Below are 115,343 nucleotides of genomic sequence, written 5' to 3'. Positions count from 1 at the left end.
GCGGTCGGCGACCGCATCGCCGGGCTGGATGCCGGCGCCGACGACTACGTCGTCAAACCCTATGACACCGACGAACTGCTGGCACGCATTCGCGCGCTGATACGGCGCAGTGCGGGCCGGGCCGAACCGGCGTTTGAACACAAGGGCGTGAGCCTGAACCCCGCCACGCGCGAAGCCAGCCTCAATGGCCAGCCGGTGTCGCTCTCGGCACGCGAATGGGCGGTGCTCGAACCCTTGCTGGCACGCCCGGGCGTGGTACTGTCACGCGCGCAGCTTGAGGAAAAGCTCTTCAGCTGGAAAGACGACATCAGCAGCAACGCGGTCGAGGTCTACATCCACGGTGTCCGTAAAAAACTTGGCAACGACGTGATCCAGACCGTGCGCGGCCTGGGCTATCTGGTGCCCAAGCAATGATCGAAGCTGTGAAAAAATCGGCAACGCATTCTTTGAGGAGGCGCCTACTCTGGTTCATATTGGCGGCAATTTTTCTGGCGGCCCTGCTGCAGGCGGCCACGGCCTACCGCGGCGCCTTGCAGCAGGCCGACGCGATGTTCGACGACCATTTGCAGCAAATGGCGCGCTCCCTGCGCAGCGGCATTCCACTCAACATTCCTCTGGACGAAGCCGATGAGGACGACCGCTTCGAGGTGTATGTGCAGATCTGGGGCCAGGACGGCACACAGATTTTCCGTTCCACCCGCTCGGCGCTTCCGCCGCGCGCAGTGCTCGGCTTTTCAGACGTCGAAGCGCACGGCAACCGGTACCGCGTCTACACCCTGCAGACCGCGCTGCAAACCGTGCAGATTGCGCAGGACCTGGACGCCCGCTCGGCGCGCGCCCGCACGCTGGCCGTGCGCGCCGTGCTGCCCTTTGCCTATCTCACACCGCTGCTGATGCTGGCCGTGTGGTGGGTCATCAGCCGATCGCTGGCGCCCATCGAGCGTGCACGGCGGCAGGTGGCCGGGCGCCCGGCCGACGATTTGTCGCCGCTGGCCGACGACGGTTTGCCTGACGAAGTGCGGCCGCTGGTTGAAGAGCTGAACCTGCTGTTTGACCGGGTGCGCGGCGCTTTCGAGGCGCAGCGGCATTTTGTGGCTGATGCAGCACACGAGCTGCGCTCGCCGCTGACGGCGCTCAAGCTGCAGGCGCAGGCCCTTCGCCGAAACGACGAAGAGCCTGCCGTGCGGGAGGCCGCCATCGGCCGGTTGAACCAGGGCATCGACCGGGCGATACGGCTGGTCGAGCAGCTGCTGGTGCTGGCCCGCGAGGAAACCGCTGGCACGGCACAAGCCGAAGCCGATTCAGGCCAGGCACCTGCCTCTGCCGCCCTGGTGGACCTGCGCGATGTGGTGAAGCTGGCCGTGGCCGATGTGCTGCCCCATGCGGGCCACAGGCAAATTGACCTGGGCCTGGCCGGCAGCGAGCCGCTGCAGCCTGTGCAGGTGAAAGGCCAAGGCGAGGCCCTGCGCATCCTGCTGCGCAACCTGCTGGACAACGCTGTCAAGTACACGCCGGTGGCGGGCCGGGTCGATGTGTCGCTGGACCTGCAGGACGGCCAGCCGACGCTGACCGTGGAAGACAGCGGCCCGGGCATCGCCGCGGAAGACCGTCACCGCGTGTTTGACCGCTTCTTTCGCGCCGCCAGCGTCACGGACACGGCGGGTGGGTCGGCTGGATCAGCGATATCTCCCGAAACCGGCAGCGGCCTCGGATTGGCCATCGTCAAGGTGATTGCCGAGCGGCACGGCGCGACGCTGCAGCTCGGCACATCGGAGTCCCTGGGCGGGCTGCGGGTTGAAGTCCGCTTTTCGGCGGATGAAACCACCGGCTAGCAGCCATCATTTGCTACCATTTTTATAGCTGCTCGCGCAGTCCTATTGCTGGCTACAGCCACTTTTTATCAAAATTCACGCCCGCAGCGCTGCCCTTCCTGCGTCGCGCAAATTTAAGCCCCGCCTAAGGCTGCCACCCCATAGTTGTACGCATCGGCACCGGTGTGTGCCCTCAACGCAAGGAAGCCCATCCATGAAATCTGAAGCATTGAAAAATACCCGGCTTGTCGCTGCACTTCTGGCTGCAGGTGCCATAGGCGGCGCCGGCGTCAGTGCACTCAACGCCGTGCACCCTGCCGCCACGGCGGCCGTCCCTCCGGCCATTACCGCCGGCACCCCAACCTCGGTGCCCATGGCCCTGCCCGACTTCTCGCAGATCACCGAACGCTACGGCCCGGCGGTCGTCAACATCAGCGTGACCGGCACCACCAAAGTACGAAACGACTCCCCGATGGCACAGGACGACGGCGATGACGACGACACGCCCTCCGGTGATCCGTTCTTCGAATTCTTCAAACGCTTCCAGCAGGGCCCGGGCGCCCGTGGCGGCCGCGGCGGCCAGCAGCAGGAAATGCCCACACGCGGACAGGGTTCGGGCTTCATCGTCAGCCCTGACGGCATCATCCTGACCAACGCCCACGTGGTGCGCGATGCAAAAGAGGTCACCGTCAAGCTGACCGACCGGCGCGAATACCGCGCCAAGGTACTGGGCGCCGACCCCAAGACCGACGTGGCGGTGCTGCGCATTGACGCCAAAAACCTGCCCGTGGTGACGCTCGGCAAGATCAGCGAGCTCAAGGTCGGCGAATGGGTGCTGGCCATCGGCTCGCCCTTCGGGTTTGAAAACACCGTGACCGCCGGCGTGGTCAGCGCCAAGGGCCGTTCGCTGCCTGACGACAGCGCCGTGCCTTTCATCCAGACCGACGTGGCGGTCAACCCGGGCAACTCGGGTGGCCCGCTGTTCAACGCACGCGGCGAAGTCGTGGGCATTAACTCGCAGATCTATACCCGCAGCGGCGGCTACCAGGGCGTGTCGTTCGCCATCCCGGTCGACGTGGCTGTCCGGATCAAGAACCAGATCGTGGCGACCGGCAAGGTTGAACATGCTCGCCTGGGGGTAGCGGTGCAAGAGGTCAACCAGTCCTTTGCCGATTCCTTCAAGCTGGACAAGCCCGAAGGCGCGCTGGTTTCGAGTGTGGAAAAGGGCGGCCCGGCAGACAAGGCCGGGCTGCAGTCGGGTGACGTGATCCGCGGCGTGAACGGCCAGCCCATCGTCTCCTCGGGCGACCTGCCCGCGCTGATCGGCCTGGCAGCGCCCGGCGACAGCATCCGGCTGGACATCTGGCGGCAGGGAGCCGCCAAGGTGGTCACTGCCAGGCTGGCCAATGCCGACGAAAAGACGGCCCAGGCCGCCGCCAAAAAAGACACGCCCAACCAGGGCAAGCTGGGCCTGGCGCTGCGTCCGCTGCAGCCCGATGAAAAGCAGGAAGCCGGCGTGGACAACGGCCTGGTGGTGCAGCAGGCCAGCGGCCCGGCGGCACTGGCCGGAGTGCAGGCCGGTGATGTGCTGCTGTCCATCAACGGCGTTCCGGTGAAAAATATCGACCAGGTGCGCGCCACCGTGGCCAAAGCAGAGAAATCCGTGGCGCTTCTGATACAGCGGGGCGACAGCAAAATTTTTGTGCCGGTGAATTTCGGGTAGTTGAAGCACGCGGCCCCTGGGTCGGGCATCCAGGGGCTGCAGGCAGGTTTAGCCGATGAACACTATTGCCAATTCGCCGCAATGACAGGCTGCAAGCTGGCCTGATAAGAGGCAGGCAAAGAGGTTTCCCCCGCAGCCGGTGGTGCAAAGGCCGCCATGGCGTCCACCAGGTTTTGCACCTGGCTGTCCAACAACACCTTTCCGTCGCCAGTCTTGAACTGCTCCACATGGTATTGGCTACCGAGGTACCAGTTATTCAGCGTGACGGTATCAGTGGTGCCGATGACGCCCACTTCAAGGTTGTTGGCCACCTGGCGCAGCCAGATCTGGTCAGCGCCAACGCCCGCACCAAAGGTCAGTGTGTCGGTATAGCCACTGTGAACACCATCGTCATTACTGACAGTGTCCTGGCCATCGCCCAGGTTGAAGATGTACTTGTTGTTGTAGTAAGACCCGGTGATCACGTCGTTGCCGGCGCCGCCGATGAAGGTCACGTCACTTCCTGCCCAGAAGCCATTGAGGCTGTCATTGCCATCCCCGCCATCGAGCGTGTCGTTGGTATCACCATACAGAGTGTCGTTGCCGCCAGCGCCGTGCAGAATATCCACATACACCCCGGAGCCGCTGATAACGTCGTTACCGCTGGTGCCAAACACCTCCAGCGCGGCAGTGGTCAAGGCTGGAGCGCTCCAGATCGTGCCATCGGCAAACTTGATCTGCTCGATCTGGAATCCGCCTGCTGTGTCATAGAACCAGTTCTGCACTGTGATCTGATCGGTACTGCCTGTAACCTTGAACACCATGTCAATACCGGAACGCGTGGCCGTCACGTTGGCCGGATCAATGCCCGCACCAAAGATCAATGTGTCGGTATAGCCACTGTGGACACCGTCGTAATTGCTGACAGTGTCCTGGCCATCGCCCAGGTTGAAGATGTACTTGTTGTTGTAGTAAGACCCGGTGATCACGTCGTTGCCGGCGCCACCGATGAAGGTCGCGTTGCTGCCCCCCCAGTAGCCGGTCAAGGTGTCATTGCCATCCCCGCCGTCAAACGTTTCGTTATTGCCTCCACCATACAAAGCATCGTTGCCATCACCGCCATAAAGCGTGTCATTGCTGCCACCATATAAGGTATCGTTGCCACCCACGCCATACAGAAATTCTGTGTAAGCGCTATTGCCGCTGAGAACATCGTTACCGCTGGTGCCAAATATTTCCATGGTCGCAGCCGTTACAGCGGCTCCCGTCCACACCGTGCCGTCTGCAAACTCGATTCGTTCGAGCTGGCTGCCGTCTGCGACATACCAATCCTTGACTGTAATTTTGTCCAGGCCATTGGAATGACCGAGCACCAGATCATTACCAGATCGCACTGCAGTGATATCGACAACGGCTATGTCTGGGCCGAACACCAGCTTGTCGGTCACGTTGTTGTTGCTGGCCAGCTCGATGATGGTGTCCTGTCCGTCACCCAGGTTGAACTTGTAGGTGTCATTCCAGTAACTGCCGGTCATTGTGTCGTTGCCGGTACCACCCTCGAACACGTTGTCGCTGCTGTAGCTGCCCAACACCGTCATGATGTCGTTGCCGGCTCCGCCCAGCAAGGTGTCGTGCCCGCCGTAGCCACCCGTGAGTACGTCGTTACCGTCGCCACCATCAAGAACGTTGGTGCCGCCTCCTGCAGTGATGTTGTCGTTGCCACCCATGCCGCGCAGGGTGTCATCCATGACCGTGCCGGTCATGACGTCGTCACCGGCGGTGCCGGTGACGATCAGCGCCGATGCGGTCACGGCCGCGCCTGTCCACACCGTACCGTCGGCAAACTCGATGCGCTCGAGCTGGCTCGCTACACTGGCAAACCAGTCTTTTGCGGTGACTTTATCGACCCCATTCACATGGCTGAACACCAGGTCGTTGCCTGATCGCAATGCACTGATATCGCTGGCGGCGATACCGCTGCCGAAGACCAGCTTGTCGGTGACATTGTTGTTCGTCTGCGTCTCGATGATGGTGTCCTGTCCGTCACCCAGATTGAACTTGTAGGTGTCGTTCCAGTAACTGCCGGTCATCGTGTCGTTGCCGGTGCCGCCCTCGAACACGTTGTCGCTGCTGTAGCCGCCGAACACTGTCATGGTGTCGTTGCCGGCGCCGCCCAGCAGCGTGTCGCTGGCGCCGTAGCCGCCGCTGAGCACGTCGTCGCCATCACCGCCGTCCAGCACGTTGTTGCCAGCCCCGCCCGTGATGTTGTCGTTGCCACCCATACCGCGCAGGGTGTCGTTCATGACCGTGCCGGTCATGACGTCGTCACCGGCCGTGCCGGTGACGATCAGCGCCGCTGCCGTCACGGCTGCGCCCGTCCACACGGTGCCATCGGCAAACTCGATCGACTCGAGCTGGTTGCCTGCGCTGACAAACCAGTCTTTGGCCGTGACCTTGTCGACCCCATTTACGTGGCTGAACACGAGGTCGTTGCCCGAGCGCAGTGCACTGATGTCACTGACCGCAATGCCACCTCCGAAGACCAGCTTGTCGGTAATGTTGTTGTTCGTCTGCGTCTCGATGATCGTGTCTTGCCCATCGCCCAGGTTGAATCGATAGGTATCTGTCCAGTAGCTGCCGGTCATGGTGTCGTTGCCGGTACCGCCTTCGAACACGTTGTCGCTGCTGTAACTGCCCAGCACTGTCATGATGTCGTTACCGGCGCCGCCCAGCAGCGTGTCGTGCCCGCCATAGCCGCCGGTGAGTATGTCGTCGCCGTCGCCACCGTCCAGCACGTTGGTGCCGCCTGCGGCTGTGAGTGTGTCGTTGCCCGCGCCCCCATACAGGTAATCATCACCTGCGCTCCCGGTCAACGAGTTGTCGAGCGAGTTACCCAGCAAAATCGCGCCGGTGGCATTGCTTACCGCCCCAGCTTGAACACCGGCGGCGACCAATTCAATATGCTCTGCATCCAAAGCTGCCTGCAAAGCCGATGACGGACTTCCAGACCGGATAAGGCTGTCAAGGGTGCTATAGACAGACCATCCCATGCCTCGCATCTGGTCACCCGCATACTTTTGCATGTCCAGCAAGTCGAATACCGCATTCGGCGCATCGGCATTGAACCTAGACTCAAACACCGCGGCGACCGCGGCGAAGTCGAATGTTATGCCTGCCTCACCGATGACCCAGTCGACTGCGTCCGTATAAGGCTTCAAGCGGGTTTGCAGCACAAGCGTGTCGTAGACACTGTTCTTGAGCGCTTCATAGGCTTCCCGCAGTAACGTAATCTGCTCCGCAAGTGGACTGATGATGTAGTGAAAAATCGCACGTCCGTCGTATGGATCTGTCTCCAGACGCACAGTGAATCCCGCAGGGCGCGGGCCGCCATTTTCGTCGCCATAGAACCGGCTGCCGTTGAAGGCTTCGAGTATATGAATCATCTTCATATATTCGATCTCCGTCATCCCGGCAGGAAGGTTGTAGGTGATGTTGACGTTGAAACCAGCGGGCGTTTGGCCAAAATAATCGGAAGTTTTTGCCCACTTAAGGACCAACCCATCCAGTTGATTACGCTGATCACCTCGCGTGGTAGCAGCAGCGAAGGTTTGCAGTGCATTCGCAAAATCACCGTCAAGGCTCGCCGCCGCCCGCATGTTGCGCACCATGCCCGAGCCATCCATCTGTGGCAGCGCCTGGGCCTGATCGCTAATGGGGACTGGGTTACCGGCTTCGTCCACGACTTCAGGCGGAAACTCGGTGAAGAAATTGTTGGTTTCGAGGTCGATTGCACCAACGGTATGCGTCTGGCCGTTCTGGGTGAACGTGGTGCTCAAGGCCACGGTATTGTTGTTGATCACCTGCCCTGCTTGCGGACCCGTGCTGCTGCCGTTAACGCCAATGCTGGTGATGTTGAGCTCGGTCAGGGTCTTGAGCTCGCCGCTCTGAGTAACGCCATCCTGGTTGGCGTCTTGCCATATCTTGAGTTCGCCAAATGCAGCGTCTGCGCTGGTGATAAAGCCATCGCCGTTAGCGTCCAGGTCACGCAAAGCATCGAAGCCGTCGGTGGCCAGCGTGCTGTTGCTCTTGATAGTGTCTACACCAAAGAGCTCCCGACCGGTATCTATCGTGCCGTTGCTGTTGAGATCGCGTACAAGGAAGCCGTCATCGGGTCTGGCCCAACCGGTGCCTGTCTTGATGCTGTCGGCGTTGTGATCGAAGAGGGTGTTACCACTGGCGGCTGAAAGTTCGAGGCCATCGCCGTCCAGGTCCAGGACTAAAGGGTCCCGCCTGGGGACGATTTTGCTGGCCGCCGCGGTTTTACTATTTGTGGATGGGTCAACGTCGCCCATGCCTTCATCGAGCTGACGTTTCCTGCGTCGTTGGGCGTCAACTGATTGGCCAAGGCCACCCCCAAATATGTCGGCGATATCATCAACGGACACATGACCGCTACCGGATGATCCATCGGTTTCCTGTCCCCCAACCTTAACGGACTGGGTCCAATCGTAATTTAATCCCCCCGCGGGATCAGCGATCACGTTAATCCTCTGCGAAGCATCGGCAACGCCGTTTTTAGCCTTGGATTGCACGTAAAAAGAGCTTTTCCCCTCGGCATCAATATGCTGCCCAATCGTGAACGGCCCTCTTGTATACGAGATGTCGATCGCGCCATCACCGTCTTCCGTGAACGTAATGCCCAAGGCGCTTCCAGAGGCCGTGTGCGTATTAAAGTTATATGAATAAGACTGGCCTCCTGCGCTAATGTTCGTTTGCCCGGTAGATTGATTCCCCGAGACCGAAATCCCACCGAAATTAGCACTTATGGTTCCAGCATTGTCAATTTTGATTCCCATAATCATCCCTTTTTAAACGCAGTTATTTAGTCACCAAAAGCTATATACCCAGCTATCTGCACACACATATGAACGCGTCAAGCGCTCATCTTTCCCTCAAGACCTTTCCCGCCCGCTGAATCGGACCTAGCAAATACTCAATTACGCGCCGCTGCCCGGTTTCGATTTCTGCGATCTGGTTCATCCCAGGCGTCAGCTGGATCATCTTTCCGTGTACGTCGATTTGCTTGGTCTTTAGGGCCAGCGTCACGGAAAAATTGCGCCGCGCTTTTCATCGTTATGGCGTCGGCCGTGACACGGTCTACGCCGGCTTGCACCGTGTCGTAACGTGTATAGGGAAAGGTTTCGAGCTTGATCTCGGCGCCGTTGCCTGTGCTGACGAAGCCGATGTCCTTGTTCTCCAGCGTGACTTCGGCTGTGACTTGCACGCCCTCGGGCACGATGATCATCAGCGCCTGCGCTTCGGTGACGCCGCCTGTGGTGTGAATGGCGAGCTGCTGCACTACGGCGGCGACGGGCGCTTTCAGCGTGGTAAGGTTTTCGCGCTGGATAGCCAGGTCGCGCTTGAGTTCGACGCGTTCTCGGTTTTTGTCTTGTGTGGCGTGACCGGAGATATAGCCCTGGTCTACCAGCTTCTTAAAGTCAGTCTCGCGTGCCTGGGCCATGGGCGCTGTGGTTTCGACTTTAACTACGGAAGTGAAAGCCATCACCCAAGCCGAAAAGCCGGATTGGCGGAGTAGCGAGCCCCCAATGAAAACAAGCGAACGACCGTAAGAGGAAGCCAACCAACGGCTACGGCGCGAGAAGACACATTGGCGACAGAGACAGCGGCAATACAACTTGTCTTGTTAGTTCTTTGTGCGCGCGCCGGCGTCTCTTTTGCCGCAACTGCTTCTGCCTGAGTCATACACTCCCTGCCCATTCGTTATTTATTGGTAGCCATTGCCAGTTTATGTTGAACAGGTCCGGCAAACCAAATCAAATCGCACTCGTCGTCTGACCGCCACAAGTCGTTTTCATTAGTTAACGCAGAGGAAGTCCAGCAAACGTTTTAATCAAGCGGCTTTAGCGCGGACCGAGCAGAGGTAACCACACGCGATGGTGAAAATTCACCCGCATCACAACAACTGAACATGAGCAGCCAACCGCGACCGCTCAGACTAGACAGCGGGTTTTCCGAGAGAATTGAACGCAGAAGCAAATGGCGTTGCTCGTTTGGTCAGCACAAAAATCTTTCATCACCTGACCAGGAAGTCCTGACAGTCTTGTCAAGCGGTTCGCGCGCATGGAGTAGATGAATCCACAGGCAATAGGGAAACGATCGACCGAATAGGTGCCGCCCGTAGCCAAAGCAGAGAAATCCGTGGCGCTTCTGATACAGCGGGGCGACAGCAAAATTTTTGTGCCGGTGAACTTCAGCTGAGCGTCCTGACGCAGGGGCCTTCCGCTTTTCGCTGAAGGCCCTCTGAAAAATCACCCCAGCGGGCTTCAGGCCCGCTTTTTTTAGGCGGTTTTGCCCATTTCACGGGACATTTTGTTACATCCAAATCGGCTACGCTTGGCCTCCCGAAGGAGAGGAAAACGTGAGCCCAATAATGAAAAAAGCCGCCCTGGCACTGATCGCGGCTGTTTCGCTGCATGCCCATGCCCTGCAAATCACCAGTCTTTCGCCGCAGGGCGAAGTCGCGCGTGTCAGGCAAATCGTCGCCAAGTTCGACGAAGGCGCCGTCAATTTCGGCGACCCCAAGGCACCGGCCCCGCTGTCCCTGAGCTGCAGTGACGCGCAGGCCACCAAGGGCTCCGGCCGCTGGATCAATGAACGCGAATGGGCTTTCGAATTTGAAAACGACCTGCCACCCGGCGTGAGCTGTTCGGTGCAGGTGGTCAGCACCTTCAAGTCTCCCAAGAGCCAGCCCGTGGGCGGCAACACTTCCTATAAATTCAACACCGGCGGCCCCTTCATCCAGAACCTTCGTCCCGGCACCTACGAGCGCATCGACGAAGAACAGTACTTCGTGCTGCAGTTCAACGGCGCCGCCACACTGGCCAGCGTTCGCGAAAACGTCTGGTGCAACGTGGAAGGCCTGGGTGAACGTGTTCCTGTCAAGCTCATCGACGGTAACGAGCGCAACGAACTGCTCAAGTCGCTGGGCCTGGAAAAGGCCGCAGCCCAGGATCCGCTGCGCTACGCCACCCTGACCTGCAACCGGCGCCTGACATCGGCCGCCAAAGTGCAACTGGTGTACGGCAAAGGCGTCAGCACACCCAGCGGCATACCCAATTCGGTGGAAAAACGCTACAACTTCCAGGTACGCGAGCCGTTTGCGGCCAGCTTCACCTGCGAACGCGAAAACGCCCAGTCGGCCTGCCTGCCGATGCGGCCCATGACCCTGAACTTCAATACCCCCGTGCCGCGCAAGCTGGCCGAGGCCATTCGCCTGAAGGGCGACAAGGACACGTTCAAGCCCGCCTTCGAGGAAGGCAACAGTGACGGCGACAGCTTGGTCAGCAACGTCACCTTCAAGCCGCGGTTTCCCGAACAGGCGCAGTTCATGCTGGAGCTTCCCAAAGGTTTCAAGGACGCTTCGGGCCGCACGCTGCGCAATGCCGACAGCTTCCCGCTCAAGGTGGCTACCGGCTCCATGCCGCCACTGGCCAAGTTCGCCGCCTCTCCCTTCGGCATCGTCGAACGCTTTGCCGAACCCAACACCAAACCGGGCGACCCGGCCCTGCTGCCCGTCACGTTGCGCAATGTGGAAGCCCTGCTGCCCGTGAAAGGGCTCACGCCCGGCACGGCACCGGCCGGAAAGGTCAGTGACCTCCAGCCCCGCACCGACGCCGAGATCATTGCGTGGTTCCGCAAGGTGCAGCGTTACGACGACTACCAGGTTTCGCGCAAGACGGCTGCTGCCGACATCAAGGGGTCCCTTCCCAAGCCGCTGGAGTCACGCGACCGGGACTACGTGCAATCGCGCATGGTGTCGCTGCTGGCCGGCCAGGCCGGCGTGAAGACACTGGACCTGCCCAAGCCCGCCGCAGGCACCGACCCACGCCCGTTTGAGGTGGTCGGCATACCGCTGGCACCCGGTTTTCACGTGGTAGAGATCGCTTCGCAAAAATTGGGCAGCTCGCTGCTCGACGAACGCTACGGTAACAGCCGGACCATGTATGTGCGCACTTCCGCCCTGGTGACCAACCTGGGCGTGCACTTCAAGCTGGGCCGCGAGAACTCGCTGGCCTGGGTCACCACGCTCGACAAGGGCGCCCCGGTGGCTGGCGCCACGGTGCGCGTCTCGGGCTGCAACGGCACCGAGATCGCCAAGGCTGTCACCAACGCACAGGGCATCGCCAATTTCAGCGGCCTGTCTTCCGAGCCGCCACGCTGCTCGGGTGACAACTCTGCCAATGCCTACTTTGTCAGCGCACGCAGCACGGTCAGCGGTGTTGAAGACCTGGCCTTCACCTGGAGCGACTGGCACAAGGGCATTGAGCCCTGGCGCTTTAACGTGCCGACCAGCCGCGATCCCCTCCCCAACGAACGGGCACACACTGTCTTTGACCGCACACTGTTCCGCGCCGGCGAAACGGTGTCGATGAAACACCTGCTGCGCACTGAAACCAGCAAGGGTTTTGGCCTGCCCGAGGGCGCGCCGGCCACGCTGGTCGTGACCCATGTCGGCAGCGGCCAGCAATACACCCAGCCCATCACCTGGCGCAAGACCGCCACGGGCGGGCAAAGCGCCGAAAACACCTTTGCCATTCCGCCTGCTGCCAAGCTGGGCGTGTATGAGGTGCAACTCCGGGGCGAACGTGGCAGCCGCGAGCGCAGTTTTTCCAGCGGGCAGTTCCGTGTGGAAGAGTTCCGTTTGCCGGTGCTTGAAGGCCGTATCAATCCTTCCGACAAAAAACCGCTCGTCAATGTGAAGTCCGTGCCAACCGACGTGCAGATCAATTACGTGGCGGGCGGCGGCGCCGTGGCCCTACCCGTACGGGTGTCCGCGCTGGTGCGCGGCAAGTCCCTGAGCTACAGCGATTTCGACGAATTCAATTTCTCGCCGCCGAGCACCGGCCGCGGCACCGCGGGCAACCAGGGCGAAGAGGAAAGCACCTCTTCACAGGACCAGCGCGTGATTGCCGACAAACTGCCGCTGACGCTGGACCGCAATGGCGCAGGCAAGCTCACCATCAACGACATCCCCGAACGCAGGCAGCCGCAGGAGCTGCTGATGGAAGCCACCTATGCCGACCCGAACGGTGAAGTGCAGACCATTCGCAGCACGTCCACCGTCTGGCCTGCGGCCGTGGTGGCGGGCATCAAGACTGAAGGCTGGGTTTCTTCCAGCCAGAAGATCAAGTTCCAGGCGCTGGCGCTTGACCTGACCGGCAAGATTGCCCCTGGCGTGTCGCTCGAGGTGAAGGCCGTGGCGCGGATCACCACCACCAGCCGCAAGCGCATGGTGGGCGGCTTCTACACCTACGACAACAAGACCGAAGTCAAGGACCTCGGCAGTGTCTGCAGCGGCAAGAGCGACTCGCGCGGATTGCTGCTGTGCGAGACCAAGCTCGGCGAACCCGGTGAGGTCGAACTCATCGTGACGGCCAAGGACAAGGACGGCAACACCATCCAGGCCGCCAGCAACGTGTATGTCACCCGCCAGGGCGAGCTCTGGTTTGGCGGCGAAGACCACGACCGCATGGACGTGCTGCCCGAGAAGAAAAGCTACCAGCCCGGCGAGACCGCCAAGTTCCAGGTGCGCATGCCCTTCCGGTTTGCCACGGCACTGGTCGCCGTTGAGCGTGAAGGCATCGTCGAAACCCAGGTGGTACAGCTCAACGGCCAGGACCCGACGGTGAACCTTCAGATCAAGGAAGGCTGGGGCCCCAATGTGTACGTGAGCGTGCTGGCCCTGCGCGGCCGGCTGCGCGAAGTGCCCTGGTACAGCTTTTTCACCTGGGGCTACAAGGCGCCGCGTGAGTGGTGGACATCCTTCTGGTACGAAGGCCGCGAATACGTCGCGCCTACCGCGCTGGTCGATTTGAGCAAGCCAGCCTTCCGCCTGGGCGTGGCTGAAATACGTGTAGGCACCAAGGCGCACCAGCTTGACGTCAGTGTGAAAACCGACAAGGAAAGCTATGCCGTGCGCAGCCAGGCCAAGGTAACCATTACCGCCAGGCTGCCCAACGGCCAGCCGGCCGCCAATGCCGAAGTGGCGCTGGCCGCGGTGGACCAGGCCCTGCTGGAGCTGATGCCCAATAGCAGCTGGAACTTGCTGGATGCAATGTTGCAGCGCCGCGCCTGGGGCGTGGAAACCTCGACCGCGCAGATGGAAATCATCGGGCGCAGGCATTTCGGGCGCAAGGCTGTGGCAGCCGGCGGCGGCGGCGGGCGAAGCAACACGCGCGAACTGCTCGACACCCTGCTGCTGTGGAACCCGAAGGTGCAACTGGACGCCAACGGCCAGGCCGTGGTGATGGTGCCGCTCAACGACGCGCTGACCACCTTCAAGATTGTGGCGGTGGCTGACGCAGGCACCGGCCTCTTCGGCACCGGCCAGACCAGCATCAAGGCCACACAGGACCTGCAAATCATCAGCGGCCTGCCGCCGCTGGTGCGCGAGGACGACCAGTTCCGCGCGCAACTGACGCTGCGCAACACCACCAAAGTAGCCATGAAGGTGGAAGTGAGCCCGCGCGCCACGCTGCTTGACCTGAAACCGCAGACGGTGGACATCCCCGCCGGCGAAGCGCGCGAAGTGGCCTGGATGGTCACCGCACCGGCGCAGCTCGCATTCACCCGTGCTGAAGCCATCCTGTGGGAGATCGAAGCCAAAGACACGATTTCCGGCGCACGCGACGGCCTCAAGGCACGCCAGCGCATCATCCCGGCCGTGCCGCTGACGGTGCAACAAGCCACACTGGTGCAGGTCGACGGCAACTTCACACTGGACGTGAACCCACCGGCCGATGCCCTGCCCGGCCGCGGCGGCCTGAAGATGTCGCTGCAGCCGAAACTCGCAGAAGGCATGGACGGTGTGCGCGACTATTTCGCGATGTACCCTTTCATCTGCCTCGAGCAAAAAACCAGCAAATCGGTGGGGCTGCGCGACAGCAAGCTGTGGCAGACCGTGCTGGCACAACTGCCCAGCTACCTGGACAGCGATGGCCTGGCCAACTACTTCCCGCCGCGCGACGGTGAAGCAAATCGCGGCAGCGATGCACTGACGGCCTACCTGCTGGCCGCCACGCATGAAGCCTCTGGCATCAACCCGGCGTTTGCCCTGCCCGACGATGCGCGCGCCCCCATGGAGCGCGGCCTGATCGCGTTTGTAGAAGGCCGTATCCAGCGCGAGTTCTGGAGCCCGCGCAAAGACCTCGACGTGCGCAAGCTGGCCGCGCTGGAAGCGCTCTCGCGCTACGGCAAGGCGCAGGGCCGCATGCTGGGCAGCATCACGATTGCGCCCAACCAGTGGCCCACGCACGCGGTGATCGACTGGCTCAACATCCTCAAACGCGTGGCCGATGTGCCGCAGCGTGAGCAGCGCATCGCCGAGGCCAACCAGGTGCTGCGTTCGCGTTTGTCCTTCCAGGGCACCAAATTGATCTTCAGCACCGAGAAGGACGACTACTGGTGGTGGCTGATGACCAACGGTGATGTGAATACCGCGCGCCTGATGCTGGCCGTGATGGACGACCCTGCCTGGAAAGACGACATGGGCCGCCTGGCCAACGGCTTTATCGCCCGTCAGCAAAAAGGTGCCTGGCACACCACCACGGCCAACCTGTGGGGCGGCCTGGCGCTCGACAAGTTCTCGGCGAAGTTTGAAGCCACGCCGGTAGCGGGCGTGACCAAGGCGACGCTGGCAGCGGCAGCTGCCAGCGTGGCGAGCGTGGACTGGGCCAAGGTTGACCGCGTCAAGACCACCGACGCAGCCGGCGCACCCAACCAGACCACCTTCTTCGGCGCACCGGCCTCGCCCGGTAACCTGCGCAACAACAGCATGTTCCTGCCATGGGGCAGCGCAGCGAAGGACACGTTGACCGTGACGCATCAAGGCCCGGGCAAACCATGGCTCACGTTGCAGTCCATCGCGGCCATCCAGCTGAAGGCGCCTTTCAACGCCGGCTACCAGATCAAGAAAACGATCACCCCGGTAGAGCAGGCCGTCAAAGGCATCTACACGCGCGGCGACGTGATCCGCATCACGCTCGAAGTCAACGCCAGCGCCGACATGACCTGGGTCGTCATCAGCGACCCGGTGCCGGGCGGCGCAACGATCCTCGGCGGCGGTCTGGGCCGTGACTCCGAAATCGCCACCAGCGGCGAAAAGAAAACCGGCGCAGGCTGGCCGGCGTTTGAAGAGCGCAGTTTTGAGGCCTTCCGCAGTTACTACGAATACCTGCCCAAGGGCGTGGTGAAGATGGAATACACCGTGCGCCTGAACAACGTCGGCGACTTCGCGCTACCGCCTAGCCGGGTCGAGGCCATGTATGCGCCCGAGATGTTTGGCGAGTCGCCGAATGCACGGGTGAAGGTGGAAGCCGCAAAATGATCCAGCGGCGTTCCCTGGCCGTCGCACTGGCTGCGGGCATTGCCCTGCCGCGCGTTGCGGCCGCGGCCGCCGCCGACTGGCAGCGCTTCGGCTACCCGACCGGCTGGGGCGGCAACCGCAGTTGGACCGACAAGGACTACCGCATTGGCAATTATTCCGGCGGCTACGAAACCATGTTCCGGGCGCGACCCATCGCCGCGCCCGCGCAGGCTTCCACGCTGAAGGCGGCATCGGCCGAAAGCCTCAAGGCATTCGTACCCATTGCGGAATCGGCGGCAGACTACCTCAAGGCCTGGCCCGTGACGGGCCTGCTCATCGCGCGCAAGGGCACGGTGCTGCTGGAGTCCTACCAGTTCGACCGCAAGCCCGACATGCGCATGACGAGCTGGTCCATGGCCAAAAGTGTGACGTCGCTGCTGCTGGGCATCTGCCTGGACCGCGGTCTGGTCCGCTCCATGGACGACACGCCGCAGATGTACGTTGACGAACTGAAGGGAACGCTGCACGGCGGCATTGCCCTGCGCCACCTGGCCAATATGTCCAGCGGCGCGGCCATCCTGCACGACCGCGACAACCCCACCATCTACCCGCGTGCATTCACCGGCGGAAATACTGACCTGGAAGCCGTGGTGCGCGGCTGGAACGCCGTGCAGGAGCCGCCCGGCACACGCTACAACTACAACGAACTGTGCCCGCTGACCATCGGCATGGTTATCCGTCAGGTCACCGGAAAACCGCTGGCGGCCTTTTGCGAAGAAGCCCTGTGGCAACCGCTGGGCGCCGAGGGCGGCGCCAGCTGGCTGTGCGACGGCAAGGGCAAGGAGTTCAACTGCATAGGCTTTGGCGCGCGTCTGCGCGACTGGGCACGGCTTGCGCAACTGATCGCACAGGACGGCGTCATGGAAGGCCGCCAGGTCGTCAGCAAGAAGTGGATTGACGAATGCTCCTCATGGTCGGCAGCTGATGCGCAGGGCCGGCACGGCACCGCCATGCGCCTTTCCGGCTACAAGTATTTCTTCTGGCACCCCAAGCCCGACGGCAGCTGGATGATGATGAACGGCCACCACGGCCAGCGCGTGCTGGTGGACCGCGTGACACAAACCGTGCTGGTGCAAACGGCGGTGGAGTCCGAAGGACCCTGGCAGGCGCCATTTTTCCAGCTCTTCAATGCGGCGACCAAGATCGGGCTGCCGGCATGAAGCACATGACACGCAAGCTTGCGACAGCATTGCTACTGGCTGCGGCCATGATGGACGCCGCCTGGGCCGTCGCCACCTTCGACGAAGTCAAACGCGACTTCCGCCCCTCCGACATGCTGGTCCTGGACCGCGGCGGCGAACTCATCCAGCGCTTGCGCATCGACAGCGCCGTGCGGCGCGGCCAGTGGGTGGCGCTGCCCGATGTCTCGCCTGCCTTGCGCACGGCACTGATTCTGAGTGAGGACAAGCGTTTTTACGAGCACAGCGGTGTGGACTGGCGGGCGGTCTCTGCGGCGGCCTGGGGCAATCTGTGGAACACCAAAACCCGCGGTGCTTCGACCCTCAGCATGCAGCTGGCAGGACTGCTCGACGAGGACTGGCGCGCCGGTGCGGGTGGCCGCAGCATGGCGCAAAAGGTGGGGCAGACCGTGTCGGCCCAGGTGCTGGAGGCACGCTGGCGCAAGGACCAGATCCTGGAGGCGTACCTGAATCTTGTGCCTTTTCGCGGCGAACTTGTCGGCATCGACGCGCTGAGCCGCACACTGTTTGGCAAGGCTGCGCATGGGCTGGATGAGCGCGAGGCCGCGATCGCCGCCGCGCTGGTGCGTGCGCCCAACGCCAAGGCCGCGCAGGTCTCGCAGCGAGCTTGCGGCGTGCTGAAAACCATGCAAGCGCCGGCCAAGGCCGACTGCGAGGGTCTGGACCTGCTTGCCACTGCCGCGCTGCAGCGCAAGGCGTTTGACCCCAGCGAAGGCGTGGCGCCGCACCTGGCGCGCCGGCTGCTCGCGGCCCAGGCCGATACCCCTGGGCGTACGGGCGTGCCCCGCACGCTGGTTTCCACCGCGCGCGCTCCGCTGCAGCGCTTTGCCGTGCAGACCCTGACCCAGCAGCTGCGCGAGCTGCGCGGCCGCCATGTCGAAGACGGCGCCATTGTCGTGCTGGACAACGCCACCGGCGAGGTGCTGGCCTGGGTAGGTTCGTCGGGCGAACTGAGCGGCGCGGCCGAAGTCGACGGCGTGATGGCGCTGCGCCAGCCGGGCTCCACGCTCAAACCATTTTTGTATGCTGAGGCCATTGCCGAGCGCCGCATCACCGCGGCTTCGCTGCTCGAAGATTCCTCTTCGCAGATCCAGACCGCGGGAGGGCTTTACATTCCGCAAAACTACGACCGGCAGTTCAAGGGCCTGGTGTCGGCGCGCACCGCACTCGGTGCTTCGCTGAACGTGCCGGCCGTGCGCACACTGGTGATGGTGTCGCCCGACGCTTTTCACAAACAACTGAAGGCCGTCGGCCTGCCGCTCAAGGAAACCGGCGACTACTACGGCTACAGCCTGGCGCTGGGCAGCAGCGAGGTCTCTTTGCTGTCCCTCACCAACGCCTACCGCACGCTGGCCAATGGCGGGCGCTACAGCGCGACTTCGCTGGCGAGAAACCCCAAACCGGTCTTCAAGCCCGCGCTGGATGCACGCGCGGCCTTTATCGCCACCGACATCATGGCCGACCCGATGGCGCGCGCCCGCACCTTCGGCACCGACAGCATCCTGGCCACCCGCTTCTGGAGCGCCGTGAAAACCGGTACCAGCAAGGACATGCGCGACAACTGGGCCATGGGCTTCTCGCAGCGCTACACCGTGGGCGTGTGGGTGGGCAATGCCAGCGGCGCGCCCATGTGGGACGTGAGCGGCACCACGGGCGCCGCCCCCATCTGGGCGGCGGTGATGAATTACCTGCATAAAACCGAACCCAGCCGCGCGCCGTTGCCGCCCGCCGGCCTGGTGCAAAGCCAGACCCGGTTTGGCAACCAGGGCGGCACGCCGCTGGAAGCATCCCGCAGCGAATGGTTCCTGAAAGGCACGGAGCAGGCCGTTTTTGCTATGAATTCAGGAGCTGGTGGCGCCCGTTCTGAAAGGGTCGCAGCCAGAAATGTCTTGAAAAAACCGGTTGCCGAGCCCGACGCCCCGCCCCGCATCACCGCCCCTGCCTCCGGCACCATCATTGCGCTGGACCCGGACATTCCGCCCAAACACCAGCGTGTGAGCTTCAGCGCCGAAGGCCGCGGCACCCGCTGGCTGATGGACGGCAAGGAGTTTGCGCGCGGGCCCCAGGCACAGTGGCTGCCCTGGCCAGGCCGGCATGTGGTGCAGCTGGTCGATGCCGGCGGCAAAGTGGCCGACGAGATCAGGCTCGAAGTTCGCGGTGCCGGTGTGCGCGAAGCCAGCGTGCGTGGCGGCGCGGCTGCGGCACGTTGATCTTTCCGTCACCGGCATTCGACAACGCTGTACCGGCCATGCTCTACCCCAAACCTTCCATGCTTCACCTTCAACGCGCCCCGCTATTTCCTTCAGCGGCTGAAACCCGGCGTTTTCTCTATAAAACTCTGGTTGTTCTGTGGGTGGCGCTGTGCATGCTGGCGGCGGGTGATGCCATGGCAGCACCGGCGCGTGCCGGACAGACAGACGTGCCGTCCGATGCCGCACAGGCACCCACACCGAGCGATGCTGCGCAGATAGCCACGCCCGCCGATGCCGTACGGGTGCAGGTTCCGCCTTACAGCGCGCGCGTGCTCGACACCACCGGCACGCTGAGCACCGCCCAGGTCGCGGCCCTGAACGAACATATCCTGGCAATCGAAGCAGACACGCGGGCGGCGGTGGTCGTGTTCATGCTGCCAACCACGGGCGAAGACTCCATCGAGGAATACGCCACGCGCGTGTTCGAGAAATGGAAACTCGGCGACACCCAGCGCGACGACGGCATCCTGATCCTCGTGGCACTGGAAGACAGGCGCATGCGCATCGAGGTGGGCCAGGGCCTGGAGGGCACCGTGCCCGACGTGCTGGCGGGCCGCATCATCGACCAGGACATGAAGCCGCGCTTTAAGCGCAACGACTACGGCGGCGGACTGGAAGCGGCCGTCGGCCACATCGGCGCGCTGCTGCGAGGCGAGATTGAGCCCCCGGAGGCGAGCCGCGGTGGCATCACGCGCTTTGGCTGGGCCTTTCTTGCCGCACTGCTGTGGGGTTTCGCCGTGGGCGTAGTCCGGGCGCATCGCACCTGGAAGTGGCCTGTGACGATCGGTATCATCGCGGCCGCCCCGGCGGTGGCGGTAGTTGTCCTGAAGAATGTCGCCATCGGAGCCATCCTGCTCACCTTCCCGATGCCTTTGGCGTTTGCGCTGGGCTTCGGCTGCGGCCGCTCCCGCACGGTGCGCAGGATTGCCGCCGGTATCGGGCTGGCGATCGGCGTCATGGTCGGTATTGCCTTCGTGGTGGGCTCCGAGCGGTTCGGCGTGGGCCTGCTCTACGCCCTGGGGGGCGGTATAGGCTGTTTGCTGCTCGGCCTGATCGCCATGGGTATGCGCGCGGCCTACAAACGCAGCCTGGTGGAGTTTGGCGTGCGCAGCGCCCTGGTGGCCTGCGTTGTGGGGTATGTGGCGTTTCAAAACCCGCCAGACCTGCTTCTGACTGACTGGGAATCCTGGATGCCGACAGGCATGGCATTCGGGCTGGCGATGCTGTTCGGCTTCTTCACGGGGGGTACCGGCAGCAGCAGTGGGCGCGATGACCGGGATGGCAGCAGCTCGTCGGGCAGCAGTTCGAGCTCCAGTTCCAGCAGCCGGAGTTCGTCGGGTGGCTCCAGCAGCGGGGGCGGCTCGTCCGGCAGCTGGTAGGAGACGCCGGCAGCGTTGGATGCGCGCCGCCGGCCCAGGATCACTTTGCGTTCACGATGCCCTTGAAGTCATAGGGCACCACAATGGTATGCACCTTGCCTGCGGCAACGCCTTCGGCGATCTTCAGGTTGGCCATGGCGTTCATGTAGCCAATTGCGCCCGCGTTAGCGTTCAAGGCAGCAATGCGCTCCGCTTCTTTTTTGGCGGTCTGGACTTCAACTTCCTTGGTTTTCAGCTCGTTTTGCGCCCGCACCAATTCGTTGGCACTCTGAACAATCACATCGGCGGGGGTAATGGCACGCACCTGGATCTGGGAAACCGTGATCTTGTCCGCCAGCTTTTCCTCGGTCAGCGTCTTGATGACGTTTTCGCGGATTTTCTGCTCAATCGCCGGCCGGTTGTCGGCCATCTTGAGCGACTCATATTCGCGCGCCACCTTGTAAGCCGCGTTGCGCGCGCTCATCGCCACATAGTTCTGCATCAGCAAGATGTCGTTGCCTTTTTCAGACAAACCGTGAAACGTCCTGTTTTTGGTGGTCCATAACTCGGACACCGCCGTCGGGTTGACGTTGTAGACAACGGTCATGTCAAAGTCCTTGACGGTTGAGTTGTCAGACGCCAGCGGGGTCATGTTGTCCACGGCCACCGCCACGTCCTGAATCTTGAAGGTCAGGATATCGCCGATCAGCGTCTGGTTAAAGGAGCCCGGCAGGCGCTCGGTCGGGTCTGTGGTTTTGTCAAAGTTGATGCGCAAGCCCACCTCGCCGGTTTCAATGCGGGTACATCCGGCCAGCAGTGCGAGCGTCAGGACTGGAATCAGTGTGAAGAGAGTGCGTTGCATAGGTAATTCCCTGGTATTGGCGAACAGGCCCTGGTCGCCGCTTTTTGTTGAGGTAGCGCCCCAGGGGCGCACCGGCGCAGATTATGCGGGACAGTGGCTTATCAATAATTTCAAAGCCTCGGGACCAGAATTCACGCAAGAACGCAAACACGGGCGCTACCATGGCGGCAGCTTCCCCAAAAAAACTGTCGTCTGGAGACCCCATGCCCGTGATCACCAACATCGAAGACCTGCGCGTCCTGGCCAAAAAGCGGGTGCCCCGCATGTTTTACGACTACGCCGACTCGGGCTCTTGGACGGAAAGCACCTACCGCGCCAACGAAAGCGATTTCCAGAAGATCAAGCTGCGCCAGCGCGTGGCCGTCAACATGGAAAACCGCAGCACAGCCACCACCATGATCGGCCAGCCGGTAGCCATGCCGGTCGCTATCGCGCCCACGGGCCTCACGGGCATGCAGCACGCCGATGGCGAAATCCTGGGCGCCCGCGCGGCCAAAAAATTCGGCATCCCGTTCACACTGTCGACCATGAGCATCTGCTCCATCGAAGACGTGGCCGCCGGCACAGACCGCCACCCCTTCTGGTTCCAGCTCTACGTGATGAAGGACCGCGCCTTCATTGAAAGCCTGATCGACCGCGCCAAGGCAGCCAACTGCTCGGCACTGGTGCTCACGCTCGATTTGCAGATCCTCGGCCAGCGCCACAAAGACTTGAAGAACGGCCTGAGCGCTCCGCCCAAGCCGACGCTCTCCACCATCCTCAACCTGATGACCAAGCCGCGCTGGGGGCTGGGTATGCTGGGTACCAAGCGCCACGGCTTCGGCAACATCGTGGGCCACGTCAAGGGTGTCGAGAACATGGGCTCGCTCTCGGAGTGGACGGCCAAACAGTTCGACCCGGCCCTCAACTGGGGCGACGTGGAGTGGATCAAAAAGCGCTGGGGCGGCAAATTGATCCTCAAAGGCATCCAGGACGTTGAAGACGCCAAGCTCGCCGTCAATTCGGGCGCCGATGCGCTGGTGGTGTCCAACCACGGCGGCCGCCAGCTCGATGGCGCCATGTCTTCCATTTCCTGCCTGCCCGAGATCGTCGCGGCAGTGGGCAACCAGATCGAGGTCCACATGGACGGCGGCATCCGCTCCGGCCAGGATGTGCTGAAAGCCACCGCCCTGGGTGCCAAGGGCACCTACATCGGCCGCGCCTTCCTCTACGGCCTGGGCGCCATGGGCGAAGAAGGCGTAACCAAGGCGCTGCAGATCATCCACAAGGAACTGGACCTGACCATGGCCTTCTGTGGGCGCACCGACATCAAGTCGGTGGACACCAGCATCTTTGTGCCAGGCACTTATTGAGCCTGAGGCGGTAAACACCATGGCCTTCCTGGGACAAGCCGCCGTTGCGATGTGGTGGAACATGGCAGCAGAACACCGCGAGGAGTTCGAACACTGGCATTCCCATGAGCACTTTCCCGAGCGCATGGGCATCAAGGGTTTTCTGCGGGGTTCACGCTGGTCCAGCGTCGACAGTGCAGAAGGTTTCTTCGTGCTGTATGAGCTGGAAGACTACGAGACCCTCACGTCGATCGGCTACCTGGAGCGCCTGAACAACCCGACGCCCTGGTCCACGAAGATGATGCCGCACCACCAGGGCATGGTCCGAAGCCAGTGCCGGCTGCTTCACAGCGCCGGGGGCGGAATCGCCCGTCATGCATTGACCTTGCGCTTCTCGCCCGCCGAAGGCCGGCATGCAGAACTGCTGGACCACCTCTCGGAGCTTGGGGCGTCATTCGTCAGCCAGCCAGGCGGCGTCGCATTTCACGTGCTGCGCACGGAGACGCCGCAGGCCGCAAGCACGAAAGAGCAGCAGATTCGCGGGGGCAAAGATGCGGTGGCCGACTGGATCGTGGTCGCCATGGCCTACGAAGCGTCGGCACTGGAAGCGCTGCAGCAGGAGTCGCGCGGGAAAGAGATCGAGCGCCACGGTGCCCTGTCCGGCGCACTGGCAGGCCGCTATCAGCTGGCCTATGCAGCCAGTGCCCATGACCTGAGGTGAGGGCCGGAAATCCGTGGACGGGCCACCAGCCAGTGCAGGGTCACTCGTCGGCCATGACTATTCCGCGATCTCAAGCCTGAGGCGAAATCTCATAGTCCATCGCATACGAATGCTTGCCGTCGGCAATCTGAATGGTGAGCGTGCCGCTCAGGCCCGTCAGCTCATCGGTGCCTGAATCCGGCACCACGCTGACAGTCAACTGCGGTGCACCGCGGTTCATGGTGCCGCTGTGCTGCAATACAAAGCTGCCGCTTTTCCCGTGCAGCGTGCCCGTCACGTGCTCCATTGCGACGTAGCCTGCTGAGCCTTTGACGGCGGTGCCAGCGCTTAGCATCTCGCCTACGCTAGTGCCCTGCAGGTCGCCGCTGAAGGTCTTGTTGATGGACAGACGGCCCATCAAGGGTCCGGCCTCCGCGTTCGCAAGTGACTGGGGCAGGAGCTTGACTTCAAAGGTTCCGGTGGCGTGGGAGGGCATGGCATTCACTTTCAAGGGATGTGCAGTGCGGCCATGATGCCAGAGCGCGATCACTTGCCTTCTCTGGGCATGATGCCGGGCGCCGCCTAGTCAGACTGCCCAGGGATCGTAGCTTCCGAAATTCCAGATATGGCCCTCCGGGTCCCGGCAGGAGTAGCCTCGTCCTCCATAGTCTTCATCCTTGATGTCGATCACGATGACGGCCCCCGCAGCAACGGCTTGCCTGTAGTGCGCATCCACATCCTGGACCTGGATGTAAGCGCTTTGCGACCCGACACAGCCGGACTCTGACGGTGACTTGACGAGCTCGTGGAAATCGTTGTTGGTGGCGGAGCCCAGCATGATCATTCCATTGCCGTAAACCAGTTGGGCATGTGCAATGGCGCCGTCCTTGTCGGGCACCACCAGGTGCTCCTGAAAGCCGAAAGCGCGGCACAGCCATTTGACCGCTGCGGCACCGTCCCGGTAACGCAGCGTGGGAATGATGGTTGCACGGCTATTTTTCTGGTCCTCGGTCATGGCAACGGCCTCCTTGGAAAAAACAGCCAACGGGCGGATGGCAAAAATAAGCAAATGGGCATGCCACCCCGCGTGGCCACCCGTCTGGCGTGAATCCGAGTATTTATCAGGGCAATTTGTGTCCGCGTAAGGAACGGGGAAGAAGCGCCGTAAGCCCGGGCCTACCCTGCCGGGCGCAAGCCCACCGCCACAACCCTTGCCTGCGCGCTATGCTTGCGAAGTGGCCCATTCACCCGTTTCATCTCCAGCCAAAATCCGCCGCATTGCCCACCTCGACATGGACGCGTTTTTCGCCTCCGTCGAGTTGCTGCGCTACCCGCAGTTGAAGGGCCTGCCGGTGGTCATAGGCGGTGGCTGGCGCAAGGTTGACGAGGAGCTGCGGGCGGCGCAGGGCGAGCGGGCCTTGCGCTTCATTCCGGTGGAAAGTTTTCCGCTGCTCAAGGACTATGTGGGCCGCGGCGTTATCACCACCGCCACCTATGCGGCACGGCAGTTCGGCGTGGGCTCGGCCATGGGCATGATGAAGGCCGCCAAGCTGTGCCCGCAGGCCATCGTGCTGCCGGTGGATTTTTCGGAAATCCGCAAATACTCGCAGCTCTTCAAAAGCACCATCACCGACATCGCGCCGCTCATGCAGGACCGCGGCGTGGACGAGGTCTACATCGACTTCACCGACGTGCCCGGCGGCCAGCGTGAAGGCGGGCGCGTGCTGGCACGGCTCATCCAGAAAGCGATTTTTGAGAAGACGGGCCTGACCTGCTCTGTCGGCGTGGCGCCCAACAAGCTGCTGGCCAAGATGGCGAGCGAGTTCAACAAGCCCAACGGCATTTCCATCATTTACGAAGCTGACCTGCAGGAAAAAATCTGGCCATTGCACGTACGCAAGATCAACGGCATCGGCCCGAAGTCCGGCGAAAAACTGGCGAGGCTGCACATCCACACCATCGGCGAGCTGGCCACACAAGACCCGCAATGGCTCATCGACAACTTCGGCAAGGCCACCGGCGCCTGGATGCACGAGGCTGCCTGGGGCCGCGACGACCGACCGGTGGTCACCGAGAGCGAGCCGGTCAGCATGAGCCGCGAAACCACCTTTGACCGCGACCTGCATGCGGTGCGCGACAAGGCCACGCTGGGCGCCATCTTCACCGACCTGTGTGAGCGGCTCGGTGACGACCTGCAACGCAAGGGTTATGTGGCCAAAACCATCGGCATCAAGCTGCGCTACGACGACTTCAAGATCGCGACACGCGACCAGACCTCGGACACTTACACCGCGGACGGAAAAACCATCCGCCAGCTGGCGGGCCTGTGCCTCAAACGGGTGCCGCTGGACAAAAAACTGCGCCTGCTGGGCGTTCGCGCTTCCACGCTGGCCAAGCCCGGCGAAGAAGGAATTTATGAACAAAAAGTGCCTGCAGCCCAATCAGGACGTGCGCAAGCAGCTCCTGAATCGATAGCAATCGACCAGCTCTTCTAACCAGCTTTTTAACCAGTTCTTCTAGCGCGCCACCAGCACGATCTCATCCTGGTGGTTGGCGATATGGAAGGTGTGGGCGAGTGAAAAATCAGCCTTGCTGAGTGCGCCGTAGGCAAAGTGCGGCTTGAGCGCGCCCTGGTGCCCGGCAAAGCGGGCAATGGCCGCGCGCAGCCGCGCCGAGGCGGGCCGCCAGTCGCCTTCACGGCTGAGCGCCGCAGCGCCCGGGATGGGCTCGCTCAGGCTGTGGCTCATTTGCCCGCGCCATTTGAAGAAGGCAAAAGCCGCAGCGCCCGCCGTGTTCTGGAACACCGCGCTTTTCGGCTGCGGAAAACCGTCCAGGCTCATCTCCACGCTTTGCGCCATGTGCTCCAGCACCGACACCAGGGGCCATTGGCCGGTGGTTTTGACGCTGGCGGCCTGGTCAACCTTGTCCAGCCAGCGCAGCGCTTCATCCAGTGACTGGACTTTGGGCAAATCAGCCATGGCAAATCCTCCGGTGAAAGCCAGCGTGGTGGTGGCCAGAAAGTCGCGTCGTTTCATGGCTGCGATGGTAGCAGTCCCCACAGGGCCCCATTTGCTGCGGCATCAGGGCGGGCTGGCGTTTCTCTCATGGGCCACGGAACAAAGATTTTATGAAGAAAAGGCCTTCCAGGCAGGCAGGACAGGCGCAACCTGCTCCTGAATTGATAGCAATCTTTTTATTTGAGCGTGGCCAGGTAGGCAATCAGGTCGGCGCGCTCCGCCGCGCTTTCCACCTGAAAGCCCATGCGCTGGCCGGCCACCAGTTGCTCAGGGTCTTCCAGCCAGGCGTTGAGGGTTTGCGGCGTCCAGCGCAGCCGAGACCGGGCCAATTCGTCTGAATATTTGTACCCAGGCAGGCTGCCCACGCGGCGGCCCATCACACCGCGGTGCGCGGGCCCGATCTTGTTGCTGTCGACCGCATGGCAGGCCGTGCAGCGAGCCTGGTACAGGGCCATGCCGCGCGCCACATTGCCGGGTGGCGGTGTGACCCATTCGCGTTCGGGCGCCGTTTGGGCCCATAGCGGGGCACCGCTCACGCCAAAGAGCGTCAGTGCCGCCACGGTACTAAAAAGATGACGCGCATTGCGCATGAACAGGGAACAAGCAGGCATTCGGCACTCCAGACACTGGTTTTGAAGGGTGGGAAAGCCATGCAATCTGCCAGGCCATCCCGCAAGCTGTTCTGAATACGTTGACGGCCGGCCCGCGGATTCAGCCTTTCGAAGAGCGACCCAGCTTCATTTCGCATCTTTTTTTCGTTTCATTGAATCCAGTGAATCCGGTTTGCCGTATTCCACACAGGTTCACTTCCATTGACGCCGGCAACCGGCTTTTTCCTTTCCACCCACAGGATCACCATGCGCCACTCCGTATCACCCCCCCTGATTGCCAGCCTGCTCACCCTGCTTTGCGCCGGCGCCCACGCCGACACCGGCAAACTCCTCCTGACCGGCGGTGTCAGCACCATTGAAGGCGCGGCCGGCGGCGGCCTCACGCCCTGGGCCGTCATCGGCAGCAACGCCACGGCAGGCGAGATTGGCGGTTCTGCCTATGTCACCCACGCCGGCACCACCGACTACGGCCTGAATGTGTACGGCGCGGCAGTCGGCATCCATGACCGCTACGAGCTGTCGATTGCACAGCAGGACTTCAACACCCGCGGTACCGGCGTGGCGCTGGGCCTGCCGGGGCTGCACCTGAAGCAAACCATCGTCGGCGCGAAGGTGCGCGTGCTGGGCGACGCCGTCCTGGACAGCGACACGCTGATGCCGCAGGTGGCAGTCGGCGTGCAGTACAAGACGCTGGGCTCCACGGGGCTGGACCCCACACTCAATGCACTGGGCGCCAAACGCCACGGCGTCGATGTGTATGTCAGCGCCACAAAACTCTTCCTGGGCCAGAGCCTGCTGCTCAACGGCACGCTGCGCGCAACCAAGGCCAACCAGAACGGCCTGCTGGGCTACGGCGCCACGTTGGGCGGCAACGAAGACAAGTACACGCTGCAGCCGGAATTCTCGGTGGCTTACCTGCTCAGCAAAAACATCGCCATCGGCGCCGAATACCGCTTCATGCGCAACAAACTCGAGGGCGCCGGTCGCGCGGCCGGCCTGGGCAACGGCCTGCGCTCTGAAGACTGGAAAGACATCTTTATTGCCTGGGCACCCACCAAAAACCTTTCGCTCACGCTGGCGTATGTGGACCTGGGCGTGATCGTGCCCGCCACCACCGGCAGCCGAAAGCAGACCGGCTACTACCTCTCGGCCCAGGTCGCTTTTTAAGCCCGACGAACAACCCCCTTCAAGGAACCGCCCCATGAAAAACCCTTTTGTTTCTTTTGCCCTCGCGGCAAGCCTGTTAACGGCCGGCGCAGCATTTGCCCAGACGGCGCCCAAAGACGACCAGCTCTACAAGGCCTTCGGTGAAAAAGCCGGCCTGGTGGCGCTGATGGACGACTTCATGGTTCGCCTGCTGGCCGACCCGCGCACCGGGCCGCATTTCAAGCCGTCGAACCAGCAGCGCGTGAAAGAGCAGCTGGTCGACCAGCTCTGCGCCCTGAGCGGCGGCCCCTGCATTTACAAGGGCGCAGACATGAAGAGCGCGCACGCCAACCTTGATATCAAGAAGTCGGACTTCCACGCCCTGGTGGAGGTGCTGCAGCAAAGCATGGATGCCAGGGGCATTCCTTTTCGCAAACAGAATGAAATGCTGGCACTGCTGGCTCCCATGAACCGCGACATCATCACGCCCACCGAGACGGCAGCCAAACCATGAAACAAATAATCCAGCTCACAGCGATCGCCGCGCTCTTCGCTTTCGGCGCAGGGGTTCATGCGGCCAGCCTCACGGTGTCGGTGCTCGACAAAGACGGCAAACCGGTGCCGGATGCCGTGGTCGTGGTGGCACCCGCCAACAAAAGCGCCCAGCCCAGAACGCCGCCGGCTGCGCAGGCCACCATTCACCAGGAAAAGATGCAGTTCGTTCCCGCAGTGACAGTGGTTCCCGTGGGGGCAAAAATTCAATTTGTGAACAACGACCCATGGGACCACCACGTGCGCAGCTCACCTGCCGGCATGGGCCAGTTCAACGCGACGAATGCCGGCTTCGAACTGCGGCTGGAAGGCAAGCCCGACGGAAAACCGGGCAAGTCCAGTGAAGTGACGCTGGACAGGGCCGGCGTTGTCGGGGCCACCTTGCTGGGCTGTTTTATCCACGGCTCGATGCGCGGCTATATCTACGCCAGTGAATCCCCCTGGGCAACCAAAACCAGTCCGGAAGGCATTGCGAGCTTTGAGGACCTGCCTGAGGGCGCCGCGCAGCTGAAAGTCTGGCACCCCGACCAGCTGGTGGACATTGCGCCGCAGCAGGTCACGGTGAGCGCCTCCCCGGCCAAAAGCGTTATGCAGCTTACCGTGGTGCCGCGGCGGCGCAGGTCTTGAACGGCCGGCCCCGAGGTTGTTAGCGCCGGCTGTCGTCCTTCTGGGAATCAGGCTCCAGCGGCGACAGGTCGGACGAATAGACCCGGTCGCCGATATGCAGCGCCCGCCCCTTCTCCCAGGCGGCTTCAAAGGCCGCGAGTTCTTCCGCCGTGGCTCGCTCCCGGCGTTGTACCGGTGGCGGTGGGCTGGCCGCATCCGGGCTCGCGGGCAAGGAGACGGGCCGGCTGGGCGCGAAGGCCTGAATCTGCTCATTGATCTGCCAGTACACGCCGCTGACCAGCAGGTTGTAACGCGCAGCGGCATTTTTGGCGATAGCCGCACCCACCTCGACCAGCCGGGCGGGCCCACCTTCCCGGTTGTCCAGGAAGTCGGTGGAAAGGTCCACCAGCACCATGTACTGGTGGCCTCGCTTGTCGTTACGCACCACGCGGAATTTGTAGCTGGCCGACAAAATTCCGTGGGCCTGCATCGTGACCTTGATGGCCTCGAACAGCATCTCGCGCCGAAACGCCATGCGCTCGTCAAGATTCATCTTGACCGGACCCGTCTCAGGCCCCGTGGCATCGTGCTTGGGACTCTTGCTGGCGCTGAAAAGGTTCTTGAGCACGGACATGTCAGGCCTCGCTTCCTCTGGCTTTGTGGGTCAGGCTTTTTGGGCGGTGAAAAACACGTAGTCGGCGGTATAGCCTTCCTTGACGCGTTTGCCCGCATCGGCCGGTGTGGTGCAGCCTTTGGCCGGCGCATTGCCGCCCTCGGTGTTCAGGCGCTGCACGCTGGTAACGGTGGCCATCTTGCCGGGCATGCCGGCAGATTTGGCCGTCAGCAGCAGCAGCGGGATGTCGGCGGGACGCTCGCCGTCGGCGCGCGCTTTGACCGTGCCCACGGTTTTGCTGCCGTCCAGCGCGGTCCAGTTCGGGCCGGCGCCATGCGTGCCGACTTTTTCGTCTTTCTGGTTGAAGAGGTCTGCCTCTGGCGCAACAAACACCCAGGCCCAGCCCTTGTCGCCGGAGCGGCACTCATAAATCTGCGAGCCCACCGCATGCCAGGTGAAGGCCGCGCGTTCGCCGTCGGCCGGCTTGAGCGCGGCGGGCACCGGCTTGACATCCATTGGTGCGGCCGGGCCACCGGCGCAGGCGCTTAGCAGCAGTCCAGTACACAACGCGGCAGCGGCAAGGCCTGCGTGAAGCCTGGGTTGGGTGGCGGTTGCTATCGGTGTCATGGCGATCTCCTGAGAGGAGTCCTGCAAATATTGACAGGTCTCCGGGTTAAAAGAAAGTAAAAAAGTCCCAACAACCACATGGCGGAAGGGGGCGTGGGCCGGCGCGGCGCCCGGCCTACCAGGGACAAACGACAGCAAGCGTCGATTGGATGCAGCTTTTTCTGAAAAAAATGCCATGCCCGGGGAAGATTTGCCGCTTGGGCGTAACTCCCTATACTCAGCCGCATGAAACTGGCCCCCGACACGGACACCCGTAGCCTGCAGGCGCTGATCGCCGGCGCAGGGCAAGGCGACCACGCCTGCTTTGCGCAGGTCTATGAACGCACCCACACGCATCTGTTTGGCGTTGCCGTACGTATATTGGGACAAGGACACGCGGCCGAAGATGTGCTGCAAGAGGCTTACGTGAGCATCTGGAAAAACGCTGCCGGCTACCGCAGTGAGGTAGACGGGCAAACCATTCAACCCATGACGTGGCTGATCGCCATCGTCCGCAACAAGGCGCTGGACGCCCTGCGCTCCCGCACGCGCCGCAAGGAAAGCGAGTTGCCCGACTCCGGTGATGTGGATGAGGAAGACACCGAAACCACCGCCACACCCACCCCCAGCGCCATGCAGCTGCTGGAGCAGGCCACAGAGGCCCTGCACATCGAAGGCTGCATGAATGCACTGGAAGGCAGCCACCGCCAAAGCCTGGCGCTGGCGTATTACCAGGGCCTGTCGCATACCGAAGTGGCCGCGCAAATGGGCGCGCCGCTGGGTTCGGTGAAAGCCTGGATACGGCGCGGGCTCGAAAAACTCAAGGGCTGCCTGGCGGCGCAAGGGGTGGTGGCGTCATGAGATATTCCAGCCCCGAATTGCTCGAACACCTCGCATCGGCCTATGTGCTGGGTACGCTGCAAGATGGCGCGCGCCGCCGCTTTGAGCGCCTGCAGCGCGACCGTGCCGATGTGCGCGTGCGCGTCACACAATGGGAAGCCCGGCTGGGTCAACTCGCCATGTCGGTACCGGCGCACAAACCGTCTCCCAGGGTGTGGGCTGCCATCGCAGCACGCACACGACCCGCAGGGCCGCAACGGGCGCCGCAAACAAAACCGTCCTGGCTGGGCTGGCTCAAACCTGCCGGTTTCGGCTTCGGCGGCCTGGCCGCCGGGGTGATCGCGGCCAGCGTTTTCTTTATCGCCATGCCCACCCTGTTCATGTCCAGCGACCAGATCGCGATGCGCTCGGGCGAAAGGCTGCCGCAAAGCTATGTGGGCCTGCTCACCGACGCCCAGGGCAACGGCAAGCTGCTGGCCAGTTCGCTGCGCCACGGCAAGACCATGACGGTCAAGGTCATAGGCCCGATCACACCGCCGGCCACCGGAACACTGGTGCTGTGGGCCGTGCCGGCCAATGGCCCGGCGTTCTCGCTGGGCACCGTGCCCACGAGCGGATCGGCGGTTTCCATGCTGCCCGATACGTCGGAAAAGCTGCTGTCCAAGGTCAGCAAGCTGGTGGTGACACTGGAAACCAGCGCCACACCCGCCAGCCCGAGCGGAACCGTGGTGTTCAGCGGCAATTGCGCCAAGCTGTGGTGAGCGTGGCGGCATCCGGGGCCTCAATCCGGGTAGGTACCGTAAAAAGGAGAACCAGCATGAACGCCAGCCTCAATTTGTTTCTATCCCTCGGTGTGGTCACCGCCACCCTCCTCGGGTGTGCAACACCACCGCCAACCACAGCAACGTCTGCGATCAAGCCCACGGAGCTACGGCTGGAGTGCGCAGTAGCGAAAGCAGATGTCCCGAACGCCGATTACATCGGCCCCTATGCGGGCGTTGAAAACATCGTCCCCGTGAAACTGATGGCTCAGGACACCTACTGCTCTGACGCCCTGAAGGCCATGCATTTTCCGCGGGGCTTTGTCTCCATCTATGGCAGCTCCCGTATCCGCGAGAAAAATGCCGCCTGCGACGCGCGCGGTGAGAACTGCAACGACACCATCAGGGCGGCAAACGATGCCATCTACGCAGACATCCGGAATTTTGCTCACGCATGGACCACGCGTTATGGCAAGCAGTATCCGATAATGACGGGTGCGGGCCCGGGCCTGATGGAAGCCGGCAACCGCGGCGCAAAAGAGGCGGGAGGCCCCAGCGTCGGGTACACCACCTACTACGACCGCTCGACGGCCAACGACACGCTGAAACCCTATGGTGGTGACCCCAAGCAGGCCTTGAATGCCTATGTGACCCATGGCCTGATTTTTTCCAGCGTCTCCATCCGCGAGCTGGCGATGATCAAGCACTCGGCCGCCATCGTGATTGCACCAGGAGGGACCGGCACCGAATGGGAAATATTCCAGATCATCGAGATCATCAAAAGCAGGCAGCTGACCAGGGTTCCGGTGTATCTCGTGGGCAATCGCCAAATTCACTGGCAAAGCCTGGACGCGCGCCTGACCGACATGATGGCGCGCAAGACCATCAACAAGGATGAAGTGCCATTTTTGAAGTATGTGGAAACGAGTGCAGAGCTGGTCAAACAACTCAGTGCAGACATGCGGTTGAACTGAGTTATTCAGGCACTCACTCAATGCGACGCATCCGATGAACCTTGTTCGTGGCCTTTTGGACCGGATCATCCTGATTGGCGGGGCGCGCTGCGGGGGAAGACGCCGAGTTTCATGGTGCGCCGCACAGTGACTGTTTTTCTGGTGGTCATGGTGCTCGCTTACCTGGGCATCTGCGCGGCGCTGTTTGCGTTTCAACGCTCGCTGATCTATTTCCCGCAGCCGAGGTCGTGGGGCAGTCCGGCCACGACGCTCCACCTCCAGACACCCGACGCCACGCTCGTGGTCACCGCCCGGCAAACGGCCGGACCCAAGGCCATCATTTACTTCGGCGGCAATGCCGAAGACGTTTCGCCGAATTTGCCGTCTTTCTCGGAAGCATTTCCAGGCCATGCCCTCTACCTGCTTCACTACCGCGGTTACGGCGGAAGTACTGGAAATCCCACCGAGGCGGCGCTTCAAAGCGACGCCCTGGCCTTGTTCGACCATGTGAGCCGGACACATTCGGACGTCACCGTGGTTGGCAGGAGTCTGGGCTCAGGCGTTGCGATCCGGGTGGCCAGCCAACGGCCCGCGTCGCGCCTGATTCTGGTGACGCCCTACAACAGCATCCAGGAACTGGCAGCGCAGCGCTTTCCCTGGTTTCCCATCCCCTGGCTTCTTGTCGACAAGTTCGAGTCCTGGAAGTACGCGGCCAAAGTCACCGTGCCCACGCTGCTGATTTCGGCCGAATACGATGAAGTCATTCCGAAAGCCAGCACCGACCAGTTGCATGCGCACTTCAAGAATGGCACAGCAGTACTGAAGATGCTGCCCGGAACCTCCCACAACACGGTCTCGCAGCATCCGCAGTACCTTTCGCTGTTTCAGTCGATGCTGTGAGCATTCAACACCTCTTTGCAAAACAAGCCGGGATGGACCACGCCGCATTCACCACTCAGGGCTTCGCACTTGTTCCGCAGGTGCTGACTGCCGCCCAGTGTGAATCGGCCGCTTCGCGCCTTGCCGGGATTTCCGCCAACTCGGCGGGAACACGTTGCCTGCTATCGGAGGCCTGGTGCCAGGCGCTCGCAGCAAGAGTGCGCCGGCACGTGTCAATGGCCCCCCTGGTTCCGGCCGGTTTTGCGGCTGTGCAATGCACCTACTTCGAGAAGTCGGCGTCGCGCAACTGGCTGGTTCCGGTGCACCAGGACCTGAGCATTCCCGTGGCAGATCACGTAGAGCACGCAAGCCTGAGTGGCTGGTCCAGGAAGGAAGGCATTCTTTATGTCCAGCCGCCCGTCGAGCTGCTGGAGCAGTTGGTGGCGGTGCGTTTGCACATCGATGCCTGCGGCCCGGGGGACGGTCCACTGCGGGTGGTTCCGGGGTCACACCTGTACGGCCGCATGCAGGCGAAGGACGCTGCAGCAGCCCGCCAGGCCCAAGCCGGGTTCACCTGCACGGCCGGGCAAGGCAGCGCGATGGCCATGCGCCCGCTGCTGCTGCATGCTTCGTCCAGATCCACCAGCGGCAACATGCGCAGGGTGCTGCATTTTTTGTTCGGCCCGCGAGTATTGCCTTTCGGCCTCCGGTGGCAGCGCGCAATATGAATTGCGCCGGACAGGCAAGCAGCCCGCCTTCCATTTCACAAGGAAAACGATGAGTGTCTTGAAGATTGCAGCCTTTTCTGACGGAAACACCGGCGGCAACCCCGCCGGCGTGATGATCGCCGGCCAATTTCCGGATGACCGTGAGATGCAGCGGATCGCTGCGGAGCTTGGCTTCTCGGAAACGGTTTTTGCCGTTGCAAGCGGCGCCGGCTGGCGGGTGCGCTATTTCTCGCCGGAATCCGAAGTACCCTTCTGCGGCCATGCAACGATAGCCCTGGGCGCAGCACTGGCCCTTCAGCATGGCGATGGCGTGTTTGCGCTGACCCTGAACCAGGCCAGCATCACGGTTGAAGGCCGGCGCAACGGGGAGACGATCACCGCCGCGCTGCAATCGCCGCCCACGCGCAGCCAGGCTGCCCCACAGCCGCTGGTGCTGGCCACCCTGGCGCTGTTCGGCTACACACCGGATGACCTGGACCCGCGCATTGCCCCCGCGCTCGCCCACGGCGGCGCAGACCATCTGGTACTGGTTCTGAAGAGCCGCGACAAACTGGCGGCCATGCAATATGACCTGGACACGGGCCGCGAACTGATGAACAAGGCGGGGCTGGTGACCATCCTGCTGGCCCATGCGCAAACTCCCCGGTTTTTTCACACCCGGAATCCGTTTGCTTCGGGCGGCGTGTATGAAGACCCGGCCACAGGTGCAGCCACAGCCGCTTTTGCAGGCTACCTGCGCGACCTGAAGTGGCCGCACGGCGGCGCCATCGATATCGTGCAGGGTGAAGACATGGGCATGCGCTCGTGCCTGCGCGCGGAAATTCCACCCGCTCCCGGGGCCTCGATCAAGGTGTCAGGGACAGCGCGGGTCATGCACGACTGAGTTTGCCGTGCCCGCGAGAAACATCTCGCCTGGCACCAGAAGGCTCTTTGGTTTGGCGATTGATACAACCTTGCGCAAAGATTTGACCAAGAATGAAGCATTTTTTTCTTGCCTCCGTCACGGCCTTGCTGGTTTCGATGCCGGCAGCCGGATGGGCAACAACGCCGGCAGCCCCTGCGCCCGTCTTTCCGGCGAAGGCGTGGGAACCCATTTCCCCCACTTCACTAAGCCCCGCGTGTCATGAGCGCCTGGATGCTGCACGCGACTACTTGCGAACCCTTGATTCCACCGCAGTTCTGGCAGTGCAGGACGGCCGGGTGTTGTTCAGCTATGGCCCCGTCGATACCGTCAGCATCGTGTTTTCGGCTCGCAAAAGTGTGCTGGCGATGCTGTATGGGAAATATGTCGCAGATGGCACGATCGATCTGGAGAAAACACTGGCCGACCTCGACATTGACGACCTGGGTGGTCTATTGCCTCTGGAGCGCCAGGCAAAGTTGCGCCACCTTCTGACAGCGCGCTCTGGCGTCTATCACCCGGCGGCCAACACAGGCGATGACCTGGCATCGGCGCCACCGCGCGGCTCACAAGTGCCCGGCACTTATTTTCTGTACAACAACTGGGATTTCAACGCTGCGGGCACAGTCTTCGAGGCGCTGACAAATCGCAGCATCTACCGCACATTCGCGGACGATCTTGCGACGCCGCTGCAGCTTGAAGACTTCGACCTCGCTCGTCACCAGCGCACCGGGGACCTTGCAAAGTCCCGGCACGCCGCCTATCATTTTTTCTTGTCAACCAGAGACATGGCGCGACTGGGCTACTTGATGCTCCAACACGGCAATTGGCGCGGCCAGCAACTCATTCCCCCAGAATGGGCCACTCGAATCACCACACCCGTCACCGCGGCCGCGCAAATGCATCCGGCGCGCACGGCCAGCCGTCACTTTGGCTACAGCTACCTTTGGTGGACGCTGGAAGAGCCGGCCGATTCGCCACTAAGTGGCGCTTACATGGCCTGGGGCGTCCATGGGCAATACATCCTCGTGGTACCAAAGCACCGCATGGTCATCGCTCACAAGCGTCAAGTCCCTGTATCCGGCGACTGGAACGTGAGCTGGGTCAAACCGGGCGACTTTTTGACCGCGGTAAAAATGCTGACTTCAGCGCCCTGCCAGTGATCCCGCGGCTGCCCAGCTTTCCCCATCAGAGGAGAAATCAGCGAGCCTGCCATCGATCAAGCGCAGCTGCCGTTGTGTTTACAAATAAATTACAACTCGCCCTGCATCCGTTTTCCCTGTCACACCGTTTGTATAAGGTGCTGGTTTGCAGCGCGTTTCAATCAACTGATATCTCAAGGAGCCCGACATGAACACTTTTTCCATCCGCAACTTGGTCGCATTGCCCGTCATCGCCCTGGCCCTGGCCGGTGCAGCCATGGCTGCCGACATCGAAACCACACCAGCCAAAAACGCCCAGGTCGACGACTTCGCGGCGGGTAAAAAAGCCATCAGCGCCAAGAACTGGTCGGAGGCCGTGAGCAGCTTTAACAAGGTGGTGGCCAAGGACCCGAAAAATGCCGACGCCTACAACTACCTCGGCTATTCCAACCGCTGGATGGGCAAGTACGACGATGCCTTTGCCGCCTATGGCAAGGCGCTGGCGCTGGACCCCAAGCACAAGGGTGCGCTGGAATACTCGGGCATTGCCTACCTGAAGACCAACCAGAAAGCCCAGGCCGACGCGCAGCTGGCCAAGCTGCAGGCAATTTGCGCCACCTGTGAGGAAACCCGCGACCTGGCCAAGGCCGTGGCCGAGTACAAGCCGGCCGCCAAGTAAGCCGCCCTTGAACCGCCACCATTGCGGCGCGGTATGCGCTGCAATGGTCTCCTGTTGCCACTCACCTCCCGGCGCACAAAGAGCGGGTCTCTGAGTGCGCGACCTCTGATGATCCGAAAGAAAACAATGACTGACGCTGATCGCATCAAATACCTGCGCATTGCCCTGGTGCTGATAGGGGTGACGTTCACTTTCGGCTTGTGGCCGCTCACCATCATCTGGCCTTCAGGCTGGTCGTGGCATGCGGAAGGTCGTTCGTACTACCTGGAGATGATCCTCGCCCTTTACGCAACGCTGGGGATCTTCCTCATGCTTGCCGCCCGTAACCCTCTCTTGCACCGCAGCCTCATCTGGTTTACCGTCTGGTCCAGCATTGCACACGGCGGGGTGATGGCAGTGCAGTCGTTTCAGGGCCACCACAACATGGGGCACCTCTGGGGTGATGTCCTGGCGCTGTTCGCGGTGGCGGCTGTGCTGGCATTGCTGACTCCCCGCGAAGCTTAAGCCGAAAGAAATCCCATGCCCAAGCTAACACGCCCTGCCTTCCGGATGCTGCCAACTGCTCTGTTTTTCATAGCTGCTTGCGCACTACCTATATGGTCTGCAGCCGGAAACATTTCCATTCAAGTGCTCGACAAGGAAGGCAAGCCGGCGCCGGACGCCGTAGTCGTCGTGGTGCCTTCCGCCAAAACCGGGGCGCCCCAAAGCCCTTTGCCCGCCCAAGTGACGATCCACCAGGAAAAGATGCGTTTTGTGCCGGCCGTCAGCGTGGTGGCGCTGGGCGCCAAGGCCCAGTTCGTCAACAATGATCCGTGGGAACACCATGTGCGCGGCTCGGCCGCCGGCGCGGCGCAGTTCAACGCAACGCCGGGCGAGGGGTTCGAGCTCCGGCTCGACGGCAAGCCCGAAGGCAAACCCGCCAAAACCGCTGATGCCACTTTCAACAAGGCCGGCGCCGTGCTGCTGGGCTGCCACATTCACGGCTCCATGCGCGGCCATGTCTATGTGAGCGAATCGCCCTGGGCCGTGCTGACAGGCGCCGACGGCGTAGCGCAGGTCGAGCAGTTGCCCGAAGGCGCTGCGCAGATCAAGGTCTGGCATGCCGACCAGCTGATCGATATCCCGCCTCAGAACTACACCGTGACCGCCTCGCCCGGCAAGCTCACGCTGCAGCTGAGCGTGGTGCCGCGCCGCCGCCGGATTTAGCCGGCCGTATCCAGAAATCTTTCGACGCTTTTTTGGCGTCTTTCAGGCCTTTCGGGTCATTGACAGAACCTTTCACGAAACTTACATTGAAGCTTCCGCACGGAGGCTTTATGTCTGATCCCTCTGACCCGTCCAAGGCATCACTACCTGCCCGGTCGCCGTACTGGCATCCCATCACGCTGGCGCAGTTGCAGCGCGTCAAGGACTGGCGCGAGGCGCAGCGAGCGGCGCACCCGCTTGAATGCCAGCTCTGGGAGATAGTGCTGACGGCGTGGGTGATGGGCTGGATGGGCTGGCTGCCGGCCTTTACCTTTGAGGCGGCCTGGGCCTACCCGCTGTGCGTGCTGGGCACACTGGCGCCGCGGCTGTATGTCTATGTACGGGCACGGGCGCACATTGCGCGGCGTCTCAGGTGTGACTGGCTGGACCTGGTCGCCTGACTTAGAGTGTGGGCATGAACGCCTCCTCCCCACCTGCCCTCACCTGCTTCACCCTCAACACCACCGGCCACGTCGCCCACCTGGTGCTGAACCGCCCCGAGGCGATGAACACCATGCACCCGACCTTCTGGCGCGAGCTGGATGCGGCGCTCACGCACATCCACAAGGCTGGCGAGGCGCGCGTGCTGGTGATCTCCAGCACCGGCAAGCACTTCAGCGCCGGCATGGCACTGGAAACCTTTGGCAGCGACATCGCCATGGACGACCGGAGCCCCGAGGGCCGCGCCGCCATCTTTGACATGCTGGGCGACATGCAGGCCACCTTCACCAAGCTGGAGACGCTGCGCGTTCCGGTGATTGCGGCCATCCAGGGCGGTTGCATAGGTGGGGCCGTCGACATGGTGACGGCCTGCTGCCTGCGCTACGCCACGGCCGACGCATTCTTCTGCATCCAGGAAATCAACATCGGCATGGTGGCCGACGTGGGCACCTTGCAGCGCCTGCCCAAACTGGTGCCGCTGGCGGTCGTCAAGGAACTGGCTTACACCGGGCGACGAATGCCGGCGGCCAAAGCGCTGGGCTACGGCCTCGTCAATGAAGTGTTTGACTCAGCCGAGGCGATGCTGGCGGCCGCCATGCAATGCGCCGGCGAGATTGCCACCAAGCCGCCGGTGGCCATCTGGGGCACCAAGCAGGCGATTCACTACACACGTGACCATTCGGTGGACGACGCGCTCAAGCAGATGGGCTGGCTGCAGGGCGCGATCTGGAGCAACGCGCATGTCCGTGAGGCGGTTACCGCCATGAAGGAAAAACGCGCGGCGAGCTTTCCCGGACTTTCACCGATCAAGAATTTCAATGAATTCGGCCTCTAGCCTATACAGAACTTGCGCAAGCAGCTATTAATTTAATAGCAAACTGCATTGGCAGTTATTGGCGGGCTGTACGAATGGCAGGCGGCAGCGCCTGCGGATGGCTGGTGCGAAACGGATTGATGTCCAGCCCGCCGCGGCGCGTATAGCGCGCATACACCGAGAGCTTCATGGGTTTGCAGCGCGTCCAGATGTCCATGAAGATGCGCTCCACGCATTGTTCATGGAACTCGTTGTGGTTGCGAAAGCTCACCAGGTATTGCAGCAGGCCTTCCTGGTTGATCTGCGGGCCGGCATAGCGAATCTGTACGCTGCCCCAGTCGGGCTGGCCGGTGACCAGGCAATTGCTTTTGAGCAGATTGCTGGTCAGCGTCTCTTCAACCGGCGGTTCGTCGAACTCGGCAAACAACAGTTCGGGCGTGGGCGTGAAATGAATGCACTCCACGTCGAGCCGGTCCAGGTTCAGGCCGTCGAGTTCATGCACGGGTTCGCGGTCAAACAGCTCGGGGCCCAGCGTCTTGATGCCCACCCCCATACCGACAGCACCGTTCAGGTCGGCGCGAATGCGTTCGCGCACATCGCGCGCATCGGCAAAGCGCGTGTTGTTGAAGCTGTTGAGGTAAAGCTTGAAGGACTTGCTTTCGACAATGTTGGGTGACTCGCAAGGCACGGTGATGTGGGCCAGCGCCACCTGCGGCTTGCCGCGCATATTGAGCCAGCTCAGCTCAAACGCCGTCCACATGTCTGCGCCGAAAAACGGCGGCGTTCCGGTGACGCCGATCTCGGCACGCTTGCCTTCGCGCGGAATCGGGAACAGCAGCGAAGCGTCGTATTGGTCGATATAGGCCGACGATTTGCCGAGCTGGGATTGTTCAGGGGTGTTCATGCACCCATTTTCGCCGCTAACCGGCGCCAGGCTGAAAGCGCCCCGCACAAAGCCCCAAGCGATGGGGCTGTATCAGCTTGCCGCTTTGAAGTGGGGGATCAGCAGTACCAGCAAGCGCTCGACAACACCCGGCGGCAAATCGTGTCCCATGCCTTCAATGCTTTCAAAACGGGCACCGGGAATGCGCCTGGCCGTGTCCTGTCCGCAGGCCATGGGCACCAACGGGTCGGTCTGGCCATGCACCACCAGCGTCGGCGCCGTCACCCTGGCAAGTGCCGAGGCGCGCGCACCGTCAGCGGCAACGGCCACCATCTGGCGAAGAACGCCCTGCGGATGAAAGCTGCGCTGCGCCGCCGCAGCGACTTTTTCGCGTATCTCGGCATCGTCCATGGGAAAGCCCGGGCTGCCGATGGCCTTGAGCAGCTTCACCGTATGGTCAATGGCGGCCTGCACACCCCTGCCGGCAGGCCGACTGAGCAGCACACGGGCCACCGCCGGACTGGCTTCCGGCAGGCCGCGCGCGCCGCTGGAGCTCATGATGCTGGTCAGGCTGATCACCCGAGAAGGCGCCAGCACCGCAACGCGCTGCGCGATCATGCCGCCCATACTCACACCCACCACATGTGCCTTGCCGATTTGCAGCGCATCCAGCACGCCCACGGTGTCGGCGGCCATGTCTTCAATGCTGTAGGGCGGCCGGATACGCCAGCCCATACGGAACTTGAGCCCCTCCCACAAAAGGCTAGGCGAGCCAAGGTGGTCAAAGTGCTGCGAAAGCCCGATATCGCGGTTGTCAAAGCGCACCACACGAAAGCCCGCGTCAGCGATCGCCTGCACCATGGCCGGCGGCCAGGCAATCAGCTGCATGCCCAGCCCCATGATGAGCAACACCACAGGCCGGCCGGTTGCGTCGCCTGGGTGGGTGTCTTCAATCTCGATATCGATGTTGTTGGCGCGTATTTTCATAACTGATTATGGTCTGCACTCCCCGAATCGCGTCAATCACCTCGTCCCCCATGCGTCACGCAGGCTCACCCGCAAGCAGGGGCCGCGGAACTGGCTTTGCCAGGCCGCTGGCACCGCCCCCTTAAGGGGGAACGGGCTACACGAAGTGAGCCTGGACGGGGGTGAAACTATTTCTCCGCGGAACTGGCTTCGCCAGGCCGCAGGCGCCGTCTCCTCCAAGGGGAGAGGAGGCTACACGAAGTGAGCCTCAACAGGGGTGAGCAAATTTTCGCACCCTTGAGGGGGGAACGGGCTACACACAGTGAGCCTGGACGGGGGTGTTACACGAATTCTCTTTCTCGTAGCCATTTGGTGGCAATCCATTTCTCGCCGGCGGTGACCGGCTCGCCGCCATGCAGCGTGAGGCTGGAAGGAAGTGCATGCGGGTAACTGAAGAACACCGCATTGCCGCGCCGCGGCGCCACCCGCACCTCGATATCCGGGAACACCGTGGCGCCGCCTTCCTCGGGCTCATGCAGGTACATGATGAGCGTCGCCACGCGCTGGCCGCCACGCTGCAGTATGGCGGGCGTGCCGGGTTCGGTCGGGTCAAAGTAGTCGTAGTGCGGCTTGTATTCGGTGCCGGGCCCGTAGTGAAGCACCTGCAGCCCTTCGCCGTTTTCCTGCGGCCAGCCGAAGATTCTGGCAATACGTGCCTCCACTTGGCGCACCACGGCGTTTTCAGCGCGCCTGAAAAACATGCCCTCGCTGGTACGGTCAGGGTTGAGTTCTTCGCCGCCGGTCTTGGTATCTACCGTCAGCGAACGCACCAGACGCGGGCGGGCGGCCTCCATCAGCGCCTCGCATTCACTCGGGCCCAGCAGGTTGCCCAGCACGATGACATTGGGCACCTGGGCGAAAAAAAGTATTTCCACCCATTTGTCGCCGGCATCGACCATGTTGTTGGTGACCGGCAAAGCCAGCGCAGGCACAACCACTGCGGCGAGATCTTCGGGCGTCAGGCGCACCGCCCGCGTGGCAGCGTCGCGGTTCCAGCCAGCTGCCAGCATGGCGTTAAAAATCTCGTCCCTGGAATGGCCGAGGTTTGCCTGCGCCGTCATCCACGCCAGCACTTCCGGCGTGAGCTGCTGGTCGGTGCGGGCGGGCGTGCTCATGCGGGGCTGGGCTGCTCAGGCGGCCTGTTTGCGGCGGAACACCAGCCGGTCGGGTTCGGACACTTTGGGATCAAAGCGGTAGCCTTCGACGTCAAAGCTCTCGAGCTTCTTGACGGTAGACAGCTTCTTTTCAATCGCATGGCGCACCATGAGACCACGGGCGCGCTTGGCAAAAAAACTGATGACCTTGTACTTGCCGGCCTTGTATTCCTCAAACACGCAGCTCACCACGCGCGCCTTGAGCGCCTTGCGGTCCACGGCCTTGAAGTATTCCTCGCTGGCAAGGTTGACGATGACCGGTGTGGTGTGGGCGGCCGCGCGCTCGTTCAGATAGGCGGAGATTTGCGAACCCCAGAACTGGTAGAGATTTTTGCCTTGGGGCGTGGCCAGCGGCGTGCCCATTTCAAGCCGGTAGGGCTGCATGCGGTCCAGCGGGCGCAGCACGCCGTAAAGGCCGCTCAGGATACAGACATGGTCCTGCGCCCAGGCCAGTTGTGCGTCACCTAGCGTTTTTGCATCGAGGCCGCCATACACATCGCCGTCAAACGCCAGCGCGGCCTGTTTGGAATTCTTCGCGGTGAATTTCGGCGACCAGGCCTGGTAGCGCGCGACATTCAGGCCTGCGAGCGAATCTGACAGCTTCATCAGTTCGCTGATCTGCTGCGGGGTTCGGGTTCTGAGCACGTCAATCAACTGGGCCGACTGGCGGGTGAAGAGGGGTTGGGTGTGGGTCGCGACGTGCGGCGGCGTGTCGTAGTCCAGGGATTTGGCCGGCGAGATGAGAAACAGCATGCTTTGAGTCGTAGGGGTAAGGCAAGTAAGGCGAAACCCCCACTTTACGACAGGAGGGTGGCGCCACAGCCATGAGCCTTCAACTACTGCAGATCGCTGGCCAAAGAGGCGAGCGTTTCCGCTGCAATCGTTGTATGCGCCGGGTAATGCGTGTGGTCGCAGCCCAGTTTCACGCTTGCGCCTGCCTTGACGGCCGCGCACATGGCCGGGTTCAGCTCAAAGCGCACAAAGTGCACAGCCGAGGTCTTCTCGTCATTTTCGCGGTCCATGTCCTCGTCAGCAATCGCGTAAACGCGCGCATGGCCTTCGACCTCGACGAACATGCGGTCTTCCACACCGATGAGGCGGGCCAGTTCGCGCTTGCGCTCGTTGACGTCGGGGTACTCGAGCATCAGCGTGCCCTTCCAGTTACTGCCGTCGGGCATCAGTGGGGCATAGGCTTCGATCTCCTGCTCAATCCCCTCGTCCTCGAAGATTTTCTCGACGCGCAGCATCTCCTGGATCTGGTAGCGGATGCTGGTTTCGCTTTCAAACTGCAGGTTGATGTGCTCACCCAGGCGCACGCTGCGCAGCTTGCGGTGGGCGATGATGGCCGGCTTGTTCTCCTTGCGGTATTTGCTGTAGGCCTCCAGCGTCATGAGGGATTCGCGGGTGATCTTTCCGGTGGTCTTCATGGTGTGATCTCATTTCAGGCCGTAGGCCGTGCGTATCAGCGTGAGCGGGTGCTTTTGCGGCGGCGCACCCAGGCTGTTCACATCAAAGCCCTGGGCGATGTGGTGGCCACCCAGCGGGCAGTCGCTGCTGATGACGTCAGGCAGGCCGCCGTCTTTGTGGCTGGCCATGGCTTTGAAGAGCGGTTTGCCGATCTTCATGGCCTGCTGGTGGTACGGCACTTTGACGCCGAAGGTGCCGGCATGGCCCGAGCAGCGCTCATGCGTGTGCACACTGGTACCCGGCACCATCTTGAGCATTTCCTCGGTTTTCTTGCCGATGTTCTGCACCCGGCCATGGCAGGGGATCTGGTAGCTGATCTTGCCCAGCGGCGAGCTGAACTCCGTCTTGAGCAGGCCGTCGCGCTTGCGGGCCATCAGGTATTCAAACGGATCCCACATATTCTCCTTGACGAGCTGCACGTCGGCGTCGTCGGGGTACATCAGCGGCAGCTCCTGCTTGAACATCAGCGTACAGCTGGGTACGGCGCTCAGGATGGCGTAGCCCTCTTTGGCGTACTTCACCAGCACCGGGATGTTGGCCTCCTTGCTGGTGTTCACCGAGGCCAGATCGCCCAGCTCCAGCTTGGGCATGCCACAGCATTTCTCTTTTTCGACCAGCACATAGGGCACTTCGTTGTGGTCCAGCACCTTGAGCAGGTCGTGGCCTATGCCAGGCTCGTTGTAGTTGATGTAGCAGGTGGAATAAATCACGACCTTGCCGGGCGTCTTGGCGCCGTCTTTCACCGCGTGGGGCGGCGACTCGAGTGCGCCGGAGCGGAATTTTTTCGTGGCCAGATCGGGGAGCCAGGCGTTTTTGTCGACGCCCAACACCTTTTGCATCACGGCGCGGGCCGGCTTGGTCTTGTTGACCGCATTGGCCACCTGGACCACGATGGGGATGCCGGCGAACTGACCGTGCACGTCGGTGGACGACAAAAACCTTTCACCCGCGCCCACTTCGCCCTTCTTGAACTTGATGGCCTTGGCGCGCAGCATGGTGTGGGGAAAGTCGAGGTTGAACTCGTGCGGCGGCACATAAGGACACTTGGTCATGTAGCAGAGGTCGCACATGTAGCACTGGTCGACCACCTTCATGTAGTCCTTCTTGTCCACGCCGTCGACTTCGCCGGTCTTGCTTTCGTCGACCAGATCAAACAGGGTGGGGAAGGCGCCGCACAGGCTGACGCAGCGGCGGCACCCGTGGCAGATGTCGAAGATGCGCTCCATCTCGTGGAGGGCCGCGTCCTCGTTGTAGAAGTCCGGGTTTTTCCAGTCGATCGCGTGGCGCGTGGGCGCCTGGAGGTTGCCTTCTGTGGCCATTCTTGCCTCTTCTTTTGAATCTCAGGTGGGGTTTGAGAAAAGACTCTCGTGCGGAATCTTTTCCAAAACCCGCCACGCCTTGCGGCGTAGCGAGGGACATGCTTGTCCAGTCAATCGACCAGTTCGGCCAGCGCTTTGCTGTAGCGGTTGGCGTGTGAGCGTTCCGCCTTGGCCAGGGTTTCAAACCAGTCGGCCACTTCATCATGGCCTTCGTCGCGTGCAGTTTTGGCCATGCCGGGGTACATGTCGGTGTACTCGTGGGTTTCGCCGGCCACAGCGGACTTGAGGTTGTCGCGCGTGGCGCCAAACGGCAGTCCGGTCGCGGGGTCGCCGCACTGCTCCAGCCATTCGAGGTGGCCGTGGGCGTGGCCGGTTTCACCTTCCGCAGTGGAGCGAAACAGTGCCGCGACATCGGGCTGGCCTTCAACGTCGGCCTTGTTCGCGAAATACAGGTAGCGGCGGTTGGCCTGTGATTCGCCGGCAAATGCGGCTTTCAGGTTCTCTTCCGTCCTGGAGCCTTTTAGAGCAGCCATGGAAATCTCCTTCGTGGGTTGATGAACGAACAAATCGTCAATGCTTCAAACCCACGCCCGACTTCTGGCGCAGGACCGAAGACTAAGGCCTGTTAAAGCTATTTATGCAAGATGCGTTGCGAGTCAAAAAGGCTTTGAGCAAGGCGCAAAACGCAGGCGGGTACGCCCCGTCACCCCACTCGCATTTGCATAAATAGCTTCAACAGGCCGTAAACACCATAGACCTGTTGGAGGGATTCGTCTAATTGCCGGAATCAATGCATGGCATTGATAAAAACTATCAAATTAATATTATCAATAAATTTAACAAATTAAATAAGAGGCAACTATAGGAAGGCAACCATAGCCAGCGACGTACGGCAGCAAATCATTGTTTGAATTACGTTATGGTAAATTTATTACGGATAGGTAAACAATACGGTCAGAGCCACCCACCGCACCGGGTCTCCCGGAAAAGTGCATGCCGGCGTCCCGCAGTTGCTATTTTTTTGATAGCTGCTCGCGCCCGTACAGTATGGATAAAACAGCCGAAACACGTAAAAACCGCAGGAACAATCCATGCCGGAGACAAGCACAAAAGGCAGCGCCGCTGCGGCCACACTGGCGGCCGCGTTTACCAACGGCTATGAATTTGCCCAAGGCACGGGCTACACCCTGCCCGAATACCCGTTCGTGGAACCGCCCGAGCTGCAAACAGGCGCGGCCAAACGGCACGGTGTCGTCATCGTGGGTGGCGGCATCACCGGTCTGACGCTGGCCTGTGCGCTGGCGCAGTACGGCATCAAGGCCTTGCTGCTGGACGAAGACAACACCGTGGGCGTGAAGGGCGCGTCATCGCGCGGCATTTGTTATGCCCAGAAAACCCTGGAAATCTTCAAGCGACTAGGCACTTACGAGCGCATCGCCGCCAAAGGCGTGCAATGGAGCGTGGGCCGCACCTTTGCGGGCGCCGACGAGGTGTATTCATTTGACCTGCGCCAGCAGCAAACGCATTCACTGAGCCGGCAACCGCCCTTTATCAATATCCAGCAGTTTTATGTCGAGGGATTCCTGGTGGAGCAGCTCTACCGACCCGAGCCTGAGGACCGCCTCATTGATCTCCGCTGGAGCCACCGCGTCACGGCCTTCGAACAGAACGACGACTTCGCGACGCTGCAGCTTGAAACGCCCGCCGGTTCGTATTCCCTGGAGGCCGACCATGTCATCGACTGCAGCGGATCGCGCAGCCCGTTTCGCGCCTGGTGCGGCGCGGCAGTCACAGCGCAAAAAGGCGACGACCGCTGGTGCATTGCCGACGTGCGCTTTAAAAACCCGCCACCGGTGGAGCGCCACACCTGGATCGAAGCGCCTTTTAACGAAGGGCGCGCCGTATGGCAGCACCTGATGGCCGACGGCGTCTGGCGCATCGACTACCAGATGCCGCCGCACGCCAACCCCGAAGAAGTCAGCCGCGAAGAGGTGGTGCGCGCACGCCTGAAGGCGCAGTTCAAAAGCCAGGCCGGTCAGGCGCTGGACGATGCCGACTACGAGATCGTCTGGGTCGGCCCCTATGCCTACCGCAGCGAATGCCTCGACAACCTGCGCCATGGCCGCGTGTTCTTTGCCGGTGACGCAGCCCATGTGATGAGCCCCTTCGGCGCACGCGGCGGCAACTCGGGCGTGCAGGACGCCGACAACCTGGCGTGGAAGCTGGCCGCTGTGCTGCAAGGCCGCGCCGCACCCGCATTGCTCGACAGCTATCACCATGAAAGGCATGAGGCGGCGAAGCACAACGTGCTGGTAACCAACCGCACCGCGCGCTTTTTGCGGCCGGCCGACGGCGCGGAGCGGCTGTTTCGCACGGCGGCATTGGGGCTGGCGCGTGAACACCTGTTTGCCCGGCAGCTGGTGAACACCGGGCGCATGTCGACGCCCAATCACTACACGCGGTCCGGCGTCTGCGGGCCTGCGGGCGGGCGGGCCACGCAGAACGCGGGCTTCTCCTGGGCCGATGGCAGCTCAGGCGAGCTGCTGGACTTGTTGACGTGGGCTCATGGGCGCCTGCTGCTGCTGGTGTTTGGCGATGTATCCGGCGCCGGGCTGGCGCGGCTGGCGGCGCTTTCCAGGGAAGCGGACGTGCGCTGCGTGCAAGTGCTGGGGCCCGGCGAGAAAGCCGCCGCAAGGGAGCATGTGATCGACCGCGAAGGCCATCTGCAGGCGACCTGCCATGTTTTTGGCCATGCCTGGGCGCTGCTGCGGCCCGACGGACACGTCGCCGCAACGGGTGAAAGTACGGATGCCTCGGTGGTCCACGCCATCGCAAGCGCCATGGGTGCGGGCGCCGGCCACGAAACAAGGGATGCATCATGAAGCCAGACACCCCCCTGATCACCCGCCTGCATTTTCAGGACGCCGATGCGTTTTACGAATGCCTGCTGGACGCCCACCAGGGCCTCTCCCGGGAGGAATCCGAGCTGCTCAACGCCCGGCTGATCCTGCTGATGGCCAACCAGCTGGGCGACACCGCGGTACTGCGGGCTTGCGTGGCCGCGGCCCGCCAGGCCTGAGCGCTACAAGGCCAACGGCCGGCAAGCGCAACGGCCAGCCCCAGTCGAATAAAATCAGCGGAGTTTCACCCAACCCAAGGCGGCATCCCTTCGATGCCGTTTTTCATTGCCCCATGACCAACGCTGCCGCCCCCACCCTTGCCGATACCGCCAACACAGCCCCTGAGGCCGTGAAAGTCGCCACACCGGGGCTGGACGGCCTGGCCAAGTCCTTCGAGCCGGCCGCCATTGAAAGCCGCTGGGGCCCCGAATGGGAGCAAAGCGGCCAGTACGAGCCCACGCTGGACGCTGCCAAGCCTTCTTTTTCCATCCAGCTGCCACCGCCCAACGTGACGGGCACGCTGCACATGGGCCATGCCTTCAACCAGACCATCATGGATTCGCTCACGCGTTACCACCGCATGCGCGGCCACAACACGCTGTGGGTGCCCGGCACCGACCACGCCGGCATCGCCACGCAGATCGTGGTGGAACGCAAGCTGCAGGCTGAAGGCCAAAGCCGCCACGACCTGGGCCGCAAAAATTTCGTCGCGAAAGTGTGGGAGTGGAAGGAAGAGTCCGGCACCACCATTACCCGCCAGATGCGCCGCATGGGCGACTCGGTGGCCTGGAAGCACGAGTACTTCACCATGGATCCGAAGATGTCGACGGTGGTGACCTCGACCTTTGTGCAGCTTTACAAGCAAGGCCTGATCTACCGCGGCAAGCGCCTGGTGAACTGGGACCCGATCCTCAAGTCCGCCGTGTCCGACCTGGAAGTCGAAAACGAAGAGCGCGACAGTTTCATGTGGCACATCGAGTACCCCTTCAGCGACGGCCCGCAGAAAGCCGCTGACGGCTCGCCGCTGCGCGGCATGCACATAGCCACCACACGGCCCGAAACCATGCTGGCCGACGGCGCGCTGGCTGTGCACCCGGATGACGAACGCTACAAACACCTGGTCGGCAAGATGGTCGACCTGCCGCTGTGCGACCGTAAGATTCCGGTGATCACCGATGACTATGTCGACCCCGAATTTGGCAGCGGCGTGGTGAAGATCACCGGCGCGCACGACTTCAACGACTACCAGGTCGCCCTGCGCCACAACCTGCCGCTGATCACCATCTTCACGCTGGACGCGAAGATCAACGAGAACGGCCCGGCACAATACCAGGGCCTGGACCGTTATGACTGCCGCAAGGCCGTGCTGAAAGACCTGGAAGCCCAAGGCTTCCTCGAAAAAGCCGTGCCGCACAAAAACATGGTGCCGGTGTGCGCGCGCACCGGCGCAGTGGTCGAACCCATGCTGACCGACCAGTGGTTTGTGGCGCTCAGCAAGGTGAGTGAACAGGACCCGACCGGAAAATCCATTTCGCAAAAGGCGCGCGATGCGGTGGCCAGCGGCGACGTGAAGTTCGTGCCTGAGCAATGGGTCAACACCTACAACCAGTGGATGAACAACATCCAGGACTGGTGCATCTCGCGCCAGCTCTGGTGGGGCCACCAGATCCCGGCCTGGTACGACGAAGACGGCAAGGTTTACGTCGCTGAAAACGAGGCAGCAGCACAGGCCCAGGCGCCCGGTAAAAAACTCACGCGCGATGAAGATGTACTCGACACCTGGTACTCATCGGCGCTCGTTCCTTTTTCTTCATTGGGCTGGCCTGAGAAGACGAAAGAGCTCGATCTCTTTCTGCCATCAAGCGTGCTGGTCACCGGCTACGACATCATCTTCTTCTGGGTCGCCCGGATGATCATGATGACCACGCACTTCACCGGTCAGGTGCCGTTCAAACACGTGTACATCCACGGCCTGGTGAAAGACGCGCAGGGCAAGAAGATGAGCAAGTCCGAAGGCAATGTGCTGGACCCGGTCGATTTGATCGACGGCATCGAGCTCGCACCCCTGCTCGAAAAACGCTCGCAAGGCCTGCGCAAGCCCGAGACGGCGCCGCAGGTGCGCAAGAACACCGAAAAGGAATTCCCCGCCGGCATTCCGGGCTACGGCGCCGATGCGCTGCGTTTTACATTCGCCTCGCTTGCCAGCCTGGGACGCAGCATCAACTTCGACAGCAAACGCTGCGAGGGTTATCGCAACTTCTGCAACAAGCTCTGGAACGCAACGCGCTTCACGCTGATGAACTGCGAAGGCCAGGACTGCGGGCTGGAAGAGCACACCAAAGAGCAATGCGCGCCCGGCGGAGAGTTCCACAACTACCTGAGCTTCTCGCAGGCCGACCGCTGGATTTCGTCGACCATGCAGCGCGTGGAAGCCGACGTGGCCAAAGGCTTTGCCGACTACCGCCTCGACAACGTTGCCGGCAGCATCTACCAGTTTGTCTGGGACGAGTTCTGCGACTGGTACCTCGAGATCGCCAAGGTGCAGATACAGACCGGCACCGATGCGCAAAAGCGCGCCACACGCCGCACACTGATCCGCACACTCGAAGCCATCCTGCGCCTGGCGCATCCGGTGATTCCGTTCATCACCGAAGAGCTGTGGCAGACCGTGGCTCCCGTCGCCGGCAAAACGGGCAAGTTCATCGGCGTCGCGCCTTATCCGCAAAGCCAGCCCGAGAAAATTGACGTGGTAGCGGAAGCGCATGTCACCAAACTCAAGACGCTCGTGGATGCCTGCCGCAACCTGCGCGGCGAAATGAAGGTGTCTCCGGCTACCCGCATGCCGCTTTATGTGCTGGGCGACACCGCCTTCATGCAGGGCGTCGCCCCGGTACTCAAGGCACTGGCCAAGCTGAGCGAAGTGAAAGTGTTCGACGACGAAGCCAGTTGGGCCGCTGCGGCGCAGTCTGCACCTGTGGCCATCGTCGGCGAAGCGCGCCTGTGCCTTTATATGGAAGTCGATCTGGCGGCGGAAAAGGTTCGCCTGCAAAAGGAAGAAACCCGCCTGGCAGGAGAAATCACCAAGTCCGAAACCAAGCTCGCCAATGAAGCCTTTGTCAACAAGGTGCCCCCGGCCGTGCTGGAGCAGGAACGCAAACGCCTGGCCGATAACCAGGCGGCCCTGGCCAAGATTCGCGAGCAACTGGCACGCCTGAAATAAGCGCCAGGCCACCGCCAGAAAAAAGCCCCGCAATGCGGGGCTTTCTTTATTGATCGGGATGCGAAGCGAGCCCTGGTAAGACCCGCGGGCTGCGTATACGCCAAGACCAGTCAACTGCAACGGTCAAAGATAGATGCCTCTTCACCAGCAGGGGCCGCGGGACTGGCTTTGCCAGACCGCAGGCGCAGCGCCCCCTCGGGGGGCAGAGAGCTACGCGAAGCGAGCGAACGTGGGGGCTTTATCTCTCCGCGGAACCGGCTTTGCCAGACCGCAGGCGCAGCGCCCCCTCGGGGGGCAGAGAGCTACACGAAGTGAGCGAACGTGGGGGCCAACATCTATCTGGTCATGAATTCGGGTTCAGACCACTGCGACGGCGGGACACTGCCCGGCGACTCCAGACCCATGGGGGTGCTGGTCAACTGGTCCATGCCGCTGTGCTGCGTGCCCAGAGCTTCATGCATACGGTGGGCTACATACCAGCTCGAGCGCAGGCGTGCCTCGCGTGTGTGGGAGCCCAGGCGCGGCGTGACAAACAGGTTCTTCAGCCCTTTGAGCGGTGAGGTGTCACCCAGGAAACTTGCTTCAGCGCCATCCAGGATGCAGGCTTCAATGCGGCCGTCGCACAGCGCAGCGGCCAATGCGCCCTCATCAAACAATTCGCTGCGGCTGATGCCGACCCACAACTGGTTGCGCTTGCAGCCCGCCAGGAGTTTGTCGTTCACGAAACCCCGGAACCGGGTGGCATACAGCATCTGCACAGACACGGCATCAGACTGGCTGACCAGCTCTGGCAAGGAAACAGGCTGTATGCGAAGGCGCTCCCAAATGGGCGCAGTGTGATGAACCGCAGGGTCGTAGCCGACAAGCCGCACGCCGAGCCCGCTCAGCATGCCGGCCAGCGTGTGCGCCGTCGGGGCCAGGCCCAGAATGCCCACGGTGCTGCCATGAAGCTCGCGCCCCATCTGCGTCGTGGGATGACGGCGTCCCATCAAGGCCGAGACAAGACCGCGGCGGTACAGCAACAGCAGGCTGCTCAAAAGGTATTCTGCGTTGGAGCGGACGTTGGCGCTGCTGGCATGCACGACCTTGATGTCGCGCTCCTTGCAGGCCTCCAGGTCGGTGTTGTCGGTTCCCACGTGCAGGCGCCCGATGGCCTTGAGCCTGGGCAGGAAATCGAGGAACTCGCGCGTGACCACAGTCTGGCGCGGAAAAACAATGCCTTTGGTTTTGTACGCGATCTTGCGCAGCGATGTCAGATCGTCGGCAAGCTCTGGATGGTAGGCGACGCCATGCCGGGTTTCAAGCCAGGCCATTGCTTCGGGCACTAACGCATCAAGAAGTAAGATGTCCACTCAGTCAATCCTTTTTCCTGCAAACTCTCGATCGCGTGCTGTGCCCACGCAGATTCGGGCATTTGTCCGACCCACGCGCTGTACCAACAACGCAACACTTTAGGCTTTTATTCGGTCAAAGTCGATGCAAAAATTTACATTAAATAAAGCTGTCTTCCCGGTTGCTGGTCTCGGTACCCGTTTTCTGCCAGCCACCAAGGCCCAACCCAAGGAAATGCTCCCTGTGGTCGACAAGCCGTTGATCCAATACGCAGTGGAAGAAGCCTACGCCGCAGGCATCCGACACATGATTTTTGTTACTGGACGCAATAAACGGGCCATCGAAGATCACTTCGATACTGCTTATGAACTAGAGAACGAACTTGAAGTAGCCCAAAAGCACGCACTGTTATCACTGGTGCGCTCTGTCCAGCCGGACGACATGAATTTTTCCTATGTGCGCCAGCCCCGTTCGCTGGGCCTCGGCCATGCCGTGCTGTGTGCCGAGCACCTGGTGGGCCAGGAGGCTTTTGCCGTGTTGCTGGCCGACGACCTGATGGTCGGCCCGAAAGGCGGCCAGCCCGTGCTGGCCCAGATGGCGGCGCAATTCGCAGAGGTCCAGCAATCCATCCTGGCGGTGCAGGAGGTCCCTCTCGATCAAACCCGCCGTTACGGCATCGTCGCCACGGAAGGCGCCAGCACCGGCCTGATGAAAGTCAAAAGGATTGTCGAAAAGCCGGCGCCTGAGGTGGCACCTTCACGCATGGGCGTGGCCGGCCGCTACATCCTGACGCCCGCGATTTTTGGGCACATCCGCAAGCAGACATCCGGCGTGGGCGGCGAGTTGCAGCTCACCGACGGGATTTCGAGCCTGCTGGGCCAGGAGAGCGTGTATGCCTTCCAGTACGAGGGCAAACGTTATGACTGCGGAAGCAAGGAAGGCTTCCTGGAAGCGACCGTAGAGTTGGCTCTGGAGCACCCAGAAGTGGGTGTGTATTTCCGGAATTACCTGGACAACCTGCAAATTGGCTGGTCGGGCCGGGAACGCCGCAAACAAGTGGCCTGATAACCACCTGTTACAGAATCAGCGCCGCTTTAAAACGTGAATAAAGTCACTACCGGCAACCTGCTGCTCGACCAGTTCGTTGCCGGTTTGTTTGGCAAATGCCTGGAAATCACGCGTAGAGCCGGCGTCGGTTGATACAACTCGAAGCAGCTGGCCGCTGAGCATTTCCGTCAGCGCTTTTTTGGCCTTCAGGATGGGCAGCGGGCAATTGAGGCCGCGGGTGTCGAGTTCTTTGTCGATGTTCATGAAAATCCTTGGGTTGCCGCGATTTTAAGCAAAGCGCAAAGCCTCTTCGCCCGGTTTTACCCGGCCTTGCCGTCGCCGTCCGGTTCCACTTTGCTCAGCACGGTAGCCCAATCCACAAACTCAGGTTCATGGCCGCGCGTACGCAGCCAGTCAGCCAGCGCGTAGCCCGTGCCCGCAGGCCAGCATTTGAGCTTGTCCAGGTCGTAGAGCCGGTAGTCCACCAGTTCTGGCGACAGGCTGACATCCCCCGTGCAGACGGCGTGGTAGGCAATGATGATCTGGTTCATGCGCTGGAAGTCATAGACGCCAATCAAATCAAGCGAGGTGGTGTCCAGGCTGGTTTCTTCCTTGATTTCGCGTGCTATGCCGCCTTGGGGCGTTTCCCCGGCCTCCATAAAGCCGGTGATCAGCGCGTACATTTTGCCGGGCCAGGCGGCATTGCGGGCCAGCAAAACCTGGCCGTTGTATTCGATCACTGCGGCCAGCACGGGCGTGGGGTTGTTCCAGTGGGTATAGCCACAGGCTGGGCAACGCAGGCGCGCCTTCTCGCCGCCGTCTTCCATCTGCGACACCATGGCCAGCGGCGTCGCGCAGTTGGGGCAAAACCTGAATTCGTGGGTCATGGTCAAGAAAGGAGGAGAAGGAAAGGATAAGAGGGGTTGAGGAGCGCAATTCGCTATCGTTTTAATAGCTGCTTGCGCAAGTCACATATGGGCCAAAGCCAATTTTTGGTCTCAAAAAATGGCTCAAGCCGGAAATACGCCGGTAGACAGGTAACGGTCGCCGCGGTCACACACGACAAAGACGATCACAGCGTCTTTCACGGTTTTGGCGATTTCCTGCGCGACCCAGAGCGCCCCTGCCGCCGAGATGCCGGCAAAAATGCCTTCCTCGCGCGCCAGGCGGCGGCACATGTCTTCAGCGTCAGCCTGGCTCACCAGCACCAGTTCATCGACCTGGCGGGGGTCGTAAATCTTGGGCAAATACTCTTGTGGCCATTTGCGGATGCCGGGAATGCGGGACCCTTCGCTGGGCTGGGCGCCGATGACCTTGATCGTCGGGTTTTTCTCTTTCAGATAGCGGGAAACGCCGGTAATCGTGCCGGTTGTGCCCATCGCACTGACAAAATGTGTCACCTTGCCTGACGTATCTGTCCATATTTCAGGGCCGGTGGTCTCGTAATGGATGCGCGGATTGTCCGGGTTGGCGAACTGGTCCAGCACCCGGCCTTTGCCCTCTTTTTGCATCTGGTCGGCCAGGTCGCGGGAATATTCGATACCGGCGCTTTTGGGCGTCAGGATCAATTCGGCGCCAAAAGCCTTCATGGTCTGGGCGCGTTCGATGCTCAGGTCCTCCGGCATGATCAGTACCATCTTGTAGCCCTTGATCGCCGCGGCCATGGCCAGTGCAATGCCCGTGTTCCCGGAAGTAGCTTCAATCAATGTATCGCCGGGTTTGATGTCGCCGCGCTCTTCCGCGCGCTTGATCATCGACAGCGCCGGGCGGTCTTTCACGGAACCGGCCGGGTTGTTGCCTTCGAGCTTTCCCAGGATGACATTGCCGCGGGCGGCGTTTTCGGCGGCGTAAATGCGTTGCAGCGCGACCAGAGGCGTTTTGCCAATCGCGTCTTCAATGGTTGGATAGTTCATGGCCACACTGTGCCATAATTTGAGGCTTCGCTCCTCGCGGCCCGGGTGGTGAAATTGGTAGACGCAGGGGACTCAAAATCCCCCGCCGCAAGGCGTGCCGGTTCGATTCCGGCCCCGGGCACCACATCCCGAAAAGCCGGACGGTTTCAAACCGATCCGGCTTTTTCTTTTGTCGCCGCTGCGAACACAAATGCACCCGGCACTGGTGAATACGACTACTAAGCCGACGCCAGCCGCCAGAATTTGAAGACCAGCACGCGCCGGTCGTTGGGGCAAATTCGCGATTCAGACCTTCCGACGTTGTTGAATTGCACTGAAGTCTGACCCGAGTTTTCCATCGAATATTGACCCACACTCTTTGTGAGCAGAAGGTGCTCACGATGTGGATAAGTTCTTGGTTTTCTCCTTTTTGGGCTGAATCTGTATGGATCTGCCTCAAAGTGCGCCGCTGTTTCCGCGATTTTGTTGCCTCGATGACTAGCCAGGTGGCCAGCTTCTCGGCGTAGTGATAGCGCTTGCTGGCGCTGGCCCGCCTTGGGTACTTGGGCTCGCTCTCTTCCGACCGCAGGTGCTTCTTTATTGTGTTGCGAGCCAGGCCTGTACGCCTTGAGATCTCGCGAATGGACATCTGATCCCGCAATGCCCAACGCCTGATGACATTCAATGTCGCCACGTCTATCACTCCTAATTTCTCCTGCTTTTAAAACAAGCAGGGTAGTGCCTACGTGGGTCAGTTTTGGATGGAAATTACTGCGCTAAGTGGGTCAGATTTCGATGGAATTCAACACCTCAAATTTCAATTTACGCAAGGTAGTCTCTTTTAATTTTCATAAAAAGATTTCGACTTTCGCAGTAAGAGCTTCGTCATCGCTCCCTCAAACTCTCACTACCCGCCCTCTGAATCGGGCTCAGCAAATACTCAATCACCCGCCGCTGCCCGGTCTTGATCTCTGCGGTCAGGTTCATGCCGGGGACGAGCTGAATCATCTTTCCGTCTATGTCGATCTGCTTGGTTTTTAGGGCCAGCGTGACGGGGAAAATTGCGCCGCGCTTTTCGTCGTTGACGGCGTCGGCTGTGACGCGGTCTACGCTTGCTTGCACGGTGCCGTAGCGGGTGTAGGGAAAGGTTTCGAGCTTGATCTCGGCGCCGTTGCCTACGTTGACGAAGCCGATGTCCTTGTTTTCCAGGGTGACTTCTGCCGTGACCTGCGCGCCCTCTGGCACGATGATCATCAGCGCCTGTGCTTCGGTGACAACGCCGCCTGTGGTGTGGATGGCGAGTTGCTGCACTACGCCGGCGACGGGCGCTTTCAGCGTAGTGAGGTTTTCGCGTTGAGTGGCTTTGGCTTGTTCCTGGGTGGCTTGCTGGCGTTTGAGGTCGGCCTGGGCTTCGCGCTCATACAGCGTGCGGCGCACTTCGGCCAGGTAGGCGGCGCGGCTGTTTTCGCTTTCGCGCAGGGTGGCCTGGGTTTGCAGCAGGTTGGCGCGCTGGGTGGCCAGGTCGCGCTCCAGCTCTACGCGTTCGCGGGTTTTGTCTTGGGTGGCGTGACCGGAGATATAGCCCTGGTCTACCAGCTTCTTGAAATCCATTTCGCGCGCCTGGGCCATGGGCACGGTGGTTTCGAGTTTGGAGACCACGGCGCGCGCCGTGACGATTTCGGCCTGGCGGCGGCTGATTTCTGAAGACAGTTTGGCGAGCTTGGCCGTCACGTCGCCCCACTCGCCTTGCAGCTGCGCCTGTGCGGCGGCAGTCTCGGCTGCAGACCATTCTTTGGGAAACTCGGGCATGTATTTAGCCGGCAACCCAGTACTGGCGGGCGCAAGCTGCTGCAAATTTTGTAGCGCCTGCTGGATGGCACGGGCGCGCAGCACTTCCGACAATGCTGATTTTTGCTGATCATGCGCCGTGGTCTTGTCGGCGCTGGCGGCGGTTGGGTCCAGCTCCACCAGCGGCTGACCGGCCACCACGTGGTCGCCGTCTTTGACCAGCACCGCCTTGACCACGCTGCGCTCCAGAGGCTGGATCAGCTTGGTACGCTCGCTCACCACCACGCGCCCAGGCGCCACGGCCACGATGTCGATCTTGCCGAAGATGGACCAGACCAGCGCTATGACAAACAGCCCCATGATGAGGTAAGCCAGGCGGCGCGGCGCTGGGTGCACCGGCGTGTCTTGCAGGCTGAGTGCGGCGGGCAAGAAAGCTGCCTCGTCGCTCAAGCGGCGCGGGCCGGCGAGCTCGTCGCGATGCGCCCAGGCAGCACCAAAGATGGCGCGATAACGTGTCAGCAGTTCGATAGCGGGGTGGCGAGGCTTGGCGGGTACGGCGGCTTCCTGGGGAACTTCGGCCGGAGCTTCACCTTTGGCGGTTATGTCTTCCACGTCAGGCGCAGGTTGCTTCATCTGATGCTTCTCTCGGCTGTCAGCCGGGGCAGCTGCTTCGGCCGGTGCGGAACCCACGGCTACCGGTTTTTGATCTTCAGGACCGGTGCTCATGCCGACGCCCCTTCCATCGGTTGTTTGCCGTCCTGCATGCGCCACAGGTGCGCATACAGGCCTTGCGGTTTCTGGATCAGTGCGTCGTGCGGACCTGCTTCAACAATCTTGCCCTTGTCCATCACGATAATGCGGTGCGCGTGGCGCACGGCGCTCAGGCGGTGGGCAATGATGAGCACGGTGCGGCCTTTACAGATGTGGGCCATGTTGCGCTGGATGATGGCTTCGCTTTCGTAGTCGAGCGCGCTGGTGGCTTCGTCAAAAATCAGGATGCGCGGGTTGGTAAACAGCGCTCGCGCAATCGCGATGCGCTGGCGCTGCCCGCCGCTGAGGGAGCTGCCCTGCTCGCCCACATGCGTGTCGTAGCCTTCGGGCAGCTCGCTGATGAACTCATGCGCGCCGGCCAGTTGCGCCACACGCACCACGGCTTCAATCGGCGCAGCCGGGTCGGTGATGGCGATGTTCTCGCGCACGCTGCGGTTGAACAGCAAATTCTCTTGCAGCACCACACCGACCTGCCGGCGCAACTGCGCGGCGTCGATCAGGCTGATGTCTATGCCATCGACCAGCAGGCGGCCTCCTTCGGGGGAATAGAGGCGCTGCACCAGCTTGGTCAGCGTGCTTTTGCCGGAGCCCGAACGGCCGACGATGCCGATGATCTCGCCGGGTTTCACATCGAGGCTGATGCCGTGCAGCACCGGTGGCGCTTCGGGCCGGTAGCGGAACACCACGCCGTCGAGCGTGATGCGGCCCTTGATGGGCGGCAGCTGCGCGGCGCTGGTGGGCGGCACTTCGGTGCGGGTGTTCAGGATGTCGCCCAGGCGCGCGACGGAGATGCCGGTTTGCTGAAAGTCCGTCCATAGCTGGGCCATGCGCATGATAGGCTGGGCCACGCGCTGGGCAAACATGTTGAAGGCCACAAACTGGCCAACGGTGAGTTCGTTGTTCATCACCAGGTGCGCGCCGTACCACAGCGTGGCCGCGTTCACGAGCTTGCCGATCAGGTTGATGCCTTCATGCGCCCAGGTGGCGAGGTTTTGTGTCTTGAAGCTGGCGCTGACATACGCAGCGAGCTGATTGTCCCAGCGCTTGCCGAAGCTGGGTTCGAGTGCGCTGGCCTTGACGGTCTGGATGCCGGTGATGGTTTCGACCAGCATGGACTGGTTCTCTGCGCCGCGCGCAAATTTCACGTCCAGCCGCTGGCGCAGGATGGGTACCACGGCCAGGCTCAGGCCAAAGTACAGCGGCAGGCTGACCATGACGATCAAGGTCAGCGGCACGCTGTAGAACAGCATCACGGCGATGAAGATGACCGAGAAGAGAACGTCGAGCACCACGGTGAGCGCGTTGCCGGTGAGGAAGCTGCGGATGTTCTCCAACTCGCGCACACGCGCCACCGAGTCACCGACACGCCGGGCCTGGAAGTACGCCAGCGGCAATTGCACCAGGTGCCGGAAAAGTCGCGCGCCCAGCTCCACGTCAATGCGGCTGGTAGTGTGGCTGAACACGTAGGCACGCAAACCGTTGAGGATGCTTTCAAACAGCACCACCACCACGAGGCCGATGACCAACACATCCAGCGTGGTGAGGCCCCGGTGCACCAGCACCTTGTCCATCACGACCTGAAAGAAAAGCGGGCTGACGAGCGCGAACAGCTGCAGCATGAAGGAAATAAGCAGCACTTCGCCCAGCAGCTTGCGATATTTGACGAGGCTGGGCACAAACCAGGAGAAGTCGAACTTGGCGAGTTCACCCGCCAGCGCGGCATGGCTGGTGATGAGGATCAGCTCACCCGTCCACTGGCTTGCGAAGACTTCCACTGATTCAATCGTGGGCCTGTTCGACGGTGTGGCCGGGTCCTGAAACAGCACACGCTGGCCGTCGCACTGCGCCAGGATGACAGTGCGGACTTGCTTGCTACCGGCACTGGTGCTGCTTGCTGCGTCGTCTGCGGGCTTCAGGAAAGCGAGGGCCGGCAGCGGGACCAGCTTCAAGCGGTCGGGTTTGGATTTAGAGAGCTTGGCTTTAAGCCCAAGGTGTTTGGCCGCACGCAGCAATATGCTGGCATCAATATCGTCACTCGGGGAAACGCCGAGTTGATGGGCAAGGGTATGGGGGTCTGCGGCAACCTGGTGAAAGCGCGCCACCAGGCACAGGGCAGCGAGCGCGTTGATGGGTGGTGCTGGCTCTTCAGCCCCCGGCGCCGCTGACAGTGTGGGCGAGGCTGCTGTGGTTGCGGTTGTCACTTGGGACTCCTGCCACAGCAAAAGAATCGCTGCGGCGGCACAGGTGCGATCACGTATGTGCTTGGGGCGAGTCTTCCCCAGTCGGCTATGTTATGTGACATGTCTCAAGGCGCCCGCACGGGCCCCCTCCCTGTTATTTGTTCCAAACTGTATCGCAATACGCAGAACTTGCAGCGGCAGTTACGTTATTTTCAACGCCGGTTTGGGTACTAATTGCTTAGTCATTTCCAAACCACTGGAAATAGAGATACTTTTGAACTTTGCGTTGCAATACTTATTGGGCTAAATTTTTTCATCTCCTTTTTCATCTCCTTTTTCATCTCTTTTCAGGGCCGTTGATTCCCAAAGAATTGCGAACGCTCTGAACTGGTGCATTAGCGCCGGATTGGTTGAGTATTGAGTAATTACTGGGCTGAATGCTTGTTACTTTCCCTTCCTGATTCTTTTGACCCTGCCGCTTGTCACGCCATTTATTAACGTGCATTCTTGAACTCCGTGCAGAAATTTCTGCCGTTCAGGAGTCCGTCATGTACACCTTGCGTCAGTGGCTCTGCATCCTCCTTTCAAGCGCATTCATGTCTGCGTTAGTGCCCGGCATGCCGTGGTTGGCGACCGCGCACGCAGCCACTGTGCAGCCCCCGGCGGCACAGGCCATGATGGATGCGCTAACTCGCGCTACGACAGCAGTGGTCGGTGTCAAGGTCACGGCGATGGAAGATGCGCGCTCGGCCGAAACGCTGGGCTTGCGCCGTGCCGGCTCGGGTGTGCAAATCAACCAGGACGGGCTCATCCTCACCATCGGCTACCTGATGCTGGAGGCCGAATACATTGAGATCGTGACGCAGGACAACCGCACGTTGCCGGCGCGCGCCGTCGCCTACGACCTGGCAACCGGGTTTGGGCTGTTGCGCCCTTTGCTGCCGCTGCGTGGCGTGGGCGTAGCGGCCCTGGGCAATAGCAAAGACCTGCAGCCGGGCGAACCTCTGATGGCCGTCACCGGCCCGCAGGCCGATGAGGACGGCGACGTGAGCATGACCCGACTGGTCAGCCGGCGCGCGTTCTCCGGCAACTGGGAATACCACATCGAATCGGCGCTGTTCACCAGCCCACCCATCATGGCCAGTGGTGGCAACCACAGTGGCGCCCCGCTCTTCAACCAGAAAGGTGAGTTGATGGGCATAGGCTCGCTGCTCGTGTCCGATGCCACAGGTGAAAACCGCCGCCTGCCGGGCAATATGTTTGTGCCGGTGGATTTGCTGCGTCCCATCCTCGCGGAGCTGCAGCGTTCAGGCGCCAGCACGAAAAGCCGCAGGCCGTGGCTTGGCATCACCTCCAATGACCAGGGCGGGCGCATACAGATCCTGCGGGTCAGCAAGGAGAGTCCTGCGGACCTGGCCGGGCTGGAGGCGGGCAATGTGGTGCTGGCAGTGGACGACGCCAAGGTGGCCACGCTCGAAGCTTTTTATAAAAAGCTGTGGGACCGGCCCGCACCCGACGCGGAAGTCAGGCTGACGGTGCTGCAGGGTGCAGAAGTCAAAACCATTGTGCTCAAGGCCCAGGACAGGATGCTGACGCTCAAGAAGCCCGCCGGTATCTGATTTTTACAACAAAATAGGCTGTAGCCCAGACAGGGAAAGCGCAAGCAGCTATTTATTTAATAGCACTACAGGGCTACGTGAATTGACAGCCCGGCACCACAAGCCAGGAATGGGCACAAGCAGCGGAGCCTTCAAAAACGGTAGGCGACCTCGGTCCACATCCGCGTTGAATCTGTCGTCCTGACCAGCTCGGGTGTCTGCCCCAGGGGCGAGGCCAGATAGGCGCGAGCCCGCCACTGGTTGAGCCCCGTCCAGTCAAGGCCGACCCCCGCTCCGCTGAGCGTTGCACTGTTCGCACCTGCCACCCAGGGTCGTTGATTGACTTTCAGGTAGGCACCGTCCCAGAACGCCACCGCCTGGAGCTTGCCGCCGACAACCTGCCCCAGGTCGTAGCGCAGCTCGACGCTTGTGCGGTAACCCGTATCACCCGACAGCGCACCCACATCGTAGGCACGCACCGAATAGGGCCCGCCCACGGACATTTTTTGCGACGAATCGAGGTTGGTGTTGGCCCACTGGCCCGCCCATGAAAAATGCAGCGTGCTGTTTTGCCCCAGGCGCTGCAAGCGGGAGAAGCCCAGATTGGCCTTTGAAAACCAGCCCTGCGTCCTAGCGCTGGCCGCATCGTCCAGCTGCGCCTCGGCAGCGTCAAAAACCACCCTGCCCCGGGTCCATCCCAGGCTCCAGGTATTGATGCCGCCGGACAGCAAGGTGTCCCGCCAGTCCCCGGTCAGGCTCGACGTCCAGGAGTCGAGATGCCGGTCTGTTTTTATTCCTGCCACGTCTACACGCTCGCGCAACTGCACCGTGTCGTACTGAATCTGTCCATAGAGGTTGACCGTCTGGCTTCGCACCAGCGGATGCTTGCCCCAGAGGCTGCCGGTCTCGGCGGAACCGTGTGCGCCAAGTATCTCAAGAGACCCGCCAATTTTGTAGTCCAGCAAGGAATAGGCGGCTCCTGCGCGGGTACCCTGGCCGTTCAACAATGATTCGTAGCCCACCCGTCCGTAGCTCAGCCCCTTCCCGGAACTCAGGCCGCTCAGGCTCAGGACATCGCCATGCTTCAAGGGGTTGTTGACGTACACCGTACCGCCCAAGCGGGCTCTTCCTGTATAGCTGTTGCCGTAGCCATCCACAACCAGGCTTCCTGAAACCGCCGGGCCGGGCGTGGTATCGATACTCAGATCGGAGGTGCCCATCCCGTCGCCGGGTCTTAAGGTTGCCTGCACCACCACGCCGGGTATGTCCGACAGCAACAGCAGGGACTTGTCCAGCAGGGCCTGGTCGACTGGCTGCCCGTTTTGCAGCGGCGCTACCGTCGCCTGCAGCAGCAGGTCGTTCACGCGCGTCTGGTTGTTGACGCCGACCTTGCCGTAGCGCGCCTCGATCACCAGAAAGCGAACAACGCCCGACTGGATCACCTGCGCAGGCACCACGGCCCGGGCAAAGGTCTGGCCCCTGCTGTGGTAATACTGGCCTATGCGCCCCGCCATTTCGTCGAGCTGGTCAAGCGTCAGGCTTTTGCCTTCAGCATCGGCCACCAGTGCATGCAGCGTGGCTGTCTCAAACAGGGTGTTGCCGATGATGTTGATCGATTTGACATCCACCGTCACGGCGGGACGTGCAGGTGGCGGCGGGACATTCCCCTCATTGCTGAGAGGCGGCCTTTCTCCGCGGGGCGATGGGACGGCTTGCTGGGACGGCTGGACCTGCTGGAGGATGGTGCCGATATCAACCGGCAGCGGATCAGCCGCCTGGACCGCGAACAGGGGCGCGGCTGCCAACAGCAGCACAGCGTGCTTACCGGATACGTTGCATTTCATGGGGAAACTTTTGTGGGGTGGCCGTATTTATTTTTGAGCGGCCAGCACACCGTTTTGCAGCTGCACGCCGCCGTCAACGATATGCAGGCGCGGATCTTTTCTTACTGTGGCAACCACATCCTGCAGCACCTCGACGGCCCCACCGGAAACCACCAGTTCGTCTCCACCGGAGGCATCCGCGCTTGCGCTGCGAGTTACCCGAAGGATGGGAGATACCTCGATCAGGCCGGATTTGGAGCGTGTCCCATCCACGGCCTGTTGCATGGCGGCGTCGGCACCATCATCGGCGCCCCCCCGCCCAAGCGTTCCCGCCCGTGCGGGCACAGCTGTGACAGGCAAGGGAGTGATGGATGCCGTCAGCCCGGTCGGTTGCACCACCGTGTAGTTGGCCGCGTCAACCCCGCCCAGGGTATAGCCGGTCACGGTCACGGGCTTTGCGTTACCCACATTCGCGTTGGCAAAAGCCCCGCTGCCGCCACTGACGCTAACCACGTCACCGACCAGGGCCGCCACGGCGGCGGTACCACCCAAGGTGGCCGCAGTCGTACCGTCAAAAACCTTGTTCTGCGCATTCACACCGGTGACAGCCAGGCTGGCCGGTGTGATGTTTGCCGTGACACCTGTAGGTTGCACCACGGTGTAGTTCCCGGCGTCGGCTCCGCCCAGCGTATAGCCGGTCACCGTCACGACCTTGCCGTTGCCCACATTTTTGTTGGCGAAGGCGCCACTGCCGGTACCACCCACAGTCACCACATCACCGCCCAGGGCCGTGACCCCCGCCGTTCCGTTAAGCGTGACGTTGGTGGTGGTGTCGTAGACCTTGTTGTTTGCCCCGACGCCTGTGACAGCCAGGCTGGCTGGTGTGATGTTGGCTGCGAGGCCGGTGGGTTGCACCACGGTGTAGTTGCCGGCGTCGGCTCCGCCCAGGGTGTAGCCGGTCACGGTCACGACCTTGCTGTTGCCCACATTCTTGTCAGTAAAAGTGCCGCTGCCGCCACTCACACTCACCACGTCACCACCCAAAGCAGCCACAGCGGCTGTGCCATTGAGGGTGGCGGCAGTACCCGCGTCATACACCTTGCTGTTTGCCCCCACGCCCGTGACGGCCACGCTGGCCGGCGTGATGTTGGCAGTCACTGCCGTAGGCTGCACCACGATGTAGTTGCTTGCGTCGGCACCGCCCAGTGTGTAGCCGGTAACCGTCACAGCTTTACCATTGCCAACGTTTTTGTTATTGAAATTGCCGCTGCCGGTGCCGCCCACCGTCACGGTATCGCCGCCCAGAGCTGTGACAGCCGCCGTTCCGTTGAGCGTCGCTGTGGTCGTCGTGTCATACACCTTGTTGTTGGCGCCCACACCTGTGACTGCCAGGCTGGCTGGCGTGATGTTGGCCGTGACAGCAGTGGGCTGCACCACGGTGTAGTTGCCGGCATCGGCACCGCCCAGCGCATAGCCGGTGACAGTGACGACCTTTCCGTTACCCACGTTTTTGTTGGCAAAGGTGCCGCTGCCGGTGCCGCCCACCGTCACGGTATCGCCGCCCAAAGCCGTCACCGCTGCTGTTCCGCTCAGCGTGGCCGTAGTGGTGGTGTCGTAGACCTTGTTGTTTGCGCTCACACCCGTCACCGCCAAGCTGGCTGGTGTGATGTTTGCCGTGACACTGGTGGGTTGCACCACGGTGTAGTTGCCGGCATCGGCGCCGCCGAGGGTGTAGCCGGTGACGGTGACAACCTTGCCATTGCCTACATTTTTGTTGGCGAAATTGCCGCTGCCGGTGCCGCCTACCGTCACGGCATCGCCCCCCAGGGCCGCAACGGCGGCCGTTCCGCTCAGCGTCGCCGTCGTGGTGGTGTCATACACCTTGTTGTTGGCCCCCACGCCTGTGACCGCCAGGTTGGCCGGTGTGATATTGGCCGTGACACCGGTGGGCTGCACCACGGTGTAGTTGCCGGCATCGGCTCCACCCAGTGTGTAGCCGCTGACCGTCACAGCCTTGCCGTTGCCCACATTCTTGTCGGCGAAGGTGCCGCTGCCACCGCCAACCGTCACCACATCGCCGCCCAGGGCGGCGACGTTTGCGGTGCCATTGAGCGTGGCGGTGGTGGTGGTGTCGTAGACCTTGTTGTTCGCGCCTACACCCGTAATGGCCAGGCTGGCCGGCGTGATGTTGGCCGTGACACCTGTTGGCTGCACCACGGTGTAGTTGCCGGCATCGGCTCCGCCCAGTGTGTAGCCGGTGACGGTGACGGCCTTGCCGTTACCTACGTTCTTGTTGGCGAAATTTCCGCTGCCGGTACCGCCCACGGTCACGGTATCACCACCCAAAGCCGTCACCGCTGCTGTTCCGCTCAGCGTGGCCGTAGTGGTGGTGTCGTAGACCTTGTTGTTTGCGCTCACACCGCTGACAGTCAAGCTGGCCGGTGTGATGTTGGCGGTCAAGCTGGTGGGTTGCACCACGGTGTAATTGCCGGCGTCGGCACCGCCCAGCGTGTAGCCGGTGACGGTTACGGCCTTGCCATTGCCTACGTTTTTGTTGGCGAAGCTGGCGCTGCCGGCGCCGCCTACCGTCACCGCGTCACCACCCAAGGCCGTCACCGCAGCTGTTCCGCTGAGCGTGGCTGCAGTTGTGGTGTCGTACACCTTGTTGTTGGCATTCACACCTGTGACCGTGAGGCTGGCGGGGGTGATGTTGGCGGTCAGCCCCGTGGGTTGGACCACGGTGTAATTGCCGGCATCGGCTCCGCCCAGCGTGTAGCCGGTGACAGTCACGGCCTTGCCGCTGCCCACATTCTTGTTGGCAAAAGCGCCACTTCCACCCCCAACCGTCACCACATCACCCCCCAGGGCCGTAACAGCCGCCGTTCCGTTGAGAGTCGCGGTGGTCGTTGCGTCGTAGACCTTGTTGTTGGCGCCTACGCCGGTAACAGCCAGGCTGGCTGGCGTGATGCTCGCGGTCACCGCCGTGGGTTGCACCACGGTGTAGTTGCCGGCGTCCGCACCGCTCAGCGTATAGCCGGTAACAGTCACGGCCTTGCCGTTGCCAACATTCTTGTTGGCGAAGCTGCCGCTGCCCGTGCCGGCCACGGCCACGACGTCACCGCCCAAGGCCGTAACGGCTGCCGTTCCGTTGAGTGTCGCCGTGGTGGTCGTGTCGTAGACCTTGTTGTTCGCGCCTACGCCGGTAACAGCCAGGCCAGCCGGCGTGATGTTCGCGGTCAATCCCGTGGGTTGCACCACGGTGTAGTTGCCGGCGTCGGCACCGCCCAGTGTGTAGCCGGTCACAGTCACCGCCTTGCCATTGCCCACATTCTTGTTGGCAAAGGTGCCGCTGCCACCGCCAACCGTCACCACGTCACCGCTCAGGGCCGCGACGGCCGCCGTGCCATTGAGTGTGGCGGTGGTGGTGGTGTCGTAGACCTTGTTGTTTGCGCCTACACCCGTGACAGCCAGGCTGGCCGGCGTGATGTTGGCTGTGACGCCGGTGGGTTGAACGACGGTGTAGTTGCCGGCATCGGCGCCGCCCAGTGTGTAGCCGGTGACGGTGACGGTCTTGCCGTTACCTACGTTCTTGTTGGCGAAATTTCCGCTGCCGGTACCGCCCACGGTCACGGTATCGCCACCCAGGGCCGTAATGGCGGCTGATCCGCTCAGCGTGGCCGTGGTGGTGGTGTCATAGACCTTGTTGTTTGCACTCACACCCGTCACCGCCAGGCTGGCCGGTGTGATATTGGCGGTCACCGCCGTGGGCTGCACCACGGTGTAGTTACCAGCGTCTGCTCCGCCCAGTGTGTAGCCGGTCACAGTCACCGCCTTGCCATTGCCCACATTCTTGTTGGCGAAGGTGCCGCTGCCGGTGCCGCCCACGGTCACGGTATCGCCACCCAGGGCCGTCACTGCCGCCGTTCCGTTCAGGGTGGCGGTGGCGGTGGTGTCGTAGACCTTGTTGTTTGCGTTCACACCGCTGACAGTCAAGCTGGCCGGTGTGATATTGGCGGTCAAGCTCGTGGGTTGCACCACGGTGTAGTTGCCGGCGTCGGCACCGCCCAGCGTGTAGCCGGTCACAGTCACCGCCTTGCCATTGCCCACATTCTTGTTGGCGAAGGCGCCATTGCCGGTACCGCCCACGGTCACGGTATCGCCACCCAAAGCCGTCACCGCTGCTGTTCCGCTCAGCGTGGCCGTAGTGGTGGTGTCGTAGACCTTGTTGTTGGCGCTCACACCGCTGACAGTCAAGCTGGCCGGCGTGATGTTGGCTGTCACGCCGGTGGGTTGCACCACGGTGTAGTTGCCGGCGTCGGCGCCGCCCAGTGTGTAGCCAGTGACGGTGACGGCCTTGCCGTTGCCCACGTTCTTGTTGTTGAAATTGCCGCTGCCGGTGCCGCCCAACGTCACGGTATCGCCACCCAGAGCTGTCACCGCCGCTGTCCCGCTCAGCGTCGCGGTGGTGGTCGTGTCGTAAACCTTGTTGTTTGCGCCAACGCCGGTAACAGCCAAACTTGCCGGCGTGATGTTAGCCGTGACACCTGTGGGTTGCACCACGGTGTAATTGCCGGCATCGGCGCCGCCCAGCGTGTAGCCGGTCACGGTCACGACCTTGCCGTTGCCAACGTTCTTGTTTGCGAAATTGCCGCTGCCGGTGCCGCCCAACGTCACGGTATCGCCGCCCAAGGCTGTGACAGCCGCTGTTCCGTTGAGCGTCGCGGTGGTCGTTGTGTCATAAACCTTGTTGTTGGCTCCCACGCCCGTAACCGCCAGGCTGGCCGGCGTGATGTTGGCCGTGAAACCTGTGGGTTGCACCACGGTGTAGTTGCCGGCATCGGCGCCGCCCAGCGTGTAGCCGGTCACGGTAACCACCTTGCCGTTGCCCACGTTCTTGTCGGCAAACCGGCCGATGCCCGTGCCGGCCACGTTCACCGTATCACCGGCGAAAGCTGCAACGCTGGCCGTGCCGTTGATGGTGGCGGCGTCGCTGGCGTTGTACACCTTGTTCTGGATCGTCACACCGCCAACGGCAAGGCTGGCCGGCGTGATGTTCGCGGTCAGGCCCGTGGGCTGCACGATGACATAGTTGCCGGCATCTGCGCCGCCCAGCGTGTAGCCGGTGACCGTCACGGCTTTGCCGTTGCCCACGTTCTTGTCGGCGAAAGCACCGCTGCCGGCGCCGGCGATGCTCACCGTGTCGCCGGCGATGGCTGTTACGCTGGCCGTGCCGTTGAGGGTGGCGGTGGTGCCGGCGTCATACACCTTGTTGTTTGCGCTCACGCCGGTGACAGCCAAACTGGCGGGATTGACTGTCAGCGTGCCATTGGCGTAACTGATGTCGTAGCCCTGCTGGTTGGAATACAGGCCGGACGCTGTCACCGTATAGCTTCCGGCATTGACCGCACCCTGGGCGGTCCCGCCGAAACCGATGCTGCCGGACAAGCTGCCGCAGGCCACGTTGGAGCAACTGACGCTGGTTCCACCATTCCAGGACAGCCTGTCATAGGTCTTGCTGGTGTTGGCGACGGTGACCGTGGTGGCCTTCATGAGTGCCTTGAGCAGGGGACGGCTATTTCCCTCATAAATACGCCAGACGCTGGTGAAATCCCAGTTCGGGTTGACGTTGCCGTTGGCAGCCGTGGCCGAGCTGAAATTGGCCTGCTGCTGCATCTGGGCCGTGGTCATGCCCATGCCGCCGCCCGAGCTTGTGGCCCGCCCGGTTGTGACGGTGTCCCAGAAACTGTTGTTGATCGCCGTTCCGGCGTCCCACAAGCCGACCAGCCCACCCAGATTGCTGGTGCCGCTCACGGCCCCCGTCGCGTAGCTGCTATTGATCGTGCCGCCAGCATCAAATTTATAGCCCACCAGGCCGCCGACATTCGTGGTGCCGGACACCGTGCCACTCGCATAACTATTGCTGATCACAACATTGGCGGTGCCATTGCTGTCCCAATACCCCACGAGCCCGCCGACATCCTGGCCGGTGCTGGTGACGTTGCCGCTGGCGTAGCTATTGCTGACGCTTCCGCCGTTGAGCATGTCGCCCACCAGCCCGCCAACCCGCGAACTCGATGCGCCGACAGAGCCGGTGGCATAGCTGTCGCTGATAAGGCCCTGGTTCCAGCCAACCAGCCCGCCAACAATGAACGAGCCGATCACCGCGCCGCTGGCGTGGCTGTTGCGGATTACGCCCTGGCTGGTCCCCACCAGCCCACCAGCCTCGGATCCGGAGCCGGTCACTGAGGTGCTGGCGTAGCTGTTAGTGATATTGCCATTGCTCCACCCGGCCAACGCGCCGACTTTGGTTTGGCCCGTGACGCTACCGCCGGCCAAGCCCAAATTGTTGATTCGCCCCGAAGCGCCTACATAGCCGAGCAGACCGACGTAGGTGGCGGTGGGCCGGTTGATAGTGAGGCCGGAAATGGTGTGGCCCAAACCGTCCAGGATGCCACTGAATTGCGCCAGGTTGTTGCCCAGCGGTTCGAATCCACTGCCGCCGTTCCAAGCGCTGGTTGGCGAGGCGTCGATGTCAGCGCCCAGTGCGTAGCGACCGTTGAGATTGCCGCTCATGCCCTGTAAATCTGTGCCGCTGGTGCTGGTTGCGGTACCCAGGTCAGTGATCACCGTATAGGCGACGGGGGTACCGTTGCTGCCTTGCTTGGTGCTGAAATTGTTGCCTGCCGGCAAATTGATCTTCGCGCCGTTGTTGACGTTGTAGGAGTTGGTGATGCCATTGGTATTGCCCTGGCCGTATTCCAGCGCCAGCTTGCCCGTACCGGAGGCATTGAGGTTGGCGTTGATGTTGATGTTGTTCTGCGCGTTGAGCGTCAGCTGGTTGATGCTCCAGCTCACCACGTCGTTGACGTTGACGTCGCCCGCTGTGCCCGTGTTCCCGCTGCTGCTCTGGATGACGACGTTGCCTGAACCCAGGTTGGCACTCAGGGCCGCACCCGTGATGTTCCCGCCCGCAGCGGCGATGGTGAAATCCACCGGGTCGATCAGCCAGGTGCCGCTTTGGCCCGCGGAGGCCGCCGTGGTGATCCGGGCGCCGTCGGCAATGTTCACCTGCGCGCCCGAGGTTTCCACAAAGCCGCCGTTGCCGCCGTTGGGCGCCGAAGCGTCCAGCGTGCCCGCAATGTTGGCAGTGCCGGCGGCCATGCCGCCCAGCAGGATGATGGTGCCGCTGCGGTTTTCCACGGTGCGCGCCTGGATCACCCCGGTGTTGTTGACTGCGCTGGCCAGCAGGGAATCCTTGGCACCGGCGCTCATCAGCGCCTGCCCGCCGTCAGCCAGAATCAACCCGCCGTTCTCGGCCAGGCTGTTGAGAACGCTCTGGTCCACCTCGATCTTGAGCAGCTGGTTGCCCTGGAAGGTCAAAGTAGCCGCGCTGCCTGCCGCCAGCGCCACGCTGCCCTGCGGGGCGTTGATGGTGCCCTGGTTGCGCACGGTATTGCCGACCAGGGCAACGTAGCCGCCCGTGGCAGCATTGATGCGGCCCTGGTTGACCACACTGCCTGCGCCTGCGCCGCTGAAGCTGCGCTTTCCGCTGTTCAGGTCCGCATCCTTGACATCCAGTGTCGACGCCACCAGCCCGCCCACATTGACCTGAGCGCCGGCGCCAAACAGGATGCCGTTGGGATTGATCAGGAAAACCTGCCCGTTGGCATTGAGCTGGCCCAGGATCTGGCTGCCGTGGGTGTCCAGGATGCGGTTGACCGCAATCGCGCTGGCCGAAGGCTGCACGAAGTTGACGCTTTCCTGCGCGCCTACGTTAAAGCTCTTCCAGGTCAGCGAAGCGTTCTGGCTGGATTGATTGATGGTGGTGGCGGAGCCGCTCTGCGAGATGCTGGCTGCGCCCGAAGTAACCTGGCCGTCTACCGGTCCGGCCTGCGCCGTCGCTGCTCCCAGCAGCAAAACAGCCGTTACGGGCTTGCGCAGGGTCCATCTGCCTGCGGCGCTACCGGCCATCCGTCCCAGGGCATCAAAAAACGGCGGCGCCGCGGTGGGTGCGCACCGACCGATATTTGTTACAAATTGCGCTACCACACGCGAATTTTTCGAAATTTTTTTGTGCATTTTTCACATCCCGCGAGTCCCCTTGCGTCAGCCGGTTGCAAGACAGAGGCACTCGAAGTGATGGTATTCACAAAGGAAACCCGGCACATCGGGTTAAAAAAAGTTCTTTTTGCAGTTAATAGAAACGTGCTCCAGGTCGACCACGTCAGTTTCAATTTGTTACCGCTTTGGTTGTAACATTCGACCGCAATGCCGTTGCCAAAAAAAGACACCCAAAATGAGAAAACGGGCTGCCATGGTGGCAACCCGTTCATTTCAGGCGGTCAATGGCATTTATTGCGTTGCGCCGCGCGGCTGGCGTGCTCACCGATCGCACAGGCCAATTGCTACTGTCGGGTAGTGCAAACGAAGCCGCAGCTCCTGCTTCAGGCGGGTGTTGTCCAGCCGGCGCGACTCGCTCATGAAGCTCAGCAGCATCAGCGGCAACTCTTCCTGTGCCGTGCCCCGTGCCAGGCGCAGCGGCCGCGGCAGGCCGTAGAGGTCCGCCGCCAGGTCGAAATAGTCGCCCATCTTCAACTGCGTGTCGTCACTGGCGTTGCTGGCGCGCTGGGGCTTGCCGCGCCACAGCGCCGCCAGGCAGGCACGGGCCAGGTCGTCGGCGTGGATATGGTTGGTGTAGACGTCGTCTTCGGCACGCAGTACAGGTGTGCCCTTGAGCAACCTGCCACGCGGCGTACCGCCTTCGCGGTCGGGCGCATAGATACCCGGGATGCGCAGCAGGTGCACACGGGTGCCGGTGGCCCGGCCGAAAAGCCGCAGATGCGCCTCAGCATGTACACGCCGCTGGGCACGCGGTGTGTGGGGCTTCAATGGCCGCGTTTCGCGCACCCATTCGCCGCCGCAGTCGCCATACACCCCGCTGGTAGAGCCATACACCAGCGACTGCGGCAGGCTGCGCAGGCGCAGCGCGCGCAGCAGCGCCAGCGTACGTGGGTCGGTACGCCAATCGGGCTGGTCGCCGGGTGGCGGCGCCAGGTGCACCACCCGCGTAGCCACCCCCGCCAGGCGCCGCAGGGAGGCAGCGTCGTCCAGGTTGCCCTGCAGCGGCGTGATGCGCTGTGCGCGCAAGGCCGGCGAGCGCTCCGGCGACGAGGTCAGCGCCATCAGGCGGACATTGCGCGGCAGCAGGCGGGCCACGCGCAGGCCGACATCGCCACAACCGACGATCAAAACCCGCTCGCGGCGGAAGCGAAAAGGCAGGGAGCCTAAGGGGTTCAGGTTTGAGGGCAAAATTGGGGGTTGCCGGGAAACCGGCCGAGTCGAGAACAGATACCGCAAGGATACCGAATATGAGCTTTACCGTGACCGTGCAACCCAGTGGCCGAACATTCATCGCCGAGGCGGATGAGCCGCTGCTGGCAGCCGCCATTCGCCAGGGCATCGGCCTGCCCTACGGCTGCAAGGACGGCGCCTGCGGCTCCTGCAAGTCCAAAAAGCTGGAGGGCACCGTCCTCCATGGTGCGCACCAGGTCAAGGCCATGTCGCCCGAGGAAGAGGCGAACGGCTTCATCCTGACCTGCAGCGCCAGGGCGACGAGCGACATCGTCCTCGAATCACGCCACGTCACCGATGAAAGCGCCTTCCCGGTCAAGAAGATGCCGGTGCGCATCAACAGCCTGGCCAAAGCCTCGCATGACGTCATGGTGGTGCGCCTGCAATTGCCGGCCAGCGATGTGTTCAAGTACCACGCCGGCCAGTATGTGGAGTTTTTGCTGCGCGACGGCGACCGCCGCGCGTATTCAATGGGTAATGCCCCGCACACCCAGGCTGACAACCCGGGTGTGGAGCTGCACATCCGCCACATGCCGGGCGGCAAGTTCACCGAGCACGTGTTCGGCCCCATGAAAGAAAAGGAAATCCTGCGCATCGAGGGTCCTTTCGGCAGCTTTTACCTGCGCGAAGACAGCGACAAACCCATGGTGCTGCTGGCCTCGGGCACGGGCTTTGCGCCCATCAAGGCGCTGATCGAGCATCTGCAACACAAGGGCATCACGCGCCCGGCCGTGCTGTACTGGGGTGGCCGCCGCCCGGCCGATTTGTACATGGACGAATGGGTCAAGGCCAAGGCCGCGGAAATGCCTAATCTGCGCTATGTTCCGGTGATTTCCAACGCGCTGCCTGAAGACAACTGGACCGGCCGCACCGGCTTTGTCCACCAGGCCGTGCTGGAAGATTTTTCCGACCTGTCGGGCCATCAGGTGTACGCCTGCGGCGCGCCCATCGTGGTGGACTCAGCCAAGGCCGCCTACACGGCTGCGGGCCTGCCAGAGGACGAGTTTTATGCCGACTCTTTTGTGACCGAAAAAGAAAAAGCCCAGGCTACCGTACCCGCCGAAACCTGAACGGCGCACGCACCCGACAAACAAGAAGAATAAAAGAAGAAGAAAAAGAAACGCCCCGGCTGATTCGTCAGCCGGGGCTTTTTTATGGGAATGCACCCCGGCTCATGAAAAGCCGGATTCGCTGCAAGCCGGCGAGACCCGATTATTTGCAACAATACGAAGCATGAACATTCGACCTGTTTCCCTCCTCACTTCCCTGCCCGGCAAATGCCTGGGTGCCCTTTTCATTGCCGGCATGGCACTGTCAGCCCCTCTGGCGCACGCCCAGCCCAAGGTCATGCGCATCATCGTGCCGTATGCACCCGGTGGCCCGATCGACGTGACGGCCCGCCTGATGGCCGAACGCGTCAAGGACACGCTGGGCCCGGTCATCATTGAGAACAAACCCGGCGGCGGCGGCAACATCGGTGTCGACGCCATCGCCAAGGCGCAACCCGACGGCATGACGATCGGCATTTCCGCCGTTGCCACCCACGCTATCAACCCCTGGCTTTACAGCAGGATGCCGTACAACGCGGCGACCGACTTCGCGCCCATCACACAGCTGGTGCGCGTGCCCAATGTGCTGGTGATCAACGCCGATTCTGCTCGGCGCCTGAACATCAACTCGCTGGGCGACCTGATCAAGTACGCCAAGGCCAACCCGGCCAAGCTCAATTACGCCAGCGGCGGCAACGGCAGCGCCGGGCACCTTGCCGGCGAAATGTTCAAGGCACAGGCCGGCATCTTCGCGCTGCACATCCCCTACAACGGCGGCAACCCGGCGCAACTGGCGCTGCTGAGCGGCCAGGTGGACTACAACTTTGACAACCTGGCCACGGCATCCGCCAACATCAAGGCCGGCAAGCTCAAGGCGCTGGCGGTCACTACAGCCAAACGCAGCGCCATGCTGCCCGATGTGCCTGCCGTGGCCGAGACGCTCAAGGGTTTTGAGATCGACACCTGGTGGGGACTGGTGGCGCCCGCAGGCACACCGAAAGACGTGATCACCAAACTCAACCAGGCATTCGTCGCCGCGCTGAATTCACCCGAAGCCAAAACCCGCTTTGCCACACTGATGGCCGAACCTGTGGGCAACACACCCGAGCAGTTCGGCGCCTTCATGAAAAGCGAAATGGCGAAGTATGAAAAAGTGGTGAAGGCCTCAGGCGCCAAAGTGGATTGAAATAGGTCCACCCCCTTCCAGGCTCACTGCGTGTAGCCTGTTCCCCCCTCAGGGGGCGGCGCCTGGGGCCGGCGAAGCCGAAAAATTGGCACACCCCTATCGGGCTCACTGCGTGTAGCCCTTTTCCCCTTGCAGGGGACGGTGCCTGCGGCCCGGCAAAGCCGGTTCCGCGGCACCCACTGGTGAATACCTCCGCCGATAGTGCCCAAAGAATTCTTAAACCCAGCACGAGCCCCGGAACCGGCTTTGCCGGGCCGTAGGGCGGGCGGCCCCCTCGGGGGGCAGGGAGCTACACGCAGTGAGCGACCGTGGGGGCTCCATCACCACCGTGGGGGCTCACCTGGTCACGCGATCCCCATAGCGAATGCTCTTCAGGGAACCGCCCTCAAACAGCAGCATGGTCATGAACTGCCCGTAACCTGGGTTGTAAGTCCACTCTTCGACCTGCTGGCAGGTGTTGACCGTTACGTTGGTGGTGGTGCTGGTGGTGGAACCTGCGGTATTTGGTGTCACAACGGTCGCGCTGGACACGGTGTCAGGCGTGGCTTTGCAGAAAGTGTCCTTCATGACAGGTTCGCCGCATTTTTGCAGGATCGTGCCTTTGGAATTGCCGATCTGCGCCAGGTCGCCCTTGCAGCGCAGTGACTGGGCCGAAGCGCCGGTGAAAAAGGACGAGGCCAGGAAGGCGAACATCACGACAGCAGTGCGGACAACATACTGGTTCATTTTGGCTTCCCCAAGGTTCAACAAGAGTGCGCGTGGTGCGCACTCTTCGAACTTTATGCGCAAATATTTGGCGCCGCAAGGCATTTATGCCCTGCGCCGGTTGGTCAGATTTACGGGATAACGTGCGTCCCGCGGCGCCTGCCGGCGCGCGGGCGCTCACTTATTCGCCGAGGTAAGCGGCCCTGACGCGCGGATCGTTCAGCAGCGCTTTCGCGTCGCCGTTCATGGTGACGTTGCCCGACTCCATGACGTAGCCACGGTTGGCAATGCCAAGTGCGCGGCTGGCGTTCTGCTCGACCAGCAGCACCGTCACGCCGCGGGCTGAAACGTCCTTGACCACTTCGAAGATCTTGTCGACCATGATGGGCGAAAGGCCCATGGAGGGCTCGTCCAGCAGCAGCACCTTGGGGCGGCTCATCAATGCGCGGCCCATGGCCAGCATCTGCTGTTCACCGCCCGACATGGTGCCGGCCAGCTGGTCCTTGCGTTCACGCAGACGGGGAAACAGCACAAACATCTTTTCCATGTCTTCGGCGATGCCCGCCTTGTCGCTACGGATGTAGGCGCCCATCTGCAGGTTTTCGGTGATGGTCATGCGGGTGAAGACGCCGCGGCCTTCCGGCACCATGGCCAGGCCCTCTTTCACCAGGTCCCAGGCGCCGCGGCCCTTGATACTCTTGCCCAGGTATTCAATGTCGCCGCCCAGCATCGGCAGCGTGCCGGTGATGGCTTTCATGGTGGTGGTCTTGCCGGCCCCGTTGGAGCCAATCAGGGTGACCAGTTCGCCGTCGTTGACTTCGAAGTCAACGCCCTTGACCGCCTGGATGCCGCCGTAAGCGACCTTCAGGCCGGTCACTTTAAGGAGTGTGTTTGCCATGTTCTTGCTTTCCTTCAATGACCTGTGCCCAGATAGGCGGTGATCACTTTTTCGTCTTTTTGTACGTCCGCGGGCGCGCCTTCGGCAATCTGCTTGCCGTAATCGAGCACGGTGACGCGGTCGCACAGGCCCATGACCAGCTTCACGTCGTGTTCGATCAGCAGGATGGTGCGGTTGTCCTTGCGGATGCGGTCGATCAGCTCGCGCAGCTGCACTTTTTCGGTCGCGTTCATGCCGGCGGCCGGCTCGTCGAGCGCGATCAGCTGCGGGTCGGTGGCCAGGGCCCGGGCAATTTCCAGGCGGCGCTGGTCACCGTAGCTCAGGGTGCGGGCCTTGAAGTCGGCGTATTTGCCGATGCCGACATAGTCGAGCAACTCCTGCGAGCGCTTGGCAATGGCGGCTTCTTCGTGCTTGAAACCAGGAGTGCGCAGCACGGCGCCGATCAGGCCCGAATTGGTACGGATATGACGGCCGACCATGACGTTTTCGAGGGCGGTCATGTCGGCAAACAGGCGGATGTTCTGGAAGGTCCGGGCAATGCCGGCCTTGGCCACTTCGTGCACCGCCGTCGGCTTGTAGGGCTTGCCGGCGAGCTCGAAGGTGCCGCTGTCGGGTGTGTAAAGGCCCGTCAACACATTGAAGAAGGTGGTTTTACCGGCGCCGTTGGGGCCGATCAGGCCATACACCTGGCCACGCTCGATATGGATGCCGACATCGGAAAGAGCCTGCAAACCGCCGAAGCGCTTGGAGACACCCGAGACTTTAAGAATGGTTTCGCTCATGTCCATTCTCCTTAGGGGTTGATTGACTGGATAGGGTCCGGGCCGACGGGCTTGTTCAGCGACTTGCCGTGCTCGGAAGCGGGCCACAGGCCGCGCGGACGCATCAGCATGACGCTGATCATGGCCAGCGCGATCAGCAGCTGGCGCAGGATGGCGGAGTCAAGCCGGCCGTCGGTCATGGCTTGCAGCGGGCCGGCCACATGGCGCAGCACTTCTGGCAGCGCGGCCAGCAGCAAGGCACCCAGAATGACGCCGGGCAAATGGCCGATGCCGCCCAGCACCACCATGGCGACGATCATGACCGACTCCATCAGGCTGAAGGATTCGGGAGACACAAAACCCTGGAAGGCGGCAAACATGGAACCCGACACGCCGCCGAAAGTGGCGCCCATGCCGAAGGCCAGCAGCTTCAGGTTGCGAGTGTTGATGCCCATGGCCTTGGCGGCGATTTCGTCTTCACGGATCGCCATCCAGGCGCGGCCGATGCGGGAATTTTCCAGGCGGTGGCAAACCACAACCGAGACGATCACCAGCACCAGGAAGAGGTAGTAATACATCGACACCGAGTTGACCTCAAAGCCGAAAAACTCATGCGGCTTGCCCAGATCGAACCCGAAGAACTTCATCGAGTCGATCTGGTTGATGCCCTTGGGACCGTTGGTGAGGTTGATGGGGCGGTCCAGGTTGTTCAGGAACACGCGGATGATTTCACCGAAACCCAGCGTGACGATGGCGAGGTAATCGCCGCGCAGCTTGAGGGTCGGGGCGCCCAGCACCACGCCGAAGAATCCGGCGAGGGCCGCTGCGGCCGGGATGATCGCCCAGATCGGCAAATGCAGCCCGTTCGGAAACTGCGCCGCAATCCAGGGAAAGGCGTCGGCCAGGTGCGGCGAGCCGAGCAGCGCGAACAGGTAGGCGCCGACCGCGAAGAACGCGACATACCCCAGGTCCAGCAGGCCGGCGTAGCCGACCACGATGTTCAGGCCCAGGGCCAGCAGCACATACAGCAGCGCCATGTCGACAATGCGCACCCAGGCGTTGCCGCCCTGCTGCAGGATCAGGGGCAGCACCAGCAGTGCCGCCGCGACGATCAGGAAGGTAATGAGTTTTTTCGATTTGACAGAATTCATGATTGTTCTCCTTGTGTACCGGATGGACGCGGCGTCACGCCCGGTCCGCTACACGCTCACCCAGCAAGCCCGAAGGCCGCAGCGTGAGCACAAAAATCAGCACGATGAAAGCAAAAATGTCGGAGTACTGGCTGCCCAGCACGCCGCCCGTCAGCGGGCCGATGTAGCCGGCGCCGATGGATTCGATCAGGCCCAGCAAAATGCCGCCAAGCACCGCGCCGCCCAGGTTGCCGATGCCGCCGAACACAGCCGCCGTGAAGGCCTTCAGGCCGGGCAGGAAGCCCATGGTGTGCTGCACCGTGCCGTAGTTGGAGGCGTACATGACGCCAGCCAGCGCGGCGAGGATGGCGCCGATGATGAAGGTGGCCGAGATGACGGTGTCGGGGCGCACGCCCATGAGCGCCGCGACGCGGGGATTTTCAGCGGTGGCACGCATGGCGCGGCCCAGCTTGGTGTAATGCACCAGCCACATCAGTACGGAAAGGGAGACAACGGTTGCGCCCAGGATGAAGAGCTGGGTCACGGTGATGACAGCACCGCCGACCTGGAAGGGCTCGGAAGGCAACAGCGTGGGATAGGGCTTGTAGTTGGGCTTCCAGATGATCATGGCCAGGGTCTGCAGCAATAGCGACATGCCGATGGCGGTGATCAGCGGGGCCAGTTTGGGGGAGTTTCGCAAGGGCCGGTAGGCGATTTTCTCAATCGCGAAATTGAGGGCGCCGCACACCACAAAGGCGATCAACAGCGAAATCAGCAAAATAATCCAGCCCGGCGTGCCCGGCATGGAATCCTGCATCAGACCAATGATGGTCCAGCTGGTCAAAGCCCCCACCATCAGCACTTCGCCGTGTGCGAAGTTAATCAGGTTAATGATGCCGTACACCATGGTGTAGCCCAAGGCGATCAAGGCATACATGCTGCCCAGCACCAGACCATTGATGATCTGCTGTAGCAATATTTCCATAACTCACTCTCCGTCCGTTTGATGAAATCGCCAACTCCGCCTGGCGGCCACCATCCACCGGGATCGCCGGTGACTGGCTTGAGTTAACAAAAAGCCCGCCTATCAAAGCCGGATGGCTGGTGAAGTTGGCGAGCTAATCCGCAAATTGTAGCCAAGCGTCTCTAGCGAGAATCGAGCCAGCGGTGCGGTTTTCGCGGGGTTTACCCTTGAGAAAGTGAAATTTTCGGGTCGAATTCACCTTTATCAGCGGCTTTTGTTTTTTATCAGTTTTTCTTATTGTTCTTAATTTTCAACTCATTTAACTTATCCGCTATGCGTATCTCCAGTCCTCTGTTGACGGGGCGATAGAAACCTGGAGGTGACATGCCTTCCGGAAAATAATTCTCACCCGCGGCAAAGCCGTCTTCCTCGTCATGGGCGTAACGGTAGTTTTTGCCGTAATCGAGCTGTTTCATGAGCTTTGTTGGTGCATTGCGCAAATGCAGGGGCACCGGGCGGGTGCCGTCCTTGCTGATGAAAGCCTTGGCTTCGTTGAAGGCCTTGTAGACCGCATTGGACTTGGGCGCGACCGCCAGATAGATGACGCACTGGGCCAGCGCCAGCTCGCCCTCAGGGGAGCCGAGGCGTTCGTAGACTTCCGCAGCATCCAGCGCCATGCGCAAGGCACGCGGGTCGGCCAGCCCGATGTCTTCGCTGGCCATGCGCACCAGCCGGCGCGCCATGTAGCGCGGTTCGGCGCCGCCGTCGAGCATGCGCATGAACCAGTAGAGCGCGGCATCGGGGTCGGAACCGCGCACCGACTTGTGCAGCGCCGAGATGGTGTCGTAGAACTGTTCGCCGCCCTTGTCGTAGCGCCGCATCCGCTCGCCCAGTACCTTGAGCAGCCAGACGTCGCCGACGTCGGTCACTTTTTCGGCCTTGGCCGCCACGCTGAGGGACTCGAGCGTGTTCAAGAGGCGGCGGGCGTCGCCGTCGGCATAGGCAACCAGCCTGTCAACGGCTTCATTTGCTATTTTTTCGATAGCTGGTAGCGCATGCTCAGCAAGCACCTTGGCCACTATTTGCTTGAGATCTGCCTCCTCCAGCGGCTGCAACACATACACCACGGCGCGTGAAAGCAAGGCCGAATTCACCTCGAACGAAGGGTTTTCGGTGGTGGCACCGATGAAGGTGAAAAGGCCGCTTTCCACATGCGGCAAAAAAGCGTCCTGCTGGCTTTTGTTGAAGCGGTGCACCTCATCGACGAACACAATCGTGCGCTTGCCGCCCTGCCCCTGCCAGACAGACGCCTGCTCGACTGCCTCCCGGATGTCCTTGACGCCGCCCAGCACGGCGGAGATGGTGATGAAGTGAGCATCAAAACTGCTCGCCATGAGCCGCGCGATGGTGGTCTTGCCGACGCCGGGCGGTCCCCAGAGGATGCAGCTGTGCGGCTGGCCTGATTCAAATGCGATGCGCAGCGGCATGCTTTCGCCCAGCAGGTGCTGCTGGCCGATGACCTCGCCCAGCGACTGGGGGCGCAAGCGTTCTGCTAGAGGTTGGCTCTTCGTTGGCATAAGGGATACATGTGCGGCATCTAGTTAGCGCAAGGGGTTCTTTAGTGTCTGGTCAGCGCTGCCTGGGGGCCGCAAACAGCTTGCGGTTGCGCACACCGATAATCACTACTGGCTCATCAATTCATCAAAAACTGCGGTAAATCCTTATGAAACTCAATATTGGTTGCGGTCACAACAAGTTTGCCGGATATGTCAACGTGGACGCATTTCAGGAATGCAACCCGGATGTAGTTTTTAACGTAGAAGTCACTCCGTGGATGTGGGACGACAGTTCAGTCGATGCCGTCATTTTTAATCATTCTCTTGAGCACATGGGCCAGCAATCCAGTGTTTTTCTGGGCATCATGAAAGAACTCTATCGCGTATGCAAAAACAGTGCTGTCATTGAAGTTAACGTACCCCATCCCAGGCACGACAATTTCATCAGCGATCCTACGCACGTGCGAATCATCACCCCCGCCCTGTTTGCACTGTTCGATAAAAAAAACAATGACGAGTGGAAATTGAAGGGCTTCCCCAACTCACCCTTTGCCCATTATCTGGGGGTAGATTTTGTGACCACTGATGTGGAAGTAGTGATCGCCGATCCTTATAGCCAGATGTTTTCGGACGGGAAGCTTTCAGGCGAAGAGCTGGAAATCATGGCGCGCGAAAAAAACAACATCCTCTCGGAATACAGAATCAAACTGTCAGTGAGAAAGCCAGAAAACCGGGTTTGATGACCACCATGAATCCGGGAATTGAAACCGGCATGGGAAAACCACCGCAGGCGGTTACTGGCGAATCAGGTCCGCCCCAGCCGGCGTCTTGAACTGGAAGCTCGCAGGGCCAAGTGCAGGGTTAATCTCGAACTGACTGAAGGTCATCACTGACTTCTGGCCGAAGCTGTCAAGGATTTCCAGCATGGCGAGTTCGCTGCCCTTCCCGGTCGGTTTAAAACCGACGCTAATGCTCTGCAACTGGCCGTCTTTGGTTTTGGGTTTGGCCTGTATCCACTGCAAACCATCTCTGTCAGGCAAGGAAGCCAGGTTGAAATCGGCTTGCAGGCCCTTGAGGTCAGCAGCAGCGGCGATCACGGCGGCCGGGGTTCCGTTGAGTACCTGGGCGAGCTTGCGCGAGGTGACCTGGTTCAGGTCTGCGTCATAGAGCCACAGGGTCTGGCCGTCGGCCACGATGGTTTGCTCAAAAGGCTTTTTATAGACAAAGCGGAAACGGTTGGGCCGCGAAAACTCAAACGTGCCGTTCGACGTCTTGCTGCGTGCAGCCTGGCCGTCCTTGCCGGGCGCAGTCACCACTTGGGTGAACTCGGCGCGGCCGCTGCTGACGGTCTTCACGAAAGTTTCGAGGCTTTCCAGGCCGTCGGCCCATACGGAATGGGCGCAAGCAGCTATCAAAATAGTAGCAAAATATTTCTTCATGATCGTCACTCCGCCCGTGAGGGCACCAGGATTTCGCGCTGGCCGCTGCCGCTCATGGCGCTGACCAGCCCGGCTTTTTCCATGTCTTCGACCAGCCGCGCCGCGCGGTTGTAGCCGATCTTGAGATGACGCTGCACCAGTGAAATGCTGGCTTTGCGGTTTTTCAGCACGACTTCCACGGCCTGGTCGTACATCGGGTCTTTTTCACCGCCGCCGTTACCGCCATTACCGCCATCACCCAGCAGGTCGCCGTCCTCGCCATCGACCGTGCCGCCTTCCAGAACGCCATCGATGTAATTGGGTTCGCCCTGCAGCTTGAGGTAGGCCACCACGCGGTGTACTTCATCATCGCTCACAAACGCACCATGCACCCGAATTGGAAAGCCTGTACCACTCGGCATGTAAAGCATGTCACCCATTCCTAACAATGCCTCAGCGCCCATCTGGTCAAGGATGGTCCGGCTGTCGATCTTGCTGCTGACCTGGAAAGACAGGCGGGTCGGGATATTGGCCTTGATCAGGCCGGTAATCACATCCACACTTGGCCTCTGGGTAGCCAGCACCAGGTGGATGCCGGCGGCCCGGGCTTTTTGCGCCAGGCGGGCAATCAGTTCCTCAATCTTCTTGCCGACCACCATCATCAGGTCGGCCAGCTCGTCGATCACCACCACGATGTAGGGCAGGCGCTCCAGCGGCTCGGGTTGCTCGGGCGTGAGGCTGAAGGGGTTGTAGATGAATTCGCCCTTGGCCTTGGCCTCGTCGAGCTTGGCGTTGTAACCGGCCAGGTTGCGCACGCCCAGCTTGCTCATGAGCTTGTAGCGCTTTTCCATTTCGGCCACACACCAGTTCAGGCCGTGGGCGGCCTGGCGCATGTCGGTGACCACCGGCGCCAGTAAATGCGGAATGCCTTCATAGACACTCATCTCCAGCATCTTGGGGTCGATCAGCAGCAGCCGCACGTCACGTGCATCGGCCTTGTAGAGCAAGCTCAGGATCATGGCGTTGATGCCGACCGACTTGCCCGAGCCGGTGGTACCGGCCACCAGGCAATGCGGCATCTTGGCAAGATCAGCCACCACCGCAGCGCCGCTGATGTCCTTGCCCAGACCGATCGTGAGCATGGACTTGGCTTCGTTGTAGACCTGCGATCCCAGAATTTCACTGAGCTTGATGGACTGGCGCTTGGCGTTGGGCAGCTCCAGCGCCATGTAGTTTTTGCCGGGAATGGTTTCGATCACGCGAATGGAAACGAGGCTGAGGGCGCGCGCCAGATCCTTGGCCAGGTTGACAACCTGCGAACCCTTCACGCCCGTGGCGGGTTCGATCTCATAACGTGTGATGACGGGGCCGGGAGCGGCGGCCACGACACGCACCTCGACGCCGAAATCTTTCAGCTTTTTCTCGATCAGGCGCGAGGTCATTTCCAGCGTCTCGGGCGCCACGGTTTCCTGGCGCGTCAGCGCACCGTCCAGCAGATCAACCTGCGGGAGCTTGGAGTCGGGCATTTCACTGAAGAGCGGCTTTTGCCGTTCTTTTGCCACGCGCTCGCTTTTGGGAATGTCCACAAGCACGGGCTCGATCAGGACCGGCACCGGGTGATGCTCTTCAATCTCGATGCGCTCGTCTATCAAGGTCTCTTCGCGCTCGCGCGCAGCCAGCTTGCCGAAGGCGAGGTCTTCGGCGATTTCGCGCTTTTCGCGCCGGGAATCAATCAGGTTGTCAATCCAGGCGCCGACACGCAGGGCCACATGCGCCCAGGAAAAGCCGAACACGGCGGACACGGCAATCACGCCGAGCGCAATGAAAACCAGGCCTGAACCAGCAAAGCCCAGCCATTTCTCACCCTGCGTTCCAGCCAGGTAACCCAGCACGCCGCCAGCGTGGCCGGGCAACCTGAACTCAAAACGATACAGCCGGGACCATTCCAGCGCCGCGCTGGCCAGTAAAAGCAGGAGCAGGCTCAGCCAGAACCGGATCCGGCCGGCGGAGTGGGATGAATCGGCAGCAAGGGGTTCGCCGCGAAGCCAGCGCGCCAATGAAGACAGCCAGACCTGTGCGCCTGCCGCCAATGCCCACCAGACGGAAAAGCCCAGCAGGAAATAGCTCGCATCTGCCAGCCATGCGCCCAGGCGGCCACCCCAATTGCGGGCCGCAGCTTGGGCGCCGCCCAGGACGTCCGCGGTACCGGATGTTGACCAGGCAGCGTCTTGCGATGAATAGCTGAGCAATGCCGCGAGCCAGAAAATCAGGCCGAGCAGACCCAGAATCAGGCTGACTTCATGGGCAAAGCGTTTGATGCCGCTGGGCGCGCCCGCGGCTGGGGAATTTCTGGAGTTCAGGGTATCGAGTGAGTAAGTCATGGCCCGGCTAGTACTGCAAGCCGGAAGTAGCGAGACAAAATGAAAGGGATGGATTCGTGCCCAGAGCAAGGCGCGAGCCGCAGCGAAGGCTATATGCCTTCGCAAGGCTTGCAACGCCGCCATGGGTACGAAGACGCGCTTTCATGTTTCGATATTTCCGGGTTGCAGTACCAAGCTTACCGCAGTTGGCTAAGGGCTTTGAGGGGCGCCAGAGACGCCAAACCGTACGGCAGGGGTCTGCCAGGGCCCTATCCCAGCGTATGAAGACGCTCTTTCACCAAAAGCGAGCCATCGTCGCGGGTTTCGATGAATCCGCGCTCTTCAAGATCCTTCATCACCCGGCTGACCATTTCGCGCGAAGCGCCGACCATCTTGGCCAGATCCTGCCTTGAAACCTTGTCGCGGATCACGGCATTTCCGCTGCCGTCTTCATTGGCGAATTCGAGCAACGCCCTGGCCACACGGCCATACACATCCATCAGGGCCAGCGATTCGATCTGGCGGTCTGCATGGCGCAGTCGCTGGACCAGCCCCTTCAGCACGGCATAGGCCATGGAGCTGTTTTCCGGAAGGCAACGCGCAAACTCCAGGCGGCCCAGGATCAGGGCATCGGTCTGGATCTCGGCGCGCACCGTGGCGGAGTGAGGTTCGTTGTCGATCAGGCTCATTTCACCCACATAGTCGCCGGGGTGCATGGTGGCCAGAATGACCTCGCGGCCACGGGAATCCGTGGTGATGACGCGTGCGCGGCCGGTCAGGATGATGGAAAGGGCGTTGGATTTTTTGCCCTGTTCCACGATAGGCTCGCCGCGCTTGAACCGGCGCTTGACCACGGTATCGGCGACCGATGCAGCCTGGCTGGCAGTCAACACGGAAAAAAGAGGGACCCGGCGAATCAATTCCAGGTTAGACACCATCGTCGTCATAGCAGATATCTCCCAACCTCACATCCGACGGCTAGTCGCGTGAGTTCTTACAATGGCACGCAATCTCATAAGAAATCAAATGCCTGAAAAGTACCAGCAGCTGTTTTTACTTGACGCTGCACTTATGCGGCATGACTCTACATGAGTTCTTACACTTTCCCAATCAGTTTTTCATCATGAAACATTCCAGAGTCCTCATCCTCGGTTCAGGGCCTGCGGGTTACACCGCAGCCGTCTACGCAGCGCGCGCCAATCTCAACCCGGTATTGATCACCGGCATTGCGCAAGGCGGCCAGCTCATGACCACCACCGAGGTCGACAACTGGCCCGCCGACGTGCATGGCGTGCAGGGGCCCGACCTGATGCAGCGCTTCCTGGAGCACGCCGAGCGCTTCAAGACCGAGATTATTTTTGACCACATCAACAAGGTCGACTTCAGCAAACGCCCCTTTACCCTGACGGGCGACAGTGGGACTTACACCTGCGACTCGCTGATCATCGCCACCGGTGCCTCCGCCAAATACCTGGGCCTGGAGTCGGAGACGGCATTCATGGGCCGCGGCGTTTCCGGCTGCGCCACCTGTGACGGCTTCTTCTACCGCGGAGAAGAGGTCTGCGTGGTGGGTGGCGGCAACACCGCCGTCGAAGAGGCACTGTATTTATCCAACATCGCCAGCAAAGTCACGCTGGTACACCGCCGCGACAAATTCAAGGCCGAAGCCATCCTGATCGACAAACTGCACGAAAAAGTGGCCGCGGGCAAGATCGAGCTCAAACTGCACCACACGCTGGAGCAGGTGCTCGGTGACGCTTCAGGGGTGACCGGCGTCCGTCTGAAGAGCACAAACAGCGATGCCTCGCAGGACATCACCCTCAAAGGCTGTTTTATCGCGATCGGCCACCAGCCGAACACAGACATCTTTGCAGGGCAGCTGGAAATGAAAGACGGCTACATCATCACCAAAACCGGCCTGCAGGGCTTTGCCACCATGACCAGCGTTCCGGGCGTCTTCGCTGCCGGCGATGTGCAGGACCATATTTACCGCCAGGCAATTACCAGCGCCGGAACAGGCTGCATGGCGGCGCTGGATGCCCAGCGCTTCCTGGAACAAGGCTCCTGAAAACCAGAGGAAGCGCTGACTTCCTCTTTTTGTCTCTTTTTTCCAGCTCTTTTGCCACCCTGCCGAGGCTCTCAATCGGCAGAATTGGACCAAATCAGTTTTCAGGCTATAATCTATGGCTTAGCTGAGCATTTGCAGGTCTGTCTCGTGCAGATTTACCCTTTGCCAGCATCCGATTTCTAATTTTTTACGGAGAGTGCTCATGGCACGCGTCTGTCAGGTAACGGGCAAAGGCCCGATGGTGGGAAACAATGTTTCTCACGCAAACAACAAAACCAAGCGCCGGTTCATGCCTAATCTGCAGTACCGCCGCTTCTGGGTCGAAAGCGAAAACCGCTGGGTGCGCCTGCGCATCACCAGCGCCGGTCTGCGCTTGATCGACAAAAAAGGCATCGATGCAGTCCTGGTGGACCTTCGTGCCCGCGGTGAAGTCTAAGGAGAAGCATCATGGCTAAAGGCGCACGCGAAAAAATCAAGCTGGAATCGACTGCCGGCACGGGTCATTTCTACACGACCACCAAAAACAAGAAAACCACGCCCGACAAGATGCTGATCATGAAATTTGATCCCAAGGCACGCAAGCACGTGGAATACAAAGAAATCAAGCTGAAATAAATAGTTACGAGTCCGTGCCTAGTTAAAAACTACCCGCTCGGTCGGCACATCCAGATAAAGGACACCTCGGTGTCCTTTATTTTTTGGGATTTAGAAAACAAAACTCCCACCAAATAAGCAGGTTGCTACGCAGCTTGTTTGAATCCTGTCGAAATCTGGTCCACATAAGCCTAGCTGTGGTTTAAGTCTTACCACCAAGGCGGCACATCACGCACAGCGCCACAACGCAATCATCTGGCAAGCCAAATCCGCAGCCAACTCAGGCTAACTCCAAGAGCAGAGTCATCGACGGAACTTTATAGACTATTTTCCAAATAGGGCCAGAAGGTTATGACGCCGGTTGCCGCTGCTGCGCAAGCCGCAATTAACACGCCGCCGGCGGCAAGATCCTTTGCACATTTGACTGCCAATGAATATTGTGGCGACACAACATCGCAGAGCGACTCCACTGCAGTGTTCATGGCCTCTGCCATCCAAACCATGGTCATTGCACCAATCAGCCAGCGCCAATCGCCGGCGTCCACTCGGCACCAACCGGCCAGCCCCGTCACTAGTATTGTGGCGATGAGATGCAGCCATGCGTTGTGCTGTGTTTTAAGCATCAAGGCAATCCCCTCGAAGGCATAACCAAAGCTCTTGAGGCGTGCGACCAGAGTGAATCGTTGCGCCGCGCGGGCACAAGGGACTTCTTTCATTTCCCATCCTTCCTGTTTACCAAGCGCCAAGCCTGGGCAACACATGAACGTCGAACGGTGCACACCTGCATAACCTGCAACCCATACAAGCAGCCCCATACCGTGGCCATCAAAATACAGCAACCCATCACAGCGCGCCGGCCGGGTCTAGCGTCAAACAGGTGCGCCCAGCAAGCGGAATCTGCAAGCACACATTTCCCATGCCATCAGCCAGAACCTGCGTCAGGCATGCGCCTGTGACCCGATAAGGTGCCAACGGACGCAAGCCCGACACGCCCAAGCTCTTAATGCCATCACCGGCTCCGCCGTACAGCACCGCTTGCAAAGAGCTGCTTACAGCATCGGAGTGCGCAGCTGCAACCAGCACATCGGGATAGGACAGGGGTTCCAATCTGGGACCTTTTGATGGAAGCGGGTTACTGATCAGGTTTCGAAAGCTATCGCGCCCTCCCGAGTGCGCCATCAGCTCGACACCATGCGCCCATACCGAGGCCTTATTCCTGTGGGCGACCCCGTGACTGAGAGTAGTTGGACACTCGTACTCCAGGGCATCCATGCAGTTTTGGTACACACACTCATCGCCCAACTCTGCCGCCGCCAAGGCCGTCGCTGCGTAAGCACTCCCTCTTGAGAAACCATAGTTTCCTGTGTCGATGGGCCAGAATTCACTGCGTCGAAGTCGCTCATGACTATCGAACAGCCGACGCCTCAACAATAGCCATTGGCGACGCGCCAGGTCAGGTTCCAGCGCATTCAAAAAATAGCAGGGCATCGCGAGGGGCATTGCGCCGCCAATGGCGGGCAAGGCCAATCCCGTGTACGTAGAACGGCATGGCACGTAGCGACCCATGCCATCCAGAAACTCCGCGTCCAGATGCCGGCGAAACTCTGGCGCGTGACCGGCCCATTTCATCTGACCGTACTGCGCATCGTGGGCACGCAATGCCGCGGCTCCCATTGTGTTGCACAGGGGATAGACCCAGTTGGGCTCGCAGGCCATCAAATAGAAGGGTGAACGTTCGTATTCTTTTTCCAAACTGGACAGCAAGGACTCAAAACTGTGTTCGTAGCGTTTTCCGTTCGGATGCACCAGCGTAAAGGCACCTTTTTTCGAAAACTCCTGACTTCCTGTGCTGGCCTGGAACAAGGCCATCTGCAGCGCCACGAAGCCCGTGTACATGATGTTTTCACGGGCAGCAGGGTCGGAGTTCCACCGCAAGTTTCCCCATAGATTTTCCAGCGACCAGTAGGCCCATGCGCGATGCTGTGTCTGCTTGTTCAGCAACCTGCTTTGCGCGTCGCTCATGTACCCGCCTAACGCAGGCGTGAAGCGTGCCTGCGTCAAGGCAATGCCATAAGCCAGAAAGTTGACTTGATACCGAAGCGCCGCCGTCTGAAATTGATCGCGTTGCTCGAATCCCGAAAATTCATCGAAAGGTTGCAGAGCCCGATCGAGTGCGAACCTCAGACGACGCAGATGCGCCAAAGACATTTCCGGTTTTTGCCTTGATGATTGGGCTGTGAAGATCACGTCCAATCGAGCCATTTGTCGGATCAAGTAGTCGTTATCGATGCGCCTTTGCCGGCCTGAAAACATAAACCAGGCCAGCATCGACAGGCAGCCCGCAGCAGCAGACAGCGCGAGCACGCAGTACACATTAAGAACCACACCTGGCTGAATTGCACCATGGCTCATGCTCGCGGCCCAAAACGCCGAACCGAGCCAAACAAGCGGAGGCAGCAACACATTGCCCGTGCCAAACCAGACCAACAGCGCAAACGCCAAGGCACCAACCGAGCACAGCCAGGCGGCTATATGACCTATGCCACGGCCTGTGCAGATATCGGCGTGCGCCAGAAATCCGCCGCCCGGCACCATCAACCCCAAGCCGAAAATCTGCAAGCCATCCTGATGCCCGAAAAGCAGCAAAGTCGAGCCGCCCGCAACGAGCAGCAGATACAGTTTTAAAAGTCGGACAGTCTTTCTTGTCGTTACCGGACCGAAAATTCGTGTGTATGGCGGAAGAGCAGCGACGCTACGGATTGAACTCACAGACCGACCTTTCTTCGAAATGAAAACACCAGGTTGATGCACTCGGCTTTCGATAGGTGCAGTCTGATACGCGCCTGTGAGGTCTTGATGAACTGTATGAAGTAGGTGTGAAGTCGACCGCCAGACGATCAATTACGCTGCATCGACCCAATAGCCCGTTTTGAGTTGCGGGTGTGTGAATCTGCATCAAGGGTGCGCCGCTGTTTCCGCGATTCTTGCCTCGAGTATTGGCAAACAGCCGGTTTCCTGGAGGAAGAACCTCAAGCACTACGACCTGCCGTTGGCAGCGTTTGGCTCGTCAGTGGGCGCGACCACCAGCTGTCGAATGTGGGGACAGCGCTTTCACCTCGAGAGTGTGTCAGGTTCAGCGCAATTCACGTGAGAAGGCTCTTCTGTGTGCAGAAGATGACGAATCTCGAACGCCCTGATCAGTGCGCTGGTAGCGACCCTACCATTACCAAATCTTGGGGCGCTCGATCATGGAACTCGTACCTTGCGCCGAACAATAAAAAACCGCTCCTGGATTTCTCCGGAAGCGGCCTTGAAGTTTCGACCGGGTGACCAGGTCGGATATGTAGCGTCAGGTCAGGTGCGGGCAGCCCGCAGCTTCATCGAGAATTCGCGCAAGGCGGCGATACCGCTTTCCTCAGCACGGTGGCACCAGGCCTGCAGGTCCGCAGCCAGCTGCTCACGGGAAGCGGAAGTGGTCAGCCACATCTGGCGCAGTTCTTCCCGCATGGTGACCATCTTGTCAAGCACGGGGTGTTCGGCGCGGGCCTGCGCCAGCTGGGGTTTGGCGGCGGCCGGCACCTTGTCGTCATCGCGGTGCAGCCAGCGATTGGCTGCGCGCAACACGGACACGTCGGCTTTCTTGGCCTTCAGCACTTCGAGTTCGGCCCTGCCGGCGCGGCGCAGTTCGCGCGCGAAACCCGCCATGACTTCGTAGCGATGGGCGATCAGGGCTTCCAGGGTTTTTTCATCTGCCACAGGCTGGATGGAACCCAGCTGGAGCTTGGGCGGGACCTTCTTGACGGAGGCCAGGCCTACTTTTTCCATGGCACGGATATACACCCAGCCGATGTCGAATTCGTAGGGCTTGACCGAGAACTTGGCCGATGTCGGGTAGGTGTGATGGTTGTTGTGCAGCTCTTCGCCGCCAATCATGATGCCCCAGGGCGAAATGTTGGTGCTGGCATCAGGCGCCTCAAAATTGCGATAGCCCCAATAGTGGCCAATGCCGTTGATGATGCCGGCTGCGGTCACGGGGATCCAGGCCATTTGCACGGCCCAGACAGCCAGGCCTGCAGCACCGAAGAGCGCCAGGTCGATGATCATCATCAGGCCCACGCCCTGCCAGCTATAGCGGGTGTAGACGTTGCGCTCAATCCAGTCATTGGGCGTGCCGTGGCCGAACTTGGCCATGGTTTCCTTGTTTTTGCTTTCGGCGCGGTACAACTCGGCGCCTTCCCAGAAAACCTTCTTGATGCCGTAAGCCTGCGGGCTGTGCGGATCTTCAGATGTTTCGCACTTGGCGTGGTGCTTGCGGTGAATGGACACCCACTCCTTGGTGACCTGGCCCGTACCCAGCCAGAGCCAGAGGCGGAAAAAATGCGAAGGAATCGCGTGCAGGTCCATGGCGCGGTGCGCCTGGTGACGGTGCAAGTAGATGGTGACGCTGGCAATGGTGATATGGGTGGTCACCAGCGTGTACAACACGATTTGCCACCAGCTGGCGGCAAGCAACCCATTGGCAAGCCAGTCGAGGGCCGCATCAAACAAGATCATAAAAATCCTTTAAACAATCTGAAGCAGTCGCCCATCCAGATGTGTCTCCAGGCGCTGCAAAAAATAACCACTTATTGTAAGGCGATCCCCCACAAATACCAAGTCACTTTCAGCACAGGATCCAAGGTCAAAACAGTGCGAAAAATCACGAATGAATATGTAACTTCGGCCTATCTGTCGTCTTTTGTCGCCAAAAATATCACGACTTTTGCCATACAGCTGCGAAAAACCCGTCCGTCTGATGCAGGTAAGGCCAGAGCCGAAGGTAGGGTCCGCGGCAGAGCTTTTCCGCGTGTTCCACCCCCAGATGAGTCAACAAGGGCCCTGTTTCAAGGACGTTGAACTCTTTATTCGCCTCACTGAAGGCTTCAGCGATGGCTTCGTTTTCTTCACGCAAAACGCTGCAGGTCGCGTAAACCAGGCGTCCGCCGGGCTTTAGAAGCCGCGCAGCGCTCTGCAAAATGGCAGTTTGCTTGGCCCTGAGCTCTTCAATCGCCTTGGGCGTCTGCCGCCATTTGAGGTCAGGATTGCGCCGCAGGGTGCCCAAGCCCGAGCACGGGGAGTCCACCAGGACCCGGTCTATCTTGCCAGCCAGACGCTTGATCCGGTCGTCACGCTCATGGGCAATGGCCACCGGATGAACATTGGAAAGGCCGCTGCGCGCCAGCCGCGGCTTGAGCGCATCCAGCCGGTGCCCCGACGTATCAAACGCATAAAGGCGCCCGGTATTGCGCATGGAAGCCCCCAGGGCCAAGGTCTTGCCACCTGCCCCGGCACAGAAGTCGACCACCATCTCACCGCGCTTGGCATCGACCAGCAGGGCCAGCAGCTGCGAGCCTTCATCCTGCACTTCAATGGCGCCACGCGTAAAGGCATCCAGTTTGCCCAGCTGGGGCTTGCCGTCGGCAATGCGCAGGCCCCAGGGCGAATACGGTGTTGCTACGGTTTTGATAGCTGCTTTCGCAAGCTCCTTCTGGACTTCAGCCCGTTTTTCCTTGAGCGTGTTGACGCGCAAATCAAGTCCGGCCGGTGCGTTCAGGCTCTCGACCAGCGGCCAGAAATCGTCGCCCAGCTGCTCTTTCAACGGATCAACCAGCCACTGCGGGAGGTTGTGGCGATGCAGCTCCATCAGGTCCGATGGTTTGACCTGGTCGCAACGCGCCAGCCAGTCTTTTTCCTGGTCGGTCAGCGCACCCATAAGAAAGTCGCGGTCCGCTGCGAAACCAAGAATCGCAAGACGCCGCTCCGGCGCGCCGCTGCCATGCTGGGCCAGATAGGTATAAAGATTTTTCTTGCGCAGAACACCGTAAATCGTTTCCGCCACGGTGGCGCGTTCACGCGGGCCGAGGCGATAGTCGCGGAAATAGCGCGACACCACCATGTCGGCGGGATGATCAAATTTGAGGACCTGCTTGAGAAGCTCGGAACAACTGTCGAGTAAGGCTTTAGGATGCATAGCCTCCATTGTCCCACCGAGCCACCGCGCAATATTTTTAAACCCTGATCCCTCATGCCAGAAGCCACCGCACACGCATTGCCTCCCCTGATAGAAACCCCGCCCGGTCTGTACCGCCACTACAAAGGCATGCTGTATGAGGTAGTCGGCACCGTGCGCCACAGCGAAAGCCTGGAGCCCATGACTCTGTACCGCGCGCTCTACGGCGAAAAAGGGCTATGGGTGCGGCCTGCTGGCATGTTCAATGAAGAGGTCGTGATCGACGGGGTGAAACAACCGCGATTTGCCCGGCAACCTGGTTAAGCACCGCATCCCCAATAAAAGAAACGGCGGCCGCCGCGCCGGGCCGCCCCAAGCAAGGCCAGCCCCTGTCTCATAGGAAAGGGGCAGCGAACGCCGAAGGCACGTAGCGGCGGAGCGTGGGGGCCATCTCACCGATAATCATGGGTTATGTCCGAAACCCAAGCTTCCACTGAAATCGAAAAACAGGTCAAGCGCCGCCGCACGTTTGCCATCATCTCCCACCCCGACGCGGGTAAAACCACGCTGACCGAAAAGCTGTTGCTGTTCTCGGGTGCAATCCAGATCGCCGGCAGCGTCAAAGCCCGCAAGGCTGCGCGCCACGCCACCTCCGACTGGATGGAGATCGAAAAGCAGCGCGGCATCTCGGTCGCGAGCTCGGTCATGCAGATGGAATACCGCGACTGCGTCATCAACCTGCTCGACACACCGGGCCACCAGGACTTCTCCGAAGACACCTACCGTGTGTTGACCGCCGTGGACGCCGCGCTGATGGTGATCGACGCGGCCAACGGCGTTGAGCCGCAAACCCGCCGCCTGCTGCAGGTCTGCCGCGCGCGCAACACGCCCATCCTGACCTTCGTCAACAAGATGGACCGGGAGGTGCAGGATCCGATGAGCGTGATGGACGAGATCGAGCGCGAACTCGGCATGACGGTCATTCCCTTCACCTGGCCGGTCGGCATGGGCAAACTTTTCCATGGTGTCTACGACAGGCGCGAAGACCGCATGCGCGTCTTCAGCCCCGGCGAAGAAAAAGCCGGCGGCGACGATGAAATCCTGGCCGGCCTGGACAACGCCGAAGCCGCCAAGCGTTTTGGCGCCGAATACGCACAGGCACAAGGTGAAATCGAGCTGGTGGCCGGTGCCACGCCTGAATTCAACCGCGCCGAATTCCTTGCCGGCAAACAGACGCCCATGTTCTTCGGCTCGGCCATCAACAACTTCGGGGTGCAGGAAGTGCTGGACGCGCTGGTCGACCTGGCACCCGCACCCGCGGAGCGCGAAGCCATCCAGCGCGTGGTGCACCCCGAAGAGAAAAAATTCTCCGGCGTGGTCTTCAAGATCCAGGCCAACATGGACCCGGCCCACCGCGACCGCATCGCGTTTTTGCGCGTGGCCAGCGGCGAATTCACCCGAGGCATGCGCCTGAAGGTGGTGCGCAGCGGCAAAGAGCTGCGGCCCAACACCGTGGTGAGCTTCATGAGCCAGCGCCGCGAGCTGCTCGACACCGCCTTCGCCGGCGACATCATCGGTATTCCCAACCATGGCGTGCTGCAGCTGGGCGACACGCTGACCGAAGGCGAAGCGCTGCAGTTCACCGGCCTGCCCTTCTTTGCGCCTGAAATGTTCCGCGCCGTCGAGGTAGCCGACCCGCTGCGCAGCAAGCAGCTGCGTGCCGGCCTCACGCAGCTGGGTGAAGAAGGCGCGATCCAGGTGTTCCGCCCGATTGCCGGCTCATTGCTGCTGCTGGGCGCTGTCGGCCAGCTGCAGTTTGAAGTGGTGGCTCACCGCCTCGAGCACGAATACGGCGTCAAGGCCCGCATCATGGGCAGCAACTTCAACCTGGCCCGCTGGGTGACGTCCGAGGACCCGAACGAGCTCAAGAAATTCATGGACGCCAACGCCCACCGCGTGGCGCTGGATGCGGTCGATGCGCCCACCTTGCTGGTGGATCACAGCGCCACCCTGCGTGCCGTGGAGCAGCAGTGGCCCAAGATCAAGTTCCATGCACTGCGCGAGCACGCCGGGCTGGTTTTCCAGTCAAAAATGTAAGGACTTTTGGCCTGCAGGCCAATCAGGACATGCGCAAGCAGCTATAAAATCTATAGCACCTTGCGCGCGTATCCTGAAGCCCCGGCCTATTGGGCCTTGAGGAAATCGCCCACTTCCAGCAAGATCAGTTCGTTGTCGTCCGCCTTGTTGGGTTCGCGGCTGCTGGAGAACGGCAGGTTGTTGTCGTTGCCCACCACGATGTGTGTGGCATCCACCACGTCCACGTTTTCAATCGTGAAGAACGGGAAGGTCAGCACGCCGTTGTTCAGGGGCTTGCGCGCCAGCTTCGCCGGGTCGGCAATGGCCATCAAATCGATGTAGCCGATCTTGCGCAACGCACCGCCGGCATTGGCGTCGCTCAGCTCCACCTTGTAGACACGCTTGAACTTCGCAATGTCGTGGAAGCAGTCGGTGCGCTTCTGACCTTCCGGGCAAGCCTTGTCGGCCGTGCCTTCGCCGTTGTCGCGCTCGATGATCAGGCCGGTCGTGCCATCGATCATGTTGAAGTCGCCGATCGCGTTGCTGTTGCTCTCCAGCATGTATTTCCAGTGGCGGCCCGTCCAGGATTCGCTCTTCACGTCAAACTCCAGCACGCGCAGGTAGTCCTTGCCGCCCACGTTTTCATTGCCTTTGATGGCGGCGTCATACAGCGCGCCCTCGAGCAGCGCATACAGCTTGCTGCCGTCTTTCGAAGCTGCCATGCCTTCAAAACCCTTGGAGCGGCGAACCTGGAAATCCACCGCGCCGCCCGGCACGCCGGGAGTTGTCACGGCCGGATGGTCGGGCGAACGCACGGCCTTGCCGTCAACCAGCGTGTCAAACACCGCCAGCACTTTGCCCTTCATGTCGGCCTTGATCAGGAAAGGGCCGAACTCGTCGCCAATCCACAAGGCGCCACCGGCGAACTGGAAGCTTTCGGTGTCAAAGTCGCTGCCCGTGAGGTAGCGCTGCTTCGTGCCTTCATGGACGATGCGAAACGGCACTTTTTTGTCGGGATCGTGCAGGAAAATCGTTTCCAGCCGCTTCATGGCACCAGCCTTGAAATCAACCTTGTAGCGGTTCAGGTACAGCATGGCATCCGGCGAATTGGCTTTGGAGCCAAAGCCGTTGTCGGTCAGGATCCAGAAGCTGCCATCGGGCATTTTTTTGATGCCTGAATGGCCCTGCAAGGGCTGGCCCTTGAAAGGCACACCCACACCCGTAGGCCTGCCGGCAGACAGGCCTTCCACCGTGCCCAGCGCTTCCGTGCGCTTGCCATTGGTGAACTTGCCGCTGACCTGCAGGTCCTGCGGCGCATCTTTGGGCGCGGCAATAAATGATTGGGCAGGTACCACCACATGGCCGGCCAGTGTGGCCGGAAAGGCGGTCTGGGCTTGCAGCGGCGCAGCCAGCGCAACGGCTGCCAGCGCAGGAAAGATGGCTTTGAAGACAGATTTGAATGCGGGGCGCCGGTTGGCGGCAAAACGGGAAGAAGGCATGGGCAATCCACTGTTGATGAAAAGCGGATGGTGGCCAACGCATGTGACGCGCTGATTACACATAGCGCCTCCAGGTCCGCATCGGGCGTTTGCACGGCAGGGCCACGGCCTTGCGGGCAGGCCCTTTTTTTGCAATAAGCTATGCAGATGTATCGAACGGCAAGCCTGCGTGGTTTTTTCCTGATATTGCTCTGCGCATTCTGCGGCGCAGCCCATGCACAGGTCTTTGACCGCCTGTACGAAGACAGTCCCACAATCACACTGGCCCAGCCGCTGCAATGGGTCGCGGTGCCCAAGGATTCCATCGAGTCACCTGATGCCTTGACGACTGGCGATCCCGCAAAGGGACCATGGAGCTTTCAGCCCTATACAGACGACTCCATCCTTCCCACCTCGGACACGCAAGACGTCTGGGCCAGTTTTTCACTGCCGGCCACCGAAGCCCTGCAGACCTGGTACGTCCGGATGCCGGGCCAGGCGATCTTCAAGGCGAGCCTTTTTTCGCGCAACCCGCAAGGCGGCTGGCTGGTCCAGTCCGCGGGCGAAGCGATTGCCCCGGCCGCGTGGGCGCTGCGCACCCGTGTGCCAAGTTTTGAGCTGCAAACGCGCGGCGACGGCATGCAGACCTACTACCTGCGCTTTGAGCACCGCAGGGCCATCACGGCGCGGCCCATGCTGCTGTCGCCCATTGAGTACATCGACGGCGCGTCCCGGGTTGGCGTGGTGATCGGATTGATGTGGGGAATGTTCAGCCTGCTGGCCTTTCTGTGCCTGGCCGCGTTCGTCATGGCGCATAACAAGGTATTTTTGTGGTTCGGCGCCGTCGTGGTCACGCTCATGTTCACGCAGCTGGTGCTGATCGGCTATGGCGGCTGGCGCATCTGGCCGCACAGCGCACACCTGAACCAGGTCATGGGCTGGGTGCTGTCCTCGGTGAGCATGGCCGCCGGTGCATGGTTTTGCACCCAGGCCAGTTATGCCAAGAGCGGCTACCCGCGCATACACCGCCTGCTGCTTATCGTGGCGGCGGGCAGCCTGTTCATGGCCTGCCTGATGGCTGCCAGCCAGAACCTCGTGCCGCGAGATCTTCGCAACCTGTGGCTGGCGTTTTCCACCCTGGCCATCATGGGAAGCCTCTTGTGGATGTCGTTGCGGGGACAGACCTGGAACCTTCTCATCCTGCTGGGCGCCGCGCCCATCGGGCTGGCCGCGCTGGCCCGGCTTTCCTACAACGCGGGCTGGGTCTGGAATGTTGAAGCGGCACAGGCAGCCGGTGTCCTGTCGGCAATGATCGGCCTGCTCTGGGTTTTCCTCGTGCTGGCATGGCGCAGCCGGGCCGCACTGTTTGCCAACCACCGCAGCGCCGCGCTGGCGACATACGACCCGGCCAGCGGGCTGATGTTGCCGCGGATCATCGACGACAGGCTGCCGCCCATGCTGCTGCGCGCCCGGCGGCAGAAGTCGGCATTCGGCGTATTGATGTTGCGCTGGCTCGACCAGGCCCCGAGCCATGACGCGGCAAGCGACCAGAAGCGCGGTGCCGCACTTTCCCGCATCGGCGAAATCCTGCGCGGGGCAGCACGCGACGTGGACACCGTGGTTCGCCATGGCGAAAACGACTTCATGATGCTGATCGAAGGCCCGGTCAATCGCACCACCCTGTCCGAAGTTTCAACCAAGATCCTGGCCGACTGCATACGCGCATCGGAAAAGCTGGGCGAGGCCAATGCCTTTAACCTGCACGTCGCCCTCTGGCATGACACGCCCACCGCCCAGACAAGCGCTCAGGAAGTCGTTGAAAGGCTCAAATCCCGCCTGCACCAGATGGCCTCCGGAACAAAGCGCTATGTGCAGTTTGTCGACTCACCGAGCGATACAGTAAGTGCCGCGGGAGAAGACGTGAGCCGTCGGGAAGACCTGCTGGCCAAGATCAACGAAATTGAAATTTCACACCCGGCCCTGGCCAGCGAACAGGCTTCAGCCCCGGGCCGCTGACACCCTGGTGGCAGATTCAGGCGCCCTGGCCACAGGCAAGGGCAGCGCCGTCTTGTACCTGACCTGCTTGAGCGCAAAGCTCGAGCGTATCTTCTCGATGCCCGGAATCGGTGACAGTTGCTCCAGGATGAACTTCTCCAGCGCACCGATATCGGCCACAGCCACACGAATCAGGTAGTCGCTGTCGCCCGACATCAAATAGCACTCCATCACGTCGTCGTGCTCGGCGATGCGCCGTTCAAAGTCGGCCAGCGACTCCTTGCTTTGCGTGCGCAGACTGATGGAGATGAACACATTCAGACCCAAACCCAGCGCCGCCGCGTTGGCAATGGCCACATAGCGGTCGATCACGCCGCCGGCCTCCAGCGCCTTGACGCGGGCCAGGCACGGCGAAGGGCTCAGGTGCACGCGGCGCGCCAGCTCCACGTTGGTCAGCGAGCCATCCCGCTGCAACTCATCCAGAATCTTCAAATCAAGGTTATCGAGCTGCATCATCTTCAAAATTGATTATTTGCAGCATTTTATGCTTTTAAATGGTGTCGTTCCCCGATATTGAAGCAACACCTTCCGGATGAATCTGCGTAAAGTGATTGGTGCCATGAACGATTCCACACCCCACCATTTACTGATGCAGGCCGCTTCTTACACCGATCCGTCCGCTGACCCTGACCCGCAGGAAACCGCCGAATGGCGCGAGGCGTTTGAAGCCCTTGCCCTTACGCAGGGCCCGGCCCGCGCACGCGAAATGCTGCACGAGCTGAGCCGCGTCGCGCGCAAGCAGCGCATCGGCTGGCAGCCCGAACTGGCCACGCCTTACGTCAACACCATTGGCGTAGACGAGCAGCCCGTGTTCCCCGGCGACCTGGCGATGGAAGAGCGCCTGGCCTCGCTGATGCGCTGGAATGCGCTGGCGATGGTCGTGCGCGCCAACCAGGCCGAGACCGGCGGCTCGGCCGAACTCGGCGGCCACATCGCCAGCTACGCCAGCGCAGCCGACCTGTTTGAAACCGGCTTCAACCATTTCTTTCGCGCACGCGAAGGCATCGGCCAAATTGACGGTGTTAACCAGCACCGCGGCGACCTGGTGTTCTTCCAGCCGCACAGCGCACCGGGCGTTTATGCGCGCGCTTACCTTGAAGGCCGCCTGGATGAGAAAGACCTGGGCTTTTACCGCCAGGAGTTGACCGCCCCCAGCCAGGGCGCGCAAGGCCTGTGCAGCTACCCGCACCCTTATTTGATGCCGGACTTCTGGCAGTTCCCCACGGGCTCCATGGGCATAGGCCCCATCAGCTCGATCTACCACGCGCGCTTCATGCGTTACCTCACGCACCGCCGTCTGCTCGATTGCACGGGCCGCAAAGTCTGGGGCGTGTTCGGCGACGGCGAGATGGACGAGCCCGAATCCATGAGCGCGCTGACCCTGGCCGCGCGCGAAGGGCTGGACAACATGGTCTGGGTCGTCAACTGCAACCTGCAACGGCTCGACGGCCCAGTGCGCGGCAACGGCCGCATCATCGACGAGCTCGAAAAGCTCTTTGCCGGCGCCGGGTGGAACGTCATCAAGCTGGTCTGGGGCAGCGACTGGGACGGCCTCTTTGCGCGCGACCTGACGGACGCATTGGCCAAAACTTTTGCGCAGACGGTGGACGGCCAGATGCAGACCTTTGCCGCCAAAGACGGGCGCTTTAACCGCGACAACTTCTTCGGCCAGAACGCCGAACTCACACGCCTGGCCCAAGGCATGACGGACGAGCAGATCGACCGCCTCAAACGCGGCGGCCACGACCTGGTGAAGATCCATGCCGCTTACGCCGCGGCGGCCAGCCACCAGGGGCAGCCCACGGTGATCCTGGCGCACACCAAAAAGGGCTACGGCATGGGAAGCGCCGGCCAGGGCAAGATGACCACGCATTCGCAGAAAAAATTCGACGGCGAAGAGCTGATCGAATTTCGCAACCGCTTCAATTTGCCACTGTCTGACGAGCAAGCCAAAAACCTGGCCTTCTACAAGCCCGCGGCAGACAGTGCCGAGATGCAATACATGCACGCCAAACGCGCAGCACTGGGTGGCTATTTGCCGCGGCGTGAAACGGCGGCCGACATCGTGAATATCCCAGCCCTGCCCACTTACGCGCAGTTCGCGCTGGCCGCCGACGGCAAGGAGATGAGCACCACCATGGCCTTTGTGCGCATGCTGGGCGGCTTGCTGAAAGACGCGGCGCTGGGCCCGAAGATCGTGCCCATCGTGGCCGACGAGGCGCGCACCTTCGGCATGGCCAACCTGTTCAAGCAGGTGGGCATTTACTCCAGCGTGGGCCAGCGTTATGCGCCGGAAGACATCGGCTCGGTGCTGAGTTACCGCGAGGCGCTCGACGGCCAGATCCTGGAAGAAGGTATCAGCGAAGCCGGCGCCATGGCCAGCTGGACGGCCGCTGCCACCAGCTACAGCGTACACGGCCTGGCGATGCTGCCCTTTTATATCTATTACTCGATGTTCGGCTTTCAGCGCGTGGGCGACCAGATCTGGGCTGCCGCCGACCAGCGCGCCCGCGGCTTCCTGCTGGGCGCAACTTCGGGCCGCACCACGCTGGGCGGCGAAGGCCTGCAGCACCAGGACGGTACCAGCCACCTGATCGCCGCGACCATTCCCAACTGCAAGGCCTATGACCCGGCTTTCGCGGGCGAGCTGGCCGTGATCCTGGACCACGGCATGCAGGAGATGATGGTCGAACAAAAAGACGTCTTCTACTACGTCACGCTGATGAACGAGAACTATGCACAGCCTGATCTGCAAGCCGGCTGCGAGGCGGACATCATTCGCGGATGCTATCAATTCAATAGCTGGTCGCGCGCATCCTTATTGCCCCACAGCCCTAAAACATCTTCAAAAAAGGCTCAAAAAGTCGTTTTATTGGGCTCGGGAGCGATCCTGACCGAGGTGATCAAGGCTGCGCAGCAGCTGGCCACGCAGGGTATTGAGGCCACGGTCTTCAGCGTGACCAGCTGGAGTGAGCTGGCGCGTGATGGTGCAGCTTGCCAGCAAGAGGCGATCAATGACGGCGCTGTGACTGCGCCCTTCATCGCACAGCAGTTACAAGGCAGCACCGGCCCCATCGTGGCCGCCACCGACTATGTGCGCGCTGTACCGGAAAGCATTCGCGCCTTTGTGCCCGAAGGCAGGCGCTACCTGACCCTGGGCACCGACGGCTTTGGCCGCAGCGACACACGCGCCGCGCTGCGTGAATTTTTCAGCGTCGACGCGCAAAGCATCGTCAAAGCAGCGCTGCACATGCTGAACCAGAAGTAGGCCGACGCGCGAAAACCCGCGCGCAGCAAGCCGCGCGCGGGCTCGGGAAAGAAACGCCGGCTTACTTGGGTAGCAGCACCTTGTCGACCACGTGGATCACGCCGTTGGATTGATACACGTCAGCAATGGTGACGGTCGCAACGCCGCCCTTCTCGTCGGTCACCGTGACCTTGCCGCCGGCCGCCTTGGCCACCAGCGTGCCACCGGCCACCGTCTTGATCGAGGCCATGCCCTTGCCGTCGGCAATCATCTTGCTGATGGCTGCAGCATCCCACTTGCCGGGCACGACGTGGTAGGTCAGGATGCCGGTGAGCATTCCCTTGTTCTCGGGCTTGAGCAGGGTGTCGACCGTACCGGCGGGCAACGCGGCGAAAGCCGCGTTGGTGGGCGCAAACACGGTGAACGGACCCGGGCCTTTGAGCGTATCGACCAGGCCCGCAGCCTTGACGGCGGCGACCAGCGTGGTGTGGTCTTTGGAATTGACTGCGTTGTCGATGATGTCCTTGCTGGCCAGCATGGGCGCACCGCCCACCATGACCTGGGCGAAGGAGGGAACCGCCGCGAACGACAGTGCCAGGGCCACGCCGATGGAAGCGAGTTTGTGTTTTGTCTGCATGTGGAATCCTTTGGAAGGTGTTGAATCACGAAATTGAACCTCAGCCGGAATCACGAGGATTCAAGCGGCTGTGATGAATACGGAGCGAGTGCTCCGGTGGATTCAAAACAGATGAGGGATCAACACCTTGCAGGGCGCATCACTGACAACAATGGGTAAGCAGCGACCGCTGGCAGCGGCCGCAGATCACAGTTCAGGCGGCGCGTTCGAAGAAGGCACGCACCGCCTTCGGATAGATCAGGTGCTCCTGCGTGAGCACGCGCGCGGCCAGCGCCTCGGCCGTATCTCCCGGCAAGACCGGCACCACGGCTTGCGCCAGTGTCTCGCCATGGTCCAGCTCGGCGGTCACCTGGTGCACCGTGGCGCCTGCCACCGTGCAGCCGGCATCGATGGCGCGCTGATGCGTGTGCAGACCGGGAAAAGCCGGCAGCAGCGAAGGATGAATGTTGATGAGCCGCCCGGCATAGTGCGCGACAAATCCCGGCGTGAGGATGCGCATGAAGCCGGCCAGCACGACCAGTGCCGGCGCGTGCCTGTCGATTTGCGCCATCAGCTCGGCATCAAACGCCTCGCGTGACGCATACGCGGCATGCGGGACCACGGCCGTGGCAATGCCCATGCCCCTGGCCAACTCCAGGCCGCCGGCGCTTGCCTTGTTGCTGATGACTGCGGCCACCTGCACACCCCACCGGCTGCGCCAGGCTTCTTTTTCAGCGGTGCGGGCGATAACCGCCATGTTGGAGCCGCCGCCCGAAATCAGGATAACGATGTTTTTCTGCGCAGTTGCCATAGCCCTCTAGTTTAGAACGCGGCAGATAGCAGTTCACAGGAGCCCGCCGCCCGCAACGGCACGAATGTCCCAACTGAGACATAAAATTGCGAACGACCGTGCTAAAAATAGAAAATCGACCGTAGACATACCTGCCAACCGGCCTGGAGACATTCACCATGGATTTAGCTTTCACTCCTGAAGAACAGGCCTTTCGCGAAGAGATACGCGCCTGGGTTCACACCAACCTGCCCAAGGACATCTCGCACAAGGTACACAACGCCCTGCGCCTGAGCCGTGACGACATGCAGCGCTGGGCCAAAATCCTCGGCAAGAAAGGCTGGCTGGGGCACGGCTGGCCCAAGGAATTCGGCGGCCCGGGCTGGAACGCCGTGCAAAAGCACTTGTTTGAAGAAGAGTGCGCACTGGCCGGCGCGCCGCGCGTGGTGCCCTTCGGACCGGTGATGGTGGCGCCCGTCATCATGGCATTTGGCAGCCCCGAGCAGCAAAAACGTTTCCTGCCCGGCATCGCCAGCGGCGAAGTGTGGTGGAGCCAGGGCTACAGCGAGCCGGGCTCCGGCTCGGATCTCGCATCCGTCAAATGCCGGGCCGAGCGCCAGGGCGACAAATACATCGTCAATGGCCAGAAGACCTGGACCACATTGGGCCAGTACGGCGAATGGATCTTCTGCCTGGTGCGCACCAGCACTGAAGGCAAGCCACAAACCGGCATTTCGTTTTTGCTGATCGACATGAAGTCGCCCGGCGTGACAGTGCGCCCCATCGTGCTGCTGGACGGCGAGGCCGAGGTCAATGAAGTCTGGTTCGACAACGTCGAGGTGCCGGCCAACAACCTGATCGGTGAAGAAAACAAGGGCTGGACTTACGCCAAGCACCTGCTCAGCCACGAACGCACCAACATCGCCGACGTCAACCGCGCCAAACGCGAGCTGGAACGCCTCAAACGCATCGCCAAGGCCGAAGGCGTCTACGACGACCTCCGCTTTCGCGACGAGATCGCCAAACTAGAGGTCGACGTGGTGGCGCTGGAAATGCTGGTGCTGCGTGTGCTGTCGGCCGAAAAGTCGGGCAAGAACTCGCTGGACATCGCCGGCCTGCTGAAAATCCGCGGCAGCGAAATTCAGCAGCGCTACAGCGAGCTGATGATGCTGGCCGCCGGCCCCTTCAGCCTGCCCTTCATCGAAGAAGCCATGGAAGCCGGCTGGCAGGGCGACTTCCCCGGCGGCCTGCCGGGCGACGCGCCGCTGGCGTCCACTTACTTCAACATGCGCAAAACCACGATTTACGGCGGCTCCAACGAAGTGCAACGCAATATCGTCTCGCAAGTCGTTCTCGGCTAAATCTGATTCAAAGGAACACATCATGGATTTCGATTTCACAGACGACCAGGAACAGCTGCGCGACGCCGTGCGCAAATGGGTCGACAAGGGCTACGACTTTGAGCGCCGCCGCGGCATCGCCAAGGCGGGCGGTTTCTCGCGCGAGGCCTATGGACAGATCGCCGAGCTGGGCCTGACCGGTCTCTACATACCCGAAGACGACGGCGGCCTGGGCATGGGCCCCGTCGAGGGCATGGTGGTGATGGAAGAGCTCGGGCGCGGTATTGTGCTGGAGCCTCTGGCGCAGACATTGATTGCCGGCGGCGTGCTGTCGAACTACGCCCCCGAAGCTGTCAAGGCGGCATGGCTGCCGAAAATCGCCGCAGGTGAAAGCCTGGTGGTACTGGCCTACCAGGAACGCGCTGCACGCTACGACTTCAAAAAATGCGAGGCAAATGCGGCTGCAGCTGGCGATGGATGGGCGCTAACAGCTATCAAAAGCATAGTGCCGGTCGGTGATAAAGCCGATGCCTTCATCGTTCCCGCCATGGCCAGGGGCAAGCTGGCGCTGTTCCTCGTTGAGCGTGCGGCAGCCGGCGTGACAGCCACAGGCTACGGTACGCAGGACGGCGGCCGCGCTGCCGAAGTCACACTGAAAAACGCCCCCGCCTCTTTGATCACCCTGGAGGGCCTCACGGCCCTGGCCCACGGCGTCGACATCGGCATCGCCGCCACCTGCGCCGAAGCCGTGGGCGTGATGGACAAGACCCTGGCCATCACCGTCGAATACATGAACACCCGCAAGCAGTTCGGCGTGGCCATCAGCAGCTTTCAGGCATTGCGCCACCGCGTGGCCGACATGAAAATGCAGCTGGAGCTGGCGCGCTCGATGAGTTACTACGCATCCCTCAAGCTCAACGCCCCGGCCGACGAGCGCACCCGGGCGTTGGCGCGCGCCAAGTACCAATTGGGCGTGTCGATGCGCTTTGTGGGCCAGCAGGCGGTGCAGTTGCATGGCGGCATCGGCGTGACGGACGAATACATCGTGAGCCATTACTTCAAGAAACTGACGCAGCTGGAAATGACGTTTGGCGACACGCTGCATCAACTCGGCGAAGTATCGAGCCGCATGCAGGAGACGGCTGGCGTATTTGCCTAAAAGTAGCGCTCCCCCCCGAAGCGGCCTGCGGCCGCCTCCCCCTCAAGGGGGCGCCACTGGCGGCCCGGCGAAGCCGGTTCCGCGGTGACACTGGACCTCGCACGTGACCGCGTCAGGACGCGTCAGGCGTGCAAGCGTGAGGTCTTGGGAATATGCGCCATCAAAAACTCCATCTGGTCCGCCAGGATGCGGCGGTTGCGCAGGATGAAGTCTTCCCAGAGGCTGGGCACATAAGGCGTGTAAAGCAGCGGCATGTGGGCCTGCTCGGGCGTGCGGCTGCTTTTGCGGTGGTTGCAGGCGCGGCAGGCGGTCACCACGTTCATCCAGGTGTCTATGCCTTTTTGGGCAAACGGAATGATGTGCTCGCGCGTCAGGTCTTCTTCATGGAAATGCCCGCCGCAGTAGGCGCACACATTGCGGTCACGGGCGAAAAGCTTGCCGTTGGTCAGGCCCGGCTTCAGGTCAAACGGGTTGATGTTGGGCACGCCCTTGGTGCCGATGATGCTGTTGACGGTGATGATGGACTGCTCACCCGTGATGGCGTTGTGGCCGCCATGGAAGGTGACGACCCGCGCGCCCATCTCCCAGCGCACCTCGTCGGCCGCGTAATGCAACACGGCTTGTTCAAGGCTGATCCAGGATTGCGGCAATCCCTGGGCTGAGAGCTTCAAGACCTTCAAAACGAACCTCCATCATGGTGGATGACGCATGGAAACACGGCGTTCGGCTGACTGTGTATCAATATACAGTGAAATCATGACAAACAGGTTCAAATCCCCCATAAACCACTTTGAAGCCCCGTTGAGACGGCCTCCAGCGCTATAAAAACGATAATTGCCCCATGAAAATTTTCCGCGGCTACCACCATCCCCAGCTGGCGGCGCAATGCGCCCTGACCATCGGCAATTTCGATGGTGTGCACCGCGGCCACCAGGCCATGCTGGCGCTGCTGAAAAATGAGGCACAGCACCGCGGGGTCCCCAGCTGCGTCATGAGCTTCGAGCCGCATCCACGCGACTACTTTGCCGGTGTGGCCCGTAAGCCCGAGCTCGCCCCCGCGCGTATTGCCACCCTGCGCGACAAGCTCACTGAACTGGCCCGCTGCGGGATCGACCAATGCGTTGTGCTGCCCTTCAACGCAGCACTCGCATCCCAGCCGGCCGAATCGTTTATTGAAGATGTGTTGCTCAAGGGCCTGGGCGTGAAGTACGTACTGGTGGGCGACGACTTCCGCTTTGGCGCCAAACGGGTGGGCGACTACGCCATGCTGGACGCCGCCGGCGACCGCCTGGGTTTTGACGTCGCCCGCATGAACAGCTATGAAGTCAGCAACACCCGGGTGTCCAGTTCTGCGGTGCGCGAGGCGCTGGCGCAGGGCCAGATGACCCGCGTGGCCAGCCTGCTGGGCCGGCCTTACAGCATTTCGGGCCATGTGGTGCATGGCCGAAAACTGGGTCGCGACCTCGGTTTTCGCACGCTCAATCTCCGGTTTTCCCACTGGAAACCGGCAGCCAGCGGGATTTTTGCGGTGCAGGTGTTTGGCCTGGCCGACCAGCCCATTCCCGGCGTAGCCAACCTGGGGATCCGGCCCTCGCTGGACCCGGCCGACATCAACGGCGGGCGCGTGCTCCTGGAGACGCATTGCCTCGAATGGCCGGCCAGCCTGGGCCCCGAGGGGGCATACGGTAAAATCATCCGTGTGGAACTGCTTCATAAACTGCACGACGAACTGAAGTACGACAGCCTGGACAGCCTGAAAACAGGCATCGCCAAAGACTGTGACGAAGCGCGGGCGTTTTTTGCCCAGCCGCCCAAGTCGTTTCCAGCCTCCATGCACACGGAAACCAGCCGCCAGACCACGCGCGACCGAATTTAGACGATCTCGTCGCCTCTGGCCTCGCCTTTCATTTTTTGGCGACCGGCTTCTCCCCACCGTATTTCCGGCGGCCCGCTTTTTCAGGCCGCCCCAACAACAGCATCCCAGAAGCATCCCATGTCCGAAACCAAAACCGATTACCGCAGCACCCTGAACCTGCCTGACACACCCTTCCCGATGCGCGGCGACCTGCCCAAGCGCGAAGCCGGCTGGGTCAAGGAATGGGACGAAAAAGGCATCTACAAGAAGCTGCGCGACGTGCGCGCCGGCAAGCCCAGGTTCGTGTTGCACGACGGCCCGCCCTATGCCAACGGCAAGATCCACATCGGCCACGCCGTCAACAAGGTCCTGAAAGACATGATCGTCAAGGCGCGCCAGCTCAAGGGCCTGGACGCCATCTACGTGCCGGGCTGGGACTGCCACGGCCTGCCGATCGAGAACGCGATTGAAAAACTGCACGGCCGCAACCTGCCGCGCGACGAGGTGCAGGCCAGGAGCCGCGCCTTCGCCACCGAACAGATCGCCGGCCAGATGGCCGACTTCAAGCGCCTGGGTGTGCTCGGCGAATGGGACAACCCCTACCGCACGATGGATTTTGCCAACGAGGCCAATGAAATCCGCGCCCTCAAACGCATCATGGAACGCGGCTTTGTCTACCGTGGCCTCAAGCCCGTGTACTGGTGCTTTGACTGCGGCTCATCTTTGGCCGAGTTTGAAATCGAATACGCCGACAAGAAGTCGCAGACGCTGGATGTCGGCTTCAAGTGCGCTGAGCCGGAGAAGCTCGCGGCCGCTTTCGGCCTCAAGAGCCTGGCCAAAGACGCCTTCGCGGTGATCTGGACGACCACCGCCTGGACCATCCCGGCCAACCAGGCGCTCAACCTGAACCCGGAACTCGAATACGCACTGGTCGACACAGAGCGCGGTATCTTGCTGCTGGCTTCAGTGCTGGTCGAGAAATGCCTTGAGCGCTACCAGCTCACTGGCACCGTACTGGCCACCACGCTGGGCAAAACCCTGGCGCTGCTGAAATTCCAGCATCCCTTTTATGACGTCGATGCAGGCTACCGGCGCTTCAGCCCGGTCTTTCTGGCCGACTACGCCACCGCCGACGACGGCACCGGTATCGTGCATTCCTCTCCTGCCTATGGCGTAGAGGATTTCAACTCCTGCGTGGCCAACGGCATTGCCTACGACGACATCCTCAACCCGGTGCAGGGCAACGGGCGTTATGTCGACGATCTCGCGCTGTTTGGCGGCCTCAATATCTGGAAGGCCGCGCCGCTGGTCATCGACAAACTGCGCGAACACGGACGCCTCTTTGCCACCCAGGACATCCTGCACAGCTACCCGCACTGCTGGCGCCACAAGACGCCGGTGATCTACCGCGCGGCGGCCCAGTGGTTTGTGCGCATGGACGAGGGCGAAGGCGTTTTCACCAAAGACAAGGCGCCGCAAACCCTGCGCAAGCTGGCCCTGGCCGCCATCGAAGAAACCAGCTTCTACCCGGAAAACGGCAAAGTCCGGCTGCGCGACATGATTGCCGGCCGGCCCGACTGGTGCATCAGCCGCCAGCGCAACTGGGGCGTGCCCCTGCCTTTTTTCATCCACACCGCCACCGGCGAGCTGCACCCGCGCACCATGGAAATCATGGACCAGGCAGCCGCCATGGTGGAGGCCGGCGGCATCGAGGCCTGGAGCAAGGCCACGGCCGAGTCCATCATCGGCGCCGATGCGCCGGATTACATCAAGAGCACCGACATCCTCGACGTCTGGTTTGACTCGGGCACCACGCACGACCATGTGCTGCGCCATAGTCACGCCGCGCAATCAACCTGGCCGGCCGACCTGTACCTGGAAGGCCACGACCAGCACCGCGGCTGGTTCCATTCGTCGCTGCTCACCGCCTGCGCGATGTACGACCATGCGCCGTACAAGGGCCTGCTCACGCACGGCTTCACCGTCGACGGCAAGGGCCGCAAGATGAGCAAGAGCGAAGGCAACGTGGTGGTACCGCAAGAGGTGAGCGACAAGCTGGGCGCCGAGATCATCCGCCTCTGGTGCGCCTCGACCGACTATTCGGGCGACCTGGGCATCGACGACAAGATCCTGGCCCGCGTGGTGGACGCCTACCGCCGCATCCGCAACACGCTGCGCTTCTTGATGGCCAACGTGAGCGACTTCGACCCGGCCAAAGACGCCGTGCCGTTTGAGCAGATGCTGGAAATCGACCGCTACGCGCTCAGCCGTGCATCGCAACTGCAGGCCGACATCCTGGCGCATTACGAGGTGTATGAATTCCACCCGGTGGTCTCCAAGCTGCAGATCTATTGCAGCGAAGACCTGGGCTCCTTCTACCTCGACATCCTGAAAGACCGGCTGTATACGACCGGCCCCAAATCGCTGGCCCGCCGCAGCGCGCAAACTGCGCTCTGGCAGATCACGCACGCCATGCTGCGCTGGATGGCGCCCTTCCTGAGCTTCACAGCCGAAGAAGCGTGGAAGGTGTTCGGGCAGTCCGAGTCCATCTTCATGGAAACCTATGCCGAGTTCCCCGCGCCCGACGCAGCGCTGCTGGCCAAGTGGTCACGCATCCGCGAAATCCGCGACACGGTCAACAAGGACATCGAAGCCCTGCGCACCGACGGCAAGGTAGGCTCTTCGCTGCAGGCCAATGTCGCGCTGGAAGTGGCCGCCGAAGACCATGCACTGCTGGCCTCGCTCGGTGAAGACCTCAAATTTATCTTCATCACATCCGCTATTGATTTAATAGCTGCCAGCGCAGTATCAACGCGGGTTTCAGCCAGTTCTGACATCAAATGCGAGCGCTGCTGGCACTACCGGAGTGACGTGGGACACGACCCCGCCCACCCGACCATTTGCGGCCGTTGCACCAGCAACCTGTATGGTGCCGGTGAAGACAGGAAGTTCGCCTGATGGCCAAGATGACCTTCATCAAATCAGAGGGCAGCATGCTCCCCTGGCTGGGCCTGGCACTGCTGATCCTGATCGCGGACCAGTTCACCAAGGTATTGATCCTGGGCTACTACCGCCTGGGCGACTCCACCTATGTGACGAGCTTCTTCAACGTCGTGCGCGTGCACAACACCGGTGCGGCGTTTTCCTTCCTGGCCGAAGCCTCTGGCTGGCAGCGCTGGTTCTTCACCGCCATCGGGGTTGCCGCGGCGCTCTTTATTGTGTGGATGCTGCGCTCGCATGCCGGGCAAAAGCTGTTTTCCTTCGCGCTGGCCTGCGTCCTGGGCGGCGCTGTCGGCAATGTCGTTGACCGCACCCTGCATGGCTATGTGGTGGATTTCCTGCAGTTCCACTGGCACGGCTGGTATTTTCCTTCGTTCAATATCGCCGATGCCGCCATCACCGTTGGCGCGGTTTGCCTCATCCTGGATGAGCTGCTCCGGGTTCGGCGTACCCGATAAACCGGAGTCGAACCGCTTGCAGCCATCCGGTTCAAGGGTATAGTGGTTCCGACCTTATGAAGCATTTGTTGAATCTTTTGGCAGCCATTGCGCTGCTCGTGTGGGGCACCCATCTCGTTCGTACCGGCATCCTGCGGGTGTTCGGTGCCAATCTGCGCCACGTGCTCGCAGTCAGCATCAGCAACCGGCTGGCTGCGGCCGTCTCGGGCATCGGGGTGACGGCCCTGGTGCAGTCCAGCACCGCCACCTCCCTTATCGTTTCGTCATTTGTCGGGCAGGGCCTGGTCACCCTGCCACTCGCGCTGGCCGTCATGCTGGGCGCGGACATCGGCACCAGCCTGATGGCCGTGGTGTTCTCTTTTGACCTGTCCTGGCTGTCGCCGCTCTTTATCTTTGTCGGCGTCGTGCTGTTCATCTCGCGGCAAGACACCAATGTCGGCCGCTTCGGCCGGGTGCTGATCGGCCTGGGCCTCATGCTGCTGGCCTTGCGGCTGGTCACGGCCTCCACTGAAGTTCTGACCCAGGCACCGGCCGTGAAAGCCCTGCTGGGCTCCCTCAGCAGCGACCTGCTGCTCGAAATCACAGCGGGCGCCTTCCTGGCCGTGGTGTCGTACTCCAGCCTGGCGATTGTGCTGCTCACGGCCACGCTGGCCGCCTCGGCCGTCATCCCCATTGACGTGGCGCTGGGCCTGGTCTTGGGCGCCAACCTCGGCAGCGGGCTGCTGGCGGTGCTCACCACACTGCGCTCGGCCGTTGAAGTGCGGCAGGTTCCGCTGGGCAACCTGTTCTTCAAGCTGCTGGGCATCATCGTCGCAGCGCCCTTCATCGGCCTGTGGCTGCGCCACGTGCGCCCCTACCTTGGCGAAGCCGCCACCGTGGTGGTGCTGTTCCATCTCACCTTCAACATGGTGGTGGGTGCCATATTCATTGGCTGGACGCAGGTGATCGCGCGCTGGGTGGAAAAGCTGCTGCCCAAGCCCGACAAAAACAAGGCCGGCGGCCGCCCCCATCATCTCGACCCTTCCGCACTGGCCACGCCGTCGCTGGCCATCTCCTGCGCGGCCCGTGAAGCGCTGCACCAGGCCGACGTGGTGGAAACCATGCTGCTGGGCGTGCTGGCGGTCATCCAGAAGAACGACCTCAAGCTGGCCGAAGACCTGCGCAAGATGGACGATGCCGTCGACGAGCTGTATTCGTCGATCAAGTACTACCTCACCAAGATTTCACGCGAAGCGCTGGCCGAGGAAGAAAGCCGCCGCTGGACCGACATCATCAGCTTCACCATCAACATGGAGCAGATCGGCGACATCATCGAGCGCGTACTGATCGACATTGAAGACAAAAAAATCAAGCCGGGCCGCAACTTCTCGGACGCCGGGATGGCTGAAATCGTCGAACTGCACGAGCGCCTGGTGGCCAACCTGCGCCTGGGCATGAGCGTGTTCCTCAATGGCACGGTGCGCGACGCGCAAAAGCTGCTGGAAGAAAAAGCCCGTTTCCGCGACCTGGAGCGGGCATATGCCACGACCCACCTGGGTCGGCTATCAGCCAATACGGTGCAGAGCCTGGAAACCAGCTCGCTGCACATTGACCTCATCAGCGAACTCAAGCGCATCAACTCGCACATCTGCTCGATCGCCTACCCGATCCTGGATTCGGCCGGCGCACTGGCCCCCAATCGCTTGCGCCAGCCGGCACTGACCGACCAGGCCTAAGTAAGGCCCATGGCGTCTGAAAGAATCAGCGTCGCTTCGGCCGTGAATTCGCCGCGCTGCATGGCCTCGAGCAAGTCCCCGGCCCCCATCAAGCGAAACTGCTCGACCTCGCCGTCCTGGTTGTCGGGCACCATGCCCTCGGGTACGGTGCAGACATACCAGTCGATGTCCTCCACCACATAACCCGCGCCGTTGCCGTCGGTGGCCGGCCGCCGCGCCGCCAGGCGCCCGCCGTAGCGCATAGCCTGCAGCGCGGCCGTGTGCAGGCCGGCCTCTTCCCAGGTCTCGCGCACGAGCGCGGTTTCCACCGTATCGGCCGCCGACACCATGCCGCCCATCAGCGTGTCCCACAGGCCCGGATCATTCGATTTGTTGAAAGCACGCTGCTGCACCCAGAAGCGCCCGTCAGGTGACTGCCCCACCAGGTGCACCGCCAGCGTGGTGATGCCCAGCGGCCGCACAGCCGCGCGCTCCACCGTGCCCTTGCGGTGGCCGAACTGGTCGGGCACCGCGAGCTGCTCGTCGCGCCAGGCACCGGCGAGGCCCGCTTCATGCAGCGCCACCGCGATTTTGTTCAGACTGGTCGTGACGTCACCCATCACGCGCCAGCCCAAGGTTGAGGGGCGCTCTTCCTTGAGCAGCGGATGGCCGCCATCGGTCGTGACGTGCAGGGCCAGCTTGTGGAAGAAGCCGGGTTCTACCGATCCGATCACCGATTCACCGGCCCACAGCGGCACGCGTGGGCGCAGCGGCGGCTGGATCGCTCCGGCGCGCAGGGCTTGCAGCCATTGGGCATCAAAAGCAGGCGGCATCATCATGCGTCCTTGGGGCCCGTGCTGGCAGGCCATTGATATGCGAAAAGACCGGGGCAGCAGGCCATCCCGGATTCTGCTGCGCAGTTTACTTCGCCCACACCAACCGGACATTGCAA

The 115,343-nt window shown here is 61.5% G+C and carries 91 protein-coding genes, 1 tRNA gene and 1 pseudogene (1 of these 93 cut by a window edge); 47 read left to right on the top strand and 46 right to left on the bottom strand.

The window, feature by feature from the left end; translation table 11 throughout:
• From AC1DVV_RS01030 to AC1DVV_RS01020, 3 genes are all read left to right on the top strand, one after another.
• On the top strand, nt 1-414 hold the 3' portion of the coding sequence (locus tag AC1DVV_RS01030) for a response regulator (RefSeq protein ID WP_457279431.1). It extends 246 nt beyond the left edge of the window; 414 of the gene's 660 nt are visible here — the last part of the coding sequence; the start codon falls outside the window, past its left edge; its stop codon occupies nt 412-414.
• Nucleotides 411-1,832 carry an ATP-binding protein gene (locus AC1DVV_RS01025; RefSeq protein ID WP_477688752.1) on the top strand — a complete coding sequence of 474 codons (1,422 nt, stop codon included), beginning with the start codon at nt 411-413 and terminating at the stop codon, nt 1,830-1,832. Before AC1DVV_RS01030 ends, AC1DVV_RS01025 begins: the two co-directional genes overlap by 4 nt.
• A gap of 193 nt (nt 1,833-2,025) precedes the next feature.
• Complete coding sequence (locus tag AC1DVV_RS01020; protein WP_477666212.1) at nt 2,026-3,534, top strand: DegQ family serine endoprotease; 1,509 nt, start codon at nt 2,026-2,028, stop codon at nt 3,532-3,534.
• Nucleotides 3,535-3,596: 62 nt separating this feature from the next.
• Here AC1DVV_RS01020 and AC1DVV_RS01015 read toward each other — a convergent pair whose 3' ends face one another.
• Together AC1DVV_RS01015 and AC1DVV_RS01010 are read right to left on the bottom strand one after the other, a co-directional pair.
• Nucleotides 3,597-8,369, bottom strand: coding sequence for a calcium-binding protein (locus AC1DVV_RS01015; RefSeq protein WP_477701851.1), 4,773 nt, complete (start codon nt 8,367-8,369; stop codon nt 3,597-3,599).
• Nucleotides 8,370-8,506: 137 nt separating this feature from the next.
• The gene (locus tag AC1DVV_RS01010; RefSeq protein WP_477707091.1) at nt 8,507-9,076 is read right to left on the bottom strand and encodes a beta-barrel domain-containing protein; all 570 of its coding nucleotides are present in this window, start codon (nt 9,074-9,076) and stop codon (nt 8,507-8,509) included.
• A gap of 888 nt (nt 9,077-9,964) precedes the next feature.
• Here AC1DVV_RS01010 and AC1DVV_RS01005 point away from each other — a divergent pair.
• Genes AC1DVV_RS01005 through AC1DVV_RS00990 form a run of 4 tightly spaced genes read left to right on the top strand, consistent with a single transcriptional unit; the run spans nt 9,965 to nt 20,788 of the window.
• Nucleotides 9,965-15,919 (top strand): alpha-2-macroglobulin family protein, encoded by a 5,955-nt coding sequence (locus AC1DVV_RS01005; protein ID WP_477701865.1) that lies wholly within the window; start codon nt 9,965-9,967, stop codon nt 15,917-15,919.
• Nucleotides 15,916-17,118, top strand: a complete 1,203-nt coding sequence (locus tag AC1DVV_RS01000; RefSeq protein ID WP_457279436.1) for a serine hydrolase domain-containing protein — start codon at nt 15,916-15,918, stop codon at nt 17,116-17,118. The genes AC1DVV_RS01005 and AC1DVV_RS01000 overlap by 4 nt, the downstream gene beginning before the upstream one ends.
• Before the next feature lie 5 nt (nt 17,119-17,123).
• Nucleotides 17,124-19,367 carry a penicillin-binding protein 1C gene (gene pbpC, locus AC1DVV_RS00995; RefSeq protein ID WP_477701849.1) on the top strand — a complete coding sequence of 748 codons (2,244 nt, stop codon included), beginning with the start codon at nt 17,124-17,126 and terminating at the stop codon, nt 19,365-19,367.
• Between the two features lie 59 nt (nt 19,368-19,426).
• On the top strand, nt 19,427-20,788 hold the full coding sequence (locus AC1DVV_RS00990) for a TPM domain-containing protein (protein ID WP_477666206.1): 1,362 nt from the start codon (nt 19,427-19,429) through the stop codon (nt 20,786-20,788).
• A 40-nt stretch (nt 20,789-20,828) separates the two neighbouring features.
• On the opposite strand, the gene AC1DVV_RS00985 is transcribed toward AC1DVV_RS00990, so the two are convergent.
• The gene (locus AC1DVV_RS00985; RefSeq protein ID WP_457279439.1) at nt 20,829-21,629 is read right to left on the bottom strand and encodes an SPFH domain-containing protein; all 801 of its coding nucleotides are present in this window, start codon (nt 21,627-21,629) and stop codon (nt 20,829-20,831) included.
• Nucleotides 21,630-21,832: 203 nt separating this feature from the next.
• On the opposite strand from AC1DVV_RS00985, the gene AC1DVV_RS00980 reads away from it, so the two are divergent.
• Both AC1DVV_RS00980 and AC1DVV_RS00975 read left to right on the top strand, forming a co-directional pair.
• Nucleotides 21,833-22,981 carry an alpha-hydroxy acid oxidase gene (locus AC1DVV_RS00980; protein ID WP_457279440.1) on the top strand — a complete coding sequence of 383 codons (1,149 nt, stop codon included), beginning with the start codon at nt 21,833-21,835 and terminating at the stop codon, nt 22,979-22,981.
• A gap of 19 nt (nt 22,982-23,000) precedes the next feature.
• A complete protein-coding gene (locus AC1DVV_RS00975) occupies nt 23,001-23,681 on the top strand; it encodes a hypothetical protein (protein WP_477666205.1) in 681 nt (226 codons plus the stop codon).
• A 70-nt stretch (nt 23,682-23,751) separates the two neighbouring features.
• On the opposite strand, the gene AC1DVV_RS00970 is transcribed toward AC1DVV_RS00975, so the two are convergent.
• Together AC1DVV_RS00970 and AC1DVV_RS00965 are read right to left on the bottom strand one after the other, a co-directional pair.
• The gene (locus tag AC1DVV_RS00970; RefSeq protein WP_477666204.1) at nt 23,752-24,156 is read right to left on the bottom strand and encodes a DUF3224 domain-containing protein; all 405 of its coding nucleotides are present in this window, start codon (nt 24,154-24,156) and stop codon (nt 23,752-23,754) included.
• 90 nt (nt 24,157-24,246) lie between these two features.
• Nucleotides 24,247-24,675 (bottom strand): VOC family protein, encoded by a 429-nt coding sequence (locus tag AC1DVV_RS00965; RefSeq protein WP_477666203.1) that lies wholly within the window; start codon nt 24,673-24,675, stop codon nt 24,247-24,249.
• A gap of 277 nt (nt 24,676-24,952) precedes the next feature.
• On the opposite strand from AC1DVV_RS00965, the gene AC1DVV_RS00960 reads away from it, so the two are divergent.
• Nucleotides 24,953-26,155 carry a Y-family DNA polymerase gene (locus tag AC1DVV_RS00960; RefSeq protein ID WP_477701864.1) on the top strand — a complete coding sequence of 401 codons (1,203 nt, stop codon included), beginning with the start codon at nt 24,953-24,955 and terminating at the stop codon, nt 26,153-26,155.
• A 21-nt stretch (nt 26,156-26,176) separates the two neighbouring features.
• Here AC1DVV_RS00960 and AC1DVV_RS00955 read toward each other — a convergent pair whose 3' ends face one another.
• Both AC1DVV_RS00955 and AC1DVV_RS00950 read right to left on the bottom strand, forming a co-directional pair.
• Nucleotides 26,177-26,695, bottom strand: a complete 519-nt coding sequence (locus AC1DVV_RS00955) for a DUF1569 domain-containing protein (RefSeq protein ID WP_477666202.1) — start codon at nt 26,693-26,695, stop codon at nt 26,177-26,179.
• Nucleotides 26,696-26,853: 158 nt separating this feature from the next.
• Complete coding sequence (locus tag AC1DVV_RS00950) at nt 26,854-27,288, bottom strand: c-type cytochrome (protein WP_457279446.1); 435 nt, start codon at nt 27,286-27,288, stop codon at nt 26,854-26,856.
• Nucleotides 27,289-27,534: 246 nt separating this feature from the next.
• On the opposite strand from AC1DVV_RS00950, the gene AC1DVV_RS00945 reads away from it, so the two are divergent.
• From AC1DVV_RS00945 to AC1DVV_RS00935, 3 genes are read left to right on the top strand one after another with little or no spacing between them, the layout of a single operon-like run.
• Nucleotides 27,535-28,455 (top strand): DUF3034 family protein, encoded by a 921-nt coding sequence (locus AC1DVV_RS00945; protein ID WP_457279447.1) that lies wholly within the window; start codon nt 27,535-27,537, stop codon nt 28,453-28,455.
• A 34-nt stretch (nt 28,456-28,489) separates the two neighbouring features.
• Nucleotides 28,490-28,948, top strand: coding sequence for a group I truncated hemoglobin (locus AC1DVV_RS00940; RefSeq protein ID WP_477701848.1), 459 nt, complete (start codon nt 28,490-28,492; stop codon nt 28,946-28,948).
• A complete protein-coding gene (locus AC1DVV_RS00935; RefSeq protein ID WP_477688735.1) occupies nt 28,945-29,613 on the top strand; it encodes a cupredoxin domain-containing protein in 669 nt (222 codons plus the stop codon). The genes AC1DVV_RS00940 and AC1DVV_RS00935 overlap by 4 nt, the downstream gene beginning before the upstream one ends.
• 19 nt (nt 29,614-29,632) lie before the next feature.
• On the opposite strand, the gene AC1DVV_RS00930 is transcribed toward AC1DVV_RS00935, so the two are convergent.
• The gene (locus AC1DVV_RS00930; RefSeq protein WP_457279450.1) at nt 29,633-30,226 is read right to left on the bottom strand and encodes a hypothetical protein; all 594 of its coding nucleotides are present in this window, start codon (nt 30,224-30,226) and stop codon (nt 29,633-29,635) included.
• A 30-nt stretch (nt 30,227-30,256) separates the two neighbouring features.
• Nucleotides 30,257-30,832: a DUF3455 domain-containing protein gene (locus tag AC1DVV_RS00925; RefSeq protein ID WP_477666197.1), complete on the bottom strand. Its 576-nt coding sequence runs from the start codon at nt 30,830-30,832 to the stop codon at nt 30,257-30,259.
• Between the two features lie 225 nt (nt 30,833-31,057).
• Here AC1DVV_RS00925 and AC1DVV_RS00920 point away from each other — a divergent pair, with 225 nt between their 5' ends.
• From AC1DVV_RS00920 to AC1DVV_RS00895, 6 genes are all read left to right on the top strand, one after another.
• Nucleotides 31,058-31,672 carry an RNA polymerase sigma factor gene (locus AC1DVV_RS00920; protein ID WP_457279452.1) on the top strand — a complete coding sequence of 205 codons (615 nt, stop codon included), beginning with the start codon at nt 31,058-31,060 and terminating at the stop codon, nt 31,670-31,672.
• On the top strand, nt 31,669-32,412 hold the full coding sequence (locus AC1DVV_RS00915; RefSeq protein ID WP_457279453.1) for an anti-sigma factor: 744 nt from the start codon (nt 31,669-31,671) through the stop codon (nt 32,410-32,412). The genes AC1DVV_RS00920 and AC1DVV_RS00915 overlap by 4 nt, the downstream gene beginning before the upstream one ends.
• Before the next feature lie 56 nt (nt 32,413-32,468).
• The gene (locus AC1DVV_RS00910; protein WP_457279454.1) at nt 32,469-33,386 is read left to right on the top strand and encodes an LOG family protein; all 918 of its coding nucleotides are present in this window, start codon (nt 32,469-32,471) and stop codon (nt 33,384-33,386) included.
• Nucleotides 33,387-33,497: 111 nt separating this feature from the next.
• The gene (locus AC1DVV_RS00905) at nt 33,498-34,265 is read left to right on the top strand and encodes an alpha/beta hydrolase (protein WP_477688732.1); all 768 of its coding nucleotides are present in this window, start codon (nt 33,498-33,500) and stop codon (nt 34,263-34,265) included.
• A 32-nt stretch (nt 34,266-34,297) separates the two neighbouring features.
• Nucleotides 34,298-34,972: a phytanoyl-CoA dioxygenase family protein gene (locus AC1DVV_RS00900; protein ID WP_477666194.1), complete on the top strand. Its 675-nt coding sequence runs from the start codon at nt 34,298-34,300 to the stop codon at nt 34,970-34,972.
• 49 nt (nt 34,973-35,021) lie between these two features.
• Nucleotides 35,022-35,855, top strand: coding sequence for a PhzF family phenazine biosynthesis protein (locus AC1DVV_RS00895; protein WP_477666193.1), 834 nt, complete (start codon nt 35,022-35,024; stop codon nt 35,853-35,855).
• Here the strand turns inward: AC1DVV_RS00895 and AC1DVV_RS00890 are convergent.
• A complete protein-coding gene (locus AC1DVV_RS00890; RefSeq protein ID WP_477701847.1) occupies nt 35,842-36,066 on the bottom strand; it encodes a hypothetical protein in 225 nt (74 codons plus the stop codon). The two genes, AC1DVV_RS00895 and AC1DVV_RS00890, sit on opposite strands and share 14 nt — an antisense overlap.
• Nucleotides 36,067-36,124: 58 nt before the next feature.
• Here AC1DVV_RS00890 and AC1DVV_RS00885 point away from each other — a divergent pair, with 58 nt between their 5' ends.
• The 6 genes from AC1DVV_RS00885 (at nt 36,125) to AC1DVV_RS00860 (ending at nt 40,215) form a co-directional block, all read left to right on the top strand.
• Nucleotides 36,125-37,036, top strand: a complete 912-nt coding sequence (locus tag AC1DVV_RS00885) for a serine hydrolase domain-containing protein (protein ID WP_477701846.1) — start codon at nt 36,125-36,127, stop codon at nt 37,034-37,036.
• Nucleotides 37,037-37,223: 187 nt separating this feature from the next.
• Nucleotides 37,224-37,694, top strand: coding sequence for a tetratricopeptide repeat protein (locus tag AC1DVV_RS00880; protein WP_457279459.1), 471 nt, complete (start codon nt 37,224-37,226; stop codon nt 37,692-37,694).
• Nucleotides 37,695-37,820: 126 nt separating this feature from the next.
• Complete coding sequence (locus AC1DVV_RS00875; protein WP_457279460.1) at nt 37,821-38,198, top strand: DUF6632 domain-containing protein; 378 nt, start codon at nt 37,821-37,823, stop codon at nt 38,196-38,198.
• A gap of 15 nt (nt 38,199-38,213) precedes the next feature.
• Nucleotides 38,214-38,900 carry a cupredoxin domain-containing protein gene (locus AC1DVV_RS00870; RefSeq protein WP_477701844.1) on the top strand — a complete coding sequence of 229 codons (687 nt, stop codon included), beginning with the start codon at nt 38,214-38,216 and terminating at the stop codon, nt 38,898-38,900.
• A gap of 110 nt (nt 38,901-39,010) precedes the next feature.
• A complete protein-coding gene (locus AC1DVV_RS00865; protein ID WP_457279462.1) occupies nt 39,011-39,340 on the top strand; it encodes a hypothetical protein in 330 nt (109 codons plus the stop codon).
• Nucleotides 39,341-39,354: 14 nt separating this feature from the next.
• Nucleotides 39,355-40,215 (top strand): enoyl-CoA hydratase-related protein, encoded by an 861-nt coding sequence (locus AC1DVV_RS00860; RefSeq protein ID WP_477701843.1) that lies wholly within the window; start codon nt 39,355-39,357, stop codon nt 40,213-40,215.
• Nucleotides 40,216-40,270: 55 nt separating this feature from the next.
• On the opposite strand, the gene queF is transcribed toward AC1DVV_RS00860, so the two are convergent.
• From queF to AC1DVV_RS00825, 7 genes are all read right to left on the bottom strand, one after another.
• Nucleotides 40,271-41,098 carry an NADPH-dependent 7-cyano-7-deazaguanine reductase QueF gene (gene queF, locus AC1DVV_RS00855; protein WP_457279464.1) on the bottom strand — a complete coding sequence of 276 codons (828 nt, stop codon included), beginning with the start codon at nt 41,096-41,098 and terminating at the stop codon, nt 40,271-40,273.
• A 72-nt stretch (nt 41,099-41,170) separates the two neighbouring features.
• Nucleotides 41,171-42,064, bottom strand: coding sequence for an alpha/beta fold hydrolase (locus AC1DVV_RS00850; protein ID WP_477702448.1), 894 nt, complete (start codon nt 42,062-42,064; stop codon nt 41,171-41,173).
• Nucleotides 42,065-42,384: 320 nt separating this feature from the next.
• The gene (locus AC1DVV_RS00845) at nt 42,385-43,218 is read right to left on the bottom strand and encodes a 2OG-Fe(II) oxygenase (RefSeq protein WP_477666189.1); all 834 of its coding nucleotides are present in this window, start codon (nt 43,216-43,218) and stop codon (nt 42,385-42,387) included.
• A gap of 15 nt (nt 43,219-43,233) precedes the next feature.
• On the bottom strand, nt 43,234-44,010 hold the full coding sequence (yaaA, locus tag AC1DVV_RS00840) for a peroxide stress protein YaaA (protein WP_457279467.1): 777 nt from the start codon (nt 44,008-44,010) through the stop codon (nt 43,234-43,236).
• An 83-nt stretch (nt 44,011-44,093) separates the two neighbouring features.
• Nucleotides 44,094-44,684 carry a DUF3501 family protein gene (locus AC1DVV_RS00835; RefSeq protein ID WP_457279468.1) on the bottom strand — a complete coding sequence of 197 codons (591 nt, stop codon included), beginning with the start codon at nt 44,682-44,684 and terminating at the stop codon, nt 44,094-44,096.
• Nucleotides 44,685-44,693: 9 nt separating this feature from the next.
• Nucleotides 44,694-46,043 (bottom strand): (Fe-S)-binding protein, encoded by a 1,350-nt coding sequence (locus tag AC1DVV_RS00830; RefSeq protein WP_477702447.1) that lies wholly within the window; start codon nt 46,041-46,043, stop codon nt 44,694-44,696.
• Between the two features lie 110 nt (nt 46,044-46,153).
• Complete coding sequence (locus tag AC1DVV_RS00825) at nt 46,154-46,576, bottom strand: rubrerythrin family protein (RefSeq protein ID WP_007867167.1); 423 nt, start codon at nt 46,574-46,576, stop codon at nt 46,154-46,156.
• A 558-nt stretch (nt 46,577-47,134) separates the two neighbouring features.
• On the opposite strand from AC1DVV_RS00825, the gene AC1DVV_RS00820 reads away from it, so the two are divergent.
• From AC1DVV_RS00820 to AC1DVV_RS00810, 3 genes are all read left to right on the top strand, one after another.
• The gene (locus AC1DVV_RS00820; RefSeq protein ID WP_477666187.1) at nt 47,135-48,925 is read left to right on the top strand and encodes an FAD-dependent oxidoreductase; all 1,791 of its coding nucleotides are present in this window, start codon (nt 47,135-47,137) and stop codon (nt 48,923-48,925) included.
• Nucleotides 48,922-49,122 carry a DUF2783 domain-containing protein gene (locus AC1DVV_RS00815; protein WP_457279471.1) on the top strand — a complete coding sequence of 67 codons (201 nt, stop codon included), beginning with the start codon at nt 48,922-48,924 and terminating at the stop codon, nt 49,120-49,122. The genes AC1DVV_RS00820 and AC1DVV_RS00815 overlap by 4 nt, the downstream gene beginning before the upstream one ends.
• A 113-nt stretch (nt 49,123-49,235) precedes the next feature.
• A complete protein-coding gene (locus AC1DVV_RS00810; RefSeq protein WP_457279472.1) occupies nt 49,236-52,163 on the top strand; it encodes a valine--tRNA ligase in 2,928 nt (975 codons plus the stop codon).
• 335 nt (nt 52,164-52,498) lie between these two features.
• Here AC1DVV_RS00810 and AC1DVV_RS00805 read toward each other — a convergent pair whose 3' ends face one another.
• Complete coding sequence (locus AC1DVV_RS00805) at nt 52,499-53,515, bottom strand: NAD(P)-dependent oxidoreductase (RefSeq protein WP_457279473.1); 1,017 nt, start codon at nt 53,513-53,515, stop codon at nt 52,499-52,501.
• A 124-nt stretch (nt 53,516-53,639) separates the two neighbouring features.
• Between AC1DVV_RS00805 and galU the strand changes: the two genes are divergently transcribed.
• Nucleotides 53,640-54,560: a UTP--glucose-1-phosphate uridylyltransferase GalU gene (galU, locus tag AC1DVV_RS00800; protein ID WP_457279474.1), complete on the top strand. Its 921-nt coding sequence runs from the start codon at nt 53,640-53,642 to the stop codon at nt 54,558-54,560.
• A gap of 18 nt (nt 54,561-54,578) precedes the next feature.
• On the opposite strand, the gene AC1DVV_RS00795 is transcribed toward galU, so the two are convergent.
• The 3 genes from AC1DVV_RS00795 to cysM form a co-directional block, all read right to left on the bottom strand.
• Nucleotides 54,579-54,806, bottom strand: coding sequence for a sulfurtransferase TusA family protein (locus AC1DVV_RS00795; protein ID WP_007867181.1), 228 nt, complete (start codon nt 54,804-54,806; stop codon nt 54,579-54,581).
• Nucleotides 54,807-54,862: 56 nt separating this feature from the next.
• Nucleotides 54,863-55,429, bottom strand: a complete 567-nt coding sequence (locus AC1DVV_RS00790; protein WP_477666186.1) for an NUDIX hydrolase — start codon at nt 55,427-55,429, stop codon at nt 54,863-54,865.
• Nucleotides 55,430-55,552: 123 nt separating this feature from the next.
• Nucleotides 55,553-56,455, bottom strand: a complete 903-nt coding sequence (gene cysM / locus AC1DVV_RS00785; RefSeq protein WP_477702444.1) for a cysteine synthase CysM — start codon at nt 56,453-56,455, stop codon at nt 55,553-55,555.
• A 39-nt stretch (nt 56,456-56,494) separates the two neighbouring features.
• Here cysM and AC1DVV_RS00780 point away from each other — a divergent pair.
• A tRNA-Leu gene (locus AC1DVV_RS00780) sits at nt 56,495-56,579 on the top strand.
• A 279-nt stretch (nt 56,580-56,858) separates the two neighbouring features.
• Here AC1DVV_RS00780 and AC1DVV_RS00775 read toward each other — a convergent pair.
• From AC1DVV_RS00775 to AC1DVV_RS00765, 3 genes and pseudogenes are all read right to left on the bottom strand, one after another.
• Nucleotides 56,859-57,137 (bottom strand): annotated as a pseudogene (locus AC1DVV_RS00775) (IS21 family transposase); the annotation flags it as partial.
• A gap of 182 nt (nt 57,138-57,319) precedes the next feature.
• Complete coding sequence (locus AC1DVV_RS00770; protein WP_477707090.1) at nt 57,320-58,948, bottom strand: HlyD family type I secretion periplasmic adaptor subunit; 1,629 nt, start codon at nt 58,946-58,948, stop codon at nt 57,320-57,322.
• Nucleotides 58,945-61,161 carry a type I secretion system permease/ATPase gene (locus AC1DVV_RS00765; RefSeq protein WP_457279801.1) on the bottom strand — a complete coding sequence of 739 codons (2,217 nt, stop codon included), beginning with the start codon at nt 61,159-61,161 and terminating at the stop codon, nt 58,945-58,947. The genes AC1DVV_RS00770 and AC1DVV_RS00765 overlap by 4 nt, the downstream gene beginning before the upstream one ends.
• Before the next feature lie 608 nt (nt 61,162-61,769).
• Between AC1DVV_RS00765 and AC1DVV_RS00760 the strand changes: the two genes are divergently transcribed.
• Nucleotides 61,770-62,792, top strand: coding sequence for a S1C family serine protease (locus AC1DVV_RS00760; protein WP_457279477.1), 1,023 nt, complete (start codon nt 61,770-61,772; stop codon nt 62,790-62,792).
• Between the two features lie 131 nt (nt 62,793-62,923).
• Here AC1DVV_RS00760 and AC1DVV_RS00755 read toward each other — a convergent pair whose 3' ends face one another.
• From AC1DVV_RS00755 to AC1DVV_RS00745, 3 genes are all read right to left on the bottom strand, one after another.
• Nucleotides 62,924-64,615 (bottom strand): ShlB/FhaC/HecB family hemolysin secretion/activation protein, encoded by a 1,692-nt coding sequence (locus AC1DVV_RS00755; protein ID WP_457279478.1) that lies wholly within the window; start codon nt 64,613-64,615, stop codon nt 62,924-62,926.
• 27 nt (nt 64,616-64,642) lie between these two features.
• Nucleotides 64,643-72,565 carry a YDG domain-containing protein gene (locus tag AC1DVV_RS00750; protein ID WP_477707089.1) on the bottom strand — a complete coding sequence of 2,641 codons (7,923 nt, stop codon included), beginning with the start codon at nt 72,563-72,565 and terminating at the stop codon, nt 64,643-64,645.
• 411 nt (nt 72,566-72,976) lie between these two features.
• Nucleotides 72,977-73,903 (bottom strand): SDR family oxidoreductase, encoded by a 927-nt coding sequence (locus AC1DVV_RS00745; protein WP_477702442.1) that lies wholly within the window; start codon nt 73,901-73,903, stop codon nt 72,977-72,979.
• A 59-nt stretch (nt 73,904-73,962) separates the two neighbouring features.
• Here AC1DVV_RS00745 and AC1DVV_RS00740 point away from each other — a divergent pair, with 59 nt between their 5' ends.
• Both AC1DVV_RS00740 and AC1DVV_RS00735 read left to right on the top strand, forming a co-directional pair.
• Nucleotides 73,963-75,015 carry a CDP-6-deoxy-delta-3,4-glucoseen reductase gene (locus AC1DVV_RS00740; protein ID WP_477702441.1) on the top strand — a complete coding sequence of 351 codons (1,053 nt, stop codon included), beginning with the start codon at nt 73,963-73,965 and terminating at the stop codon, nt 75,013-75,015.
• A 163-nt stretch (nt 75,016-75,178) separates the two neighbouring features.
• Nucleotides 75,179-76,180 (top strand): Bug family tripartite tricarboxylate transporter substrate binding protein, encoded by a 1,002-nt coding sequence (locus tag AC1DVV_RS00735; protein WP_457279482.1) that lies wholly within the window; start codon nt 75,179-75,181, stop codon nt 76,178-76,180.
• A 336-nt stretch (nt 76,181-76,516) separates the two neighbouring features.
• Here AC1DVV_RS00735 and AC1DVV_RS00730 read toward each other — a convergent pair whose 3' ends face one another.
• From AC1DVV_RS00730 to AC1DVV_RS00705, 6 genes are all read right to left on the bottom strand, one after another.
• Nucleotides 76,517-76,906 carry a DUF2845 domain-containing protein gene (locus AC1DVV_RS00730; protein ID WP_457279483.1) on the bottom strand — a complete coding sequence of 130 codons (390 nt, stop codon included), beginning with the start codon at nt 76,904-76,906 and terminating at the stop codon, nt 76,517-76,519.
• Nucleotides 76,907-77,066: 160 nt separating this feature from the next.
• Complete coding sequence (locus AC1DVV_RS00725; protein WP_457279484.1) at nt 77,067-77,783, bottom strand: ABC transporter ATP-binding protein; 717 nt, start codon at nt 77,781-77,783, stop codon at nt 77,067-77,069.
• 14 nt (nt 77,784-77,797) lie between these two features.
• Nucleotides 77,798-78,565, bottom strand: coding sequence for an ABC transporter ATP-binding protein (locus AC1DVV_RS00720; RefSeq protein WP_457279485.1), 768 nt, complete (start codon nt 78,563-78,565; stop codon nt 77,798-77,800).
• 11 nt (nt 78,566-78,576) lie between these two features.
• Nucleotides 78,577-79,695: an ABC transporter permease subunit gene (locus tag AC1DVV_RS00715; protein WP_457279486.1), complete on the bottom strand. Its 1,119-nt coding sequence runs from the start codon at nt 79,693-79,695 to the stop codon at nt 78,577-78,579.
• Between the two features lie 34 nt (nt 79,696-79,729).
• On the bottom strand, nt 79,730-80,659 hold the full coding sequence (locus tag AC1DVV_RS00710) for a branched-chain amino acid ABC transporter permease (protein WP_457279487.1): 930 nt from the start codon (nt 80,657-80,659) through the stop codon (nt 79,730-79,732).
• A gap of 263 nt (nt 80,660-80,922) precedes the next feature.
• On the bottom strand, nt 80,923-82,215 hold the full coding sequence (locus AC1DVV_RS00705; RefSeq protein WP_477702440.1) for a replication-associated recombination protein A: 1,293 nt from the start codon (nt 82,213-82,215) through the stop codon (nt 80,923-80,925).
• Nucleotides 82,216-82,361: 146 nt separating this feature from the next.
• Here AC1DVV_RS00705 and AC1DVV_RS00700 point away from each other — a divergent pair, with 146 nt between their 5' ends.
• A complete protein-coding gene (locus AC1DVV_RS00700; protein ID WP_457279489.1) occupies nt 82,362-82,934 on the top strand; it encodes a class I SAM-dependent methyltransferase in 573 nt (190 codons plus the stop codon).
• A gap of 54 nt (nt 82,935-82,988) precedes the next feature.
• Here the strand turns inward: AC1DVV_RS00700 and lolA are convergent, their stop codons facing one another.
• The 3 genes from lolA to AC1DVV_RS00685 all read right to left on the bottom strand — a co-directional run bounded on the left by lolA (nt 82,989) and on the right by AC1DVV_RS00685 (nt 86,919).
• Nucleotides 82,989-83,633, bottom strand: coding sequence for an outer membrane lipoprotein periplasmic chaperone LolA (gene lolA, locus AC1DVV_RS00695; RefSeq protein ID WP_457279490.1), 645 nt, complete (start codon nt 83,631-83,633; stop codon nt 82,989-82,991).
• Between the two features lie 5 nt (nt 83,634-83,638).
• Nucleotides 83,639-85,993: a DNA translocase FtsK gene (locus AC1DVV_RS00690; protein WP_477689949.1), complete on the bottom strand. Its 2,355-nt coding sequence runs from the start codon at nt 85,991-85,993 to the stop codon at nt 83,639-83,641.
• 248 nt (nt 85,994-86,241) lie between these two features.
• Nucleotides 86,242-86,919 carry a Crp/Fnr family transcriptional regulator gene (locus AC1DVV_RS00685; protein ID WP_431097946.1) on the bottom strand — a complete coding sequence of 226 codons (678 nt, stop codon included), beginning with the start codon at nt 86,917-86,919 and terminating at the stop codon, nt 86,242-86,244.
• A 176-nt stretch (nt 86,920-87,095) separates the two neighbouring features.
• Between AC1DVV_RS00685 and trxB the strand changes: the two genes are divergently transcribed.
• The 3 genes from trxB to rpmG all read left to right on the top strand — a co-directional run bounded on the left by trxB (nt 87,096) and on the right by rpmG (nt 88,655).
• Nucleotides 87,096-88,040 carry a thioredoxin-disulfide reductase gene (gene trxB / locus AC1DVV_RS00680; protein ID WP_457279492.1) on the top strand — a complete coding sequence of 315 codons (945 nt, stop codon included), beginning with the start codon at nt 87,096-87,098 and terminating at the stop codon, nt 88,038-88,040.
• 202 nt (nt 88,041-88,242) lie between these two features.
• The gene (gene rpmB, locus AC1DVV_RS00675; protein ID WP_293403299.1) at nt 88,243-88,476 is read left to right on the top strand and encodes a 50S ribosomal protein L28; all 234 of its coding nucleotides are present in this window, start codon (nt 88,243-88,245) and stop codon (nt 88,474-88,476) included.
• An 11-nt stretch (nt 88,477-88,487) separates the two neighbouring features.
• Nucleotides 88,488-88,655 carry a 50S ribosomal protein L33 gene (gene rpmG, locus AC1DVV_RS00670; RefSeq protein WP_007863188.1) on the top strand — a complete coding sequence of 56 codons (168 nt, stop codon included), beginning with the start codon at nt 88,488-88,490 and terminating at the stop codon, nt 88,653-88,655.
• 296 nt (nt 88,656-88,951) lie between these two features.
• Here rpmG and AC1DVV_RS00665 read toward each other — a convergent pair whose 3' ends face one another.
• The 4 genes from AC1DVV_RS00665 to AC1DVV_RS00650 all read right to left on the bottom strand — a co-directional run bounded on the left by AC1DVV_RS00665 (nt 88,952) and on the right by AC1DVV_RS00650 (nt 94,644).
• Complete coding sequence (locus AC1DVV_RS00665; RefSeq protein WP_477702326.1) at nt 88,952-89,350, bottom strand: diacylglycerol kinase family protein; 399 nt, start codon at nt 89,348-89,350, stop codon at nt 88,952-88,954.
• A 127-nt stretch (nt 89,351-89,477) separates the two neighbouring features.
• A complete protein-coding gene (locus AC1DVV_RS00660; protein WP_477707088.1) occupies nt 89,478-91,403 on the bottom strand; it encodes a linalool dehydratase/isomerase domain-containing protein in 1,926 nt (641 codons plus the stop codon).
• Between the two features lie 585 nt (nt 91,404-91,988).
• A complete protein-coding gene (locus tag AC1DVV_RS00655) occupies nt 91,989-93,188 on the bottom strand; it encodes a DesA family fatty acid desaturase (protein WP_457279495.1) in 1,200 nt (399 codons plus the stop codon).
• A 199-nt stretch (nt 93,189-93,387) separates the two neighbouring features.
• A complete protein-coding gene (locus tag AC1DVV_RS00650; RefSeq protein ID WP_457279496.1) occupies nt 93,388-94,644 on the bottom strand; it encodes an RsmB/NOP family class I SAM-dependent RNA methyltransferase in 1,257 nt (418 codons plus the stop codon).
• Between the two features lie 54 nt (nt 94,645-94,698).
• Here AC1DVV_RS00650 and AC1DVV_RS00645 point away from each other — a divergent pair, with 54 nt between their 5' ends.
• Together AC1DVV_RS00645 and AC1DVV_RS00640 are read left to right on the top strand one after the other, a co-directional pair.
• Nucleotides 94,699-94,947 (top strand): DUF1653 domain-containing protein, encoded by a 249-nt coding sequence (locus tag AC1DVV_RS00645; protein ID WP_457279497.1) that lies wholly within the window; start codon nt 94,699-94,701, stop codon nt 94,945-94,947.
• Between the two features lie 147 nt (nt 94,948-95,094).
• Nucleotides 95,095-96,720 carry a peptide chain release factor 3 gene (locus AC1DVV_RS00640; RefSeq protein ID WP_457279498.1) on the top strand — a complete coding sequence of 542 codons (1,626 nt, stop codon included), beginning with the start codon at nt 95,095-95,097 and terminating at the stop codon, nt 96,718-96,720.
• Nucleotides 96,721-96,806: 86 nt separating this feature from the next.
• On the opposite strand, the gene AC1DVV_RS00635 is transcribed toward AC1DVV_RS00640, so the two are convergent.
• Nucleotides 96,807-98,198, bottom strand: coding sequence for an esterase-like activity of phytase family protein (locus AC1DVV_RS00635; RefSeq protein ID WP_477702324.1), 1,392 nt, complete (start codon nt 98,196-98,198; stop codon nt 96,807-96,809).
• 141 nt (nt 98,199-98,339) lie between these two features.
• On the opposite strand from AC1DVV_RS00635, the gene AC1DVV_RS00630 reads away from it, so the two are divergent.
• Nucleotides 98,340-100,193 (top strand): 7TM diverse intracellular signaling domain-containing protein, encoded by a 1,854-nt coding sequence (locus AC1DVV_RS00630; protein WP_477702323.1) that lies wholly within the window; start codon nt 98,340-98,342, stop codon nt 100,191-100,193.
• Here AC1DVV_RS00630 and AC1DVV_RS00625 read toward each other — a convergent pair.
• A complete protein-coding gene (locus tag AC1DVV_RS00625) occupies nt 100,176-100,685 on the bottom strand; it encodes an Lrp/AsnC family transcriptional regulator (protein ID WP_457279501.1) in 510 nt (169 codons plus the stop codon). The two genes, AC1DVV_RS00630 and AC1DVV_RS00625, sit on opposite strands and share 18 nt — an antisense overlap.
• Nucleotides 100,686-100,791: 106 nt before the next feature.
• Between AC1DVV_RS00625 and mdeB the strand changes: the two genes are divergently transcribed.
• On the top strand, nt 100,792-103,500 hold the full coding sequence (mdeB, locus tag AC1DVV_RS00620) for an alpha-ketoglutarate dehydrogenase (protein WP_477702327.1): 2,709 nt from the start codon (nt 100,792-100,794) through the stop codon (nt 103,498-103,500).
• 61 nt (nt 103,501-103,561) lie between these two features.
• Here mdeB and AC1DVV_RS00615 read toward each other — a convergent pair whose 3' ends face one another.
• Together AC1DVV_RS00615 and purN are read right to left on the bottom strand one after the other, a co-directional pair.
• On the bottom strand, nt 103,562-104,116 hold the full coding sequence (locus AC1DVV_RS00615) for a fasciclin domain-containing protein (protein WP_457279503.1): 555 nt from the start codon (nt 104,114-104,116) through the stop codon (nt 103,562-103,564).
• A 193-nt stretch (nt 104,117-104,309) separates the two neighbouring features.
• Nucleotides 104,310-104,906, bottom strand: a complete 597-nt coding sequence (purN, locus tag AC1DVV_RS00610) for a phosphoribosylglycinamide formyltransferase (RefSeq protein ID WP_477702322.1) — start codon at nt 104,904-104,906, stop codon at nt 104,310-104,312.
• Between the two features lie 158 nt (nt 104,907-105,064).
• On the opposite strand from purN, the gene AC1DVV_RS00605 reads away from it, so the two are divergent.
• Nucleotides 105,065-106,246: an acyl-CoA dehydrogenase family protein gene (locus AC1DVV_RS00605; RefSeq protein ID WP_457279505.1), complete on the top strand. Its 1,182-nt coding sequence runs from the start codon at nt 105,065-105,067 to the stop codon at nt 106,244-106,246.
• Nucleotides 106,247-106,268: 22 nt separating this feature from the next.
• Entirely contained in the window at nt 106,269-107,384 is a 1,116-nt protein-coding gene (locus AC1DVV_RS00600; protein ID WP_477702321.1) for an acyl-CoA dehydrogenase family protein, read from the top strand.
• Nucleotides 107,385-107,506: 122 nt separating this feature from the next.
• On the opposite strand, the gene AC1DVV_RS00595 is transcribed toward AC1DVV_RS00600, so the two are convergent.
• A complete protein-coding gene (locus AC1DVV_RS00595) occupies nt 107,507-108,064 on the bottom strand; it encodes an HNH endonuclease (RefSeq protein WP_092128654.1) in 558 nt (185 codons plus the stop codon).
• A 161-nt stretch (nt 108,065-108,225) separates the two neighbouring features.
• Between AC1DVV_RS00595 and AC1DVV_RS00590 the strand changes: the two genes are divergently transcribed.
• The 4 genes from AC1DVV_RS00590 (at nt 108,226) to AC1DVV_RS00575 (ending at nt 114,412) form a co-directional block, all read left to right on the top strand.
• Nucleotides 108,226-109,260, top strand: a complete 1,035-nt coding sequence (locus tag AC1DVV_RS00590; protein WP_477666172.1) for a bifunctional riboflavin kinase/FAD synthetase — start codon at nt 108,226-108,228, stop codon at nt 109,258-109,260.
• 117 nt (nt 109,261-109,377) lie between these two features.
• Entirely contained in the window at nt 109,378-112,197 is a 2,820-nt protein-coding gene (gene ileS, locus AC1DVV_RS00585; protein WP_477666171.1) for an isoleucine--tRNA ligase, read from the top strand.
• The gene (gene lspA / locus AC1DVV_RS00580) at nt 112,197-112,697 is read left to right on the top strand and encodes a signal peptidase II (RefSeq protein ID WP_477685899.1); all 501 of its coding nucleotides are present in this window, start codon (nt 112,197-112,199) and stop codon (nt 112,695-112,697) included. Before ileS ends, lspA begins: the two co-directional genes overlap by 1 nt.
• Before the next feature lie 56 nt (nt 112,698-112,753).
• Nucleotides 112,754-114,412 (top strand): Na/Pi cotransporter family protein, encoded by a 1,659-nt coding sequence (locus AC1DVV_RS00575; RefSeq protein ID WP_457279510.1) that lies wholly within the window; start codon nt 112,754-112,756, stop codon nt 114,410-114,412.
• Here AC1DVV_RS00575 and AC1DVV_RS00570 read toward each other — a convergent pair.
• Entirely contained in the window at nt 114,409-115,230 is an 822-nt protein-coding gene (locus AC1DVV_RS00570; protein WP_477702320.1) for an NUDIX hydrolase, read from the bottom strand. The genes AC1DVV_RS00575 and AC1DVV_RS00570 overlap by 4 nt on opposite strands.
• Nucleotides 115,231-115,343 lie beyond the last annotated feature (113 nt).

This window comes from Polaromonas sp. P3_B4, assembly GCF_056402835.1.
This window is presented reverse-complemented; position numbering and strand designations above follow the sequence as displayed.

What these genes read in the sequence shown, in the direction of transcription:
- AC1DVV_RS01025 (WP_477688752.1), top strand. Translation starts at nt 411, where the DNA reads ATGATCGAAGCTGTGAAAAAATCGGCAACGCATTCTTTGAGGAGGCGC.
- AC1DVV_RS01020 (WP_477666212.1), top strand. Translation starts at nt 2,026, where the DNA reads ATGAAATCTGAAGCATTGAAAAATACCCGGCTTGTCGCTGCACTTCTG.
- AC1DVV_RS01015 (WP_477701851.1), bottom strand. Translation starts at nt 8,369, where the DNA reads ATGGGAATCAAAATTGACAATGCTGGAACCATAAGTGCTAATTTCGGT.
- AC1DVV_RS01010 (WP_477707091.1), bottom strand. Translation starts at nt 9,076, where the DNA reads ATGGCTTTCACTTCCGTAGTTAAAGTCGAAACCACAGCGCCCATGGCC.
- AC1DVV_RS01005 (WP_477701865.1), top strand. Translation starts at nt 9,965, where the DNA reads ATGAAAAAAGCCGCCCTGGCACTGATCGCGGCTGTTTCGCTGCATGCC.
- AC1DVV_RS01000 (WP_457279436.1), top strand. Translation starts at nt 15,916, where the DNA reads ATGATCCAGCGGCGTTCCCTGGCCGTCGCACTGGCTGCGGGCATTGCC.
- pbpC (WP_477701849.1), top strand. Translation starts at nt 17,124, where the DNA reads ATGACACGCAAGCTTGCGACAGCATTGCTACTGGCTGCGGCCATGATG.
- AC1DVV_RS00990 (WP_477666206.1), top strand. Translation starts at nt 19,427, where the DNA reads ATGCTTCACCTTCAACGCGCCCCGCTATTTCCTTCAGCGGCTGAAACC.
- AC1DVV_RS00985 (WP_457279439.1), bottom strand. Translation starts at nt 21,629, where the DNA reads ATGCAACGCACTCTCTTCACACTGATTCCAGTCCTGACGCTCGCACTG.
- AC1DVV_RS00980 (WP_457279440.1), top strand. Translation starts at nt 21,833, where the DNA reads ATGCCCGTGATCACCAACATCGAAGACCTGCGCGTCCTGGCCAAAAAG.
- AC1DVV_RS00975 (WP_477666205.1), top strand. Translation starts at nt 23,001, where the DNA reads ATGGCCTTCCTGGGACAAGCCGCCGTTGCGATGTGGTGGAACATGGCA.
- AC1DVV_RS00970 (WP_477666204.1), bottom strand. Translation starts at nt 24,156, where the DNA reads ATGCCCTCCCACGCCACCGGAACCTTTGAAGTCAAGCTCCTGCCCCAG.
- AC1DVV_RS00965 (WP_477666203.1), bottom strand. Translation starts at nt 24,675, where the DNA reads ATGACCGAGGACCAGAAAAATAGCCGTGCAACCATCATTCCCACGCTG.
- AC1DVV_RS00960 (WP_477701864.1), top strand. Translation starts at nt 24,953, where the DNA reads ATGGACGCGTTTTTCGCCTCCGTCGAGTTGCTGCGCTACCCGCAGTTG.
- AC1DVV_RS00955 (WP_477666202.1), bottom strand. Translation starts at nt 26,695, where the DNA reads ATGAAACGACGCGACTTTCTGGCCACCACCACGCTGGCTTTCACCGGA.
- AC1DVV_RS00950 (WP_457279446.1), bottom strand. Translation starts at nt 27,288, where the DNA reads ATGCCTGCTTGTTCCCTGTTCATGCGCAATGCGCGTCATCTTTTTAGT.
- AC1DVV_RS00945 (WP_457279447.1), top strand. Translation starts at nt 27,535, where the DNA reads ATGCGCCACTCCGTATCACCCCCCCTGATTGCCAGCCTGCTCACCCTG.
- AC1DVV_RS00940 (WP_477701848.1), top strand. Translation starts at nt 28,490, where the DNA reads ATGAAAAACCCTTTTGTTTCTTTTGCCCTCGCGGCAAGCCTGTTAACG.
- AC1DVV_RS00935 (WP_477688735.1), top strand. Translation starts at nt 28,945, where the DNA reads ATGAAACAAATAATCCAGCTCACAGCGATCGCCGCGCTCTTCGCTTTC.
- AC1DVV_RS00930 (WP_457279450.1), bottom strand. Translation starts at nt 30,226, where the DNA reads ATGTCCGTGCTCAAGAACCTTTTCAGCGCCAGCAAGAGTCCCAAGCAC.
- AC1DVV_RS00925 (WP_477666197.1), bottom strand. Translation starts at nt 30,832, where the DNA reads ATGACACCGATAGCAACCGCCACCCAACCCAGGCTTCACGCAGGCCTT.
- AC1DVV_RS00920 (WP_457279452.1), top strand. Translation starts at nt 31,058, where the DNA reads ATGAAACTGGCCCCCGACACGGACACCCGTAGCCTGCAGGCGCTGATC.
- AC1DVV_RS00915 (WP_457279453.1), top strand. Translation starts at nt 31,669, where the DNA reads ATGAGATATTCCAGCCCCGAATTGCTCGAACACCTCGCATCGGCCTAT.
- AC1DVV_RS00910 (WP_457279454.1), top strand. Translation starts at nt 32,469, where the DNA reads ATGAACGCCAGCCTCAATTTGTTTCTATCCCTCGGTGTGGTCACCGCC.
- AC1DVV_RS00905 (WP_477688732.1), top strand. Translation starts at nt 33,498, where the DNA reads ATGGTGCGCCGCACAGTGACTGTTTTTCTGGTGGTCATGGTGCTCGCT.
- AC1DVV_RS00900 (WP_477666194.1), top strand. Translation starts at nt 34,298, where the DNA reads ATGGACCACGCCGCATTCACCACTCAGGGCTTCGCACTTGTTCCGCAG.
- AC1DVV_RS00895 (WP_477666193.1), top strand. Translation starts at nt 35,022, where the DNA reads ATGAGTGTCTTGAAGATTGCAGCCTTTTCTGACGGAAACACCGGCGGC.
- AC1DVV_RS00890 (WP_477701847.1), bottom strand. Translation starts at nt 36,066, where the DNA reads ATGGGTTCCCACGCCTTCGCCGGAAAGACGGGCGCAGGGGCTGCCGGC.
- AC1DVV_RS00880 (WP_457279459.1), top strand. Translation starts at nt 37,224, where the DNA reads ATGAACACTTTTTCCATCCGCAACTTGGTCGCATTGCCCGTCATCGCC.
- AC1DVV_RS00875 (WP_457279460.1), top strand. Translation starts at nt 37,821, where the DNA reads ATGACTGACGCTGATCGCATCAAATACCTGCGCATTGCCCTGGTGCTG.
- AC1DVV_RS00870 (WP_477701844.1), top strand. Translation starts at nt 38,214, where the DNA reads ATGCCCAAGCTAACACGCCCTGCCTTCCGGATGCTGCCAACTGCTCTG.
- AC1DVV_RS00865 (WP_457279462.1), top strand. Translation starts at nt 39,011, where the DNA reads ATGTCTGATCCCTCTGACCCGTCCAAGGCATCACTACCTGCCCGGTCG.
- AC1DVV_RS00860 (WP_477701843.1), top strand. Translation starts at nt 39,355, where the DNA reads ATGAACGCCTCCTCCCCACCTGCCCTCACCTGCTTCACCCTCAACACC.
- queF (WP_457279464.1), bottom strand. Translation starts at nt 41,098, where the DNA reads ATGAACACCCCTGAACAATCCCAGCTCGGCAAATCGTCGGCCTATATC.
- AC1DVV_RS00850 (WP_477702448.1), bottom strand. Translation starts at nt 42,064, where the DNA reads ATGAAAATACGCGCCAACAACATCGATATCGAGATTGAAGACACCCAC.
- AC1DVV_RS00845 (WP_477666189.1), bottom strand. Translation starts at nt 43,218, where the DNA reads ATGAGCACGCCCGCCCGCACCGACCAGCAGCTCACGCCGGAAGTGCTG.
- yaaA (WP_457279467.1), bottom strand. Translation starts at nt 44,010, where the DNA reads ATGCTGTTTCTCATCTCGCCGGCCAAATCCCTGGACTACGACACGCCG.
- AC1DVV_RS00835 (WP_457279468.1), bottom strand. Translation starts at nt 44,684, where the DNA reads ATGAAGACCACCGGAAAGATCACCCGCGAATCCCTCATGACGCTGGAG.
- AC1DVV_RS00830 (WP_477702447.1), bottom strand. Translation starts at nt 46,043, where the DNA reads ATGGCCACAGAAGGCAACCTCCAGGCGCCCACGCGCCACGCGATCGAC.
- AC1DVV_RS00825 (WP_007867167.1), bottom strand. Translation starts at nt 46,576, where the DNA reads ATGGCTGCTCTAAAAGGCTCCAGGACGGAAGAGAACCTGAAAGCCGCA.
- AC1DVV_RS00820 (WP_477666187.1), top strand. Translation starts at nt 47,135, where the DNA reads ATGCCGGAGACAAGCACAAAAGGCAGCGCCGCTGCGGCCACACTGGCG.
- AC1DVV_RS00815 (WP_457279471.1), top strand. Translation starts at nt 48,922, where the DNA reads ATGAAGCCAGACACCCCCCTGATCACCCGCCTGCATTTTCAGGACGCC.
- AC1DVV_RS00810 (WP_457279472.1), top strand. Translation starts at nt 49,236, where the DNA reads ATGACCAACGCTGCCGCCCCCACCCTTGCCGATACCGCCAACACAGCC.
- galU (WP_457279474.1), top strand. Translation starts at nt 53,640, where the DNA reads ATGCAAAAATTTACATTAAATAAAGCTGTCTTCCCGGTTGCTGGTCTC.
- AC1DVV_RS00795 (WP_007867181.1), bottom strand. Translation starts at nt 54,806, where the DNA reads ATGAACATCGACAAAGAACTCGACACCCGCGGCCTCAATTGCCCGCTG.
- AC1DVV_RS00790 (WP_477666186.1), bottom strand. Translation starts at nt 55,429, where the DNA reads ATGACCCACGAATTCAGGTTTTGCCCCAACTGCGCGACGCCGCTGGCC.
- cysM (WP_477702444.1), bottom strand. Translation starts at nt 56,455, where the DNA reads ATGAACTATCCAACCATTGAAGACGCGATTGGCAAAACGCCTCTGGTC.
- AC1DVV_RS00770 (WP_477707090.1), bottom strand. Translation starts at nt 58,948, where the DNA reads ATGAGCACCGGTCCTGAAGATCAAAAACCGGTAGCCGTGGGTTCCGCA.
- AC1DVV_RS00760 (WP_457279477.1), top strand. Translation starts at nt 61,770, where the DNA reads ATGTCTGCGTTAGTGCCCGGCATGCCGTGGTTGGCGACCGCGCACGCA.
- AC1DVV_RS00755 (WP_457279478.1), bottom strand. Translation starts at nt 64,615, where the DNA reads ATGAAATGCAACGTATCCGGTAAGCACGCTGTGCTGCTGTTGGCAGCC.
- AC1DVV_RS00750 (WP_477707089.1), bottom strand. Translation starts at nt 72,565, where the DNA reads ATGGCCGGTAGCGCCGCAGGCAGATGGACCCTGCGCAAGCCCGTAACG.
- AC1DVV_RS00740 (WP_477702441.1), top strand. Translation starts at nt 73,963, where the DNA reads ATGAGCTTTACCGTGACCGTGCAACCCAGTGGCCGAACATTCATCGCC.
- AC1DVV_RS00735 (WP_457279482.1), top strand. Translation starts at nt 75,179, where the DNA reads ATGAACATTCGACCTGTTTCCCTCCTCACTTCCCTGCCCGGCAAATGC.
- AC1DVV_RS00730 (WP_457279483.1), bottom strand. Translation starts at nt 76,906, where the DNA reads ATGAACCAGTATGTTGTCCGCACTGCTGTCGTGATGTTCGCCTTCCTG.
- AC1DVV_RS00725 (WP_457279484.1), bottom strand. Translation starts at nt 77,783, where the DNA reads ATGGCAAACACACTCCTTAAAGTGACCGGCCTGAAGGTCGCTTACGGC.
- AC1DVV_RS00720 (WP_457279485.1), bottom strand. Translation starts at nt 78,565, where the DNA reads ATGAGCGAAACCATTCTTAAAGTCTCGGGTGTCTCCAAGCGCTTCGGC.
- AC1DVV_RS00715 (WP_457279486.1), bottom strand. Translation starts at nt 79,695, where the DNA reads ATGAATTCTGTCAAATCGAAAAAACTCATTACCTTCCTGATCGTCGCG.
- AC1DVV_RS00710 (WP_457279487.1), bottom strand. Translation starts at nt 80,659, where the DNA reads ATGGAAATATTGCTACAGCAGATCATCAATGGTCTGGTGCTGGGCAGC.
- AC1DVV_RS00705 (WP_477702440.1), bottom strand. Translation starts at nt 82,215, where the DNA reads ATGCCAACGAAGAGCCAACCTCTAGCAGAACGCTTGCGCCCCCAGTCG.
- AC1DVV_RS00700 (WP_457279489.1), top strand. Translation starts at nt 82,362, where the DNA reads ATGAAACTCAATATTGGTTGCGGTCACAACAAGTTTGCCGGATATGTC.
- lolA (WP_457279490.1), bottom strand. Translation starts at nt 83,633, where the DNA reads ATGAAGAAATATTTTGCTACTATTTTGATAGCTGCTTGCGCCCATTCC.
- AC1DVV_RS00690 (WP_477689949.1), bottom strand. Translation starts at nt 85,993, where the DNA reads ATGACTTACTCACTCGATACCCTGAACTCCAGAAATTCCCCAGCCGCG.
- AC1DVV_RS00685 (WP_431097946.1), bottom strand. Translation starts at nt 86,919, where the DNA reads ATGACGACGATGGTGTCTAACCTGGAATTGATTCGCCGGGTCCCTCTT.
- trxB (WP_457279492.1), top strand. Translation starts at nt 87,096, where the DNA reads ATGAAACATTCCAGAGTCCTCATCCTCGGTTCAGGGCCTGCGGGTTAC.
- rpmB (WP_293403299.1), top strand. Translation starts at nt 88,243, where the DNA reads ATGGCACGCGTCTGTCAGGTAACGGGCAAAGGCCCGATGGTGGGAAAC.
- rpmG (WP_007863188.1), top strand. Translation starts at nt 88,488, where the DNA reads ATGGCTAAAGGCGCACGCGAAAAAATCAAGCTGGAATCGACTGCCGGC.
- AC1DVV_RS00665 (WP_477702326.1), bottom strand. Translation starts at nt 89,350, where the DNA reads ATGAAAGAAGTCCCTTGTGCCCGCGCGGCGCAACGATTCACTCTGGTC.
- AC1DVV_RS00655 (WP_457279495.1), bottom strand. Translation starts at nt 93,188, where the DNA reads ATGATCTTGTTTGATGCGGCCCTCGACTGGCTTGCCAATGGGTTGCTT.
- AC1DVV_RS00650 (WP_457279496.1), bottom strand. Translation starts at nt 94,644, where the DNA reads ATGCATCCTAAAGCCTTACTCGACAGTTGTTCCGAGCTTCTCAAGCAG.
- AC1DVV_RS00645 (WP_457279497.1), top strand. Translation starts at nt 94,699, where the DNA reads ATGCCAGAAGCCACCGCACACGCATTGCCTCCCCTGATAGAAACCCCG.
- AC1DVV_RS00640 (WP_457279498.1), top strand. Translation starts at nt 95,095, where the DNA reads ATGTCCGAAACCCAAGCTTCCACTGAAATCGAAAAACAGGTCAAGCGC.
- AC1DVV_RS00635 (WP_477702324.1), bottom strand. Translation starts at nt 98,198, where the DNA reads ATGCCTTCTTCCCGTTTTGCCGCCAACCGGCGCCCCGCATTCAAATCT.
- AC1DVV_RS00630 (WP_477702323.1), top strand. Translation starts at nt 98,340, where the DNA reads ATGCAGATGTATCGAACGGCAAGCCTGCGTGGTTTTTTCCTGATATTG.
- AC1DVV_RS00625 (WP_457279501.1), bottom strand. Translation starts at nt 100,685, where the DNA reads ATGCAGCTCGATAACCTTGATTTGAAGATTCTGGATGAGTTGCAGCGG.
- mdeB (WP_477702327.1), top strand. Translation starts at nt 100,792, where the DNA reads ATGAACGATTCCACACCCCACCATTTACTGATGCAGGCCGCTTCTTAC.
- AC1DVV_RS00615 (WP_457279503.1), bottom strand. Translation starts at nt 104,116, where the DNA reads ATGCAGACAAAACACAAACTCGCTTCCATCGGCGTGGCCCTGGCACTG.
- purN (WP_477702322.1), bottom strand. Translation starts at nt 104,906, where the DNA reads ATGGCAACTGCGCAGAAAAACATCGTTATCCTGATTTCGGGCGGCGGC.
- AC1DVV_RS00605 (WP_457279505.1), top strand. Translation starts at nt 105,065, where the DNA reads ATGGATTTAGCTTTCACTCCTGAAGAACAGGCCTTTCGCGAAGAGATA.
- AC1DVV_RS00600 (WP_477702321.1), top strand. Translation starts at nt 106,269, where the DNA reads ATGGATTTCGATTTCACAGACGACCAGGAACAGCTGCGCGACGCCGTG.
- AC1DVV_RS00590 (WP_477666172.1), top strand. Translation starts at nt 108,226, where the DNA reads ATGAAAATTTTCCGCGGCTACCACCATCCCCAGCTGGCGGCGCAATGC.
- ileS (WP_477666171.1), top strand. Translation starts at nt 109,378, where the DNA reads ATGTCCGAAACCAAAACCGATTACCGCAGCACCCTGAACCTGCCTGAC.
- lspA (WP_477685899.1), top strand. Translation starts at nt 112,197, where the DNA reads ATGGCCAAGATGACCTTCATCAAATCAGAGGGCAGCATGCTCCCCTGG.
- AC1DVV_RS00575 (WP_457279510.1), top strand. Translation starts at nt 112,754, where the DNA reads ATGAAGCATTTGTTGAATCTTTTGGCAGCCATTGCGCTGCTCGTGTGG.
- AC1DVV_RS00570 (WP_477702320.1), bottom strand. Translation starts at nt 115,230, where the DNA reads ATGATGATGCCGCCTGCTTTTGATGCCCAATGGCTGCAAGCCCTGCGC.